The organism is Pseudomonas sp. 3HC3 (assembly GCF_044904505.1).
Lineage (GTDB): Bacteria > Pseudomonadota > Gammaproteobacteria > Pseudomonadales > Pseudomonadaceae > Aquipseudomonas > Aquipseudomonas putida_Y.
Genome location: NZ_JADDRH010000019.1, coordinates 1 through 108,041 on the forward strand (window position 1 = coordinate 1; position 108,041 = coordinate 108,041).

Below are 108,041 nucleotides of genomic sequence, written 5' to 3' on the forward strand. Positions count from 1 at the left end.
AGTGGAAGACAGGGAATCGTGTTTCGAACTATGCTTTTTCATGGTCTCGCCCTCGCTGCCGTTGGCTTCTTCGAACACCACCGTGGCACTGTGATGCCTCGGCGGGGGCGAGTCCATTGATTACACAGATTGGTGGTGGACACACATCGGGGGTTGGACACAGACCGTCGTGTAGGAGCGGGTTCACCCGCGAAGAGGCCGGCCCTGCTGGCCAATCTCCACCCGCCGTTCACCGTTGACGCCGCTACCGTATTCGCGGGTAAACCCGCTCCTACACCAGATTGGTGGTGGACACGCATCGGTGGTTGGACACAGGCCGCCGTAGGAGCGGGTTCACCCGCAAAGAGGCCAGTACAGGCTGTGAAGCATCATGCCATGGACCGCAGTACCCCGCCCTCCAGATGCTGCGCGTCCTCTCTAACCGTGAGCATTCTGCGGCTGCTCATCAAACGCCTGCCAGCCTCCACCCAGCGCCTTGTACAGCCCCACCAGCGCCTGCGACACCGCCGCCGAGCTGTCGATCCATTGCTCCTCGCTGGCCAGCAGCGCGCCTTGTACCGTCAGCACATTGAGAAAGTCCACCGCCCCTTCCACATACTGGCGCTGGGCGGTTTCCAGGGCGATACGGTTTTGCCGCACGGCCTCGGCAAGGTGATCACGACGCAACTGACTGGCGTTGTACAGGCGTAGCACATCGTCAATTTCATGCCAGGCCCCCAGTACTACCTTGCGATAGTTCAGCGCGGCTTCCTGCTGTTGCGCCTCGCGCAGTTGCAGGGTGCCCTTGAGCCGGCCGCCTTCGAAGACTGGCAGCGACAACTGCGGACCGAAGGCAAACCGGCGCGAATCCCAGCCACCGAAATCCGACAACTGCATAGCCTGGAAGCCGACACTGCCCGACAGGCGGATGCTCGGGTAGAAATCCGCTTTGGCCACGCCAATGCTGGCGGTGGCGGCATGCAGGCGGGCCTCGGCCTGGCGGATGTCCGGGCGGCGCTCGGCCAGTTCGGACGGCAAGCCGATGGCAAACTTCTGCTGCGGCGCGGGCAGCTCGCCGCCTTGCAGCAATTCGGCCTGGAGGCTGCGCGGCGGCTCGGCAGCGAGCAGGCTGAGGGCATTGATCAGGTCATCACGCCGCGCTTCCAGGTTCGGCAGGCGCGACTCGATAGACGCGACCTGGGCGCTGGCCTGGGCCACATCCAGGCGTGTGGCAACACCTTCGGCCTGGCGGTCCTGGGACAGCTTCAGGCTGTGCCGGGCAACCCTGAGGTTGTCCTGCGTCACATCGAGGGTGTGTTGCACGGCACGCAGCTGGATGTAATTGCCGGCGGTTTCCGAAAGCAGTGCCACCAGCACACCGCGGCGGTCATTCTCGGCCACTTCAACCGTGGCATCGGCAGCCTCGACCTGACGCCGCACACGGCCCCACAGGTCCAGTTCCCAACCGGCCACCAGGTCACCCTGCCAGAGGTTGAAGGCTTCTTTCCCGGCCTTGCCGGACGGATCGCTCAAGCCATCGGCGCTGTTGCGAGCGCGGCTGTAACCGGCGTTCACGTCCACCGACGGTACTTCGTCGGCAGCCAAGGTACTGCGCAGGGCGCGGCTTTGCAGCAGCCGCGCGCTGGCTATCTGCAAGTCGAGGTTGCGCTCGGCAACGCGTTGGATCAAGGCACTAAGCTTTGCATCGTGGAAGGTTTCCCACCAGCGCAGTTCCAGCGGTTCGGCCTGCGGCTGGCTGGCTGCCGCCTCGCCTTGCAATGGCGCCCACTGCTGCGGGGCCTGGCTATCTGGGCGCATGAAGTCCGGGCCCATGGTGCAGCCGGCCAGCAGCACGGCCAGCAGCAACGGGCTCAAGCGTAATCCCGGCTTCATCGCGCGCTTACCTCTTTGCCGTCCAGCTTGTCGCCACGGGTGTCGATGGTTGCTTCTACCGACATGCCCACACGCAAGCGGGTGAGCAGTGGCTGGCCATCATCAAGAACGATCTTGACCGGAATGCGTTGCACCACCTTGGTGAAGTTGCCGGTGGCGTTGTCTGGCTTGACTGCGGCGAAGGTTACGCCGGTAGCCGGGGCAATGCTCTGCACATGGCCTTGCAGCGTTTCGCCGGAGAAGGTGTCGACGCTGATGCTCACCGGCTGACCCGGCTGAACGTGGGTCAGCTGGGTTTCCTGGAAGTTGCCGACCACATAAGCCTCCTTCAACGGCACCACCGACAGCAGGCGGGCGCCTGGGTTGACGTAGGCCCCCACGCGCAGGGCGCGTTCGCCGACCATACCGTCCACCGGCGCTGTGATGCGGGTGTAGGACAGATCGAGCTGGGCCTTTTCCAGGCCTGCTTCGGCGCGCTTGAGCTGGCCATCGGCGCTGGCCACTTGAGCCGTGAGGATGTCTACCTGCTTGCGCGCCGCGACCCGCGCAGCTTGAGCGTTGGCCAGGCGAGCACGGGCTTGATCGACAGCGCTGCGCGCCTGCTGTGCGTTCTGCACGGTACCCGCGCCCTGCTCGGCAAGGCGGCTGTAGCGGTTGACTTCATGGTCGGCGAACGCCACCTCAGCCTGGGCCGCCTTCACTGCCGCTTCTGCCTGGGCAATCAGCGCATCCTGGCGTTCAAGCGTGGCACGGGCATCGGCGCTTTGTGCCTGGGCTACCAGCAACTGCGCCTGCGCAGCATCCAGCGCGGCTTGGTAGTCACGGGCGTCGATGGTCGCCAGCAACTGGCCAGCCGTGACCTGCTGATTGTCTTCCACCAGCACTTGCTTGATGAAACCGGTGACTTTGGGCGCGACCACGGTGTAGTCGGCGGTCACATAGGCGTCATTGGTGCTCTGGCGGTGGTCACTGCCAAAGATCCAGGGGCCGACGATGCCGGCCAGGACGGCCACGGCCAGCACCGAGCCGATAAAAAGGGTTTTGCGGTTGTTGGTCATTTCAATAGTTCTCGACATCATCCAGGGTTCAAGCCACCGCACGCGGCGGATAGACCCGGGTAGGCACGAAAGGAATCAGGCAGATCAGGGCCACGGCGATACAGGCCAGCACCAGATAGAGGTCGGCCGAGGTCAATACCTGCGCCTGGTCGTGAATGCGCTTGGCCAGGCCAGCAGCGTTACCGTCGATCAACGGGGCGTTGCCCAGGCTGTCTACCAGGTGATTGGAATGAAAATGCCGGCGCAGGGTGCCAAGAACATCCAGCAGGCCACCGGCGATCACGGCGGCCAGGCCCTTGACGGTGTTGAACCAGCTGGAGGCGAACGGGCCTTCCTGCGGGGTCATGCCATTGGTGGACAGCATCAGCAACGGCAGCACTGCCATCGGCTGGCCGAACACCTGCAGCAGGTAGAACGGGTAGAAGTCGCCACGGATCCACTCGCTGGTCAGCAGGCTGCTGCCAACACAGGACGCCGCCAGCATCGCCAGGCCAATGCCCAGCACCCAGCGGCAGTCCACTGCGCGGATGTTGCACAGTGCCGCTGTCAGCGGCAGGGCGATCAGTTGCGGCATGGCCACCAGCATCATCAACGGGCTGGTCTGCGCCGGGCGATAGCCCTGGATCTGCGCAAGGTAGGCCGACGGGATGCTGCCCACACCCGAGAGCACGACCAGTACACCGGCCAAGGTCACCAGGGCGAAACTCAAGTTGCGCCGCTGCAACAAGCGCAACTGGAAGAACGGCAACGGCTCGGACCACTCGTTGTACATGAACAACACCAGCAACAGCAGGCCACCGCCCAGCAGCCAGCAGATCAACGGCGAGTCGAACCAACCCCAGCGGTCGCCCAGCGACAGGCCCAGCACAGTGCAACTGATGGCGGGCAGGCCCAGCAGTACGCCCCGCCAGTCGAACTGTTTGAAACGCTCCAGGCGCAACGGGTCCTGCGGCAGCCCCCAGCCTACGCAGAAAATGGCCAGCAGCGAGGGCAGGATGATCTGCCAGAACGCCCATTGCCAACCGACGTATTCGGTCCACAGCCCCGCCAGCGGCGTGCCGAGGTTGGGGCCAAAGGTGGCGGTCAGGGCGTAGCAGGCCAGGCCATAGACCTTGATACCTGGCGGCAGAAAGCGCAGGGCCACGCTCATCAGCATCGGCGGCAAGGCGCCAGCGGCAAAGCCCTGCAGTACGCGCAGAAACATCAAACTGTGCAGATTGGGGGCGAACGGTTGCAGCAGGCCAAGCACGGCGAACAGACCAATTGCGCTCATGGTGAAGCGCCGCAGCGAGAAGGTCGTGGCCAGCCACGGCGCAAAGGCCATGGCCGATACCGAAGCGGCGCTGTATGCCGCCAGCAGCCAGGCCCCTTCGTCGGCTCCGATGCCCATGGCGCCGCGGATATCGGCCAGGGAAATCTTGGTTACCGACTCGTTGAGGCCGGCGCACAGCACAGCCAGCAACACACCGAACAACCCGACCACGACCTGCAGGCCGAACGCAGCCTGCGCGGGGGCAGCCGGCGCGGGGGCGGCGGCAGTGGCGGCAGACGGGACGGACAGGGAACTCATGGACAGACATCTCCGGCAACAAATTTGCGACTGGAGCAAGTCTAAGAAGGTCGAATGCTTACGAAAACTGACTTGTCGGCAGTTTTATATTGCGTCAAACGCAATCGGGTAGCGGATGCGCACGTGCCACGCGCCTTAAGGGTCCATCCTGCCGCACGCTTTCAACGTCTGCCGCAGCCAGCGATGGGCCGGGTCATTATCGAACCGCGGGTGCCACGCCTGCATGACGTTGACCTTTTCCAGTGGGACGGGGATCTCGAAGGACCGCAAAGGCAGTTTCAGCCGGTTCACACTGTTCAGGATATTGGCGGGTATCGGCAAGATCAGGTCTGAGTCCGGCAGCGAAAACATCGCGGAGTGAAAACTCGTCGTGATCAGCGCCACCCGGCGCTCCACCTTGTAATTGGCCAGCGCCACGTCGATAGGCCCATTGGCGCGGCCACGGCGTGACACGCTGATTTGCGGGTAGGCGGCGAAGCGCTCGGGGGTGATCTCGTCATCGAAAACCGGGTGCCCTTCCCGCGCCAAGCCCACGAAGTAGGTGTTGAACAGGCTCTGAACCTTGATTTCGGGGCCCAGTTCAATGGCTGAGCTGATGATCAAGTCGATTTGCCCATTGCGCAGCACCGCATCATCATCGCCGCTGCCCTCCGGCACAAAACGCAGCACCGTATGCGGTGCCTGGGCCAGCATCATGCGCAACAACTGAGCACCATACAGGGCGATGAACAGGTCATTGGTGCGGATGTTGAAAGCACGGTCCAGGTTCACCAGGTCGACATCGTCGCGACTGCGAAATACCTGCCCGGCCTGCTCCACCAGGCCATGCACCTGCTCGCGCAGGGCCAGTGCACGCGGCGTCGGCACCAGGCCACGGCCGGCGCGCACCAGAATCGGGTCGCCCAGTGCCTCGCGGATACGCCCAAGGGTTCTGCTCATGGCTGCCGGGCTCAGGTTCATGCGTTGCGCCGCGCCAACCACGCTGCCCTCGTCGAGCAAGGCATCGAGGGCGACAAGCAGGTTCATGTCCGGAAGTTGCATGGCCGTTTTCCGTTACAGCTGTGGGGAATGCGATGGTATCAGGTTGATGGATTGCGCCGGACGCAATGCGCTTGTGCGTGGTGGACCATTTATTCAGGGAAAGGATTGGGTCAAGAATGATGCATGGCAGGTTCGGCCCTTTCGCGGGTAAACCCGCTCCTACGTTGATCTAAGAAAAGGCCGCCCCAGCCCCCCCAAAAAATACATCAAGGATCCCGCATGCCCAGCCCCGTCCTGATCGCCATCGACGCCTCCCCCGCATCCGCCGCCCTGCTTACCCTCGCCCGCCGCTACTGCCGCCCGGGCGAGCACGAACTGCACGTGCTGCTGGCCATCGATTCGACCTTCGCGGTGCACGAGCAACCCGAGCCCTACACCGCCGAGGAACTGGAAGAATACCCCGCCGCCTGCGTGGAACAGCAACATGCCGACCACGCCGTAGCCGAGGCCGTGTGCGAACTACAGCAAGCCGGCTTCGTCAGCCAGGGCTGCATGGTGGCCGGGCTGCCGGTTGAAGCGATTGTCGCCAAAGCGCAGGAGCTGCGCTGCGAGCTGATCATCATGGGCCACCGACACCTGTCGCGGCTGGGGCGGTTGCTCGACCCGTCGATCAGCGCGAAGGTGATTGATAGGGTCAAAGTGCCGGTGTTGGTGGGAGCGGCGAGTGCATGAACTGAGCGATGTGTCGCCGGCAGGATCGAGCACCGCGCGGGCGGCGCTCGATCGGCCTGTCGACATACCTCTCAAGGCGAACTTGGCTTCACCACCACCGTGCAGGTCGTCCCCGCTGCCAGCAAAAACCCTTCCGGCACTTCATCGATGTGAATGCGCACCGGCACCCGCTGTGCCAGCCGCACCCAGTTGAAGGTTGGGTTCACGTCGGCGATCAGCTCGCGGCTCTGTGGGTTGTCGCGGTCATAGATGCCGCGGGCGATGCTCTCCACATGCCCCTTGAGGCGCTCGCCGCTCATCATCTGCAATTCGGCCTGGTCCCCCACCTTCACATGCGGCAGCTTGGTCTCCTCGAAGAACCCGTAAACCCAGAACGAATTCTCGTCGACCACCGCCATCACTGCTTCACCAGTACGCGCATAGTCGCCCTTGTGGATATTCAGGTTGGTCACGTAGCCGTCCACCGTGGCCACGATGTGGGTGCGCTTGAGGTTCAGTTCGGCAGCAGCCAGTTCGGCCAGGGCCTGCTGGTAGTCAGCCTGGGCGGAGTTGGCGATGTTGCTGGCGTCGTCGCGGTTCTCCTTGGAGATCACCAGGTTGTCCATGTCGGCACGGCGCTTGGCATTGACCTTGCGCATTTCCCAGGTGGCCTTGCGCGAGGCGACCAGCGCCTTGGCCTGGTCGACCGCCAACTGGTAATGCTCAGGGTCGATCTGGATCAGCAGGTCGCCCTTCTTCACCCGCTGGTTGTCCTTGACCGGTACATCCACCACGTAGCCGGGCACGTCGGCTGCGACGTTGATGATGTCGGCACGCACACGGCCATCACGGGTCCATGGCGTGGTCATGTAGTGCAGCCACAACTGGCGACCGATGGCCACGGCAGCGACCAGCACCAGCAGGGTGGCGATCAGGCTGAAGAACTTTTTCATCGAAGGATTCTCACCAGTAGACAGTCAGCGCCATGGCGCCGAACAAGCAGACGAACAGGCTCAGGCGTAGTAGCGCCGGGTGCCAGAAGAAGCGGTAGCCATCATGGCTGGCAATGAACCGGTCCAGGCCCCAGGCCAGGCCCAGGGCAAACAGGAACATCAAGGTCATGGTGGGCATGTACACACCATGGAAGGCGATCTCACGGGGCATGGTGCAATCCTTTCGCCGGTGCCAGTGGCGACTGTGGGTCCAGCAGGGAAGTACGGATGAAGTGCAGGTAGCTTTGCACGCGGCGCAGCACCGAGGTGTCGAAATGCCGGGCGAATGGCTCGTCGGTGGCCTGCACGCGGGCGATGGCGTGGTCCACTGCCACCAGTGCGCGTTCGTGGTTGCTGGCGCTAGGCTGCAGGAACAGCCGGGTCAGTGCACGGCCCATGACACGGATTGCCTGGCGCCACGGCTGCGACTCGGCATAGGCCGGGTGCACCGGGGCGCGGGCTTGCTCCTTGCGCAGCTCGATGACAGCGTGGCCGATCTCCAGCACGGTGAACATCCAGCCCATCAACTGGCTCTGCACCTGCGGCTTGCCGGCCGCCAGGCCATAGGCCTGGTGCAGCAGGTCGCGGGTGCGGCTTTCGAAGGCCGAGCCCAAGCCGCGCAGGCGGCCGCTGATGGCGAATAGCACCTGCTCGCGCAACGCCTGCTCCAGGCGGCTCCACAACCAGCGGCTATTGGGCGGCAAGATGATCGCACCGGCGGCGGCACAGACGAACATGCCGATCACCATGCCGATGTAGTCGTTGATGAAGGTATACGGGTCATAAACGGTGAGGTTGTTCGGCACCGAGCCAATCGCGAAGAACACCAGCAGGCCGATGCCATAACCGGCGTAGGCAGGGCGCGACGAAAGAAACGCGCCCAGCATGAACACGGGCGCCAGTACCATGCACAGCAGCGGAAAACCGTCGATCCAGGGGAACACGAAGAAGGTTTCGAAGAAGCCGACAAAAGCGCCGATGGCCGTGCCGCAAGCCATCTGGAACGACATGCGCTTGGGGTTGGGTGACGCCGCCGAGAGGCATACGGTGACCGTGGCTATCAGGGTCATCATGGCGCCGCTGGGCCAATCGCTGAGCAGCCAGTAACTGCCCAGCAGCAACAGCACTGCCGAGGCCCGCACACCGGCCGCCAGCGATACCAGCCAACTGGTCTGCGCCACGTAGGGCTCATCCCACTGCTCGCGCTCGTGCTTGTGCGCGGCCAGCGAGGCATGGGTTTCGGCGTAGCTCAACATCTCGTCGACGAAGCGGTACAGCAGCTCGAACGCGGTATGGAAGTCGAGCAGGTCGGACTCGCTGGGGTCAGTTATCAGGTACTCAGCCCGCAGCCCCCGCACCTGGGCCTGCAGGCCTTCCTTGTAAGCGGCCAGCTCCAGGGTCAGGCGCAGCGCATCGGCGTCAGTCAACGCCCGGCCCACATAGGGCTGCAGCAACTCCACCAAGGTGTTCAGGCCCGGTTCAATGGCACTGACGATCTGCAGCGGGCCACGGGCACGCAGACGCTCCAGTAAGCGGTGCAAGGCATTGAAGCGGGTGGTGATGGCCATGAACTCGCTGTTCATGCGCACCAGCCGACCACTGCGACGGCGCATGTGCGGGTCTTCGAACGCGGTGACGTTGCGCAGGCTTTCGAGGCCCACTGCCTCTGCCACGAAGCGCACGTTGCTGCTCTCGAAGCGGTCCTTTTGGCTATCGCCCCGTAGGGCCTCCACCACCACTCCGGCAAACACGCCAAAGCGCTGGTACAGGGCGTTGCGCATTGCGGCACTGGCCGACTGCGGCAGGATCGCGGCACTGACGAAGGTCGACACCAGAATACCCAGGGCGATTTCCAGCGCCCGCCATACCGCTGCCATGAACGCCTGGTCGGGGTGTTGCAGCACCGGCAGGCCGATCATCGCTGCGGTGTAGCCGGCCAGCACGAAACCATAGGCGCGGAAGGTGCGGTAGCGCATGGCACCGGCCGAGCACAGGCCCACCCACAGGGCCAGGCTGGGCAGAAACAGCTCGGTGTTCTGCGGGAAGATGGCGATCAGCGCCACCATCATCGCCGAGCCGGCCAGAGTGCCTAGCACCCGGTAGAAGCTCTTGGCGAACACATGCCCGCTTTGCGGCTGCATGACGATGAAAACAGTGATCATCGCTGTACGCGGTTGCGGCAGCTCAAGGCGCATGGCCAGCCACAAGGTGATGAACGCAGCGGCCAACACCTTGAAGATGTACACCCAGGTCACGCCGTCGGTGCGTGCCCAGGCAAAGAAGCCCCGGCGCCATTCCAGGCTTTGCAGCCAGCGCACGGGCAAACTGGAAGTGCTCATTCGGCGTTATCCGGCTTCTTGTCGAAAATGGCCAGGGTGGCCGGGGTTTTCGGTGCGGCCTGGCGTTCCTCTTTCGGCACATCCTGACCAGCCTGCAGGCCACCACCCAGGGCGGTCACCAGCTCGGCATGGGCAATCAGGCGGGCGGCCTGCACCTGCTGCTGCACCTGCTGCTGGCGGAACAGCAAGGTCTGCGCGTTGAGCACGTTCAGGTAGTCGGTGAGGCCACGCTGGAACGCGACCATGGCAATGTCGTAGGTTTTCTGCGCAGCGGCGACCGATTCGGCGGCGAAGTGCGACTGTTCTTTCATCGACTCGCGGCGGATCAACTGGTCGGAGATGTTCTTCAGTGCGCCAACCACGGTCTGGTTGTAGCGGGCTACAGCCACGTCATACCCCGCCGAGGCCACGCCCAGTTCTGAGCGCAGGCGCCCGCCGTCAAAGATCGGCAAGCTGATGGCCGGGCCGACGTTGTAGTTGAACTTGCGCCCGGTCAGGAATTCCAGCGGGCCACCGCCGGTGGCCATGAAGCCCAGACTGCCGACCAGGTCGACGTTGGGGAAGAAACCGGCGTGAGCGACGTCGATGCCACGCGCCTGCGCGGCCACTTGCCAGCGGCTGGCAACCACGTCGGGGCGCTGGCCAACCAGTTCGGCGGGCAGGTTCGAGGGCAGTTTCAGTGGCACGGCCAAGGCCAGGGCCGGACGCTGCAACTGCGCGCCTTCCCCCGGGCCCTTGCCTGCCAGTGCGGCCAGCTGGTTGCGGGTCAGGGCAATTTCTTCGTCGAGGCTGTCGAGCTGACGGTGGGTTTCCGGCAACGGCGCTTCGGCCTGGCTGACTTCGAAATGGGTGCCGATACCGGCATCCAGGCGACGCTTGGCCAGGGCCAGGATCTGCTCCTGCTGTTCCAGTTCGGCCTTGACGATATCGCGCTGGGCAAAATGCAGGCTCAGCTGGATGTAGGCACGCACCACATTGTTCTGCAACTCCAGTTGCGCCTGGCGGGCTTCAGCCACGCTCATGTGCGCCTGGTCCACGGCCTGCTCGCTGGCATTGCGTTCACGGCCCCACAAGTCGAGGGCGTAGCTAAAGCCGATGGCAGCGTTGTTGTCCCAGGTGTTGGCACCGGACAGCGCGCCAGGGCCATAGAACTGATCTTCCGGCCAGTTGTGGCGCTTGAGCGTAGCTTGGCCGTTGGCCTGGAGCTTTTCCGCTGACTCGACCACACCGGCCATGGCCTTGGCTTCGCGCACCCGCGCCGCAGCCATGGCCAGGCTCGGGCTACCGGCCACGGCCAGGGTAATCCAGCGGTCCAGCTGTGGGTCACCATAAGCGCGCCACCACTGCTGGTCGGGCCAGTGAGCGTCGGTCGCGGCTTCGCGAATGGCCGCGTCGGTGGTCAAGGTATTGGCTTGCAGCGTCTTGCTTTGCGGGGCGATGCCCCAGGTTCCGATACAGCCACTCAAGGTGAGGGCAAGGGCACAGGCACTGAACGCCTTGAGCGTTCTGATGATGCGACGCGGCACAGCTGCGATTTCCCGAGGAAGAAGTGAAGAGGCCGAGCAATTCTAGGGGGCGGCAGCACTGGCGATAAGCGCAGATTCCTGCGAATCTTTGTTACCAAAACGGCGATAATCCGCCTTTGGTCGAAGGCAACTTTTTCTCTTTTCTAGGTTACTTCGTGACACAATTTTGTCCTCTACCTCGAGAGTGACCCATGGACACCCTGCAAAACATGCGTGCTTTCAGTTGCGTAGCCCAATTAGGCAGCTTCACTGCCGCTGCGGCGCAACTGGATACGACCACCGCGAACGTGTCGCGGGCAGTCTCCAACCTGGAAGCCCATCTGCAAACAAGGCTGCTCAACCGTACCACCCGCCGCATTGCGCTGACCGAAGCCGGCAAGCGCTACCTGATGCGTTGCGAACAGATTCTTACCTACGTCGAAGAAGCCGAGGCCGAAGCCAGCGACGCCCATGCGCGCCCGGCCGGGCAGTTGAAGGTGCATTCGATGACCGGGGTCGGTCAGCACTTCGTGGTCGATGCCATCGCCCGCTACCGCGAAACGCACCCGGACGTGACCTTCGATCTGACCATGGCCAACCGCGTGCCCGACCTGCTGGACGAGGGTTACGACGTCTCCATCGTGCTGGCCACCGAACTGCCCGACTCGGGGTTCGTTTCGCAGCGCCTGGGCATCACCTACAGCATTGTCTGTGCCTCGCCCGCCTACATCGCCCAGCATGGCGTGGCGCACAAGCCTGCCGACCTGCTCAAGCACGCCTGCCTGCGCATGGTCAGCCCGGTCATACCGCTGGAGAAATGGCTGTTCGATGGCCCGGAAGGCCAAGAGATGGTCAACATCACCAGTTCGCCGTTCATGGTGAACACCGCCGATGCCATGAAGACTGCGATTCGCAGTGGCATGGGCGTAGGCGTGCTGCCGATCTATTCGGCTATCGAGGGCCTGCGGGACGGTAGCCTGGTACGGGTGCTGCCCGAATATCGCCTGCAGGAGCTGAACCTGTATGCCATCTATCCATCGCGGCAGTATCTGGATGCCAAGATCAAGACATGGGTCGAGTACCTGCGCAACTCGCTGCCAGAGATTCTTGCCGCGCATGAGGCAGACCTGAAAACCCATCAGGTGCTGATCGCCAACTAAAAAGCTGCTGCATTGCGGGGGCGGACAATGGTAGGTTGCTAACCATTGATTTCGCCTGTTCCGCCCCTTTCGCGGGCAAGCCCGTTCCTATAAGGCACCGCGCCCCCTGTAGGAGCGGGCTTGCCCGCGAAAAGGCCGGCACAGCCCCACCCCGCCTTGCAGAGAAGTTGCCCGATGAAAAAGACCGTCCTGGCCTTCAGCCGAATCACCCCGGCCATGGCCGAACGCCTGCAGCAAGACTTCAACGTGATCCTGCCCAACCCCAAGCTCGGCGACATCAGCGCCCAGTTCAACGAAGCCCTGCCCGAAGCCCATGGCCTGATTGGCGTTGGCCGCAAGCTCGGCCGCGTCCAGCTTGAGGGTGCGGCCAGGCTGGAGGTGGTGTCCAGCGTGTCGGTCGGCTATGACAACTACGACCTCGACTACTTCAACGAGCGCGGCATCGCACTGACCAACACCCCTGACGTGCTGACCGAAAGCACCGCCGACCTGGGCTTCTCGCTGATCATGGGCTGCGCCCGCCGCACCGCCGAGCTGGATGCGTGGACCAAGGCCGGCAACTGGCAGGCCACCGTGGGCCCGGCCCACTTCGGCAGCGATGTGCATGGCAAGACCCTGGGTATCGTCGGCATGGGCAACATTGGTGCAGCAGTGGCACGCCGTGGCCGCTTCGGTTTCAACATGCCGATCCTGTACAGCGGCAACAGCCGCAAGACCGCGCTGGAGCAGGAACTGGGCGCGCAGTTCCGCAGCCTGGATCAGTTGCTGGCCGAGGCCGACTTCGTGGTGATCGTGGTGCCATTGTCCGATGCCACCCGCAAGCTGATCAGCAGCCGCGAGCTGAAGCTGATGAAGCCGAGTGCGTTCCTGATCAACATTGCCCGGGGGCCGGTGGTGGATGAGGCGGCGCTGATCGAGGCGCTGCAGGCCGGCACCATTCGCGGCGCAGGCCTGGACGTGTACGAGAAAGAACCGCTGAGCGATTCGCCGCTGTTCAAGCTGCCCAATGCGCTGACCTTGCCGCACATTGGTTCGGCTACTGCCGAAACCCGTGAGGCCATGGCCAACCGGGCGATCGACAACCTGCGTGCGGCGCTGCTGGGCGAGCGGCCGCGGGACCTGGTGAACCCGCAGGTGTGGAAGGGCTGACCGTTTTGGAGTGCCTGTGCTGGCCTCTTCGCGGGTAAACCCGCTCCTACAATTTGGAGTGCCTGTGCTGGCCCCTTCGCGGGTAAACCCGCTCCTACAACGGGTGTGCACTGCCCTGTAGGAGCGGGTTTACCCGCGAAAGGGCCGGCCCAGGCAACCATCACCTATTTGGCCACCGCAACACCCTCAGCCACCCTGGCCCGGGGCTTGCGAAACACCAGCACATTCCCCGCCATCACCGCCACCAAACCGAGCAAGGCCGGCGCCGTCCACTGGTAACCCTCGGCCACCGCCGACACATTCAACGCCACCAAGGGGAACAGCACCGTGCAATAAGCTGCCCGCTCCGGCCCCATGCGCCCGACCAGGGTCAGGTAGGCAGTGAAGGCAATCACCGACCCCGGCACCACCAGGTACAGCAGCGAACCGATGTAGCGCGCATTCCACTCCATGCTGAACGGCACGCCGCTGACCACACAGAACACCGCCAGCATCACCGCGCCATAGACCATGCCCCAGGCATTGGTAGTCATCGGCTTGAGCCCGGCCTTCTGCTGCATGCTCGACAGCATGTTGCCGGCCGAGAAGCACAGCGTGCCCAACAAGGCCAAGCCCAGGCCATACAGGGTTTCGCGGCTGGCTGCGTGATGCGAGAGCTCCGGCCAGAACAGCAGGCCCAGGCCAAGCAGGCCCAAAGCCCCCCCGCCAAGCACATTGGTGGCGATTTTCTGGCCGAAGAAAATTCGGGCGTTAAGCGCGTTCCACAGTGTGGCGGTTGAGAACACCACCGCGATCAGGCCGCTGGCGATCCACTGGCTGGCGCTGAGGAAGCAGATGAAGTTGACGCAGAACAGGCACAGGCCCTGGGCCAGGCAGATCTGGTGGCCCCGGCGGTTCATGGGTTGCAGCCGACGGGTCAACAACAGGAAAGCAAACAGGATCAGGCCAGCCAGGGCGAAGCGGTAGACGATCGACACCGGGATCGCGACCACGCCTAGCTGGAGTTTCAGGGCGATCCAGGTGGTGCCCCAGATCAGGACGGTGAGCAGATAGAGTGACAGGTTCATGGCGGCAGTTCCTTGGGCCTTTGGAAATCGGTGCCCGGCGCTTCGCGGGTAAACCCGCTCCTACAGGGATCACCAGTGTTCTTTCGATCGGCCTCTGGCTGCTTGCATAAACTTGCGCTTTTCTTGCGCCGGTAGATGTCACTCGATCCAGTGCACAGTAGGATGGCTGGCAAGAGGACCCGCCAATGACGCCACTCAACCAGTTGCAAGTGTTCAACGCCATGCATGCCTCGCCCCACGCAAGGCTGGAGCTGAGCGCGCACCTGGGCGACGGCCTGGCGGCGGCGTTGTGGAGCAACCGTGACGATGCCCGCGACTACCAGGCACCCAGCCATCACACCCTGTCGTGCTACATCGCCGACGGCACCGGCACTTTCCGCCGCCAGCGCCCGGCCGACAAAGGTGCACCCGACAAGCTGTGCGTGATGCCGGCCGGGCAGGAATCGAACTGGGTCGTCAATGGCGCGATCCGCCTGGCGCACCTGTATGTCAGCGAGGCGCAGTTCGCCTTGGGCTGTGTGCGTCTGCTCGACCGGGAACCGCGCGAGCTGCAACTGCAGGAAGCAACCTTTCTGGACGACCCGCAGCAGGCTGCACGCTTTCGTCAATTGATCCAGCTGGATTGGGGCGAACCCGGCGAGCGCCTGCTGGCCAGCAGCCTGGCGCACGAAATCGTTGACCATGCGCTGCTCAGCCAGGTCGGGTTGCGCCACGGCCTGCGCCTGAAAGGCGGGCTGGCGCCAAACCTGCGCCGGCAACTGGCAGACTACATCGAGGCAAACCTGGACCAGCCCATCACCCTGGGCGAGCTGGCGCTGCGCTGCAACTTGTCCGAATACCACTTCGCGCGCATGTTCCGCGCCAGCTTTGGGCTCCCGCCGCACCAGTATCTGCTGGCCCGGCGGCTGCACCGGGCGTGCCAGCTGTTGCGTCTGGGCGTGTTACCGCTGGGGGAGATTGCCTTGTTGTGCGGGTTTGCCAGTGCCAGCCATTTCAGCAACCGATTTCGGCAGGCCCTGGGTGCCACACCTGGCGAATACCGCAGCGCCTTTGTCATCTGAAGCCGGGTCCGCTCTGCGGCCCCTGATGACCTAGAACTCGAAGGTGCTCGACAAACTTACCTGCCGCGCATCGCCGACCGCCACAAAGTACTGGTTCACCGCCGAGCTGTAATACACCTTGTCGAACAGGTTCTTCACGTTCAGTTGCAGGCGCACGTTGTGCTCGTCGAGTTGGGTCTCATAGGTGGCAAACGCATCAGCAACGGTATAGCTCGGCAAGTCGAAGGTATTGGTCGAGTTACCCGAACGCTCGCCTACATAACGGGCCCCGGCACCGAAGCGCAGCCGGTCCCCCCCGAACAGGCTGCCAAAGTCATACACCGCCGACAACGAGCCACTGTGCCGGGCCACGTTCTGCAGGCGGTTGCCCTGAAGATCAGGGTCCTTGGTTACCTTGGCATCGGTCAGTGCATAGCTGCCGATCAAGCTCCAGCGCTCGCTGAGCTGGCCGGTCACGTCGAGCTCCACACCGCGTGAACTGACCTCACCCGCATTGCTGTAGACCGTCTCGCGGGTGATGGCGTCAATGTTCGAAACCAGTACATTGCGTTTGGTGATATCGAACAACGCCAGGGTGCCCGTGATGCGGCCCGGCATGTCGAGCTTGGCGCCCAGTTCCCAGGACTTGCCCTCCTCAGGTGCCACCGAGGCGTCGAGCACAACATTGCCGGTCAGCGGCGCGATGGTCGAGTTGGGCTTGAACGACTCGCTGTAGCTGCCATAGAACGAGAGCTGGTCGTCGACTTTGTAAACGATACCGGCGTGAGGTACCCAGGCCTGGCCACTGCTGTCGGTATTGGCCTTGAACGGGCGACCGCGGCCAGCGTACTGGTCGTACTGCTGGAAGCGCGCTCCTGCTACAAGGATCCAGTGCTCATCGAGGTGCAGCGCGTCCTGCACGAACAGCGCATCGGTGCGCAGCTTGTCGGTCTGGTCGCTGTCGCTGGCGCGTACGTTGGAACCCTCCACTTCCTGTCCGTAGACCGGGTCCAGATAACTGAACGTGGACTGCGGTGTCTGGCGGATCAGGTCACCGCGAAAGATCTTGCGGTCTTCATGGTCGATGCCAAACAGCAGGTCATGCTGCATCCCCGCCAGCTCGACATTGCCATTGAGGCTCAGGGTCACGAACTGGTCACGGCTCATGGCATTGTGGGTGCCGTCGATGCTGCGTGTCAGCGTGCCTTGGGTTTCATTGACGCCGGTCACGCGAACCTGGCTGGCATCATAGGTCTCACGATTGAAGCTGTAGCCAACGTGCAGCTTCCAGTCATCAGCCAGCTGATGATCGACTTCCAGGCGATACAGGTCGGAGCGCCCTTCCATGTCGTTGAACGGCTCGTCCAGGCGGCGTGTGGCGGGGATATTCAGCGGGTGGCCGTTGTTGCCGAACGCGGTGCCACGGTCGAAGGGGTAGAGAAATTCACGGTGCTCGTAGGCCAGCACCACCTGGGTGTCTTCGCCCAGCCAGGCCAGCGACGGCGCCACCAGCGATTCACGGTGCACGCCGTAGTTGCGCCAGTAGTCTTCGTCTTCGTGGTCGACGATCAGGCGGTAGGCGAAGTTGCTGTCACCCAAGGCGCCCGTGCTGTCGAGCCCGCCACCGCTGCCGTTCTTGCCGCTGCCATAGGTCGAGCCGCGCACAGTCAGGGCGTTGTACTGCTGCAACTGCGGACGCTTGCTGACCACGTTGATGACCCCACCCGGGTCCTGGATACCGTACAGCAGCGAGGCAGGGCCCTTGAGCACTTCGACCCGCTCGGTGCTGGCGTTGAGGTTGCGACCCTGCACCACGGGCATGCCATCGCGCATGATCGAGCCGTCGCGGTTGTCGCCAAAGCCACGTTTCATCACCGTGTCGGATGTGCCGCCGAAGTTGTTGCCCTGGGTAATGCCGCTGACGTTGGTCAGGGCGTCATCGAGGTTGCGCGGGGCCTGGTCGCGAATGACCTGTGCCGGTACCACGTTGATTGCCTGGGGGATGTCCTGGTTCGGCCCCTGCCCGCGCATGATCGAAGCGCTGGCCGGGGGTTGGTAGCTGTAGTCGTCCAGCTGCGAGGTCACGGTGGTGGCCTGCAGGTTGAGGGCACCGGAGGTGTCTGCAGGTTCGAGCGTCAAGGTACGTGCGTCGACGCGGCGCCAGGCCAGCCCAGCGTTGCCCAGCAGTTGTTGCAGCGCCTGCTCGGCGCTGAACCGACCATTCAGCGCTGGCGCTTGCACGCCCGGCAGTTCCAGGGTGTAGACCACGCTCTGGCCCGTGGTGCGGCTGAAGGCGTTCAGGGCCTGGGCCAAGGGTTGGGCCGGCTGGGCGAAGGTATAGGCCTGCAGTTGCTCGGCCGCGCTTGCCAGGGGGGCGACAGCGAAGGCCGGGAGCGCAACAAGGCCGAACCAGAGAGGGACGCAACGCGGGGAGAACTTCATGGACGCTGACCTGTGGAAGGGTGATTATTGCGAATCAATCGCACTTTCACTCATTACACGGATGCCACGTGCTGTTACCTCACCTGTGCCTGGAAATATTTTTGCTGTGCCGGCCTCTTCGCGGGTAAACCCGCTCCTACAGGGGGGGGGACGCTGTAGGAGCGGGTTTACCCGCGAAGAGGCCGGCACAGGCAACTACCGAATCAGGGTCAAACGCCCCAACACGGTCTGCCGTGAAAAACCCATCACCTTGCCCAGCGAATCCAGCGCCAGCAGCGGCTCGGCCACCGGGAAGCTGCCGCTGACCTTGCGCTGCCCCAGGTCACCATCGAGCAACAGGATGCGCCCTGGGTAATAACGCCCAAGGTCTTCGATCACCTGCGCCAGCGGTACCTGGTAATAGTTCAGCCACCCCTGGCGCCAGGCCAGGCGGTTGTCACTGTCCACCGCCAGGGTGTCGCTTACCCTACCTGCGCTGTAGGTAGCCTGCTGGTTGGCAGTCAGTTCTCGCGCCAAAGTGCCTTGCGCGGGGCTGACACCCACACGGCCGCTGCGCACCGTCACCTGGGCGCCCTCGCCTTGCTCACGCACCTCGAACTGGGTGCCAAGCACCCGCACTTCGCCGCCGGCAGCTTCCACCAGGAACGGCTCACCTGTATGGGTAACCTCGAAGAACGCCGCGCCATGCAGCAACCGCACACGGCGCTCACCCTGGGTAAAATCGACTGCAATGGCGCTACCTGCATCAAGCGTCACCTGCGACTGATCGGCCAAGGTCACCTGGCGGATCTGCCCGGCACTGCTGTAGTCCGCCTGCAGGTCCTGCAACCAGTACCCCGGGTGCCAACCACCTGCGACGCCCACTGCCAGCACCAGGCAGGCTGCCAACGCCAGCCGTGCCACCCGCCGCCAGCCGCCACGCGCCGGTGGTCTGGCCATGGCATCGAGGTAGCGCTGCAGGGCGTCCTGTTCTTCGTCCGCCAGCCGCGCCGCCGGGGCGGCGCTTTTCTGCCACAGCACCTGGGCCTGTTCATAAGCTGCGCGGTGCGCGGGGGCGGCCAGCAACCAGCGCTTGAATGCCGCCCCTTCGGCTTGCCCGGGTTGCTCGTTGATCCGGCTGAGCCATTGCAGGGCGGCCTGAAACTGCGCCTCAGTGATCGGCGGTAAACGGCTCATCGACGGGCGCTCCCTGGCCGGCGTGGGGTGGACGCGGGCTCGGCAACACTCGCCTTGCACGCTTCAAGGGCGCGCATCATATGCTTTTCCACGGCGCTCTGTGACAGCTGCATGGCTTTGGCGATCTCGCTGTACTTGCAGCCGTGAATGCGGTTGAGCAGGAAGATCTGCCGGGTGCGCTCGGGCAAGGCACGCAAGGTGGCCTCGATACGCTGCAAATCGTGATCGACCTCCACGGCCAGCTCAGGGGCCTGGGCCAGGCTCGCCTCGTTCACCGGCACAGTGGCTTCGGCCACGCGTTCGCGGCTACTTTCGCTGCGCAGGTGGTCTATGGCCAGGTTGCCAGCGCAACGCAGCAGGTAAGTGTCCAGCGCCTCGACCTTGACCTCGGGGCGACGCCAGAAACGCAGGAACAACTCCTGGACCAGGTCCGAAGCGGTGTCGCGGCAGCCGACCCGACGACTTACCAGCGCCTCCATACGCGCACGCTGGGCCTGGAACACCTGGACGAAACGTGCACGCCCGCCTGCGCAGTCAGCTTCAGGCTCGATGATATCCCCCGGCTCGCTCACGGGGTCACACGGCAAACACAGCGAGCATCGGGCCCAGCACCACGCTGACGGCGGCCAGGCCCAGAAGCAGACGAGGCTGGTACGGCAGGCCGAACACCCACAGAGTTACCCCGGCCATCATCACCGCCGTCCACTCCACCAGGCCGAGGGCCCAGCCACGCAGGTGCACGCTGAACACCAGCGACAGCATCAGCAGCAGCCAACCTGCAACACGCAACAGGTGCAAGTGGCGGGGGCGCGGTTTGCGCCCCAGCAAGTCGCTGAAGTGCTTTTCCATCGCCAGGCACAGGGCAACGAAGCCTGCAAAGGCGATCAGTGCGTTACCCAGCATCAGCTCACCTCCACCGTTTCAATGCTCGGCTTTTTTGTCGTACGGGCCGCGCGCTTGGCTACAGGCGTGGGGCTGGCCAGCATCTTGTGGGCCAGCCAGGCCAGAAACAGGCCGGTCCCCAGGGCTGTCAGGTCGAAGCCGGCCATGGCCCAGTCACTCTCCAGTATCGAATGGTTCAAGCCCCGGTCCGTCGTCAGGCCATTGAGCAACGGCAGCAGGGCGAAGGCCAGCGCACCCAGCGCCAGTTGCTCACCCCAGGCTTTGCGCCCGCTACGCAGCACGGCGTGCACCAGCGACAGGCCCCAGACAATGAAGAAAGCATTGACCTCCCAGTCGGCCCGGCCTGCGACAGCCAAGGGCACCAGGCGGTTGGCCCAGAAGAAGCCCGCCACCGCCAGCAACAAGCCACTCATGCTGGCAATATTGAGCACTTCGACCAGACGCAGCTCACCTGGCATATGCCCGTTCCTGGCGTGCTTGAGCTGGCGCTTGCCCAGCCACATCACCAACCCGGTACCAATCACTGCAGTACCGGCCACGCCAAAGAAGAAATACAGCCAGCGCAGCCAAGGCCCGGCGAAGTTACCCATGTGCAGCCCGGCGAAACTGAAGGCGGCCATCATTACTCCGCTCTCTGGCTTGCCCTGGCTCAACAACGCACCACTGGCCCCATCGAATGTCCAGTTGGCACTACGCCGATAGGCCACGTGGTCGGCTGCCGATTGGGTGAAGGTGACGCGGGCATTGCTGTCGCCCGGGTTCTGCACCTGGATGTTGCCGACGCGCGCCCCCGGCTGCAGCTCCTGCACCTTGGCGTACAGGCTCGGCAGCGCTACCAGCGGCGTGGCCACCTGGGCCGCCTTGGGCGCATCGTTGCGGCCAAACAGGTCGTTGAAGTACTTGTCGGTGTCATTGCCGTAGCTGGCCATGATGCCCGCCGGCATCACCATGTACATGAACAGCACCAGGCTGCTATAGCTGATCATCAGGTGGAACGGCAGCACCAGCACGCCGATGGCGTTGTGCCCATCCAGCCAGGAACGCTGCCCCTTGCCAGGGCGGAAGGTGAAAAACTCCTTGAAGATCTTCTTGTGGGTAATGATGCCGGTGACCAACCCCAGCAGCATGATGAAAGCGCAGAACGTCGAGAGCCAACGGCCAACCGGGTAAGGCATCTGAAGCTGGAAGTGAAAGCGGTAGAAGAACTCACCACCGCGGCTGTCACGTGCTGCCACCGGCTGGCCGGTCTGGGTATCGAGGGTTTTTCTGACAAAGCCACGCGGGCCGCCGCTGGGGTCGCGGTAGCCCACACTCAAGGCGGCCTCTCGTTCGTTCGGCAGGCGAATGAACCAGGTACGCGAATGCCCTGCATTGTCCTGCAGGTAACGTTGAGCGACAGCCAGGCTCTTGATCGGGTCCAGGGCATGGCTGCGCACTTCAGGCTGCGACCAATGAGTGATTTCTTCCTTGAAGTACGACAGCGTGCCGGTAAGGAAGATGGCGAACAACAGCCAGCCGAAGATCAGGCCGGTCCAAGTGTGCAGCCAGGCCATGGCCTGGCGAAAGCCTTCCTTCATGCGTTTGTCATCCAGTAAGCAACACCGCTGATCAGGCCCAACAGCAGGCTTGGCGTCAATACGCCCAACCAGGCGCGAAAGGCGCTGCGGCAGGCAAAACACCAGATGAACGCCAGCAGGTAAAAGACGAACGACAGCAGCAGGCCGATGAGCGTGGCATCGACCTTTGGCAATGGGGACAGCAAGGCAATACAGACGCTCGCGAGGGACGCCAACAGGTAGCCCCCCAGCAGCGCGGCCAGGCTACGGGAGGCGACGACCAGGCGATAGCTGAGCGGGAGACCGGCGGTTTTGCGCGTCATGACGGGGTCCGGACGTTTTCGAGATTGCAATAATAATGATTTCAATTCTCATAAGCAAAGCCCAGCACCCTCTACCCGTTTGGCCGCGGGAGCGGCACGTCGCAGTCCGCCAACCTGCAACAAGAAATTTATTTTCCAAAAGGGCTTGAATTCGTCTCGCGCTTGCCTGACCTTAGAGTCAAGAGGCGCAGAAATTCCAAGGGTCTCAAGGACCTGAGCGTGCCTCCATGCGAGCAAGCTGAATAAGGATTGAATCATGCAAATCCAGGTCAACAGCAGCAACGATTTCGACGGTAACGCCCGGCTCGACCAGTGGGTCCGCAGCACACTGCAGAACTCGCTGGAACGTTACGAAGAAGACCTCACCCGCATCGAGGTTCACCTGCGCGACGAGAACGGCGTCAAGCCCGGACCGCATGACAAACGCTGCCAGATGGAGGCTCGCCCGAAAGGCCACCAACCGATTTCAGTGACCCACACCGCCACTTCGCTGGACCAGGCGGTCGACGGTGCCGCCACCAAGCTCAATCACGCGCTGGAACATTTCTACGGCAAGCTGCGCAGCAAGCGCGGCGCCTTGGAACTGAGTGATCCGGACGCCTGATCGCACCAATGAAAACGCCCGGCCAAGTGCCGGGCGTTTTCATTCAAGGCCTCCCTCAATTCACTATCCTCAGCTTTGGTACGGGGAACAGGTTCTCCAGTGTTTTCAGCAAGCGCGCGTGATAAAGCGGCTTACGGAAAAAATCCACCACCTGCAGGTGCAGTAGTTCGCTGACGTCATCCAGTTCAGCCTGGCCGGACACGACAATCACTGGCAGGTGCTGGCGGGCCGTATGGTCGCGCATGCGCCTGATCAAACCAATGCCGCTTTCCTCCGGCATACGCAGGTCGGTGATCACCAGAGCAACGTCCGGATGACGGGTAAGCTGTTGCAAGGCAGCCTTTACCGATCTAGCGGTCAGGCAAGCGAAGCCTTCGTGCTCGAGAAGTTCGGCCAGTTCCAGCAGAGCGTCCTGCTCGTCATCCACCAAGAGGATCTGTTGGCGCGAGAGAGCGTTCGGCATGGCGTTGGCTCCTGCTCACCGGTCAAAGGGCATCTTTGATCGTGGTGAAGGTGGCATTGACGGCCGTGGAGATGTCTCCGACGAAGGCGGCAAGCACCACCGCGACCATCGTCGCGATGACCGCGTATTCGATACCGGACGCACCGTCCTTGCGATGCAGAAAATTCATGCAGTGCAGAATGAACAGTTTCATGTCTCAGCTCCTTGCGGCACATGCCGGCGATTTGCGGTATCAAAGTGACACCTATTTGCTATCAAAGAATCGCCAAGCTGAGGCGGACTGCAAATGTATCAAAGGATTAATCACAAAGTATTAGCTTAGGAGAACTGACACTCGCAAAATTGCTAACCGTCTGTATTACCTCGACTTAATCACAATCCCCCCAAAAAAAAACCTTTCACGCATGGCAAATGGCGATGACTGCGCTACCGTCCTATAGCGAAATGATGACTTTTTGCCACCAGTCGATACGTGCAGGGAGGCCGAGATGAGCAGTCGCTTGACCCTATGCCTGGCTGCGTTCTTCCTGCTGGCAGCACTGTTGGCCGGCTACTGGGGTGTGGTGCTGAGCCGCCCTGCGGCTGCGCCCGCACCGGCTACCCCTGCAGCCCAACAACCGATTGCAGCCGTCGCCCCACCGCCCACCACCCCACCGGAGCCACCGCGTACGGCCGTGGTCGTCCTGCGCAAGGCACTGCCAGCCAATACGCCGGTCACTGAAGACGATGTGCTGATCGAACGCCTGCAGGTTGCACCCACAGGGGCCTACCAGCAAACCGCCCAGGTGATCGGGCGCACCAGCGCCAGGCCACTTGCAGCAGGCACCTGGCTGGATAAGTTCAGCTTCCAGGCCGGTGGGCCGCTGGCGCGGATGATCCGCGCCAACGAACGGGCCGTGGCAGTCGGTGTGGACGAAGTGGTCGGCGCCGCCGGCCAACTGCGCCCAGGCGACTACGTGGACGTGTTGCTGTTCCTGCGTGAAGAGCCCAACAACCCGCAATCCTCCGCCCAGGTGGTGCTGCCAGCCTTGCGTGTGCTCAGTGTCGGCGAGCAGACGGGCCTGGCCAACGACGGCCGCCCGGCGCAAACCGCCGAAGAGCAAAAGGCCCGGCGTGAACAAGCCAGCCTGAACAACAGCACGGGGACGCGCACCGTGGCGCTGGCAGTGCCTGAGGCCTTGGCCAGCCGTTTGATGCTGGCTGCCCAGGCCGGCACGTTGCGCCTGGCCGTGCGCAGTGCCGATGAACAACGCCTGGCGCGGTACTGGAACGACCCCGATGCCAAACCGCAGGTGGACGCCGCCAACCGCGAACTCTACCGTTTCAGCCAGCTATCCCAATCGCCGGTGGCCAACGCTGCCAGCCTGGCGATCAGTAGACCCAAACCCGCCATGCACATCATCCGTGGCGCACAGGCTGACGATACGAATAAAACCCCCTGACCCGGCAAGGATGCAGCGATGCGTAGTTCCTTTTTGAGACAAGCATGTTGTACCGGGCTGCTGGCCGTGCTGTTGCCCCAGGCCCAGGCAACCGGCAAAGGCTGCGAGGCGTTCAATCAACTGCCCTCGGTCATCGAGATAGATCAAGGCCTGCAGCAGGAACTGCGCCTGCCACTGGCGATCAGCCGCGTTGCCGTAGGCGAACCCAAGGTGGCTGATGTGCAGGCCAGCGGAGAGCGCGGCGTGGTGATTACCGCGGTGGGCCAGGGCAATACCACCCTGATGCTGTGGACAGCATGCGCCCCGTCACCGCACCGGGCCATGGTGTTCGTCAAAGGCCGGGCCAGTGCCGACATGGCGCAAGACAGCTTTTTGCCGTCGCAGGATGCGCAACTGATCAGCCAGGTGCAGGCCGACATCCGTTTCGTGGAAGTACGCCGTACCAAATACAAGGAGGCCGGTGCACGGCTGTTCTTCAAGGGGTCGAACAACAGCCTGATCGGCTCGCCGGGTACCGTACCGAATACTGTCGTGCGACCTGATTATGTACCGGGCATACAGACAGGTGAGAACCCGGTTACGTATGCGGATGTGCGTCCCGGTATTCCCCTCGACGACACCGTCTTCAACATCGTCTGGGGCGGCGGCAGCAGCCGCTTTCTGGCCATGATCAACGCTCTGGAAAACAGCGGCTTCGCTTACACCCTGGCGCGCCCGAGCCTGACCGTGCTCAGCGGCCAGACAGCAAGCTTCCTGGCAGGCGGTGAAATTCCGATCCCGGTGCCCAGCGCAGGCAGCGACAACGTATCGATCGAATACAAAGAGTTCGGCGTACGTCTGGCGCTGACACCAACCATCATTAGCCCAGGCAGGATCACACTCAAGGTGGCGCCTGAGGTCAGCGAACTGGACTACAGCAACGTGGTAACCATCGCCGGCACGCAGGTGCCGGGTTTGACGGTAAGACGCACCGACACCAGCATTGCCCTGGCCGATGGCGAAAGTTTCATCATCAGCGGCCTGGTCAGCAACAACACGCGTTCCGCAGTAGACCGGCTACCCGGCCTGGGCAGCCTGCCGATACTGGGTGCGTTCTTCCGCAACTCGGCCTTGCGCCGCGAAGAAACCGAACTGCTGATGATCGTCACTCCACACCTGGTCCAGCCCTTGGCGGCCAACGCAAGGCTGCCGGAGCTGCCGGGCGAGAACCTGCGCAACTACGACCCCAGCTGGGGGCGCCTGTTCTTCCTCGAAAACGGCAACTTCGATGGCAAAGGCGGGTTATCCCAATGAACGAGAGCCTGAACCCCACCTTCCTCGCCATCACCCGCAACGAAGAGGACCTGCACTGGCTACAGGGCGCACTGGCGCCGCAAGGCCAGGTGATCGGGGCCAGTGCCGGCAGCCTCGACGAGTTGCTGGCACTGGTCAATGCCACCTACAGCAACCTGATGTTCATCGGCCTGGACCGCGAACAGCTGGTCAGCCAGTGCGCCTTGATCGAGGGGGTGCTGGAGGCCAGGCCGATGTTGGCAATCGTCGCCCTCGGCGATGGCATGGACAACCAACTGGTGCTGCATGCCATGCGCGCTGGCGCCCGCGACTTCGTCGCCTATGGCTCGCGCGCCAGCGAGGTGGCCGGGCTTGTGCGCCGCCTGGGCAAGCGCATGCCGGCGGTGGCCAGCAACCCCAGCCTTGGCGGGCTTACGGTGCTGTTCGGCTTACAAGCCAATGCGGACGGGGCATTGCTCACCACCCACCTTGCCCGCGTGGTGCAGGAAAGCGGCCAGCAAACCCTGCTGCTGGACCTGGGCCTGCCGCGTGGCGACAGCCTGGCGCTACTCGGCCTGGAGGCTTCGTTCTTCTTCGGCGACGCCCTGCGCCACCTGCGCCGCCTCGACACCACGCTGATCGACAGCGCATTCGCGCGTGACAAGAAAGGCTTGCGCCTGCTGACCTACGCCGAGGCCGACGAACCGCTGCAACAAACCAGCGCCGCCGAGCTGTACATGCTGCTGAGCGCTTTGCGCCAGCACTTCCAGCACATTGTCGTGAACCTGACCGGGCATGCCGACAGCGAAGCCCTGCGCACGTTGGTGAGCCATTGCGACAAACTGGTCGTCTACACCGACCAGAATATCCTCGACTGCCGGCGCAACCTTGAAGTGCTCGACCTGTGGCGTGACCACGGCATGAAGCTGGAGCACGCCAGCCTGCTGGTTGACCGCTACCTGGGCAGCGTTGCCCCCGACGCCGACACCCTGGCCAAACGCTACGGGCTGCCCTTGCTCAAGGCCATCCCTTATAGCCCCGAAGTACGCCTGAACGTTAAAAACCAGGGCCTGAGCCTGTTCGAACTGGCCCCGCGTGAAAGCCTTACTCAAGCCCTGCGCAGCCTGGGTGAACGCCTGGCACGGCGCTCGGAAAACCTCGCACCACCAGGCTTCACCTGGCTGCGTCGGCTTTGGGGCAGCAAATGAGCAATGACCAACCCTTTGGTGGCCAGCAACACGCCTCGGGCGACCCCTACGCGCTAAAGCGGGCCCTGCACCGCTTTGCCATCGACGCCATCGAGGACAGCGGCCGCAACCTGCTGGAAGGCGCGCGGCCAGCGCTGACCCAGTTCGTGCTGGAGCAGGTGGGTGATTACGTCGCGCGCCTGCACCTGGCCATGTCGCGCTACGAAATGGAGCGCCTGGCCGAAGAGCTGGTGGATGAGCTGACCGGTTTCGGCCCGCTGGAGGTGTTGCTGCGTGACCCCACCGTCACGGAAATCCTGGTCAACGGCCCCCACCGGGTGTTCGTGGAGCGGGCGGGCCAGCTGCAACAAATCGACCTACGCTTTATCGACGCTCACCATGTGGAACGGGTGATGCAGCGCATCCTCGCACCGCTTGGCCGACGCCTGGACGAATCCTCGCCAATGGTCGACGCCCGCATGCCCGACGGCAGCCGGGTGAATGCGATCATCCCGCCTGTGGCACTGGACGGCCCATGCCTGTCGATCCGCAAGTTCCGTCAGGACATGCTCAAGAGTGCCGACCTGCTGGCCACCCGCGCCATCGACCAGCCCATCTTCGACTTCTTCGAGCGCGCCGTGGGCAAACGTTGCAACATCCTGGTCAGTGGCGGTACCGGCACCGGCAAGACCACCCTGCTGAACATCCTCAGCCAGATGATCGCGCCCCGCGAACGCCTGGTGACCATCGAAGACGTCGCCGAACTGCAACTGCACCATCCCCATGTGGTGCGCCTGGAAACTCGCCCGCCGAATGCCGAAGGGCATGGCGAAATCAAGGCCAGCGAACTGATCCGCAACGCCCTGCGCATGCGCCCCGACCGCATCATTCTGGGCGAGATCCGCGGCAGCGAAGTGCTCGACGTGCTCACGGCGATGAACACCGGCCACGATGGCTCGATGAGCACGGTGCACGCCAACTCCGCGCAGGATGCGCTGCTGCGCCTGGAAACCCTGGTCGGCCTGAGCGGCCGGCAGATTGCCGAAAAGACCTTGCGGCAAATGGTCTGCGCGGCGCTGGATGTGGTGATCCAGCTGACCCGTCTGCCTGACGGCCGACGTTGCGTCAGCGAGGTGCTGGAAGTGGTCGGCGTGCGCGATGAAGTGTACGTGACCAACACCTTGTTCCGCCTCGATCGTCGTGGCGGCGATACCTTTCTTCGCGAAGCACCTAACCCGGCGGGCAGCAAGCTGCGCGCAGAGGGCGTGCTGTGACCGGCCCCCTGCTGCTGGCGCTGTCCCCGCTGTTGATGGGCGTCGCCCTGCTACTGTTGCGCCGTGGCCTGTACAAGCGGCACGAAGAGCGCATCCTGCAACGCCTGGGGCGGGCGTTCAGCATCGTGCGCAATGGCACCGGCCGGCGCGAATGGCTCGACGCTCTGCTGCAGCGCGCCGGCTTGGGGGCTGTCGACATCAAGCCACAGCGCTGGTTACTGGCGTGGCTGGGCGTGGTGGTGCTGGCGCTGATCGCCGCCGGCTGGGTGGCCGCATTGATGCTGCTGATCGGCCTGCCAACCCTTGCGTACTTGATCCTGAGCTGGCAAAGCCGCCGTCAGATGCGGCAAATCGTCGACCAGTTGCCTGGCCTGCTGGACTATAGCGTGCGCAGCCTCAAGGCTGGCCGCACGCTAAATGATGCGGTGCTGGGCGGTATCGACAGTAGCCGCGATCCCCTGCGCTCAGCCATGGCGCGTGTGCGGCGCAACGTACAGTTGGGCGTGGCGCTGGAGGATGCTGTGAGCGAGCTAGCCGAACTGCACAAGCAGGACGAACTGCGGCTGTTCGCCCTCGGTTTGCGCATCAACCAGCGCTACGGCGGCAATGCCAGCGAGCTGATGGAGAACCTGATCAAACTGATCCGCGAGCGGGAACAAGGGGCGCGTCAGCTCAAGGCGATGACCGGCGAAACCCGCATCACCGCAATCATTCTTGGTTCGTTGCCGCTGGCGATGGTCGGTTACTTCCTGATGGCCAACCCGCATTACCTGCTGGCCATGTGGCGGGACAGCAGCGGCCAGATGATGCTGTTGCTGGCCTTTGCCCTGCAGGTACTCGGTTGCCTGGTGCTGTGGCGAATGATGAGGAGCCTGTGACCATGGCCTTGCTGATCTGCGCCCTGTGCCTGTTCATCGCTGCCAGTCTGTTTGGCCTGCAGGCTATTCGCCAATGGCGCGCGCGGGTACTGGTGGCCCGACGGCTGCAAGGGCGGCTGACCCGCGACGAGCGCTTGGGCGACTGGTTGCACTGGCTGGGCAGCAGCCCGTGGGGGCTGCGGTTACAGAAATTGGACGGCGAAAGCCAGGCTCTGCTCGAACGTATCGGCTGGCGCCGCAGTCGCCAGCGTGCCCTTTTTGCCGCTGTTCAGTTGGGCCTGCCGCTGGTGGCCGTGGCAATGACGCTGCTGTTGCAACAGGCGTTCAAGGGCAGCGCAGCAGCCGGCTGGGTGGTCTGGCCATCGTGCGCGCTGGGCGTCGGTTACCTGCTGCCCAAGCGACTGCTGGCCGTGGCTGCGGCACGTCGCCAGCAGCGCATCGCAGAAGAAGTCAGCCTGATGATTCCCTTGCTGCGGATTCTCTTCGAGACCGGCCTGGCCGTTGAACAGGCACTGCGCGTGCTGAGCCAGGAAGGCCGGACACTGATCCCGCACACCAGCGCAGAGTTGCGCCAGGTGCTGCAGCGGGTGGATTCAGGCATGGCGCTGGGCCCGGAGCTGGAAAAGGTCGCCCAGTTGCTGGCTGTAGATGAGTTCACCGATACCTGCGTGATCCTGCGCCAGTTGCTGACACAGGGCAGTGGCGCGATGAAGTCGTTGCAGGCACTGAAGGCGCTACTCGACGACCGTCGCCTGACCCGCCTGCAAGAACGGGTGTCGATGATGTCGGCAAAGATGTCGGCAGTGATGATGGTGTTCCTGTTCCCGGCCTTGCTCATTGTCCTTGCCGGCCCGGGTTTCTCTGCATTGGCGCGGGCGTTAAGCCCATGAGGACTGATTGATGAAGACAATCCTGTTGTGCGCGAGCCTGGTGTTGTTGACCGGATGCGCCGGGCAGCAGCCGGAAGGCCTGCGCCAGTTGTTAGCCAGCGCCAGTTGCAGCAAGCCGGACGCCGACCAGCAACTGTCACTGAACCTGGCAGACGAAATGCTCAACGACGGGCGCCCACACGCCAGCCTTGCCCACTTGCAGCAACTGCCGGACACCTTCGAACAGGTTCGCCTGCGCAAAGCCAAAGTGTCACGGCTGCTTGGCCTCAGCGAAGCCGAGCCCTTGTACCGTAGCCTGCTTGGCGGTTGCCTGGCAGCCGAAGGCGAACATGGCCTGGGCCAATTGGCTTCGGCCCGGGGCGACGACGTCCAGGGCCTGCAGCACCTGCAACGCGCTGTACGGCTTGCGCCTACCGACGAACGGGTGCGCAACGACCTTGGCGTGGTTTTGATGAATCTGGGGCGCTATGAGCAAGCTCGCTTCGAGTTGCTGACGGCCATTGAACTGAAGGACGACAACACGCTGCCTGCGGTCAACCTGGTGACCTTGGCGCTGGTGCAGGACAACTGGCAACAGGCCAACGACCTGGTATACCGGCTGCAGCTCAAAGCCTGGCAGTTTGCCGAAGCCCAGGCGCGCGCCAGCAAGATCAAGGCCGGCGGCCGAGGCCCGATCGCATCGACCAGGGCCCAGGACATGATGGTCAATTGATACGCGGAGGTGATCATGATCAGGTATGTGATGGTACTGGCCTGCTGGGTTGGCAGCGCGACGTTACTGGCCGAGGAAAACCCGCACCATCCCCCTCTGGACGAGACGGCGACCGAACGGCTGCTGCGCTTGCAGTCCAGCGGTGAGCAGGCATCCAGGCACCTGCAGGTGCAAACCGCGCGGGAGCGTGACCAGTCCATGCAGCGCTGGCTGGATACCTACAAGTACGAAATCCCCGACTTCTACCGCTGGACAAAGATGGCAGAGCGAAACAACTGACTCGCTGATTTAGCGGGGGCTCTGTGGGCGGGGCAATCGCCTACAGATTCTTTGCATACCTTGAAGATGTTTAGCCAGCCCAGGCCAGCGAAACGGCAAAGCCTACCAGCAAGCATGGCGCAAACGGCCTTTTCTCCCCTGGCTGGCGTGACCTGCGCCGTACCATTTGCCACACAACCATTGCCACACCGGCGCCAATGAACGTGCCGAGTACGTGGTCCAGGCTGGTGGCCAAGGCAAGCGCGCCGAGCAGCTTGACGTCGCCAGCCCCGAACTGGCCGAGCATGTAGCCGGGCAACGTCAGTAGCAGGACGATGACGAAAGCAAGCGCTGCATCGCTGCCCTGAGCACCTAGCCAACTGTGCCCGGTGGCCAGCAACCAGGCCAGCGCACAGGCGGCAGCCCCCAGCGTCAGGACATTGGAAATCTGCCGCTCCCAGGCATCCTGCCCAGCGCACAACACCACCCAGACAAGCACTGCAAGGCTATGCATAGGCAAATGGCCATCCCTGTTCGACGATCGGTTCTATGCTGTTATTCAGGATTCATGGTCAGGGTAGACGCAATCATGAAAGCAGGCCCGGCAAAACGGCAAAAAGGCGCAGCGGCCATTGAGTTCGCGGCCGTATTCATGATCTTTTTCGCGGTATTCTACGGCCTGGTCAGCTACACCCTGCCCATGCTCATGCTGCAGTCATTCAACCAGGCCAGTGCCGAAGCCGTGCGTCGCTGCGTGGCCCTGGACCCGGACAGCGCCAGCTACAGCGCCGATGTGCAGACCCTGGCCCACCAGGTCATCAGCCAACAGTTGCAGTGGATGCCCGCCGCATTCGACTTCCAGCCCGCCAGTGATACCCAGGTGACCCTGGGCGCCGACAAATTGCTGACCGTGACCATCAACTACCCCAAAACGAAACTGAACAACGTGCTGCCTATGCTGGTACTGCCGCTGATCGGTGAGGTGCCGCGCCTGCCCGATCGCCTGCGGGCCGAAGCGAGCTTGCAGCTATGAGCGGCTTGTTCGATCGCTGGCTGGGCGACCAGGCCACCGCGCAGGTAGCGCCCGCCCCGCAAGCAGTGGGGCTGCAACTCTGGCTGGATGACCTTGGGCACGTGCTGCGCCTGGCCGGTCCCTTGCGCACGGTGCTGCCTGCGAGTTCGCACAGCGCCCCCCGTGTGCACGACTACCTGCAACGGCACAGCTGGCTGGTGCTTGAAGGCCCCCCTGCCGACTGGCAGGGGCAACCGCTGGACCTTGACTTCACGACCGTGCACGGCCCTGCCCTGCACACCCGCGGCTGGCTCCAGCGGCAGGGCGACGGCTGGCTGCTGCAGCTGTTCGATATCGGTGACCTGCTGGGGGAACTCGAGCAACAAGACCATCGCCTGACGCAACAGGCGCTGGCAGCGGCGCTTGGCCGCGCCCTACGTGACTGCGACGAAGAACGTCTGATGCTGACGGCCACCGAACAACTGAAGCGCCTGGCCGAGCACTGGCATGCTGGCTCTCTGCGCCTGATGCTGGCGGGCGATTGCGGCTGGTACACCTACACTTGCAGCGACAACGACTGGCCCTGGGCCGATGACGAGCGCTTGCGACCCTGGCTGCAAACGCTACCGCCACGGGGTCGAGAAGTGGCTGCTGGAAACTCGCTGTTGCAGCCATCGTGTGCCGGCTTGCCATTGCTGGCCGTGCCCTACCTGCACGGCCATACCGTGCAGGCCTGGTTGCTGTGCGCAGGCGCGCAACGGCCGCCGGCAAGCGAAACGGTCGCAGCCCTGTTGCAAGCGTTGATCGAACCCCTGCTCAGTCGCCTGCGCCAGCACCAGTTGCGGCAACGTTCACGTCACCTGGATGAACTGCAACAGCAGCTGGGGGCCGGCTGGTGGACATGGCCTCTGCAAGGGCCGCTGCAGTTCGACCCAGCGCTGGCCTTGCGCCTGGGCATACCGACTGAGGCCACCGCCGAGCAATGGCTGGGCCGGGTGCACCCGGCCGATCGTGAAGCCGCACGCATGGCGTTGGAACAACTGCGCGCAGGCATTGCTTTGAACATGAACCTGCGCCTACTGCCAGCCAACAGCCTGGCAAGCCCGCGCTGGCTACAGTGGGCAGGCCAGTTGCAAGGCCATCAGGTTCAGGGGTTTGTGCTCGATATCAGCGTGTTGAAGGCCCAGGAACTGCAGGCCGGGGCCGCGCGCGCCCGGCTCGAAAACCTGATCGCCAGCTCGCCTGCGGTGATTTACATCCAGCGATATGCCGAAGGTGCACTGCACAGTGAATTTTTCAGCGCCAGCCTGACACCATTGCTGGGCTGGCCCAGAGACAGTGAACTGGCGCGCCACCCTGCTCAGGCAGTGCATCCCGACGACCGCCCGACGTGGCTCGAACGCACCCGTACGCTGCTGCGCGATGGCCAGGTGCGCAGCCGCTACCGCCTGCGCGATCACCTTGGCACCTACCACTGGATACTCGACGAGGCCCGCCTGCTGCGTGACGATCTGGGCCAGCCTGTGGAGGCTGTGGGACTGTGGCTGGACGTCAGCGAATTGACCGAAACGGCCGAGCGGGTGCGCCAAAGCGAGGAGCGCTACCGGGTGCTGGTAGAAGACTCGCCGGCCATGATCTGTCGCTATCGCCCAGACCTTGAGCTGCTGTTTTGCAACCACCCGCTTGCCGAACAGCTGGAATGCGCGCCGCAACAATTGACGGGCATGAACCTCGGTCAGTGGCTGTCCGACAGCCAACGCGCGGCCTTTCTCCAACGCCTGTCGGTGTTGACGCCGGCGCAGCCGTTGGCCAGTGCCGAAATCTGCCTGCAATTGCCCGGACGCCGAACATCCTGGTGGGTGTGGGCCGAGCGTGGCCTGTTCGATGAGCACGGTCAGCTGCAGGAAGTGCAGGCGGTGGGACGCGACAACACAGCAGTACGCCACAGCCAGCAACAACTGCTGCAAGGGGCCAAGATGGCCACTCTAGGCGAATTGGCAACGGGCTTCGTGCATGAAATCAACCAACCGTTGACTACCATGCGCCTTGCGCTGGTCAATACTCTCAAGCGCCTGGAAAGTGGCGTGGTCGATGCCGAGTATGTGGCGGGCAAGCTGCATCGGATCGATGCCCAGGTCGAACGCATTGCGCGCCTGATCGAGCATCTGCGCACCTATGGGCGCCGGTCCGAGGTCGAACAGCAGGTGTTCGCCGCCTGGGTAGCGGTGCAAGGTGCGCTGGGGTTGCTGGCTGAGGGGTTGGGCGGCAAAGGTGTAGCCTTGCATATTGAAGAGCCAGACCTGTGTCCGGAAGTACTGGGCCATGAGGACCAGCTCGAGCAGGTCCTGATAAACCTGCTGGTCAATGCCCGTGACGCGCTGCTCGAACGGCGGGTTGCCAAGCCGCGGATCAGCGTGAGCCAGCGCGTCGAGGAAGGGCACCTGTGCCTGGTGGTGGAAGACAACGGCGGCGGTATCGAGCCACGCCTGCTCGAACGCATCTTCGAACCATTCTTTACCACCAAGGCCGCCGGAGCAGGCACCGGCTTGGGCTTGTCGGTAAGCCACAGTATCGTCGAGGCCATGGGCGGCAGGCTGGAAGCACACAACAGCAACGAAGGTGCGTGCTTCCAGGTTTGGTTGCCCGTCTACAGCGCTAGCTGAGCACGGCCGCCGGAGCAACTGAGGTTGGCCCCGACCTCGGCATTGACCAAGTCTATGCCGAGGACCTTGAGTAACACGTTGACCAAGGGGTCGAGCAACGGGCTTAGCAGATTTTTGATCAGGGGTTCGACGATGCCTTTGACGCCGCCAAGGACGTTGCCGACGATTACCAGTACTTCGCCGAGGCCACTGTTGGCAGTGGGCTTGTAGGCTTCCAGCTGTATTCCCAGCAGCGTGTCGGTGAGGCTACCAACGACGTTGTTGTTGGCGGGTTGCATGCTCTGGTAAGCCGAGGGAAGGCCGATGTTTGGCGGCGTGCTGTTAGGGGCCTGGAACACCAGCGGGCGTTCGACCGCTCCGCTGCCCAGCAACTTGCTGTTGACGCGCACGCCTAGGCCGCCACCAGCGAAGGGGATACGTGCATCACAGATCGCAGGCAGTATGAGCAGCCGGGTGCAGCGTTTGGTCCCGATATCGACCAACGGCAACGCTTTGACAACGGTGGTGCCATTGGTGAAAAACGCGTCCACAGACTCAAAACGCCCCACCGCAACCTTGGCGGCTGAACTCTGAGTCTGTGTCGTCAAACGCTTGGGTGAGCAACTGAAGGTTTCTGGCGATAACGGGTTGAGCCTCGTCGTCGCTTCTGCCACTTCAAGACCGATGTCCAGCGACAATTTATCCGGGACCAGGATTATATCGGTGACCGTACATGGGACGCCAACCAGGCAAAGCACCGATTGCAATGTACTGGCGAGGTTCAGGCTGAGCAGATTGTTAAGCACACTGGTTATCGGCCCGACGAGGTCCAACACTGCATTGAGCAACCCAAGCACCGAGTTGAGCAAAGGCAAGTCCAACGAGATCATCGCCCGCACCTGTGCGGTATGCACCCGCAACTCATCTGTACGCGGGTCTCCCACCGCAGAAATCTGCTGGGGTTCGATCACCTTCAGTCGCACCCGACCATTGACCAGTCCCAGCACGCTGATTGGCAAGTCCACCGTTGCTGCACTTTCGCTGACCGCCAGCTGGATTACCCCCTGCACCAGTTGCAGCAACTGAATACTGGCATCCAGCCCGGCCTGCGCCGTGCCGTTCTGAATATCGAGCAGGTCCCCAAGTTGCAGCAGCGTACTGTTGCTGGCGCCCAGTGCCACCTTGCCCAGATTGGTTACCACATCTGCCGCCGCACCACTCTGCTGCAGTACCTTTACCGCCGCTTGCAGCAACTGCGTAGCGGTGGCGTCGGCAGTGAGCAGTTGCTGATAGTCGCCTGCCTTGAGGTCAAGGTCGACGGCCAGTTGGTCAAGGTAGCTGAGCAGATTTAGCTGAGTACTGGCGATGCCTTGCCAGCCGGCCACATCAAGCTGAACCGCACCGCCCAGGGCGCCGAGCAGTGCATCTAGCAGAACCGACTGCCGCGAGTCGACGGTCGCCAGCGTTGTACGAATACTCAACATAGCCTGCGGCGGCAGGGGCGACGATGCCACCGCATGTGCTTGCAAGGTCGTGGTCAACGGCAATCCACTGCCCTGCGCCAACGTGTAGACCCCCGCAGCAACACTGGTGGGCACCGTGTTGCTCACATCCACCCGTATGGCTTCATTACGATTGTTGTCACTGGTGAAGGTACGCAAGCTGTTGGCGCCGGTCTGCAAGTACCCGCAACTGGCCGTGAGCGGGTTGCTGGCCGCATGGCCGTTGCGTGTGGCGGCAGTCCGGGCAATCACGGTGGCCTGGGGACCGCTGCCGGTACAGACGGCAAACTGGCCTGCCGCCTCCAGCGCCGACATGTCGGCAATACGCTGCAGCTTGCGCTGCTCAAGAAAAAGCCGGCCGCTGTCGATCACCACCAGCATGAACAACAAGGCCAGGCCCAAGGTAACCACCGCCATGAGGCCGATTGCGCCACGCTGGCGGGCAGCAGATGAGGGAACCACGGGCACTCCTTTGCCGGCCATTGGCCATGCGTCGCGGCTGCGATTCCAGGAGTGTAGTTGCGATAATGGCTAATTGCCTGCTAGGAACCAACCTGATGGTGGCCGGTCAACTTCAGCAGATACCTTTTTACAGGCCCCCAGCCATGAACAACCCTTTCGACCGAATCAGTGCTGCATTCGCCCCCGAATACCGCGTCAACCTTAGCATTACCAACCTTGACGGCAGCATCATGCTGACCCTGTCCGACGACGCCGGCGTGGTCGCCAAGCGCCTCATCACCCCGGCCCAACGCAACGACCCGGTGCGCCTGCAACGGGTGATCGACAGCATCCGCCTGGGCCTTGCGATCGAACTCAGCCAGAACCCCCTGCAAGTGCTGGCCGCGCTGACCCGTGACGCCCGCCACGAGCCGTGCCATTTCGTTGCCAACTGAGGGCTACTTGCCCTCCTCCACTGCCTTGCCGTTGGCGTCCAGCACCTTGGTCGAGGGGTAGCGGTACGAAGCGTAGCGCACCACCAGGATCGAGAACGCCAGCAGCAGGATGCCGCCACACAGGTACAGCAGCCCTTCATCGGGTGCCTTGTGGTGCGAAACATCGCCGATCAGCAAGCGAGTGAGCGCGGTGATTGCCACGTACAGCAGGAAGCGGATCGGCATGTGGTTGGTCTTGAAGTAGATCCCCACCATCGCCCCCAACTCCAGGTAGATGAACAACAGCAGGATGTCATCAACACTGACCCCGCCCTTGCCCAGCATGTCCAGGAACGTCACTACTGCCGCGTAAGCGGTGATGGCGCCAATGCCGAAAAGCGCCAGGTAATGGAACGCCTCGACGCACAGGTTGCCCAGCGAGTCGGCCGAGCCGTGCAGGCCCTTGCGCAGTTTTTCTGCCCATTTGATGTTCACGATGTTCCATTCCCCGATACGTCTTTAAGGATGATGCGTCGCTGATGTGACGCTTGTGCCATGCAGTTAAAGGGCCAAGCCCCTGTTCTTGGAAGGCGACCGATTGCCGCAAGGCACCTTGAGGAATGGCACATTGCAGAAATGCACGGCCGTGCTTGGGGAAAAATCAGATTTAACCCCTTCCTTGTAGGGCATTTCCCAAAGATACTCCCTGCCATTGTGGCGTTCGGGCATGCGCACTAGTCTGGGGTCGTCGCTGCCAGTCAGCGATCGGCTTTGACAGGCCGCCCTGAACTAACCACATGGCTTTGCCTTTATGGCAGCTGTCATGGGGCACCTCGTGTGCGCCGGCTTTTGGTTCTGTTCACCGGTCTGTCAACCCATGTACAGCTGCCGCCTCATTGTTTGACAGCAGGAGGTGGTGGCCCCAACTTTGAACAGGCCTTTACCATGCTGAAAATAGTTCCCGATCCACCCCATCCCCCCCATTCCCTCGAAGACACCCTGATCCGGGCCACCGACTACGCGTTGTGTGCAGCTACCGTGGTGCATCAGGCGTTGCTGCTTCAGCCCAAGTCACCGGTTTCGATCCTGATGATGACCTCGATGCATGAGCTGGAGGCGCTGCGGGCTCTGCTTGAGTCGGCACTGGTTCAGGTGCAGATGCCCGCTGAGCCCAGGACTTCGCACTAAGGCTGGTTAATGCGCCGGAAGGGCCGGCCTCTTCGCGGGCTCGCCCGCTCCCACAGGATCACCACAGTCTTGAAGACTTGCACAGTACCTGTGGGAGCGGGCGTGCCCGCGAAAAGGTTGGCCAGGCACTAGAGAAACTTCAGGGGATTGAACAATGACAACAGAAGACACCCAATTCACCGTCGGCAAGACCACTTTCTATCAAGGCGAAAACAGCACCCATCCTTTGTTCCGCATCGAGCCCGGCATCCCCTGCAGGGACGCCCGCGAGCAGTCGTCGGAATTGATGGGCTATGTGCGTGAATTGACCATTATTGGCCTGATGGAGGAGAAACCCATGATGATCTGGGCCGCCCATTATCTGAGTGCCATGGCCAAGGCGCTGATGGATGATGCCGAGTTGGGTATGAAGCCGTGAGGATTTCGCTTCAGGTTGGATGAAGGCCTCTATGTGTTTGCCGCAGCAGTTTCAGCGCCTGTGAGATCGAGCGCCGCCCCCGCGGCGCATCGCGAGCAAGCTCGCTCCTACATTTGTTTCGGGCCAGTATCGCCTGTGCCTACGCGCGCGACCGCCCTGTTTGTCCCCCACGATATCGAGGTGAGCGCCAAGGGGACGTGCGCGTCTGCCCCAGGAATAATTGGCCCGAAACAAATGTAGGAGCGAGCTTGCTCGCGATGCGCCGCGCGGGCGGCGCTCGATCTACGCAACACCGTAAAAACCAAGGCAGGCGCCTTACCGCCCTGACACAATCAGCCGTAGCCCCCCACAGAAAAGCTTGACCGCCAACAAAGCATCTACATCTACAGCGCATGCCTTGAGCCAGACTGCTTTCCTTGCGATCACGTGCCTGACGCAAAATCCAGCCGTTAACGCCCCCGTAGGAGCGGGTTCACCCGCGAATAGGCCGGACCTGCCGGCCAATATCCCCCGGCCATTCACCGTCGCAGCCGCCACCGCATTCGCCCGGTCTATGCCACGCTACAATTTCTGCTTGCGAACCAACCAGCATTGCCATTACTGTATATAGATACAGTAAACCGCAACACAACCAGCAAAAAGGCATAGAGGTGATGAATGGCCGTCGAAGTGGTGTACCGCAGCAGCCGCGACCCGGAGCGCTTGTTCATGGATAAGGCCGAAGCAGACCGTCACGACAAAATGCTCGAACTGGCCGAGCGCCTGGCAGAAGTACTGCACAAGGCGGTGCCGTCGCTGACCGAGCAGCAGGTCGAGGAAGCCGGTATCTACATGGCGAAGAACCGCGATGTGTTCGCCCGGGCGTTCAAAAGCCAGCCGGATGCGTTGGCCGAGTTGCTTGAGGGTACTGCTGCCGAATGATATCGCTGGAGGTGTGCGGGTTTACCCGCGAAGTGGCCCACCACGCCATCATCAACCTTCAGCCATACAACAACCGCTCCGCCAACATCTGCGCCACCCTTGCCGGCGAACGCTTCTCCGCCTGCGCATGGCCAAAGACTTCGGTCAGCCGTGAAGGGATCCGCGCCAGGTGCGCAGTAATGGTGCCCTGGTCTTCGCCCCGGTGGGTGAGTGCCACATAGATCAGCCCACCGGCATTGATGACGTAGTCAGGTGCATACAATATGCCGCGCGACTCCAGCTGGTCTGCCACCTGCAAGGTAGTCAGCTGGTTGTTGGCCGCCCCCGCCACTGCTGCGCAACGCAGTTGCATCACGCTCTGCCCGTTCAGTACCGGGCCCACGCCGCAGGGGGCAAAGATGTCGCAAGGGGTACTGATCAACGCATCGTTGGTCACCGGTTTGGCATCGAACTGCTCCATCGCCAGCCGCACCCGCCCCGGGTCCAGGTCGCTGACCAGCAGCTCTGCCCCCACCGCATGCAATTGCTCCGCCAGTGCATAACCGACATTGCCCAAGCCCTGCACCGCTACCCGCAAGCCTCTCAGGTCATCGCTGCCCAGCCGGAACGAGGTAGTGGCACGTATGCCCGCGAACACCCCCATCGCCGCATGGGGCGATGGGTCGCCCGAGGCAGTGGTGCTGGTTACATGGGGTGTGCTGTGGGCAATGCAGTCCATGTCCAATGTCGAGGTGCCACTGTCCACGGCAATGATGAAGCGCCCATGCAGGGTATCGATGAAGCGGCCAAAGGCCTCGAACAGCGCGGCGCGGTTTTCCACATGGGGGTTGCGCATGATCACCGCTTTGCCACCCCCCATCGGCAAACCGGCCAGTGCTGCCTTGTAGCTCATGCCCTGGGCCAGGCGAATAGCATCGGTCATGGCGCTTTCGTCATCGGCGTAAGGCAGGTAACGGCACCCCCCCATGGCCGGCCCCAACTGCTCACTGTGGATAGCCACAACGGCTTTCAGGCCCGTAGGCGGGTCATTGAACAGGTGCAGTGACTGGGTACGGGTGCTTTGCATCAGCGCGAACATCGACGGGCTCCCCAACGAGGTGCTCCTTCCAGTATAGGCATGGCCTCGGCGTTGACGCCGCCGCCGGACCACTGGACGAAACCACGCGCCACAGCTAATACTCAAACGTGTGTGGAGATGCCTCATGAAGCCACGTCAAGCCTGCCTGGCCTGCCTGGAACGCGAGCCTGTCGACCTGCTGGAAGCCGCATTGTGGATTGCCGCCGAGCACGACCCTGGTGTCGAGCCCGCGGCCAGCCTTGCTGCGCTTCACGACCTGCAGCGCGAGATAAGCGCCAACCTGCCGATGCTTCCACTATGCGAACTGGCCCAGCCACTGCTGCGCCAGCTTAATGCGCTGGGCTTTCAGCAGGATGAATACCACCCCTTGCGCCCGCATGCAGCGATGATGGACAAGGTATTGCAGCGCCGCCGCGGCCAACCACTGACCCTGGCCATCCTAGCTTTGGAACTGGCCAGGCGCCTGTCCATACCGCTGGAGGGTGTGGGCTTCCCTGGCCATTTCCTGCTGCGCGTGCCGGGTGCCGACCACCTGCTCGACCCCTGCGGCGGCCGGCGCCTGTACCCCAGCGACTGCCGCGAGTTGCTGGCGCGCCAGTTCGGCCCGCACCAGGCGCTGACAGCAGAGCATCTGCGCAGCGCCAGCCCGCTGCAGATGCTGCAACGCCTGTCACGCAACCTGCGCCAGCTGCACATCAGTAACGACAACCACCTGGCGGCGTTGATCGATGCCGAGCGGATCATGCAGTTGGGCCCGGTGCAGGTGAGCGACTATATGACCCGCGCCTCGCTCTACCATCATCTGGATTGCCCGCAGGCCGAGCGCTTCGACCTGGAGCATGCGTTGCTACTGACGGAAGACCCGGTCCAGCGCCTGAAGCTGTCCGAGCGAATCGGCAAGCTTCCGGCGGCGAACCGTTCACTTCACTGAGCCGGGCTGTCCGGCTGCCGGGCGGGATGGGCCATGGCGAACGCCGGGTGCGCGGCCGCCAGTGCGGCAACCCGCAGGATGCGTGGGAAGCTGTCGAGGTCGATGTTGAAGCGTTCGGCCGCGTACAACTGCGGGATCAGATACACATCCGCCAGCCCAGGTGTGTCACCAAAGCAGAAACCATGATCGCCAATCAGTTGCTCCACTGCCGCGAGCCCTTGGCTGATCCAGTGGCCGATCCACTGGTTGACCTGCCCCTCGTCCTGACCGGCCTGGCGCAGCCGGTTGAGTACGCTGACGTTGTGTAGCGGGTGAATGTCGCAGCCAATAATGGCCGCCACACCCCGTACCTTGGCCCGAGCCTCGGCTGCGGCTGGCAGCAACGCAGGCTGTGGATAAACCTCTTCCAGGTACTCGATGATCGCTGGCGACTGCACCAGCACCTCACCACCGTCGGTGCGCAAGGCCGGTACGCGGCCCTGCGGGTTGACGGCTACATAGCCCTCACCGCGCTGCTCACCCTGCAGCAGGTTGACCGGCAGGGACTGGTAAGCCAGCCCCTTCAGTGCCAGGGCAATGCGCACCCGGTAGGACGAGGTGGAACGGTAATAGGTGTACAGCTCCATACCCCTGCCTCCTCAGTTGGCTGCGATGACCGTGCCGCGGCATTCACCGAAACCGATGCTGGCCACGCCGTCACGTGTGCAGCGGGCACGCAGGATGATTTCGTCGCCGTCTTCGAGGAATTTGCGCACCTCGCCGCTGGCCAGCTCGACCGGCAGTTTGCCGCCTTCGGTGATCTCCAGCAGGCTACCGAACGATCCCGGCGTGGCACCCGACAGCGTGCCCGAACCGAACAGGTCACCCGGCTGCAGCTGGCAGCCGTTGACGCTGTGGTGCGCCACCAACTGCGCCACGGTCCAGTACATGCTGCGGGTGTTGCTCAGGGTCAGGCGGTGCGGGGCAATGCCCTGCTCGCGCATGCGCTCGGTCAGCAGCAGCACTTCGAGTTCGATATCGAATGCACCGCTGGCTTGGTCGCGCTTGTCCAGCAGGTACGACAGTGGCTGCGGGTCGCCTTCCGGGCGGGCCGGCTGGGCGCAGCGGAACGGCTCCAACGCTTCGGCGGTGACCACCCAGGGCGAAATGGTGGTGATGAAGCTCTTGGACAGGAAAGGCCCCAGTGGCTGGTACTCCCAAGCCTGAATATCGCGCGCCGACCAGTCGTTGAGCAGGCACAGGCCGGCTACGTGCTCGGCGGCATCGCCTACCGGAATTGCCTGGCCCATGTCATTGCCCTGGCCAATCCAGATACCCAGTTCCAGTTCGTAGTCCAGGCGAGCGCAAGGGCCGAAGCTCGGCTCGGTGTGCCCCGCCGGCAGGGTCTGGCCCTTGGGCCGGCGCACGTCGGTGCCGGACGGGCGGATGGTGGAGGCGCGGCCGTGATAACCGATCGGCACGTACTTGTAATTGGGCAACAGTGGGTTGTCGGGACGGAACAGCTTGCCCACGTTCTTCGCATGCTCGATGCCAACGTAGAAATCGGTGTAGTCACCGATCTGCGCCGGCACGTGCAGCTGGCAGTCACTGGCCGGGAACAACGCCGGCTTCAAGGCCGCCTGGTGTTCGCTGTGCTCACCAAGCAGCACCTGCAAACGCTCGCGCAGGGCTACGCGGGCATTGCGGCCCAAAGCGAAGAATGCGTTCAAAGACCCGCCGCGGGTGGCTTCAACGGCGGCCTTGGCCGCCCCATCGAACAGGCCAGCGACCAGCACCGCCTCCAGGTCGAGGATCGCGTCGCCGATCGCCACGCCGCAGCGCCTGGCTTCACCCGGCCGGCTGAAGATGCCCAATGGCAGGTTCTGCAGCGGGAAGTCGCTGTGCCCGTTGGCGTGCTCGACCCAACTACGGGCATTGGCAGTGTGGTTCATGGGTTATCTCCGGTTCGGGTTGAAGGTGCTCGGCAAGGTCGCCCAGCAACTATCGTAGTCGGCCTGCAATTGCGGGCACTCAAGGGCTTGCAGGCTCGGGCGCAACACCTGGCTGGTCTCGAACATGAAGGCCATGGTGTTGTCGATCTTGTGCGGCGCCAGATCGGCGGCAATGGCCTTTTCACAGGTTTCGGCGTCGGGGCCATGGGCACTCATCACCCCGTGCAACGAGGCGCCACCCGGCAGGAAGCCCTCGGCCTTGGCGTCGTAGGCGCCATTGATCAGGCCCATGAACTCGTTCATCAGGTTGCGGTGGAACCATGGCGGACGGAAGGTGTTCTCGGCCACCATCCAGCGTGGCGGGAAAATCACGAAGTCCATGTTGGCCATGCCATGCACGCTGGTGGGCGAGGTGAGCACAGTGAAGATCGAGGGGTCCGGGTGGTCGAAGCTGACCGTGCCGATGGTGTTGAAGCGGCGCAGGTCATACTTGTACGGCACGTTGCTGCCATGCCAGGCCACAACATCCAGTGGTGAGTGCTGCAGCTCACAGGCCCAGTGTTCCCCCAGGAACTTCTGTACCAGTTGCACCGGGCCTTCGGCTTCTTCGTAGTGGGCCACAGGCGTGAGGAAGTCGCGGGGGTTGGCCAGCCCGTTGCTGCCGATCGGGCCCAGGTCCGGCAGGCGCAGCGGCGCACCGTGGTTTTCCGCGATATAGCCACGTGCCTGGCCGTCGAGCAGTTCGACGCGGAACTTCATGCCTCGTGGGATCACCGCAATTTCCAGCGGTTCGACCTCCATCACGCCCAGTTCGGTGGCGATGCGCAGGCGGCCCTGTTCCGGCACCAGTAGCAGTTCACCGTCTGCGTTGAAGAACACCCGTTCCATGGACCGGTTGGCGCAGTAGATGTAGATGCTCACGCCAGCCGGTTTTTCCGCTGCGGCGTTGGCAGCCATGGGCAGCCAACCTTCGACGAAATCGGTCGGTTCGGCAGGAATCGGCTGCGGACTCCAGCGCAGGCGGTTGGGGTTGATGCCCCCCAGTGGCCCGCCGAGCGGCTGGCGCGCCAGGCGCTCGAAGCGTGGGTGCAAGGCAGAAGGCCGAATGCGGTATAGCCAGGTACGGCGCAGCTCGCTGCGGGCCATGGTGAACGCCGTGCCCGACAGCAGCTCGGCATACAGGCCGTACGGGGCCTTCTGCGGGGAGTTCTGCCCGACAGGCAGCGCCCCGGGCAATGCTTCGCTGGCGAATTCGTTGCCGAAGCCGCTCAGGTAGTGAAGGTCGGGCGACGTGTCGCGGTTCATCGATGCCTCCGGATTTTGTTTTTATCGTAATCAGATTACGAATAACGTAATTTGCTCCGCTCAAGGCGTCAAGCTATAAAGGCGACACGATAAATCCGGAACCTCCCCTCCCATGGCCAAAGCCAACTCCCCCACCGACACCGGCAAGCAGAAGGTCCGCTCGGCGGAAGTCGGCACCGACATCCTCAAGGCCCTCGCCGAACTCTCACCCTCGACTTCACTATCGCGCCTGGCCGAGCACGTGCAGATGCCTGCGAGCAAAGTGCATCGCTATCTGCAGGCGCTGATTGCCAGTGGTTTTGCCGAACAGGATGCCGCCACCAACCATTACGGGCTGGGCCGTGAGGCACTACGGGTGGGGATGGCGGCGCTGGGTAGCATCGATGTGCTCAAGGTGGCGGCGATGCCGTTGTCGCAGTTGCGAGATGAACTCAACGAAAGTTGCTTCATCGCCGTGTGGGGCAACCAGGGGGCCACGGTGGTAAGCATCGAACCTGCCGTGCGCGCGGTCACCGTGGTGACCCAGATCGGTTCGGTGCTGCCGTTGCTAAGCTCGTCCACCGGGCTGGTATTCGCCGCTTACCTGCCCGAGCGAGAAACCCAGGAGCTGCGCGACAGGGAACTGGCCGTTTTGCAACAAACCGCCAGTGACTACCACACACTGCTGGCCGGCATCCGCGAACAGGGCCTGCACCATGTGCATGGCCTGCTGATGCCGGGGGTGGATGCGCTGTCGGCGCCAGTATTCAACGCCATGGGGCAGATCGCCGCGGTGATGACCGTGGTCGGGCCGACGTCGATCTTCCATGCCGATGAACATGGGCCGGCGGCGCAGCGCCTGCTCACGGCCGCACGAACCGTGAGCTGGCGCATGGGTTACGCGGGCAACCCACACTGCGCTTCGACGTCTAGCGTTTCCTCCTCGACCAGCCAGAGCAGTTCCTGAGAGAAACCGTCATAAAGGGCGGGCGCCACCTCGCTCACCAAATCGCCGTAGTCATCGCATAGCCGCCCGATCACACGCGAGAAGGCCGTGGGCTGCGACACCTCTGCCCGGGAAAGCACGGTGATGTATTTCTGTGCGGCACCGAACAGCCGCACCAAGACCCCCGTGGAAGCCACCGTTCCTGCCACCCCAGCCGCGAACGACAGCAAGGCGGCAGAACGGTCGCCATCGCTCCATGCGATGGCCCCGGTGACGAAGGACCTGGCCGCACAGAACAGCCCGACGGCCATGGCCGCCGGTGGAAACGGCACGGTGAGGATGCCGGCCAGTACGATCCCCCACTCCACCACCACGGCCGAAATACGCTCGGCAGCACCGGCGCTGTCTTCAGCGGCTTCGTTGATCATCCGCCTGATCCGTTTCTCAAGGTCGTGGACAGGATCCCCGATACGCCCGGTCTCCCCTATCGGCGGCCGCACTCCCCTGCCTCGGGCGACGGCATCCAGCACCACCTCAATGCCATCTCCGGCGCGCAGTTGCTCTTCGATCAATGCGTTCATGCGCGACTGGTTCGATAACGGCACGCGGTCTTGGCAATAACCTGCCAAGTCGTGCTCACGCCAGGTGCTTGCCAGCTCACTGAGGGTCCGCAGTGTGGGCCCTTGCTCGATTTCTGGCAGATAGACCAGAGGCTCAAGTTCGCGGTCTCGAGCAGGTTTCAGCAGGTAGGCACCCTGGACGGGGCAATCGTCCATCCATAACGGATAAAGGTTGCATGCCGCGTCGATCGAAGTCCCCGAAAAGCTGTCGATCACCGACTCCAGCCACTGCGCATAGCGGCCGGACAAGCTGCCCTGAAGTTTCTCGCTGATCACGGCACGCCTGATCTTCAAAGCGAAAAGCGTGCGATAACACTGCCTGAGCCTTTCATATTCCGGCCTAGAGCGGTCGAGTAACTGCGCTTTCACTTCTTCGATGTACTTGCTGCCCAGGTCGGCAGCGCGGATGTAGCTCCCCAGCAGCGCCGGGCTCAGGTGCGAGATATCCTGGCCCGTAGCCGAGGTGATGCGGGCAAAGCCGGAAAAATTGTAATACGTGGGATACCCTTTGATGACGGTCTGCGTCAGTGTGCGAAAAGCATCCTCTTCCAGCGCTATCAATACCTGATCCGGGTTGATTGGGCCGCCGCGATTGCCCGGGTATGAATTGACCTTTTTCGTCACCTGTCGATGAGCGAAGGTGCGAAAGCTCGGCATCTTCATCAGTGACTGATACCTGGCCTGTGCCAGCTTGAGCAGTTGGTCGATATCAACCAGTGCCTGCTGCTCGGTACGACTGGCCTTGATGAACCAGCTTGGCGTGGTGGCCTGCTGATCCTCGATCAGGGCAGTGATCTTGCGCCTGGCCAGGGCATTGAGCACATCCAGCCACTGCTGCGACTTGATCGGCGCGAGCGTCACGCTGTGCATGGACCAGTCGGTGGGTAGCATCCCGACCTTGCGCAAATGGCGCTTGAGCGAATCATGCTGGGCCCGCGAGCATTGCCCCAGCAGGTACTCACTGCCTACCGGCAACAAGGTCCAGCTACCGATTTCGAGCGCCATTTTTTCGAGTGAGTCGAAAAGATGAAAATCGCCTCCCGGTGCCCCAGGGGCATAGAGCAGGTACTGATCGCCCTGCACCAGGCACAGCAGGTCCTTCAAGGGCGTTTGCGCACCATCGAGGCAAACCAGACCGGTGCTGATGACATTGGCCTGCATTTTCCCCAGGCGTGCGTGGTGCAACAGATCGAACGCCGCCGGGTGAAAACCCTGATGACGAGCGGCCTGATTGGCCAGCGCCAGCCGCGCATCAAGCACCTCGCACAGTGCGGCCATGGTCAAAGCGTCGTCATAGAGCGTACGGATCTGTTTGACGTAGTTCACGCGCAAATCCAGTTTTTCGATCACGCTCTGGATAGAGGTGCTCCCCAACAATGAACGGTGCCGCTCACCCAGGACTTCGACCTTGAGCTGCCCCCCGCTGTAGCCACCACTCAACGCCCAATCGAGCAGGGTGTGTGTCATCGCCTGCTCAGGGTCATCGACGTGACTGACACGCACTCGTACCTGCTCGGGGTCGATATCCAGGCCAAGGGCTTGCTGGACCTGTTTTTTGGCGAAGCTGCGCAGGTCGCGCCATTGCGCCAGACGCTCGGTGCAACGCTTCTCCTTCACCTGCAGGTCATCTTCCAGATGTCGATAGGCTTGCAGTTCCTCGCCCTGCATGAACCGCCGCCATTCGGGCAGCAGGCTGGTGCGGTAAGCTCGCACATGCCGCGCCGCACGTTTCTGCAGCGCAGCCACCAGAGGCTCAAGCCGAGCCGCACTGTCGAGCTGGGCCAGACGCCGGGCGTCATCGACCTTGCTCCGCAGGCTGCGCTGGGTGGCTTCAAGCTGGATAGCCTGCAGATCACGGATGAAATACCTGTGAAGTGGCACCTGCAGCGGCACGAAATCGAGTGTCAAACCCTCTGTAGAGAGCGCTGCCCGCTCTTGCGAAGACAACAGCCAACGCAACGGGCTGCCTTCAGCAAAGGCAGGGGCGAGTTCACGGGCTGCGCGCTCGCGTTCAGTGTCGAACCAGCAACCGCTGGCCAGGCTGTAGATCAGAAAATCCGCAGGTGCGTCCGGGTTCTGTTCGAGGTCATGACTGCTGGCAACGACACCCGGCAAGCGAAAGCGCAAATCTCCGGCAACCAGGTACACCTCATGCCTGTTTACGTTCCCGCCCTGCTCGAGGGCCTCGATACCGGCTTCCCAGGCCTTGAACGTAAGGGCCTTGAGGCGCGTTTCAGCAAACATCAGCTGGATCAAATGGGACGCCAGGGTAAGTGATTTCGAACTTAACCTGGACTGTTGCTCCCACCACTGGTCAAGCACTGCCTGCCTTTGCGGCACAAGCGACTCGACAACCGCCAACGGCAAACGCTTCTGCTCGGTGAACTGTTGTCGATGAGCCTCCGGGATCAGGCTGGCCAGTTGCGCAACCGTAGCCATCAGCTGTTGCAGCTCCTGGGCGTGAGCCATCATGGCCTTCACCTGTTCTTTCACAGAGCGTGCATCCGGGCACCTCTCACCGAAATTGGTGATGCCAAGATTGAAATCGAAAGACATGAACTGCGCTCCAAAACAAGGGAGCAGCAGAGTGAACGGATGAGAAAGGCAATAGCGCAGGGAAGCTTACCCAGCACTTGGCACTGTTGCCTGAAACGTAAAGGTGAATGTCGACAGAAGCTATTTTTCCAGACGGATCAAGCGCTTACTCTTAACTCACTGGCCGGCTTGAAGGGCTCTCCCCCCCCGCCTTTCAAGCCTGCGAGGTTCACCGACGTAGATTTTGAAGCTCCTTGATCTGACGTCTCGATTGGCCGCTGCGGCTTGCAGCGGCCTTTTTTTTGGGCGACTGAAAATGCACGCTGGCTGTCACGTGGCCGTCGATATTTTCAGCGTCGATGAGACCGAGCGCCGCACGGACAGCGCTCTATCCCATTTGCGCAAAGGCCTCGTCATGACCACGCCACTTTCGGCGGGTAAAAGCTCAGCGGCCGCTCACGAAAGGCCAGGTAGTGGCGCAGTACCTGCACTGGCGCTTCCGTATGCGGGTAATGGCCAATGCCCAGTAACTGCACGGTGTCTGGCTCCGGCACCAGTTGCCGGTAGCGCTCAAGCATGTGCGCGCCGGAAAGCGGGTCGACAATGCCATTGATCAAGCGCAGCGGCACGCCTCTACGTTGCATCGCCCCTACCCAGCGTTCGCGGTGCAACCTGCGCTCCGGCATGTAGCCCACCAGCTTGTGCAGGATGCGCGTGCCCCGGTTGGCAGCGATCAGGCTCCAGAAGTCATCCAGCGCGCTTTCACTGGGATGGGTGCAGGGGCCGTAGACCTGCATCACATTACGCACCAGATCGTCACGCCCGAACGAGCGCCCGACCAGCCAGCCAAACCGGCTGAGCAGCAGCTTCTGGATCAGTAGCATGCGGCAGCTTTCGGGGAACAGCCCGCTGTTGAGGAACACACAGCTGCCAATGTCGGCACGCTGCTCATGGTGTCGCGCCAGCAGCTCCTGCGCGACGCTGCCACCGTAGTCGTGAGCCAACAGGTGCACCGGCTCCGTGACCTGCAGGTGGGCAAGCAATGCCTGCTGCAGGTCTGCTTGCTCCATCAGGCTGTAAGTGTGATCGACGGGCTTGTCCGAATCACCAAAGCCGAGCATGTCGCAAGCGATCACCCGGAAACGTTGGCTCAGAGGGCCCCACAGGTAGTGCCAGTCCCAACTGGCGGTGGGGAAACCGTGTAACAGAAGCAGAGGCTCTCCTTGCCCTGCGGTCCAGTAGCGGATGCTCTGGCCCCGGAAGATGAAACTCTGTGCCCGGGTACGCCAGACGCACAATGGAATCTCGGCCATAGGCATCAGAAGTGTCCCGGTGTAGTGGTGTTGGCGGAATAGGGCAAGGCTGCGTTCATTGCATGTCACCTCGGCACTTACATGTGCTCTCTATGTCGAGGCAAAGTCTAGCCAGCAGCCCATTGGCTGGAACTTGCGTTGCCAGCCAGCTTGATGACTGAGCGAGTCAGTGGCACGAACGGTCAGAGGAGCAAGGCCAACAAGGGGGCCGCGAACAGGTTGAGTAGCCCGGTCAGGACCATCACCAGACCGGCCACCGAGCCTTCCTCACGGCCCACTTCCTGCGCCCGGCTAACCCCGGCACCATGCGCGCCAACACCGAACAGCGCACCTCGTGCCAGCGGCGTACGCAGCGGCAACCAACGCAACAGCACACCGCCGAACATGGCACCGAGCACGCCGGTGAACATCACGAATACCGCTGTCAGCTCTGGCACCCCTCCCAAGTCATGGGCCATGGGCATGGCAAAGGGCGTGGTGATCGAGCGCGGCACCAGCGACAGGCTGGTTGCGCTGTCCAGCGCCAACAGGTGCGCCAGCCCCCAGGAGCTGGCGATCGAGGCACTGCTGCCAGCGACCATGCCCATCATCAAGGCCGGCCAGTGGCGCGCCAGCATGGCCCGCTGCTGCCAGATCGGCACCGCGAAGGCTACGGTCACCGGGCCGAGCACGCTCATCAACCAGTGGGTGTTGCGCGCATACTCGGCATAGGCTGTATGCAGTGGCACGGCCACAGCCAACAGCAACAACGGCACCAGGATCAACGGTGACAGCAGGTAGCGTTTGCTACGCCGGTACAACCAGCGGCTGCCCAGGTAAGCCAGCAAGGTCAAGGCCAACCAGAACAGCGGCATGGGTTCAAGGCTCATGGCGCAACCTCCAGCGGCACACCAGCTCAACGGTCATGGCGGTCACTATCATCACCATCAGCGTGCTCACGGCGATCACCAGCAAGATGCGCCAGCCCTCATCACGGATCAGTGAGCCATAGTCGAGCAGGCTCATCAGCGCCGGGATGAAGAACAACAGCATCTCAGCCATCAGCCAGCCAGCACCCAATTGCAGCATGGCCGGTTTGAGCACACCCGAAGCGAACAGTATCAACAGCAGTGCCAGGCCCATCACACCACCGGGGATCGGCCAGCCCAGCCAACTGGCAATCTGGCCACCAAGCAGGAACAGCGCACAGAGAACCGCCAGCTCGACAAGCAGGCGCAGGGCTTTTTTCAATAATGCAGGTTTCATGGCGGGGTTCCTCGACAGGCCCTCATTTTAAGATTTGGCTGCCTAGGCCAGAAGCGAATTGTTAGACTGCTCACCATTCCAAAATGGAATCCTAAGCATGGAATTCAAACAACTGCGCAGCTTCATCGAAGTGGTCCACCGCGGCGGTTTTACCCAGGCGGCACAGACCCTGCACATCAGTCAGTCGGCCGTGAGCAAGCAAGTGGCCCAGCTTGAGCAAGATGTGGGCCAGCCGCTGCTGGAGCGCCAGGCTTCGCAACTGCACTTGACCGCTGCCGGCCGCATCGTGCTGGAGCGTGGCGAAGCCTTGCTGCGTCAGCGCCAGGCGCTGCTCAACGAGCTGGACGATCTCAGCCAGATGGAGCGTGGCGAACTACGCCTGGGCTTGCCGATGCTTGGCAGCGACACGCTGTTCGCCGGCTTTTTCGCCGAGTACCGGCGGCGCCATCCGAACATCGCCATCCAACTGCTGGAAGGCGGCAGCCGCAGCATCGAACAGGCCGTCAGAAGTGGCGAACTGGAACTGGGCGGCTGTTTGACGCCCACCGACGAGGCATTCGACTACCAGCCCTTTTGCAACGAACGGCTGGATGCGTTGCTGCCGGCTGGCCATGCCTTGGCCGGCCTGGACGCCGTGGGCCTGGAGCAACTGGCCGATACACCGTTTCTGCTGTATCAGCGCAGTTTTGTGCTCAACGACCGGCTGCTGAAGGCGTGCCAGCAGCAGGGCTTCACCCCCAAGGAAGGCGGGCGCAGCGGCCAGGCGGACTTTTTGGCGGCGCTGGTGGCAGCTGGCCAGGGCGTGGTGATGCTGCCCCGGGTAGTGGCAAAAGCGCTGGAGCGCCCCGGGGTGGTGCGTGTGCCGTTGAATACGCAGGAGGATTTGCGTTGGGATATCGCGTTTATCTGGCGACGCGGCGCCTACCTGTCACGGGCGGCGCAGGCGTGGTTGGCCTTGTTGCGCGAGCCCCACGGCTAACACGCCTGCACAGGTGTCGGGTCAGGCGTTCAGTGCGCTCGCCAACTCAGCCAGCCAAGGCTCGGCATCCGCTTCCGGGGTCACCGTCTCGCTCGCATCCAGGCGCAGCATTGGCTGCACTTCGCGCACGCCCAGTTCGGCGAACAGCTCACGCATCTGCTCGCCACCACCGCAATAGGTATCGCCATAACTGGAGTCGCCCAGCGCGATCACCGCGCCAGGCAGGCCACGCCAGGCTGCGGGCAGTGTGTCACGAAGGGTGCTGTACAGCGGCATGAGGTTGTCCGGCAGCTCACCCATACCGGTGGTCGAGGTCACGGCCAGCAAAGCGTCGGGGGCAAAACCCTGAAGATCCTGAAGGGTGGCACGCGCAGCATGCCAAGCCTCGAAACCCGCCGCCTTGAGCAGCGATTCAGCGTGACGGGCGACTTCTTCGGCGGTGCCATAGACCGAGCCGGAAATAATGGCGACTTTCATCGAGTAGAGGATTCCGAAACTGAGTGAAAACGTAGGATACTAGCATTCAACGCTGGCAAAAGGCCGCCCTTACCAAAGTCGCCATCTTCCGTTTTCCTTCACCTATGGCCCGGACATGATCAACGCGCAATTGCTGCAATCGATGGTCGATGCGTCCAATGACGGCATCGTGGTTGCCGAACAGGAAGGCGACGACACCATCCTGATCTACGTGAACGCCGCTTTCGAATGCCTCACTGGCTACAACCGTGACGAGATTCTCTATCAGGATTGCCGGTTCCTGCAGGCTGACGACCGTGACCAGCTTGGCCGCGCACGCATCCGCAAGGCCATGGCCGAGGGCCGCCCATGTCGCGAAGTGCTGCGTAACTATCGCAAGGATGGCAGCGCCTTCTGGAACGAGTTGTCGATCACGCCGGTGAAGAGCGACTTTGACCAGCGCACTTACTTTATCGGCATCCAGAAAGACGTCAGCCGCCAGGTCGAACTGGAACGGGAGCTGGCAGAACTGCGCGCTCGTCCGAAACCCGACGAACGCGCCTGAACCAAGTCCGCCACGCACGGTCAATTCCGTTGAAGAAATCGCCACCACCGAGTTCGATCATGCAAGCAGACGCGCTCCTGACCCAGGACGAGCTGGATTTCATACAGAATATGCAGCACTCGCCGCAACTGAACCTGGCTGACACCATGTCGAGCCTGCTGGTCAATGGCGACCGCCGCATACAAAGCTTGCTCACCCGGTTGGTGGCTAACGAGCAGGTGACCTTACAGGCCCAGTTCAACAACCAGCAGATCAGTTTCCCGCTGCAGTTGGTAGAGGACGAGTTCCACGCCCTGCACCTGCAGCTGGGCTCACCGGAAATCTACGAAGACGGCCCCATGCTGCGCCCATGGCGCCTGTCGATGGACCAGCCGAGCGCACTGCTTGATGCCCATGACGAGGCAAGCGGCCTGTGGGTACGCGAAATTTCCTTCAAAGGTGTGCTGCTGGAAGTCCGTGATTTGCCAACAGCACCCGCCCGCTTCGAGCTGCGCTTCGCCCCGGGCGGCATCACCCCGATCGAACTGCATGGTGTGTTGGGCCGGCGCATCGGCACGGACCTGGCTGCCTACGACCTCAGCCAAAGCCCAGCCGAAGAAATCGAACGCCTGCGCGACTACATCCTCCAGGCGCACCGCCGCGCCCACCCCGAGCTGCACACTCAGGTATCGAGCTGACGGGCCAGAAACTGCCGCAAGCGCTGGCGCATCACACTGCCCTGCGCGCCCAGGCAGGCTACAGGGCTGCCAGCCAGGCTGTCCTGTACCGCTTCCGCCGCTTCACCGGCCAGTAACAATGGGCATTCCAGCATCGATGCCAGGCGCTTGAAGTGCCGGGCGAGTTCTGCTGTAGGCGATTGATGGGAAAACAGCACCAGGGCGTCCGGCTTCAGCCGTTCGCAGACCAGCGCAAGCTCTTGCAGCGGCTGCCCGTTCGCCAACGGGATCACGCGTGTTTCGTCGCTATCCAGAATCAGGCTGGTTACCAGCAACTCAAGCTCATGGCACTGGCCCGGTAATGGCGCCAATAGCACGGTGCGGCTACGCGGCACACGGGCAAGCTGCAAGCGGGCAAAAACCCGACCGCGCAGGAACTGGTCATAGAACAGCCATTCACTGGCCTGCCCATAGCCGCCTTGCCGGACTACCATGTCATGCCACACCGGCATGAATACATCCGCGAACACCTGGTCCAGGGTGGTGGCTGCGAACACCTCGTCATAAAGGCGATTCAGGCCTGCCACGTCGAAGTGCTGTACCGCCAGGCGAATCTGGTTTTGCCAGCGCAGGCAGGCGTCCACCGCGCCGCCAGCCTGCCCGGAGAGGGCATGGCCGCGAGCCAGAATACTGCCCACCTTGCTGATCGCCACGCCGCGCTCCAGCCACCCGAGGATACGGCGGATTTCATCGATATCAGCCTGGGAATACAGGCGGTGACCACTGCCGGTACGGATGGGCTGGATCAGTCCATAACGGCGCTCCCAGGCGCGAAGGGTCACGGCGTTGACACCGGTCAAGCGTGACACTTCCCGAATCGGAAACAACTCCTGCTGCTCGAAGCTTGCATCGATCACTGGTTTACGTCCCTGTTCGTTCATCTGCACGAAGTACCCTGAGCTTACTACGACTGTGTCGGCCTGTTGGTGCCACCGTTTGCCAGCCTATAGTTGCCGAAGATCGCAACTGCGCGATAATGCGCGCCCGATTCTTGCATGCACGACTGCGTCGCCCACCACCCCGGGCCACACAGCCAAAGGGGCCAGCTACCCGCCAGCCCCGTTGCCAGGAGATACACGATGTCTACCCCACCCGTTACCCTCATGGTGTCGCGCCGCGCCGCCCATGGCCGCTACCAGGACCTGCTGGCCTGGCTGCACGAAGGCGAACAGCTGGCCACCGACTTCCCTGGCTACCTCGGCTCGGGCATCCTTGCCCCGCCCAGGGATGGCGACGAATTTCAGATCATCTTCCGCTTCAGCGACGAGCCGACCCTGCATGCCTGGGAGCACTCCGCCTCTCGCCGCGCATGGTTACAACGCGGCAACGGCCTGTTCGAGCGCCCCAAAGAGGCGCGCGTCAGCGGTATCGACGACTGGTTTGGCACCAACAGGGTGCAAAAACCGCCACGCTGGAAGCAGGCCGTGGCCATCTGGCTGGCGTTTTTCCCAGTCTCGCTGGCCTTCAACCTGTTGTTCGGCCATTGGTTGGCGGCACTCGACCTCGTGCCCCGGGTACTGCTCAGCACCCTGGCCCTGACGCCGGTGATGGTGTACCTGTTCATCCCGCTGTCCACCCGCCTGCTATCCAGTTGGCTGCAGGCCTCCCCGGCCACTGCCGGCGCCTTGCGCAGCCGCTGAGGCCAGGCCATACAACAGGGAAACAGTTCGGGTATGCTGGGTGGCAACCAACGGACAGACAAGTTGACCACCCCGAACATGAACAGCCCCATTCTCGTTACCGGAGCCAGCCAGCGTGTCGGGCTGGCCCTGGCCCTCGAACTGGCACAGGCCGGCCATACGGTGGTCAGTGCCAGCCGCAGCATCCAGCCACAGGCAGCCCACCCCAACATCGTGCAGTTTCAGACCGACCTGTGCCACGCGGGCGACCGCCAGGCGCTGATCGATCACCTGCACGATCGTTACGACGGACTGCGCGCCATCATTCACAACGCCTCACTATGGCTCGACGACGGCCTCGATAACCTCGAGACCATGTTCCGCCTGCACGTCGAAGCGCCTTACCACCTCAACCTGGCCCTGGGCGACCTGCTGGCCAAGGTGGAAAAGGCCGACATCATCCACATCTGCGACGAAACCTCCTCGCGCGGCAGTAAAAGCCACATCGGCTACGCCGCCACCAAGGCCGCACTGCAGAACATGGTGCTGTCATTCGCCGAAAAATATGCGCCCAAGGTGCATGTGAACGGTATCCTGCCTGGGCTGCTGATCCTCAAGGAAGGGGGGGACGAAGCCTACCGCCAGCAAACCCTGAAAAAGGCCCTGCTGGAATTCGAACCCGGCGCCGGCCCGCTGATCGAGACCGTCAAGTACCTGCTCGCCAGCCAGTACAGCACCGGCAGCCAGGTGGTCATCAACGGTGGCCGCCACCTGAAGAACCGCATGACTTGAGAGAAGACCATGACCCCACAACAACAGCTTGAGCTCGAGGCGGCCGCATTCCGGCGCCTGGTTGAACACCTGCAAAAGCGCACCGATGTACAGAACATCGACCTGATGAACCTGTCCGGTTTCTGCCGCAACTGCCTGTCCAAGTGGTACAAGGCCGCCGCTGACGAGCGTCAGCTGGACCTGAGCCTGGATGATGCCCGCGAAGCGGTGTACGGCATGCCCTACGCCGAGTGGAAAGCCCAATACCAGAAAGAAGCCAGCGCCGATCAACAAGCGGCGTTCGAAAAAGGAAAAACCTTGTGACTGATCTGAATACCCTGCGCGCAAGCCTGGCCAGCGGCCAACATGTATTTGCCGATACCTTGGCGTTCATTGCCGACAATTACAGCTACCAGCCGCAGGCCTTCAACAACGGCGGCGTGGAGAATGCGGCAGGGCAGAACGAAGGTTCGTGCAAAACCCTGGGCCTGGCCTTGCTTGAAGGGCTGAGCGACCAGGAAGCGCTGCTGGCCTTCGGCGAGCACTACCGTGATGTGGTGGCCACGCCTGAGGGTAGCGACCATGGCAACATCCGTGCGCTGATCAAACACGGTCTGGCGGGTGTGAAGTTTGCTGCGCAGCCGCTTGCGCGCAAGGCTTGAGATTGCCGGGGCCGCTTTGCGGCCCCACTGTCCTGAGCCCACCATCAATCCATGATGGTGCCAGGCGCCCTACCTTCCAGCCTCCCCTGCCGCAACCACTGCAAGGCCAACGGCCACAGGTTTTCGCGAAACCGGTCATGAAAGAACGCGAAATGGCCAATTTCCTCGACCGAGATATCCACAGGTGCAATGCGCAGGTGCTGGCGCTCGCCCCCCTGTAGATAACCCAATAAACGCTCGGTCGCCGCCACGGTCCCAAAAGGGTCGTCAGTCAGACTGATGGCCAGCGTCGCCGCACGCACCTGGGCGAACGGTAGCGCCGCCAACGCCCGCCCGCTGGGGCGGTGCTCATAACGTGGGGTACGTGTGGTCCAGTCATGCACCACGCCGGCTGGCGTGTCTTCCAGCCAGCCCAGGCGCTTGCCGGGAAAGTAGCCGAATACCCGGGTCAGCAGCGGCATGACCACATGCCACTTGCCGAAAAGTTGCCAGCGCTGGCTGGCCGCGTAGTCGCGCCAGTAGGCGAATTGCGCGCCGACCATCACGACCCGACGTATCTGGCCAGCCGACGGTGCCAGGCCTACTGCACAACCGCCGAAACTGTGCCCCACCACGTCCACCGGCTGATCTGGGAAATGCGCTGCCGCATGCGCCAGCATGGCTTCGAAATCCAGCCGGCCCCAGTCGCTCCAGGAGGCCTGGAAACCACGCAGCGACGCAGGCCGGGATTCGCCGATACCACGGTAGTCATAGGTCAGCACATCGCAGCCGTGGGCGAACAGGTAGTCGGCAAAGCGGGCGTAATAGCGGCAGCGTACCGACGTGGCAGCGTTGATGATCACCAGCGGGCGCTGGGGGTCAGGTTGGGCGTGGCGCCAGCAGAAGCCGCCGAGGCTGTATCCGTCGGCCGCGGGGTGGCGAAATGGGGTAGCGGGTTGGATGAGGCTACTCATGGCGCATTTCCTGTTGTTGTGCGCCAAAACTAGCAAAGATTTTGTAGCTTGTACTGGCCTCTTCGCGGGTGAACCCGCTCCTACAGGGGGAGAACCTGTGGGAGCGGGCTTGCCCGCGAAGAGGCCGGTACAGGCTTACCCGATTACAGCTCGACGCAGTCGAACTTCACATCGGTGGCCACGTCTTCGTCGTAGTTGACGTCAGCGCGCTCGAAGCCGAACAGGTTGAGGAACTGCTTCTTGTAACCGGCGTAGTCAGTCAGCTCGAACAGGTTCTCGGTGGTCACCTGTGGCCACAGGGCCTTGCAGGCGTTTTGCACGTCGTCACGCAGTTCCCAGTCGTCCAGGCGCAGGCGCCCCTTCTCGTCGACCTCTGCCGGCGCACCGTCGGTACGGTACATACGGTCGCGGTACATGCGGTCGAGCTGGTCCTGGGTGCCTTCGTGAACACCTTTCTCCTGCATGATCTTGAAGACCATCGACAGGTACAGTGGCATCACCGGGATGGCCGAGCTGGCCTGGGTAACCACCGACTTGAGCACCGCCACATTGGCGCCGCCTTTCACTTCACCGGCCAGCTTCTGGTTCAGACGCAGGGCGGTTTCATCCAGGTCCTGCTTGGCCTGGCCCAGTGCACCGTGCCAGTAGATCGGCCAGGTGATATCGCTGCCGATATAGCTGAAGGCCACGGTGCGAGCGCCTTCGGCAAGTACATTGGCGCCAGCCAGAGCATCGATCCACAGTTGCCAGTCCTGGCCACCCATGACGGTGACGGTGTCGGCAATTTCCTGCTCGGTGGCCGGCTCGATGCTGGCCTCGATGATGGTGTCCTTATTGGTGTCGATGGCGGTCGACTTGTATGGCTGGCCGATCGGCTTGAGTGCCGAGCGAATGACTTCACCGGTCTGCGGCAGCTTGCGCACAGGCGAAGCCAGCGAGTAGATGACCAGGTCGACCTTGCCACCCATTTCGTTCTTGATCAGCTCGATGACCTTGGCGCGAGCTTCGTCGGAGAAGGCGTCACCGTTGATCGACTTGCTGTACAGGCCCTCGGCCTTGGCGAACTTGTCGAAGGCAGCAGCGTTGTACCAGCCAGCAGTGCCGGCCTTGGTCTCGGTGCCTGGCTTTTCGAAGAACACGCCCAGGGTGTCGGCCTTGAAGCCGAACGCCGCCGTGATGCGGGCTGCCAGGCCGTAGCCGCTGGAAGCACCGATGACCAGGACCTTCTTCGGGCCATCCTCGCGTACGCCCAGCTTGCGGGTGGCTTCGATCTGGTCACGGACGTTGAGCTCGCAGCCCTTCGGGTGAGTCGTGGTGCAGATGAAACCGCGAACCTTAGGATGAATGATGGCCAATGTCTGTACCTCGTCAGGTTTATGCCGGGGAAGCGCCGCTTGGGGCGATTCCGATTGATCAGAGGGTGAGACTACCCCCGCAGGTTATCCGACACATATTACGGGGTGATCAGAGGGATGCAAAACCAGAGTTCTTATGTGCAGGAGGCTCACAGCTCCACGAAATCCAGATTGGCTGGTTAGAACCTTCGCCACCCATTGATTTGTTTTTCACATCAATCCAAAAGAAAAACAAACTTAACAAATAAGCCAAACCCGCCGAAGCTGGCGGCACTACGCCCATTGCACGGAGAACAACAACATGAACGACGTGGTGATCGTCGCCGCAACCCGTACCGCCATCGGCAGCTTCCAGGGCGCCTTGGCCACTGTGCCTGCAGTTGACCTCGGCGCCGCCGTGATCAAACAACTGCTGAAACAAACCGGGCTGGACCCGGCGCAGGTCGATGAAGTCATCCTCGGCCAAGTGCTTGCGGCCGGTGCCGGTCAGAACCCGGCCCGCCAGGCGGCGATCAAGGCTGGCCTACCCTTCAGCGTACCGGCCCTGACCCTGAACAAGGTCTGCGGCTCGGGCCTCAAGGCCCTGCACCTGGCCGCCCAGGCGATCCGCTGCGGCGATGCCGAGGTGGTGATTGCCGGTGGCCAGGAAAACATGAGCCTTGCCCCCTACGTGATGCCCTCGGCCCGTACTGGGCAGCGCATGGGCCATGGCCAACTGATCGACAGCATGATCACGGACGGCTTGTGGGATGCCTTCAATGACTACCACATGGGCATCACTGCCGAAAACCTGGTGGACAAGTACGGTCTAACCCGTGAACAGCAGGATGCCTTCGCTGCCGAATCGCAGCGCAAGGCAGTGGCGGCGATCGAGGCCGGCCGTTTCGACGCTGAAATCACCCCCATCGTGCTGCCGCAGAGAAAGGGAGAGCCCAAGGTTTTTGCCCGTGACGAGCAACCACGCCCGGACACCACCGCCGAGTCTCTGGGCAAACTGCGCCCGGCCTTCAAGAAGGACGGCAGCGTCACCGCAGGCAATGCTTCCAGCCTGAACGACGGCGCCGCCGCCGTGCTTTTGATGAGCGCCGCGAAGGCCGAGGCTTTGGGCCTGCCGGTGCTGGCGAAGATCGCCGCCTATGCCAGTGCCGGGGTAGACCCCGCGATCATGGGTATCGGTCCGGTTTCGGCGACCCAGCGTTGCCTGGACAAGGCCGGTTGGCAACTGGCCGAACTGGACCTGATCGAAGCTAACGAAGCCTTTGCCGCCCAGGCGCTGGCCGTGGGCAATGCGCTGGCATGGGATGCCGCACGGGTTAACGTCAATGGAGGGGCGATTGCCCTGGGCCACCCGATTGGTGCTTCCGGGTGCAGGGTGCTGGTGACCCTGCTGCACGAGATGATCAAACGGGATGCCAGGAAAGGCCTGGCAACCTTGTGCATTGGCGGCGGGCAAGGGGTGGCGCTGGCCATCGAGCGCTGATTGATTCAAGCAGGCCCGGCCTCTTCGCGGGTGAACCCGCTCCTACACTGATCGGTGATGGACACACATCGGTGATTGCACGCAGGCCGTTGTAGGAGCGGGTTTACCCGCGAAAGGGCCGGACCTGCTGGCCAATTTCCACCCGCTGTTCAACGTCGCAGCCGCCATCGTATTCGCGGGTAAACCCGCTCCTACACCGATCGGTGGTGGACACACATCGGTGATCGGGCGCAGGCCGTTGTAGGAGCGGGTTCACCCGCGAAGAAGCCGGCACAGGCAGCAACCGTTCAAGCAGCGACTCGCTCCTGCTCCAGCGAAGCGGCCAGCACCGCCACTTCCTGGCACTTCTGCACGGCCAGGTCCACTGAGCTTTCCAGCAGTGAACAGGCCGGCGCCAACCACAGCCGCTCACCCAGGCGTTCATGGGCCTCGTGCAGCAGCCCCAAGGTCTTGCCCAGATCGCAAGGCGAAGCGTTGCGACCGTCGACCAGGCCCAGCGACAGTACCTTGTAGGCCGGCAGGCGGTCGAGAATGGTCTGGTACTGCTCGGGCGCCTGAACCAGGTCGACGTGCAGGCCATCGACCGGCAGGTTGGCGGCCAGGCCGAGGTTGCCTTCGAGGCCACCGAAGTACGTGGCGATCAGCTTCTTCAACGGTGCGCGTTGAAGGATGTTGTAGACGCGTTCATAGGCATTCTTCCAGTCCTGAGGCAGGTCCTGGGCGAGGATTGGCTCATCGATCTGCACCCATTCAACGCCCAGGGCGGCCAGGCGGTTGAGGAGCTGGTCATACACGGGCAGCAGGCGGTCAAGCAGCTCCAGTTTGTCGAAGTCACCGCCCAGGGTCTGGCCCTGCCACAGGTAGGTCAAGGGGCCGATCACTACCGGCTTGACTGCATGACCCAGAGCCTTGGCGTGTTCCACGTCTTCGAACAGTGGTTCCCAGTTCAGAACGAACGGCTGATCGCCAGCACTAAGCACGTGGCTGTCCCAGGCGAAGTCGCCGACCGGCAGCAGCTCGATGCCGGCGTCTTTCTGCACCTGCCAGTGGCGGGCACGTAGCTCGCGGTCACGGCCGATGTGTGGAAAGCCCAGGTTATGTGCCAGTGCCATGTCTTGTCCCTTCAGCATGCTTGAATGAATGAGGGGGATTCTCCGGTTGATGGGGTATTGAGACAAACTCATTAAATTTGAGATGAACCCAAGAAATCTTCATGATCATGCTGTCATGAACTTCGCGCCCCCCATGTCTCATTCAGATCACCACCTTGCGCATCCGGACATGACCCGGATCGCCTTCTGCCGCACAATGCCACCCTGACCACACCAGGTGCCCGGCCAACATGAGCCTGCTGAAAACCGCCCTGCGCGAAAAGAACTTCGTCTGCGTCATGGAGTTCGTCCCCAAACCTTCCGCAGAACGCTTTGCCGCCATGGAAGCGATCATGGCCCGTGCGCACCTGTGCGGCTGGCCTATGACCGTGGCCATCGGTGATCGTGTCGGCAGCCCGCTGGACATGTCACCGCTGGACGCCCTCGCCTCGTTCAGCAACCCGGTGCCTGCCCTGCCGCATTTTTCAGGCAAGGATCGCGAACCCCACCACCTGCTCGCCCAACTGCAGCGCATGGACGCCGCCGGCCTCGACCAGCTGTTACTGCTGACTGGCGACCGCCTGCCTGGCCATGAACCTGGCCAGCGCCCGGTGCGTTATCTGGAATCGGTCGCCGCCCTGCAGATTGCCCGCCAGGCCTGCCCGCACTGGCTGCTGGGCGCGGCGCTGAACCCGTTCAAGTACCACGAGGAAGAAGGCGGCGCCCAGTATTTCAAGGCCGAGAAAAAGCTGGCAGCGGGGGCTGACTTCTTCACCTTGCAGCTGGGCTTCGATGCCGCCAAGCACCAGGAAGCCATACACTGGATGCACCGCCAGGCCTCACCCAAGCCCATGCTGGCCTGCCTCATGAGCCTCACCCACGGGCGCGCGACGATGCTCGACCACGTGGCCGGCGTCACTGTCACGCCCTCCATGCGCGACATGCTCGAAGCGGAGACGGCGCAGTCCAAGGCCTTTGCCCAGGCGCGCAGTGTTGACCGCCTGGCCTTGCAGATTATCGGTACAAAGCTGATGGGTTACGCCGGTGTGCACCTGTCAGGGGTTCACACACTCGAACAGTTGCTGGCCCTGGAGGCCCGTATCGAGCACTGGCAATCCCAGCTTCACTCCCTGGAGCAATGGGCACCGGCCTGGCACGCCAGCTGGCAGATGCCCGGCCTGCCGGCAGTGACCTTCCATCCGCCACAGGCGGGCTGGCGCCTGGGCGAGTCACGGGTCGATGCCTCATTCAAGGAAAAAGCCCGCTATCACCTGATGCATGGCATGCATTCACTGCTGTTCAGCCGGCGCAACGGCCTGAGCAAGGCCTTCGGTTGGGCAGTGCGCCAGCCTCTGTGGGCAACACGCGTTGGCGCACAGGTGCTGCACACGCTGGAGCGCAGTGTGAAGCGCCCGCTGGTGGGTTGCGACACCTGCGGCCGTTGCCGCCTGGAAGACACCTTGTACACCTGCCCGGAAACCTGCCCTAAAGGCCTGGCCAATGGCCCCTGCGGCGGAACCGCCCTGAACCGCTGCGAGTTCGGCGACCGCGAGTGCATCCACAGCGTCAAATACCGCACCGCCAAAGCAGTGCGGCAAACCGCTGTGCTGACCGAACGCCTGATCCCGTGCATCGAGGTCGAGACCCGCCACCGCAGCTCATGGCCGCAGTGGTTCGCAGGGCAGGCGCCCCAGCGGCTCAGCCCGCAGCCATTGCCTCGAAGCCAGCCCGAATCGTAGCCTCGGGCAGTTCATCGGCAATGAACACCATCACGCTCTCGCGCGCTTCGCCTGCGGCCCACTCGGCGTCCCAGTCGAAGCCATAAAGCTTGAGCACGCCCTGGAACACCAGCTTGCGCTCCTCGCCAGCAATGTTCAGCACGCCCTTGTAGCGCAGCAGCTGTTTGCCGTGGGTTTCCAGCAGCTCGTTCATGAAGCTGCTGAGGCGGTCGATATCCAGCGGGGCTTCGGTACGCAGCACCATCGTGGAGATGCGGTCCGGGGTGGCAGGCTTGAGCACGGGTCGCAACATCGGTTTCAGGTTTACCCCAAGGTCAGGGTTGAGGTTGAAACCGCGCACATCCAGTAGTTCAGCCAGGTCGATGCAGCCGTGTTCGACCACACGGATCGCAGCCCTGCTATTGATGCGGGCAAGGCGTTCGCGCAGGGCTTCAACCGCAGCTGGCTCGACCAGGTCGGTCTTGCTCAGCAGCAGACGATCGGCAAAGCCGACCTGGGCCTGAGCAATGGTCTGGGTCAGGTGCAGTTCGGCATGCGCGGCATCGACGAGGGTGATGATGCCGTCGAGGATGTAGCGCTCACGCAGCTCCTCGTCGATGAAGAACGTTTGCGCTACCGGCGCCGGGTCGGCCAGGCCGGTGCACTCGATCACCAGGCGGTCGAAGGCAATCTCGCCGGCATCCAGACGTTCAAGCAGCAGGTACAGGGCGCGGGTCAAGTCGCCATGGATGCTGCAGCATACACAGCCGTTGGCCAAGGTCATTACCTGCACCGGCTGATCACCCAGCAGTTGGCTGTCGATGCCGGCCTCGCTGAATTCGTTTTCGATCACAGCGAGCTTCAGGCCATGCTCGGCCTTGAGCATGTGCCTGAGCAAGGTGGTCTTGCCGGCACCAAGGAAGCCAGTGAGGACGGTTACGGGAATGGGCGTCTGCACGCAAAAATACTCCTGAATCTGAAATGACTGTGGGAGCCGGTTACCCAGGCTCCCACAGGTTTACACGTACCGCAGGATCAACAGCACTTGGGCCCGGACTTGCCACCGTAACGTGCTTCCTGGCGTTCGCGGAAGAACGCCTCGTAGCTCATCACCGGCTTGTCCGGATGCGTTTTCTGCATGTGTTCGACATAGTTGTCGTAGTCGGGCATGCCGACCATCAGGCGGGCTGCCTGCCCCAGGTATTTTCCCAGTCGACCCAAGTCGTTGAACATGATTGCAGTCCTCTCGATTACGCGTCAGGCAGTGCCTGGAACGGGGTTTCCTTGTCGCTGCGCTCCTTGCGGCCCAGGGCGACGTAGCCGACCTTGATGGCGAAGAACAGGATGCTGAAGACCACCAGCAGGAACAAGATCGTCAGGCCCGCATTGGTGTAAGCGTTGAAGATCACGTGCTGCATCTGCCCGATGTCCTTGGCCGGGGCCAGTACCTGGCCGGCGTCCAGCGCAGTGCTGTACTTCTTGGCCAGGGCCAGGAAGCCGACAGCCGGGTTCGGGTCGAACAGCTTGATCAGGCCTGCAGCAGTGGTGCAGATCAACAGCCACACGGCCGGCAGCAGGGTGACCCAGATGTATTGCTGACGCTTCATCTTGATCAACACCACAGTACCGAGCATCAAGGCGATACCGGCCAGCATCTGGTTGGAGATACCAAACAGCGGCCACAGGGTGTTGATGCCACCCAGCGGGTCGATTACCCCTTGGTACAGCAGATAGCCCCAGAGTGCCACGCAGCCGGCGGTGGCGAGCAGGTTGGCCCCCCACGAATCGGTGCGTCTGAGCGCCGGCACGAAGCTGCCCAGCAGGTCTTGCAACATGAAGCGCCCGGCACGGGTACCGGCGTCCACTGCAGTGAGGATGAACAGCGCCTCGAACAGGATCGCGAAGTGGTACCAGAAGGCCATGGTGTTTTCACCTGGCAACACCTGGTGCAGGATCTGCGCGATACCGACCGCCAGGGTTGGCGCACCGCCAGCACGGGCCAGGACGGTGTGCTCGCCAATGTCACGGGCGACCGCTTCGAGCTGCTCAGGTGTAATCAGGAAGCCCCAACTGCTGACCGTCTGCGCTACCGACACAACATCGGAACCGACCACGGCAGCCGGGCTGTTCATGGCAAAGTACACGCCCGGCTCGATCACCGAGGCCGCAACCATGGCCATGATGGCGACGAAGGATTCCATCAGCATGCCGCCGTAGCCGATGTAGCGGGCGTTGGTTTCGTTATCCAGCAGCTTCGGCGTGGTCCCCGAGGAAATCAGCGCGTGGAAGCCGGACACCGCACCACAGGCAATGGTGATGAACAGGAATGGGAACAGGGCCCCCTTCCACACCGGGCCCGTGCCGTCGGTGAACTGGGTCAGCGCCGGCATTTTCAGCTCGGGCGCGATGATCAGGATACCGATGGCCAGGCCAAGGATCGTGCCGATCTTGAGGAAGGTCGACAGATAGTCACGCGGCGCCAGTACCAGCCACACCGGCAGCACGGCGGCGACAAAACCGTAGCCCACCAGCATCCAGGTGATCTGCACGCCAGTGAACGTGAACGCCGGGCCCCACACCGGATCCGCAGCGATCACGCCTCCCAGCCAGATGGAGGCCAGCAGCAGTACCACGCCAACGACCGAGATTTCGCCAATACGGCCCGGACGGATGTAGCGCATGTAGATGCCCATGAACATCGCGATCGGGATGGTCGCCATCACCGTGAACATGCCCCATGGGCTTTCGGCCAGGGCCTTGACCACGATCAGCGCCAGCACCGCAAGGATGATGATCATGATCAGGAAGCAGCCGAACAGGGCGATGGTACCGGGGATTCTGCCCATCTCCTCGCGCACCATGTCGCCCAGCGAGCGGCCATTGCGGCGGGTAGACATGAACAGGACCATGAAGTCCTGCACCGCACCGGCCAGCACCACGCCGGCGATCAGCCACAGCGTGCCGGGCAGGTAGCCCATTTGCGCAGCGAGTACCGGCCCGACCAAAGGGCCTGCACCGGCGATGGCAGCGAAATGGTGACCGAAAAGAATGTGTTTGTTGGTCGGGACGTAGTCCAGGCCGTCGTTGTTGAGCACCGCCGGGGTGGCACGGCGCGGATCGAGTTGCATCACCTTGGTGGCGATGAACAGGCTGTAGTAACGATAGGCGACCAGGTAGATGGCCACCGCCGCGACCACGATCCACAAGGCGTTGATCGCCTCGCCGCGACGCAGGGCAACCACACCCAGTGCGCAGGCACCTATGACTGCCAGCGCCAGCCACGGAATATGGCGTAGCAGGCTATTATTGTTGTTCATGGTTAGCTTCCAGCTGGTGGATTGGAAAGACCGCCCACCGAGTCTAGGGCCAGTCAAGCGGCATTGCCACACTTGCTTTGTTCTAGAGCCTCTGCGGCCAGATTGCAGTACCTGATGCACATGCAGTTCTAAATATAGTCAGGATGACACCTGACGACCTATTGAGGATCCATGCCATGAGCGATCACGACGAACGCCGCCGCTTTCAACGCATCGACTTCGATGCGCCCGCCGAGCTACACCAGGGACTGAAACGCTGGCCTGCAAAACTGCTGGACCTTTCACTCAAAGGCTTGCTGATAGAACGCCCGGCAGATTGGGATGCCGACCTGACGCAGGACTTCGACGCCATCATCCACCTGGGCAAAGATGCCCGCGTGCAGATGCAGGTCGAACTGCGCCACGAGGAAGCGGACCGCCTGGGCTTCATCTGCCTCTACATCGACCTCGACTCGCTGAGCCACTTGCACCGTCTTGTGGAACTGAACGTGGCTGACAGCACCGAAATGATGCGTGAGCTGCGCGAACTCATCGAATAATGAAATCTCTTAGCTAGCTAATAGCCTCCCCGCAGAGTGTTTCTTGTCTACCCAGACAGCTTTAAGCCTGGGTAGCGTTGCTTTGTACACACCCTTCTAATACAGCTTCCACCAAGTTGGTACGCCTTCTGCATTGGGTTTTAGCACGCCCTGCGGCCGGATCTGTTCGCGCTCCGATCAAAATATTGTATACAATTCTTGTAGCAATCAATTGAGCTAAGTGTCTACAGTAGCGGCACAACAATAAACAGAGAGCCTGCTCCATGACTACGTCCCCTAGCACGTCTCCCGCCAAGCGACCCGAGGATGAAAACCTCGGCCTTGGTGCCAACCTGGCCTATGGTCTGCAACATGTGCTGACCATGTATGGTGGAATCGTCGCAGTACCCCTGATCCTGGGGCAGGCCGCGGGCCTGAATGGTGCCGAAATCGGCATGCTGATCGCCGCCTCGCTGTTTGCCGGTGGCCTGGCCACCCTGTTGCAGACCCTTGGCCTGCCGTTCTTCGGTTGCCAGTTACCACTGGTACAAGGCGTGTCGTTCGCCGGTGTGGCGACCATGGGGGCGATTCTGAGCAGCGAGGGGGGCGGTGGCCTGCCAGGCGTACTCGGCGCGGTCATGGCAGCGTCGCTGATCGGCTTTCTGATCACACCGGTGTTCTCGCGCATCACCAAGTTCTTCCCGCCGCTGGTGACCGGCATCGTCATCACCACCATCGGCCTGACCCTGATGCCAGTTGCCGCACGCTGGGTGATGGGTGGCAACAGCGCCTCGCCGGAGTTCGGCAGCATGGCCAACATCGGCCTGGCCGGGCTGACCTTCGCCATCGTGCTGCTGCTGAGCAAGCTTGGCAACGCAACCATCTCACGCCTGTCGATCCTGCTGGCCATGGTGGTCGGCACGCTGATCGCCTGGGCATTGGGCATGACCGATTTCAGCAAGGTCAGCGAAGGCCCGATGTTCGCCTTCCCCTCGCCGTTCCACTTTGGCATGCCAGAGTTCCACATCGCCGCGATCCTTTCGATGTGCATCGTGATCATGGTGACCCTGGTGGAAACGTCGGCCGATATCCTCGCCGTGGGTGAGATCATCGACACCAAGGTGGACTCCAAGCGCCTGGGCAACGGCCTGCGCGCCGACATGGCATCTAGCATCCTGGCGCCGATTTTCGGTTCGTTCACCCAGAGCGCGTTCGCCCAGAACGTTGGCCTTGTGGCGGTGACCGGGGTCAAGAGCCGCTACGTGGTGGCTACCGGCGGCGTGATTCTGGTGGTACTCGGCCTGCTGCCAGTCATGGGCCGGGTGATTGCTGCCGTGCCTACCCCGGTATTGGGCGGCGCCGGTATCGTGCTGTTCGGCACCGTGGCGGCCAGCGGTATCCGCACCCTGTCCAAGGTCAGCTACAAGAACAACGTCAACCTGATCATCGTTGCTGCCTCGCTGGGCTTCGGCATGATCCCGATTGCCGCGCCGACCTTCTACCACCACTTCCCGAACTGGTTCGAGACCATCTTCCACTCCGGCATCAGCTCGGCGGCGATCATGGCCATCCTGCTGAACCTGATCTTCAACCACTTCACCACCGGCAACTCGGAAAACCAGTCAGTGTTCGCTGCAGCCTACGAGCGGACCATCCAGTATTCGGACATTTCCGCGCTGCGTGATGGGGACTACTTCAAGGATGGCAAGCTGTTCGATGCCGAGGGTAACGAAGTGCCGATGCTGGAACTGGACGAGCATGGCAATGAAACGGTCAGGCGCACGGCCGTTGCCGAGCACTGACTGAGTGCAGGAGCGAGCTTGCTCGCTCCTGCACATTATTCGAACAACGCATCCAGCGCCTGTTCCAGGCGGGTAACGGCAATCACCTGCAACCCCGCCGGCGCTTCTTTCGGCGCATTGCCCTTGGGTACGATGGCACGCTTGAAGCCGTGCTTGGCCGCTTCCTTCAAGCGCTCCTGGCCACTGGGCACCGGCCGTACCTCGCCCGACAAGCCAATCTCGCCAAACACCAGCAAACCATGGGCCAGTGGCCGGTTACGCAGGCTGGACATCACCGCCGCCAGCAGCGCCAGGTCCGAAGCCGTTTCCAGCACCTTCACCCCGCCGACCACGTTGAGAAACACATCCTGGTCATGGGTCGGGATGCCGCCATGACGGTGGAGTACCGCCAACAACATGGCCAGGCGGTTCTGATCCAGGCCCAAGGTCACCCGCCGCGGGTTGGCCAAATGGCTATCGTCGACCAGCGCCTGCACCTCGACCAGCATTGGCCGGGTCCCCTCCCAGGTTGCCATCACCACGCTGCCCGGCACCTCTTCCTGAGTGCGGTTGAGGAAGATCGCCGACGGGTTCGATACCTCCTTGAGGCCACGATCGGTCATGCCGAACACGCCCAGTTCGTTGACCGCGCCAAAGCGGTTCTTGACCGCCCGCAGCAAGCGCAGACGGCCATCGGACTCACCTTCGAAATACAGCACAGTGTCGACCATGTGCTCCAGCACCCTCGGGCCAGCCAGCGAGCCTTCCTTGGTCACGTGGCCGACCAGAAAGATTGCCGTACCGCTTTGCTTGGCGTAGCGCACCAGCAACGCTGTGCTTTCGCGCACCTGAGCCACGCCGCCCGGGGCCGATTGCAACTGCTCGGTGAAAATGGTCTGGATCGAGTCGATCACCATTACCCGCGGCTTCTCGACCCGCGCCGTGGCAATGATCGTCTCGATGCAGGTTTCGGTCATCACCTTGAGCTGGTCCTGGGGCAGGCCCAGCCGCCGGGAGCGCATGGCCACCTGCTGCTGCGACTCCTCCCCTGTGACATACAGTGCCGGCATGCCCACGGCGATGTTGCACAAGGTCTGTAGCAAAATGGTCGATTTGCCGATGCCGGGGTCACCGCCGATCAGCACCACCGAGCCATCCACCAGGCCGCCGCCCAGCACGCGGTCCAGTTCGGTGCTGTTGGTCGTGAAACGCGGGATTTCCTCAACACTGACTTCGGCCAGGGTCTTGATCTGCGCCTGCTGTCCCGTCCAGCCAGCGCGGCCACTGCTGGGTGCAGCAGCGCCGCCGCTTTCGATCATGGTTTCGACCAGGGTATTCCAGGCCCCGCATTCGCCGCACTGGCCGGCCCATTTGGGGAAAGTCGCACCGCATTCGGTGCAGCCATACAAGCGCTTGGCCTTGGCCATGGGTGGGGTCTCCTGGAAAAATTCGCCATGATAGCCGAGCAGGACGTGTCTCGAACGCCTCGGGATGCGACAAAACTATTCGTTCTAACTGCAGTCAGTAGCCCTGAACACAACGCATGAAGCGTTTTAGTGGCTTACACTGCCTTAACCTTACCTTTTGTTACAAGGAACCAAACATGGGCATGCTCAACGAGTTCAAGGCTTTCGCAGTCAAAGGCAATGTCGTCGACATGGCGGTCGGTATCATCATCGGCGCGGCCTTCGGCAAGATCGTCTCGTCCTTCGTCGGCGACGTGATCATGCCGCCACTGGGCCTGCTGATCGGTGGCGTGGACTTCAGCGACCTGGCCATTACCCTGAAGGCTGCCGAAGGTGACGTGCCAGCCGTGATGCTGGCGTATGGCAAGTTCATCCAGACCGTGATCGACTTCGTGATCGTGGCCTTTGCCATCTTCATGGGCGTGAAAGCAATCAACAAGCTCAAGCGTGAAGAAGCCGTGGCGCCGACTACGCCGCCTGTGCCTTCGGCTGAAGAGACACTGCTGACCGAGATCCGCGATTTGCTCAAGACGCAGAACCAGAACCGCTTGCCTTGAAGTTGCCGGGGCCGTTGTGGGGGCGGGCATGCCCGCCCTCACAACGGCCCCAGTAGTCTTACCAGTAGTTCTCGACTGCTACCTGCCCGGGCCGCTTGCTCAGGCTCAGTTGCAGGTCTCGCGCCTTGAGGACCTTGCGGGTTTCGTCGATCATTTCCGGGTTACCGCAGAGCATCACCCGCGAATGCTCTGGTGACAGTTCAAGCCCCGCCGCCTTCTCCAGCTCGCCATTGTCGATCAACGTGGTAATGCGCTGATTCAACGCACCCGGGTGCTGTTCACGGGTCACCACGGGAATGAACTGCAACTTGCCCGCGTACTCAGCCAGATAATCGCGCTGTTCCAGCCCGGCAATTTCATCCACATAGGCCAGCTCCTTGGCTTCGCGCACTGAATACACCAGCTTGATGCTGTCGAAGCGCTCCCAGGCTTCGAAGTCCTGCAGGATCGACATAAAGGGCGCAATGCCGGTACCGGTAGCCAGCAGCCACAGGTCACGACCACCGACGAAGCGGTCGAGGGTGAGGAAACCGAACGCCTGGCGGTCGATCAGCAACGTATCGCCTGCCCCCAAACGGCTCAGCTCACTGGTGAACTCACCACCTGGCACCACGATGGAAAAGAAATCCAGATACTCGTCATGGGGCGCGCTGACCATGGAATAGGCGCGCCACACCACGCTACCATCGGCCTTGGTCACACCTAGCCGGGCGAATTGGCCGGAACGGAAGCGGAACCCCGCATCGCGCGTAACCCGCAGGCTGAAGAGGTTCGGCGTCAGTGGCTGAACATCGAGCAGTGTCTGGCGGGTGAACTTTTCGGCGCTAGCGGTCATATCGGGCTCCAGGGTTGGCGTGTGCACAGTGTCGCCTAAAGTGGCCAGGATAAAAACCACCGCTTTGTAGGGCCTCATGAAGTGCAATCGGGCCAAAGTCGCAGAAATTCCTGATCGCTATAACAAAAAATTCCCAACAGGATGGTAGGTCTTTTCCTACAATCTTCCGGGTACTCAAACGGATTGGATTCTGCGCGCATCAAGGAGTGCTTCAGATGTATCACTGGAAACCTGAACATCTTCATGCATTCGTCAGCGAACGCAGCCCACAAAAGCTATTCGACATCGCAGTCCATCTGGCTCGGGACCTGGACATGGATTACCTTGGGCTGAACATCCGCATTCAGATCGCTACGCAAACGCCAAAGCTGTACCTCTACAGCAACTACCCAAGTGAGTGGATCGAGCGCTACCAGCGCGACGACTTCTACAAGCAGGACCCGGCAGCGAACCTGAGCCACAGCTCCACGACACCAGTGCTTTGGACCGATGAACTGTACAAGGAAGCCCCGCAATTTCGCGAAATGGCCTGCCAGCATGGCTTGCGCCACGGCTGGACACAGTCGCTTCACGATCAGCAGCACAACGAAAGCCAGATCAGTGTCGCTCGACCAATCGGCCACATTGATGTGTTCGAGCTGTACGACAAAGCAGGTAGTGTGCAGTGGCTGTGCCACACCCTTCACGCGGTACTGGGCGAGCACCACCTGAACGCGCTGTGCCCACCGCAACCGAAAATGAGCGAGCGTGAACTGGAAGTGCTGAAATGGTCTGCCGCCGGCAAGACCGCTGCCGATGTTGCCTGCATCCTCTCGCTGTCGCAAAGCACGGTCAACTTCCATATCCGCAGCGTGATCACCAAGACCAATGCAGCCAACAAAGCCGGAGCCATCGCCATTGCCGCCTTGCGTGGCTGGATCTGACCTTCAAACCTGCGACCTTGGGCAAAGCCCTGTAGAATCGTCCGGCAAAGCCCGGCGCGAACCGCAGCGGGCAGTTTCGTACCCGAGCCAGACGCCATGCCCCTGTTGACCACCCCCTACGCCGAACTCGACCTGATCCGCCAGCCGGAGCAGGCCAACGACCCGCTGCAGGCTTTCGATGCCGCCGACGAGTACCTGCTTGCGCAGTTACACGATCAGGCACCTGACGCCAATTGCCGGGTACTGGTGCTCAATGACAGCTTTGGTGCCCTGGCCGCCAGCCTGGCGGGCCAGCTGCAGGTGGTCAGCAGCGGTGACTCGCACCTGGGGCACCTGGCCCTGGAAAAAAACCTGGCGCGCAATGGCCTGCCATTCGACAGTGTCCCGTTCGTACCAGCCAGCCAACACTGGCAAGGCCCGTTCGACCGGGTGCTGGTGCGTGTACCCAAGACCCTGGCCCTGCTCGAAGAACAACTGATCCGCCTGCAAGGCCAGCTGGCCCCCGGTGCGCAGGTGATTGCCGGGGCGATGATCAAGCACCTGCCACGGGCGGCCGGCGACCTGATGGAGAAGTACATCGGCCCCGTACAGGCTTCGCTGGCGCTGAAAAAGGCCCGCTTGCTGACAGCAACGGTTGCCGAGCGGCCGCACGCCAAGTCCCCCTACCCTAGCTGCTACCGCCTCGACGTGCCGGCACTGGAATTGGTCAACCACGCCAACGTGTTCTGCCGTGAAGGCCTGGATATTGGTACCCGGGCATTCCTCCCTCATCTGCCACGCGACCTCGGCCGTGCACGGGTGGCAGACCTGGGCTGCGGCAATGGCGTACTCGCGATCGCCAGCGCCCTGGCCAACCCGGACGCCGAGTACACCCTGGTCGACGAGTCGTACATGGCGGTGCAATCAGCACAGGAGAACTGGCAGTCCGCGTTGGGCGAGCGCCCGGCGATCTTCGTCGCGGCCGATGGCCTGGCCGGGCTGGAGAAACAGTCGCTGGACGTGGTGCTGTGCAACCCGCCGTTCCACCAACAGCAGGTGGTCGGTGATTTCCTGGCCTGGCGCATGTTCCAGCAGGCGCGTGAAGCGCTGGTGGTAGGCGGGGCGCTGTATATCGTGGGTAACCGGCACCTGGGCTATCACAGCAAGCTGGCGCGGTTGTTCCGCGGCGTTGAGCAGGTGGCGGCTACGCCCAAGTTCGTAATCCTGAAAGCCCGCAAGTAGGAGCGGGCTTGCCCGCGAACACCGGCAACGCCGGTGCCATCTAGCGCGTTGCCTGCTTCGCGGGCAAGCCCGCTGCCGCTCTTTATCAATGTGTGGTCAATCCCGCCGCCCCCATGAACAGCCGCATCACCCAGGCCGCCACACCCAGCGCTGCCACGCTCATCGCCCAGATCAGCAACAGCCAACCCAGTCGCTGCCACAGCGGTTTCTTTTCTTCCAAGCCATGCTTGCCAGTCATCATGCGGCCCTCCTAGTGATAGCCGTCTTCGTGGGTCACCTTGCCGCGGAACACGTAGTAGCTCCAGAAGGTATACATGAGGATAAACGGCAGGATGAACAGGGTACCCACCAGCATGAAGCCCTGGCTTTGCGGTGGCGCTGCGGCATCCCAGATCGAGATCGACGGCGGGATGATGTTAGGCCACAGGCTGATTCCCAAGCCGCTGTAGCCAAGGAAGATCAGTACCAGAGTGAGCAGGAACGGCGTGTAGTGCGCGTTGCGCGCCACCGCTTTGAGCAACCCGTAGAACGTCACCAGCACCAGCAGCGGTACCGGCATGAACCAAATCAGGTTGGGCATGCTGAACCAGCGGTCGGCAATCTGCGGGTAGGCGATTGGCGTCCAAAGGCTGACGATACCGATCACCACCAGCAGCACCAGCGCCAGCGGCCGGGCCATATCGTGCATTTTCTGTTGCAGCGGCCCCTCGGTCTTCATGATCAGCCAGGTACAACCCAGCAGGGTGTAGGCCACGATCAACCCCAGCCCGCAGAACAGGCTGAACGGGGTCAGCCAGTCCAGGGTGCCACCGGCAAAATGCCGGTCGACCACCTTGAAACCCTCCAGGAACGCGCCCAGTGCCACGCCCTGGAAGAAGGTGGCGATCAGCGAACCCCAGATGAAAGCCTTGTCCCAGATGTGCCGCTTGTCGGCCTTGGCCTTGAAGCGGAACTCGAAGGCCACGCCCCGGAAAATCAGGCCGATCAGCATCAGGATCAGGGGCAGGTACAGGGCCTCGAGGACCACGGCATAGGCCATCGGGAAGGCCCCGAACAGTCCGGCACCGCCCAGGATCAACCAGGTTTCGTTGCCGTCCCATACAGGCGCGACAGTGTTCATCATTACATCACGGTCCTGCTCGCCCTTGACGAAGGGGAAGAGCATACCGATTCCCAGGTCGAATCCGTCCATCACCACGTACATCATGACGCCGAAGATGATGATCACGGCCCAGATCAGTGGAAGGTCGATACCCATGGTTCAGTTCCCCTCGTTCAGGCTGGCAGAGGTGGCCTCGCGGCCATCATCGGCGGCGGACAAAGGCCGTGCCGGCGTGCGTTTCTGGCCTGGGCCTCCCGGTGTGTGCTCGTCACCCTCGCCGGTCTGCGGCCCTTTGCGCACCAGACGCATCATGTAGCCAAGGCCGGTGCCAAACAGGGCGAAGTACACCACCACGAACGCCACAAGGGTGAAGCCGAGCTGGGCGTAACTGTGGTTGGAAACACCGTCCGCCGTGCGCATCAGGCCGTACACCACCCAAGGCTGGCGGCCAATTTCGGTGGTGAACCAACCGGCCAGTAGCGCGACCAGCCCGGATGGGCCCATCCACAGCGCCACATACAAGAACGGTCGCGAACTGTACAGCGTGCCGCGTTTGCGCAACCACAGGCTCCACAGGCCGACGAAGATCATCAGGAAACCAAGCCCGACCATGATCCGGAACGACCAGAATACGATGGTCGAGTTAGGCCGGTCCTCGGGCGGAAACTCCTTCATCGCCGGCACCTGCTTGTCCAGGCTGTGGGTCAGGATCAGGCTGCCGAGCGCCGGGATCTCGATCTTGAACCGGGTAGTCTCGGCCTTCATATCGGGAATGCCGAACAGGATCAGTGGAGTCGGCTCACCGGGCACGTTCTCCCAATGGCCTTCGATCGCGGCAATTTTTACCGGCTGGTGCTTGAGTGTATTGAGGCCGTGGAAATCGCCGATCACTGCCTGAATCGGGGCGACGATCAGTGCCATCCACATGGCCATCGACAGCATCTTGCGAACGGCCGGGTTGTCACGCCCGCGCAGCAGGTGCCAGGCCGCCGAGGCACCGACGAAGAACGCGGTGGAAACGAACGCGGCAGTGGCCATGTGCATCAGGCGGTAGGGGAACGAGGGGTTGAACACCACCGCAAACCAGTCCACCGGCACCACCCGACCATCGATGATCTCGTGACCTTGCGGGGTTTGCATCCAGCTGTTCGAGGCGAGAATCCAGAAGGTCGATACCAATGTACCGAGCGCAACCATGACTGTGGAGAAGAAGTGCAGACCACGGCCGACGCGATTCCAGCCAAACAGCATGACGCCCAGGAAGCCGGCCTCGAGGAAGAACGCAGTCAGTACTTCATAGGTGAGCAGCGGGCCGGTAACGGCGCCGGCAAAGTCGGAGAAGCGGCTCCAGTTGGTGCCGAACTGGTAGGCCATGACCAGGCCGGAGACCACGCCCATGCCGAAGTTGACGGCGAAGATCTTCGACCAGAAGTGATAGAGGTCACGGTAGACCTGGTTGTGGGTCCGCAGCCAGAGGCCTTCAAGGACTGCCAGGTAGCTCGCCAGGCCAATGGTGATGGCCGGGAACAGGATGTGGAACGACACGGTAAAGGCAAACTGCATTCGGGCGAGCTCTAAGGCCTCTATTCCGAACATGGTGCTTCCTCTTCAGATAATCCGGCGTCCGGGCTTGTGGCCCCAGTCGCCCACTGCCCCCACTGGGTCGAGTACGGCGTGTTGGAATTGTTCTGTTCGATCGCAGGGATTCCGGCCAGACGGCCATTTCATTGATCTGGAACGATTGACCCAGATCAATGAATGCTAGGAAGCATAGTCCCGAATGGCCCGGTGGGCCGTGTGGTGGATTGCCGCGTGACCTGTTGCCTCACCCTCTTTAATTAACAGTAGAAAAGTGCCGACCCGTGCAAACAGTAACTGTTTGTTACAAACAGATGATACGCTGCGCCCCCCTCTACTGCGCCGAGGCCCCTGGTTTCCGATGTCCGATTCCGCACCGCAGTTGTTGCGTCAACATCGTCCTTTTCTGGCCTTCTGGCTGGCCCGCGTGTTCACCGCCAGCGGCTTCCAGATGCTCACCGTGGCCATCGGCTGGCACCTCTACCAATTGACCGGCAACGTACTGGACCTAGGCCTGGTCGGCCTGGTCGAGTTCGCCCCACGGGTGCTGTTCATGTTGCACACCGGCCATGTCGCCGACCGCTATGACAGGCGCAAGGTCGCCGCCCTGTGCCAGAGCCTTCAGGGCCTGATTGCCCTGGCGCTGGCGGTGGGCAGTGCCACCGACAACGTCACCCGCGAACTGATCTTTGCCCTGGCCTTCCTGCTCGGCGCCAGCCGCTCGTTCGAAATGCCGGCAACCCAGGCGCTGTTGCCCAATGTGGTACCGGCCGGGCTGTTCCCGCGGGCAGTGGCGGCGTCGGCTTCGGCCACCCAGTCGGCGACCATCGTGGCGCCGGCGGTGGGCGGTTTCCTGTATGCCTTTGGCAGCATGTGGGTGTATGGCCCGACGGTGGCCTTGTACGCCATTGCCTGCGTGCTGACCCTGAGCCTGCAGGCGCGTGGCCAGGTCGCCCAGCGCGGGCGCGCCAGCATCGAATCGCTGCTTGCTGGCATCCGCTTCATTCGCAGCCGGCCCGACATCCTCGGCGCCATCTCGCTCGACCTGTTCGCAGTATTGCTGGGTGGGGCCACCGCGTTGCTGCCGGTATTTGCCAAGGACATCCTGCTGACCGGCCCGATGGGCCTTGGCTTGTTGCGCTCGGCGCCAGCGGTGGGTGCGTTGCTGATGTCGCTCTGGCTGGCGCGCTTCCCGTTCCAGCGCAACGTCGGGCGGACGATGTTCACTGCGGTCGGCGTGTTCGGCGTGGCGACCATCGCCTTCGGCCTGTCGACCTCCTTCTGGTTCTCGCTGGCGGTACTGGTGGTACTGGGTGCGGCAGACATGATCAGCATGGTCATTCGCAGTTCGTTCGTGCAGCTGGAGACACCGGATGAAATGCGTGGGCGGGTGAGCGCAGTGAACGGCTTGTTCATCGGTGCCTCGAACCAGCTCGGTGAGTTCGAATCGGGGGTGACCGCGCACTGGTTTGGTACAGTGCCGGCGGTGGTGCTGGGCGGGGTGGGCACCTTGGTGGTGACCGGGGTGTGGATAAAACTGTTCCCTACCCTGGCCAAGCGGGATCGGTTGCATAACGGGTGATGGGTCATCTGTGCCCGCCTCTTCGCGGGCAAGCCCGCGCCTACCGGGGACCTTCCCCGCGCAGGGCCAGAAAAACCCATTCCCCAACGGCCATAGGCCCCCGCCATGCATGCTGGTATGATGCGCGGCTTTTTTCCTCCCCACACAAAACCACGGCATCCGGTACGGTCTGTGCTTTGCTGATGGGGTCGATACATTCATGGCGCCGGGGGCGCCTTGGGGAGCGGGCATGCTGGAAAGGCTGTTTCAACTAAGAGCACACAACACCAACGTGCGCACCGAGATTCTCGCGGGCGTCACCACCTTCCTGGCCATGGCCTACATCCTGTTCGTCAACCCGAGCATCCTCGGTGAGACCGGCATGGACAAGGGCGCGATCTTCGTCGCCACCTGCCTGGCAGCGGCCATCGGCTCCGCCACCATGGGCCTGATTGCCAACTACCCGATCGCCCTGGCACCGGGCATGGGCCTGAACGCGTTCTTCACCTACACCGTGGTGCTGCACATGGGCCACACCTGGCAGGTGGCGCTGGGTGCCGTGTTCCTGTCGGCGGTGATGTTCTTCCTGCTGTCGATATTCCGCATCCGCGAGTGGATCGTGAACAGCATTCCGCTGCCGCTGCGTTCGGCGATTGCCGCCGGTATCGGCCTGTTCCTGGCATTGATCGCCCTGCATAACGCTGGCATCGTCGTCGATAACCCAGCCACTTTGGTGGGCATGGGCGACCTCAAGCAGCCCTCGGTGATTCTCGCCACGCTGGGCTTCTTCCTGATCGTCGGCCTTGAGTCGCTGAAGGTGCGCGGCGCGGTATTGATCGGCATCCTGGCCGTCACCGTTGCGTCGATCGCCATGGGCGTCACGCCGTTCGGCGGGATCGTGTCGATGCCACCTTCGCTGGCACCCACCTTCCTGCAACTGGACATCGCCGGTGCCCTTGATGTGGGCCTGATCAGCGTGATCTTCGCGTTCCTGTTCGTCGACCTGTTCGACAACTCCGGCACCCTGATCGCCGTGGCCAAACGCGCCGGCCTGATGGGCAAGGACGGCTACATGCCGAAGATGGGCCGGGCCCTGATCGCCGACAGCACCGCCGCCATGGCCGGCTCCCTGCTGGGCACATCGACCACCACCAGCTACATCGAATCGGCTGCGGGTGTGAGCGCCGGTGGCCGTACCGGCCTGACTGCCATCGTGGTTGCCGTGCTGTTTCTGCTGGCGCTGTTCTTCGCCCCGCTGGCCGGTAGCGTACCGGCCTTCGCCACCGCCCCGGCGCTGCTGTTCGTCGCCGTGCTGATGGCCTCGGGCCTGGCAGAAATAAACTGGGACGACGTGACCGAAGCCGCGCCGGTTGTAGTGACTGCCCTGGCCATGCCGCTGACCTACTCGATCGCCAACGGCATCGCCTTCGGCTTCATCGCCTGGACCGCCGTCAAGCTGATCTCGGGCCGCCACCGCGACCTGAACCCGGCCCTGGTGATCCTTTCCATCCTGTTCGTCATCAAGCTAGGCTGGTTCAACGCATGAGTGCTGCTTTCGACCCCTCCTCCTACGCCACCCAGCTGGACGCCAAAGTGGCGCGGCTGCGCGAGCTGCTGGCACCGTTCGGCGCGCCGGAGCCGACTGTTTTCGACTCACCGCGCGAGCATTACCGCCTGCGCGCCGAGTTCCGCCTGTGGCGCGAGGATGGCCAGCGCCATTACGCCATGTTCGCCCCGGGCGAGAAGCACAAGGCAATCCTGATCGACGATTTCCCCATTGCCAGCCAGCGCATCAATGCACTGATGCCACGCCTGAAAGCGGCCTGGCAGGCCAGCGAAGAACTGGGCAACCGCCTGTTCCAGGTTGAGTTCCTCACCACTCTGGCTGGCGATGCGATGATCACGATGTGCTATCACCGCCCGCTGGACGAGGCCTGGGAAGTGGAAGCCCGGCAACTGGCTGACGCGTTGGGCGTGAGCGTCATTGGCCGTTCCAAGGGCAAGCGCCTGGTTATCGGCCGTGACTACGCGGTGGAAAAACTCGATGTGGCTGGCCGCGTGTTCAGTTACCGTCAGCCGGAGGGTGCGTTCACCCAGCCCAACGGCGCAGTGAACCAGAAGATGCTCACCTGGGCCTTCGAGGCCATTGGCGAGCGTGAGGATGACTTGCTGGAGCTGTATTGCGGCAACGGCAACTTCACCCTGCCGCTGGCCACGCGTGTACGCCAGGTGCTGGCCACCGAAATCAGCAAGACATCGGTCAATGCCGCACTGAGCAACCTCGACGAGAACGCTGTGGATAACGTGCGGCTGGTACGTTTGTCGGCAGAGGAACTGACCCAGGCACTGAATGAGGTGCGGCCGTTCCGTCGCCTGGAAGGCATCGACCTGAAGAGTTATCAGTTCGGTACCGTGTTCGTCGACCCGCCGCGTGCGGGAATGGACCCGGATACCTGCGAGCTGACCCGTCGCTTCGAACGCATCCTGTACATTTCGTGCAACCCGGAAACACTGGCAGCGAACATTGCCCAGTTGCAGGACACCCACCGTATCGAGCGCTGTGCATTGTTTGACCAGTTCCCGTATACCCACCATATGGAAAGTGGGGTTCTGCTGGTTCGCCGCTGATCGTTATATCGCCGGGGCTGCTTTGCAGCCCATTCGCGGGCAAGCCCGCTCCTACATTGATCGGCATACAGCCCGTTGCTCGGCGTACGCAGATCGTTGTAGGAGCGGGCTTGCCCGCGAATGGGCCGCAGAGCGGCCCCAAGCCTCACCTCAGAAGTCGAAGAAGACTGTCTCCCCTTCCCCCTGAATGCGGATATCGAAGCGATATGCCGTCTTCCCGTCCACTTCGCAACGCTTGGCAATCAAGGTTTCACGCCGCTGCGGCTGCTCGATCAGGTTGAGCACCGGGCACTTGGCGTTGGCCTGGGCCTCATCATCGAAATATAGGCGCGTGTGCAGGTGGATGTTGATGCCACGGGCAAACAGGCTGATGTTGATGTGCGGTGCCATCGGCACGCCAGCAGCGTTGTTCACCACACCCGGCTTGACCGTTTGCAGCGTCCACTCACCGGCATCGAAGGTGGTAGCCGTGCGGCCAAAGCTGTTGAAGGCGTTTTCCAGGTTGTAGGCATCCTGGTACTCACCGTTGGCGTCGGCCTGCCACACTTCCAGGAACGAATCGCGCACCAGGTGGCCGTTCCCGTCGTATACATGGCCGATCAGCAGAATGTGCTCGCCCGGGGCGTCTGGCTTGGCCAGGCAGTTCCAGATTTCCTGGTCGCGGGTCGGGTTGCCGGCGGCTTCCAGGGCCAGGCCGATGTGCACGTAGGGGCCGGCAGTCTGCGAAGGGGTTTCCGGCAGCAGTTCGATTGGCATGGCGGGGTCCTCAGCAGTTTTCGAAGTGGGTCTTGCGCTGGCCGCGCAGCACGATGTCGAAGCGGTAGGCCAGGCAGTCCATCGGGTTGGCGTTGCTCATGTCGAGCTTGGCGATCAACTGCTGCACGGCTTGCGGGTTGGCGATCGACTTGACGATCGGGCACATCGGGATCAGCGGGTCACCTTCGAAATACAGCTGGGTGATCAGCTTGGTGGCGATCGACGGGCCGCTGATGGCGAAGTGGATATGCGCCGGGCGCCAATCGTTCGGGCCGTTGCGCCATGGGTACGGGCCCGGCTTGATGGTGCGGAAGCTGTAGTAGCCGTCGCGGTCGGTCAGGCATCGGCCAACACCACCGAAGTTCGGGTCCAGTGGCGCCAGGTAGCGGTCGTTCTTGTGGCGATAGCGGCCGCCGGCGTTGGCTTGCCACATCTCCACCAAGGTGTTCGGCACAGGCTTGCCGTACTGGTCGACGACACGGCCGGCGACGATGATGCGCTCGCCGATTGGCAGGCCGCCGTTATTGAAATTCAGCAGCAGATCATGGTCGTGGGCGCCGAAGCCCAGGTGGGAAAAGTCCGGACCAGTGGTTTCGCTGATCGACTGCGGAATGCTGACCAGTGCCTGGCGCGGCGAGCGGGCAACGGACGTCTTGTAGTCAGGCGTAAGGGCTTTAGGGTGCCAGTTGCGATCACGGATCACGAAGCGGCTGTTGTCCTGGGCGGGCATGCCGGTTTCCTCTCTTGGAATTGTGAGAACGCCTGGGCGTGGCAGGCGGACTTGCAGTTTCCGGCAGGCGGTACGCGATGAATATTGAAATCGACCACTTGATACATAACCAAATGGTTATGTATAGACACCTCAGCCTGACACGTACCGCCTTCGTGAACTAATCTTTGTCTTCTTGTTTCACGCTCGGGAGAGCATTCATGGAATGGCGAAAAGGCCGACGCAGCGACAACGTGGTCGATGCCCGAGGCGAAGGTGGTGGCGGCGGCATGCGTTTCGGCGGCGGCAAGGGGCTGGGCCTCGGGGCGATCCTGCTGATCGTCGGTATCGGCTGGCTCACCGGCCAGGACCCGTTGCAGATTCTTGGCCAGCTTGCCGGCCAGATGGAGCAGCAACAACAGCAGACGGCGCCCAGTGGTGCGGGCGGCAAGGCGCCACCGGCTAACGACCAGCAAGCCGAGTTCGTTGCCTCTGTGCTGGGCGACACCGAGGACACCTGGAAAGCGCTCTTTGCCGAAGCCGGCAAGCAATACCGCGACCCCAAACTGGTGCTGTTCAGCGGCCAGGTCAACTCGGCCTGTGGTTTTGCCTCGGCAGCGGTCGGGCCGTTCTATTGCCCGGCGGACCAGCGGGTGTATCTGGACATGTCGTTCTTCCGCGAAATGGAAACCCGCTTCGCTGCGGCTGGCGACTTCGCCCAGGCTTACGTGATCGCCCACGAAATCGGTCACCATGTGCAGACACTGCTGGGCGTTTCGGCCAAGGTCGACGCCGCACGTCGCGCCGGCCAGCGCATGGAGGGCGACAACGGCCTGTTGGTGCGCCAGGAGTTGCAGGCCGACTGCCTGGCTGGCGTATGGGCCTACCAGGCACAGAAACGCCTGAACTGGCTGGAGCCAGGCGATGTCGAGGAAGCGCTGAATGCGGCCAATGCCATTGGCGACGACCGCCTGCAGCAGCAAAGCCGCGGGCGCGTGGTGCCGGACTCGTTCACCCACGGCACCTCGGCGCAGCGCGTACGCTGGTTCAAGACCGGGTTTGCCGAAGGTGAAGTGAACCGCTGCGATACCTTCAGTGCGCGTACCCTCTGATACCCGGCCCAACAGCGAGTGAATGAGAGCGCGTGCTGATATTTTGCTGAAAAAGCGTTTCAGCTTCCACAATCATGGCCGATAACACCTGCACGAATCAGCGGGCATCCAGAACAAAAACGCCTTGCGATCGAAGATCAAGAGAGCGAAATCAACTTCTGGAGAGCGTGCATGAACAGCTGGTTCGCCAACATCAGCGTCAACCTTAAACTCGGCCTGGGCTTCGGCCTGGTGCTGGTCCTCACCGGCCTGCTGGCCCTCACCGGCTGGACCAGCCTGGGCAGCCTGATCGACCGCAGCAACTGGATGGGTGATATCGGCCAGCTGAACAAGGACCTCACCAATCTGCGCATTGCGCGCCTGCAGTACATGATCGCCAACGGCGACGATACCGCCGCCGCCAACACCCTGGCCAAGCTGGACACGTTCAGCAAGCAGCAGGCCTACCTGGCCACCACCTTCAAAAGCCCGGAGAACGTCAAGCTGCTGGGTGAGCTGGGCGAAACCATCAGCGCCTACAAGGTGTCGCTGAACAAGATGCGCCAGGGCTACGACGCCACCCGCGCGGCGCGCGTTTCCATGGACAGCTCGGCCATCCGCGCCGACCAGGCCATGGATGCTCTCAGCCGGGAGGTGATGGCTCGCCCCGAGGCTGACAGCGTGCGTCTGGCCCAGTACCAGCTGATCAGCAAGGCCCGCCAGCAACTGCTGCAGGTACGCATCGATGTGCGTGGATACATCGCCGACAACAGCAGCGCCAACGAACAGGCCGCCCTGCGCCAGCTGGATGCAGCACTGGCCGATACCGACAACCTCAAGCGCCAGCTGCCCAGCGAGGACGCGCGCCTGCAACAGTTCGAAAACGCGGTACTGGCCTATCGTGACGCCGTACGCCAGTTCCGCGACGCGGTTGCCAACATCACCACCTCGCGCGCCGAAATGACCGTGCAGGGCGCCGACATCGTCAAGCGCAGCGACGCGCTTTACCAGATCCAGCTAGAGCGCCGTGACATCGAGAGTACCCAGGCCCGCAGCCTACAGGCCATTGCTACGCTGCTGGCGCTGCTGGTCGGCGTGCTGGCGGCGGTACTGATCACCCGCCAGATCACTCGCCCCTTGCAAGACACCCTGGCGGCCGTGGAAAAGATCGCCAGCGGCGACCTTACCCAGCACATGCGCGTCACCCGCCGCGACGAACTGGGTGTGCTGCAGCAAGGCATCGCGCGCATGGGCACCACCCTGCGCGATCTGATCAGCGGCATCCGCGATGGCGTCACCCAGATCGCCAGCGCAGCCGAAGAGCTGTCGGCAGTCACCGAACAGACCAGCGCCGGCGCCAACAGCCAGAAAGTCGAGACCGACCAGGTGGCCACCGCCATGCACGAAATGGCCGCCACCGTACAGGAAGTGGCGCGCAATGCCGAGCAGGCCTCACATGCAGCCACCGGTGCCGATGACGAAGCCCGGGCCGGCGACCGCGTGGTAGGCGAAGCGATTGGCCAGATCGAACGCCTGGCCGAAGACATGCATCGCTCCACCGAGGCCATGAACCTGCTGCAGCAGGAAAGCCAGAAGATTGGTAGCGTGATGGACGTGATCAAGTCGGTGGCCGAACAGACCAACCTGCTGGCGCTCAACGCGGCGATCGAGGCGGCACGCGCCGGCGAGGCAGGCCGTGGCTTTGCCGTGGTTGCTGACGAAGTGCGCGGCCTGGCCCAGCGCACGCAAAAGTCTACCGAAGAGATCGAAGAGCTGATTGCCGGCCTGCAGCACGGTACCCAGCAAGTGGCGAGCGCCATGCAGGGCAGCCGCACCCTGACCGACAGCAGCGTCGAACTGGCGCGCAAGGCCGGGTCATCGCTGGAGAGCATTACCAGTACGGTATCGAGCATCCAGTCGATGAACCAGCAGATTGCTGCGGCGGCAGAGCAGCAGAGTGCGGTGGCTGAAGAGATCAGCCGAAGCATCCTGAATGTGCGTGATGTGTCAGAGCAAACCGCGGCAGCCAGTGACGAGACGGCAGCGTCGAGTGTGGAGCTGGCGCGGTTGGGTGGGCAGTTGCAGACATTGGTCAGCCAGTTCCGCGTCTGACCGACCGCCCGGATTCGCGGGTAAACCCGCCCCTACAGATGTAGCAGGGGGTTTACCCGCGCATGCGTCAGCACGGCTTGCACAGCATCACTTGACGATCATCCCCACCCCACGCCCACGTGGATCAGAAGCGGTCTCAAGCTTCGCTCCATCGACTCGAATCGCCTGGATGTCACCCATCTCCCAGCCCTGGTCCTCCAGCACATAGCCCATCTTCTTCAGCTCGTCAGCTACTGGACCGGTCAGCGGCGCATAGCTGTCGAAGTAGATGGTGTCCTTGGGCAGCAACTGATGGTGCACGCGCTGCGCCGCCACCGCCTTGTCCAGCGGCATGCCGTAGTCGTACAGGTTGTTCATCACCTGGAAGATCGAGGTAAAGATCCGTGAACCACCCGGGGTACCGATAACCAGCTCGACCTTGCCATCGCGGGTCATCAGGCTGGGACTCATCGACGACAGCATGCGCTTGCCCGGTTCGATCGCGTTGGCATCACCGCCGACCACGCCAAAGGCGTTCGCCGCCCCCGGTTTGGCGCTGAAATCATCCATCTCGTCGTTGAGCAGGAAACCGGCGCCCTTCACCACCACACCACTGCCGTAGTCGAGGTTGAGGGTGTAGGTATTGCTGACCGCGTTGCCCTGCTTGTCGATGATCGAGAAATGCGTGGTCTGGTGCGGTTCGAGGCCCGGCTTGACCTTGTCGGTCTCGGAGATGGCCTTCGGGTTGACCTGGGCTGCGCGCTTGGCCAGGTAATCCTTGGCCACCAGCTGGTCCACCGGCACCTTGGTAAAGGCCGGGTCGCCCAGGTAGTCGGCGCGGTCGGCGAACACCCGCTTCTCGATCTCGGCCAACAGGTGGATGTACTGCGCCGAGTTATGCGCCACCCCTTTGAAGTCGGCCGCGCGGTCTTCCTTGATGCCCAGCAACTGGGCCAGCGCCACACCGCCGGAGCTCGGTGGCGGCGCGGTATACACCACATTGCCACGCCAGCTCACGGCCATCGGTTCACGCCATACCGCCTTGTAATCCTTAAGGTCGTCTTTGGTAATCAGGCCTTTGTCAGCCTGCATCTGCGCCACCAGCAAATCGGCGGTCTTGCCTTGATAGAACTCGCTCACGCCCTTGTCGGCTATACGCTCCAGGGTCTGGGCCATTTCCGGCTGCTTGAACAGCTCGCCGACCTTCATGTTGCCGAAGTAATCGTTGAAGTTGGTCGCGGTCTTGAACATGCCCTGGGCATCGTTGCGGTACTGGTACTGCTTTTCTGCCACCTTGAAGCCGTTTTTCGCATAGCCGATGGCCGGGGTCAGCAACTCGCTCCAGGGCAGCTTGCCGAACTTCTGGTGCGCCTCCCACAGGCCCATTACCGTACCAGGTACACCTGCGGCACGTGCCCCGACCAGGCTGAGGTTCTCGATGACCTCGCCCTTGTCGTCCAGGTACATGTTGCGTGTGGCGGCCTTGGGCGCGACTTCGCGGTAGTCGAGGAAGTAAGGCTTGCCATCGACGAATAGGGTCATGAAGCCGCCACCGCCGATGTTACCGGCCTCCGGGTAAGTCACCGCCAGGGTGAAGGCGGTCGCCACTGCCGCGTCTACCGCGTTGCCGCCCTTTTTCAGAATATCGGCGGCCACCTGTGCACCATATTGATCGGGGGCGGCCACCGCGCCGCCCTCCAGGGTGGCGGCGTAAACCGAGGAACAGCTCAGGATCGCGGCTGCGAGAGCCAGGTACTGGAAAGGGACAATGCGCATGACACTTCCTTGGTGTTGTTTTTGTCGAGCACTCAGTAAGGCCGAAGCGCTTCGACTGTGCAATCAACCGTCGGAAGTTTCGCCGCCTGTGGACAGAATTTGTCGCGTTCAGGCAACTCAGCAGGCGTACATGGCCAGCTTGCGCTGGATGAAATCCAGGAAGCACTGGATGCGCAGCGCCAACTGGGTGTTGCGGTAATACACCGCGTGGATCGGCTGACGGTAGCCATTATTGGCCTCGCTCAGCAGCACCTGCAGGCGCCCTGTACGGATATCTTCGTGGGTCATGAAGTGCGACAGGCTGACGATGCCCTCCCCGGCCAGCGCCAGCTGGCGCAGGGTTTCGCCGCTGGAAGCGACCAGCGCCGGGCGGATGCTCCAGCGGTCGCCCTGAGCATGGCGTAGCGGCCAGTGATTGAGCGAATCAGGTTGGCTGAAGCCGAGCAGACAGTGGTCGGCCAGCTCCTCGACCTGCCGTGGCGTGCCGTGCTGCTCCAGGTAGGCCGGACTGGCCAGCACCTGCACCGGACTGCAACCCAGGCTGCGCGCATGCAGGCTGGAGTCGGCCAGTTCACCGATGCGGATCGCCACATCGGTGCTCTGCTCCAGCAGGTCGATGATCAGGTCGTCAGTGTTGAGCTCCAGTTCGATGCCCGGGTACTGGCGGCGGAACTCGCCGATCCACGGCAGGATGGCATGCAGCATGAACGGCGCCGCAGCATTGATGCGCAATCGCCCGGTCGGGGTCTGGCGGTTCATCGACAGACGCTCTTCCATCTCGTCCATCTGCTGCAGGATCAGCCGCGAGCGCTCAAGAAAATAACGACCCTCTTCGGTAAGGTCCATGCGCCGGGTGGTGCGGTTGACCAGCGTGGTGCCCAGCTTGCCCTCCAGGCGCGACAGGGTGCGGCTGACGGCAGACGGGGTCTGGCCCATCTGCTCGGCAGCAGCGGAAATCGAGCCGCAGTCGATGACGGCGACGAATACCTGGAGTTCTTCGGATCGGGTTTTCACATCTAGGCCTGTGGTTGGTCTGTGCAAGGATTAGATAACCGCTTGTCGAGACCAAGTCCAGCGGCGCCTGTACGGGCCTATTCGCGGGCTTGCCCGCTCCCACAAGTACTGCAAAGTCCTTGAAACCTGTGTAATACCTGTGGGAGCGGGCAAGCCCGCGAATAGGCCCGTACAGGCATAAAATTACTGTGCCTTGCCAAACACCTTGTCCAGATGGGCCTCATAAGCTGCCAACGCCGCCGGCACATCCGGGCGCTTCATCACATCCACAGCCAGGAAGGTCGGCAGGCCGGTCATACCCAGGAACTGGTTGGCCTTGTGGAACGGGAAGTACACGGCATCCACCCCTTTGCCTTCAAAGAAATCGCTCGGGTCATCGAACGCCTGCTGCGGCGCGTTCCAGGTCAGCGACAACATGTATTGCTTGCCGTGCACCAAACCACCGCTGCCGTATTTTTGCGAGTGGTCCGAACGGGTACGGCCATCATTGGCATACAGGCTGCCGTGGCCGGCAGTGAACACCTCGTCGATGTACTTCTTAACGGTCCACGGCGCGCCCATCCACCAGCCGGGCATCTGATAGATCACCACATCGGCCCAGAGGAATTTCTCCACCTCTTCCTGGGCATCGTAGCCGCCATCGATGAACGTCTGGCGCACATCGAAACCGGCGCGGTCCAGGTGAGCGATGGCCGCTTCGTGCAAGGTCGCGTTGAGACGGCCTTCGGAGTGAGCGAACTGTTTACCACCATTGAGCAGAAGGATCTTTTTCATGCTGGCCTCCACGGCCGAATCAAAAATTGATGCCGGCAGGTTAGAGGCTCGCGGGGGCGGGATACAGCGGTGACGGGGCAAAATACAATTGACCAGAAGTCACGAATGAGCAATACATTATTGCCGTAGAATAGCGTCACCCCCCATCACCGAGTAGCGCCCCATGAGTGAGCCGTTCGCCTTTATCCTCAAAGCCAAAACCCGCCCGGAAATGGCTGATGCGTTCGAAAACCTGTTCCGTCCCTACGTCGAGCCAAGCCGCCAGGAACCCGGCTGCATCGAATACCACATGCTGCGCGACCAGCAGGACCCCAGCCTGTTTGTGTTCTTCGAAGTGTGGGCCGACAAGGCCGCGCTGGACGTGCACTCGGCCCTCCCGCACATGGCCGCCTTCTTCGAAAAGCGCATGGACTACCTGGAGCGCGATTTCGATATCCAGAGGGTCGACATGCTCAGCGCTTCGTCCGCTAGCCGCTGATCAGCAGATGGCCGCCGAGTGCGGCCAGGCCGATGAAAAAGCAACGCTTGAACAGCAGCGCGCTGATCCGCTGACGCAGCCACTGCCCCGCCAGCATGCCGAGCAAGGCCGGCGCCAGCATCAGCAGCGACGCTCCTAGCGCCCGGCCACCCAAGGCATCCTGCCCGGCCAGGCCTAGGGCCAAGGCCAGGGTCGACACCGTAAACGACAAACCCAGGGCCTGGATCATCTGCTCACGGTTCAAACCCAGGCTCTGCAGGTAAGGCACCGCTGGCATCACGAACACCCCGGTCGACGCCGTGACCATACCCGTGACCAGCCCGCAAAGCGGTCCCAGCCAGCGCTCGTGTGCCGGTTTCACATGCAGGCCCAAGCCGACCAACCCATACAACGCATAGACCAGCAAGGCGCCCCCCAGCGCGTGCGCAGCCCATGGGCCGCTGTTGATTCCCACCCAGGCGCTGCCCAGCAAGGTGCCGACAAAGATCAATACCAGCATCGGCCCCAGGCGGACCAACAACCCTCGCAGGTGCCCGCCGCAGGCCAACTGCCACAGGTTGGTGAGGGTCGAGGGCACGATCAGCAAAGCGGCAGCCTGCGCTGGCGGCATAGCCAGGCCCAACAGGCCCATGGCAATGGTTGGCAGGCCCAGGCCAATGACCCCCTTCACTGCGCCAGCCAGCAGGAAGGTCAGTACAACCAGCAAAGACAGTGCTGGCCCAATGTTCTGGTAGAAAGCGAGCAAGGTAGTCATGGGCCGATGATGGCGCACCCCGGGCAACGTGAGAATCTGCCATATACTCATCCAGCCTCTTTCCAGGACAGAGCCACATGCATTTTGACCTGATCGACCTCAAGCTGTTCCAGCACACCCTGGAGTGCGGCAACATTACCGCCGGCGCCAGCCGCAGCCATCTGTCACTGCCGGCAGCCAGTGCGCGCATTCGCGCCATGGAAGCATCGCTGGGCATACCCTTGCTGGAACGTAACCGCCGTGGCGTACAACCAACGCCGGCTGGCCAGGCACTCTTGCAGCATGCACGGCTGATAACGCAGCAGGTCGAACGCCTGCAGTTCGACCTGGGCCAATACGCGCAAGGGCAGCAAGGCCAGGTGCGTCTGCTGTGCAACACCGCTGCGCTGACCGAATACCTGCCCGAACTGCTGGCCAGCTATCTGGCTGAAAACCCTGGAGTCAGCGTGGATGTGCAAGAGCTGCCAAGTTTGCGCATCGTGCAGGCAATTACCCAAGGCATGGCCGACCTGGGCATCGTTTCCACCGCAGCCCCCAGCGAGCACCTGCAGACCCGGCCGTTTCGAGACGACCCGCTGGTGCTAGTGACACCGCTGGGTCACCCTCTGGCCAGTGCGCTGGCGCCAAGCTTCGTCGATAGCCTGGCCCATGGCTATGTAGGCCTGGGGGCGGTCAGTGCATTGGGGTTGTACCTGGAAGAGCAAGCGCTGCACGAAGGGCAACGCATGCAGGTTCGGGTGCGTGCGGAGGGGTTTGATGGGGTGATCCGCATGGTCGCGGGCGGGGCCGGAATCGGTGTGGTGCCGCTGGCAGCGGTGCAGCGCTGGCAAGGCATGCTGCCGTTGCACTGGGTGGCGCTGCAGGAGCCATGGGCCAACCGCCGGTTGCTGGTGTGCGCGCGGGACTTTGCGGCATTACCAGGCTATGCCGCAGAACTGGTAGCCACCTTTACTGGCTGACGCGCAGGGGCGCACCCCACTGTCGAGGCAAACCGCCTGCCATAGCGCGACCAGACACCTGGACGTCGAGCCCAGGCAACTGCGGCTCGGCCGTTGGGCCTATGGTGACCAGTCATTCAGCCAGTCACCAGGAGTTGTGCCATGTCCGATTTCATCACCGTCCTGCGCGAAACCTGCCCGACGCCGGTCGTGGACGCCACCAAGTGGAAGCGCATCGGCGGCGATCCGCACACCGTCAACCTCAATGCCTACCTGTCGGCCGACGGCAGCAAGATCATGGGCACTTGGATCTGCACCCCGGGCAAGTTCGAGGTCAACTACGATAAATGGGAGTTCTGCCACTTCCTCGATGGCTACTGCATCATCACCCCGGAAGGCGAAGAGCCGAAACACCTGAAAGCGGGTGATGTGTTCGTGATCGAGCCAGGCATGAAAGGTACCTGGGAAGTGGTCGAGACTGTACGCAAGTATTTCGTCTTCGCCTGACTTGTAGGCGCGGGTTTACCTGCGAATGCGGCGGTGAGGCTTCTGCAGCATTCGCGGATGAACCCGCGCCTGCAACGGCCACGCAATACCTGTAAGCGTGGACGAAAAAAATCGCGAAGCAGACGCCCTTCCCTCTGGTGCGCAGTTACAGAGGGAAGGCCGCCTGGCCCGCGATGAAATCCACCTCTTGCATCAATCCTTCTTGCGATAACCCTCGACGATGGCCGAGAAGTCCTTGCCACCCTCGCCTCGCAAACTCATGGCCTGATACAACTGTTGGGCCACGGCACCGAGAATCACCGGTTGGTGTGCCTGGCGTGCCGCTTCGGTAGCCAGCCCCAGGTCCTTGAGCATGAGTTCGGCGCCAAAGCCACCGGTGTAGCCACGCGATGCCGGTGCGGTTTCGATGATGCCCGGCCACGGGTTGTAGGTGTCCGAGCTCCAGCAACGCCCGGTCGAACTGTTGATGATGCCGGCCAGCACCTTGGTATCGATGCCCAACGCGTTACCCAGGGCCATGGCCTCGGACACGCCGATCATCGAAATGCCTAGCAGCAGGTTGTTGCAGATCTTGGCGATCTGGCCGGTACCGACTTCCCCGCAATGCACAATGTTGCGGCCCATCTGCTCCAGTACCGGCTTGAGGCTGGCGAACAACTCGGTACTGGCGCCAACCATGAACGTCAGGGTGCCGGCCGCGGCGCCGCCAGTGCCACCGGAAACCGGCGCATCACCCATGTCCACGCCCTTGGCCGCTGCGGCCTTGGACACATCACGTGCGGTCTGCGGGTCGATGGTGCTGCAGTCAACGGTCGGCGTGCCAGGGCGAATGCCGGCCAGTACGCCGTCCTCGTTCAAATACACGCTACGTACATGGGCTGCGGCCGGCAGCATGGTGATCACCAGCTCGCTGTTGGCTGCCGCGTCCTTGGGCGAGGGGCTGATCTGCCCGCCCAGTTCTGCCAGTTCGGCCAGCACGGCCTTGTTCAGGTCGAACAGGTTCAGCTGATGCCCGGCCTTGATCAGGTTGCGGGCCATGGGCGCGCCCATGTTGCCCAGGCCGATGAATGCGATACGCATGACGTACTCCTTAGCGCAGGCTAATGGTGGTGTTCACACCGTCGTTGACGCTGTCGTCATCGAACCAGCGAGCAGTAACGGTCTTGGTCTGAGTGTAGAACTGCACCACTTGCTTGCCGTACGGCCCGAGGTCACCGAGTTTGGAGCCACGCGAGCCGGTGAAGCTGAAGAACGGTACGGGTACCGGGATCGGGATGTTGATGCCGACCTGGCCGATATCGATTTCGCTCTGGAACTTGCGTGCTGCCGCGCCGCTCTGGGTGAACAGGCCGGTGCCGTTGCCAAACGGGTTGGCGTTGACCAGGGCGATGGCCTCGTCGAGCGTGTCGACTTCCAGGGTCACCAGCACCGGGCCGAAGATTTCCTGGGTATACACCTGCATGTCGGTCTTCACGCCCGAGAACAGGGTCGGGCCGACGAAGTTGCCTTGCTCATAGCCCGGTACCTTGACGTCACGGCCGTCGAGTTCCAGCTTGGCGCCTTCCTTGATACCGCTTTCGATCAGGCCCAGCACACGCTCCTTGGCACGCTTGGAAACCACCGGGCCAACGTCGGTGCCCGGCTCGCAGCCAGCATTGACCTTGAGCTTGCTGGCAGCCTCCTTGATATCCGGCAACCATTCGCGGGCCTTGCCCACCAACACCGCCACCGAGGTGGCCATGCAGCGCTGGCCCGCCGCGCCGAATGCAGCACCGACCAGCGCATTGATGGTTTGCGTGCGGTTGGCATCAGGCAACACCACCGCGTGGTTCTTGGCCCCCATCATTGACTGCACACGCTTGCCATGCTGGCTGCCGAGGTTGTAAACGTGCGTGCCGACTTCAGTAGAGCCCACGAAGGAAATCGCCTTGATGTCCTGGTGGGTGCAAATGGCATCCACCACCTGCTTACCGCCGTGCACCACGTTCAGCACGCCGGCCGGTACGCCGGCTTCCAGCGCCAGCTCGACCAGAAGCATGGTCGACAGCGGGTCCTGCTCGGACGGTTTGAGCACAAAGGTGTTGCCGCAGACGATGGCCATGGGGAACATCCACAGCGGGATCATCGCCGGGAAGTTGAACGGGGTGATGCCAGCGCATACGCCGATCGGCTGGCGCAAGGTGTAGGTATCGACACCGCCGGCGACGTTCTCGGCGAATTCGCCCATCTGCAGGGTGCCAATGGACGCAGCGTGCTCGACAACTTCCAGGCCGCGGAAGATATCGCCTTCGGCGTCGGCCAGGGTCTTGCCCTGCTCGGCGCTGAGTACCTGGGCAATGCGTTTGGTGTGTTCGCGGATCAGCGCCTGCAGCTTGAGCATGATGCGCATGCGCGCGCCGATCGGGGTGTTACGCCAGGTCTGGAATGCGCGTTGCGCGGCGGCCACGGCTGCGTCGACTTCCTCGACGGTGGCGAACGGTACGCGCGCCAGCACCTCTTGGGTGGCCGGGTTGACGATGTCACGCCATTCGGTGGTTTTGGACTCGACCCACTGGCCGTCGATCAGCAGCTTGACCTGCTCAACCTTGGTGCTGTTAGGGGATTGCGGTGCGTTCATCTGCGTTCTCCTTGGAATTGTTGTCGGGACGAGATCGCCAGCGCCGGGCAAACGCGAGGTGGCGTCCTGAGGCTTGTTTCGAGTATAGATGTGCAAACATCCAACAAGAACGCACAAAAAAACCGGATCATCATGCAAAAAGACCTCACATCCCTGAGCGCGCTCAACTGGGACGATTTGAAGTTTTTCCTCGAAGTGGCTCGCACCCGCAAGGCCAGCAGTGCTGCCAAGCGGCTGAGCGTGGACTACACCACCGTGTCGCGACGCATCAGCTCGCTGGAGGGCGCGCTGGGCACCTTGCTGTTCGAAAAGTCGCGCACCAACGGCTTTGTGCTGACCGCCGAGGGCCAGCGCCTGTTGGGATATGCCGAATCCATCGAGAGCACGCTGCACATGGCTTGCGAGCAGGTGTCCGGGTCGGGGGTGGCATTGTCGGGCCATGTGCGCATGGGCTGCACCGAGGGCTTTGGCAGCTTCTTCATCACGCCGCAGCTAAGCCACTTCGTCGACGCCTACCCGGCGATTTCGGTGGACATCCTGCCGCTGCCGCACTTCATCAGCCTGTCCAAGCGTGAGGCGGACATCGTCATCGCGCTGGAGCGGCCCGAGCATGGGCCTTATGTGTGCTGCAAGCTGTGCGACTACCGCTTGCGCCTGTACGCGACCCAGGATTACCTGGACAGCCACGCGCCGATCCGCCAGGTGGGGGATTTGGCCAAACACCCGTTCATCAGTTACGTGGATGACCTGGCGTTCAGCTCCGAGCTGCTGTACCTGGCCAACCTGATCCCCAACGCCAGCGCGCATCTGCGCAGTACCAGCGTGATCGCGCAGTACACCGCAGCGCTGCAGGGGCGTGGGCTGGCGATATTGCCGTGCTTCCTCGCCGCGCAGGACCCGCGATTGGTCACGGTGTTGCCGGAGGAGATCGAGGTTACGCGGCACTTCTGGATGTACTGCCGGGAAGACTTGCGCAAGTTGAAGCGCATTACCCTGCTGTGGGATTACATCCGCGGGGTGACCGAGGCGAATGCGCCGTTGTTGATGGGGCAAACCCGCGAGATGCGCTTTGCTCAGGACTGACGGGCCTGCGCATTTCCGAAGGCAACACAGCCCCTGTAGGAGCGGGCTTGCCCGCGAACACCGGCGAAGCCGGTGCCAGGCACCGCGTTGCCTGCTTCGCGGGCACGCCCGCTCCCACAGGGATATGTGACTGATGGGCCTGCGCATTTCCAAAGACAAGCACAGATCCTGCTGGAGCGGGCTTGCCCGCGAACACCGGCGAAGCCGGTGCCAGGCACCGCGTTGCCTGCTTCGCGGGCACGCCCGCTCCCACTGGGGATATGTGACTGATGGGCCTGCGCATTTCCAAAGACAAGCACAGATCCTGTAGGAGCGGGCTTGCCCGCGAACACCGGCGAAGCCGGTGCCAAACACCGCGTTGCCTGCTTCGCGGGCACGCCCGCTCCCACTGGAGATTGTGACAGCCCGTGCGGCGACGATCAGTAGGACGCTACCACGATGGACACCCGACGGTTCTCGGTACGCCCGGCGCTGGTGCGGTTGTCCGCCACCGGCTGGCTGCTGCCCAGGCCGCGGCTCTGAATGTTCTGCGCCTGCATGCCAACCTCCACCAGCGCCTTGGTCACGCTTTGCGCGCGGCGCTCGGACAGTTGCTGGTTGTATGCCGCCTTGCCCGACGAGTCGGCATGCCCGTCCACCCGCACGCCCTGGATACCAACGCCGAGCAGCGCCTTGCCGATACGCTCGACAATCGCCTGGCTCTGGCCGTTGAGGCTGTCCAGATCGCTGCCGAACAGCACTTTGCCAGACAAGTCGTAGGCCCAACCTTCATCGGTCGGGGTGAAACCTTCGCGCTTGAGCACAGCAATCTGTTCTGGGGTAAGGCCCTTGGGGGGTGCGCTCTGACAACCGGTCAGCGCCAGCAGGGCGAGCAACAAGGCCCAAAGCGGGAATCGTAAAGCTTGCATCACGGGTTCAACTCCTGTTCCTGATTTCGTTGGCGGACCGTTCCGTCTGCGCCACTTGCCAATGGCCACGGCGTTTGCGCTTGGCCTGGTACATTGCCGCATCGGCGGCATTGAGAAGACTGGCGGGGTCAGCGCCGTCATCCGGGTAATAGGCAATACCGACACTCAGCGAGGTAGAGATACTGCGGCCACTGTCCAGTTGCACCGGCAGCTTCATGCTGGCGACGATCTTCTCGGCAATGTGTTCGGCGTCCTTGCGCGAATGCAAAGGCGTCAACAGCACGGCAAACTCGTCGCCCCCCAGGCGCGCCACCAGGTCTTGCTCACGCAGCTGGGCGCGCACACGTTCGGCCACGCTGATCAGCACCTCGTCACCCACGGCGTGGCCGAGGGTGTCGTTGATCTGCTTGAAGTGGTCGCTGTCGAGGAACAGCACTGCCAGGTGGTCCTGCTGGCGCGCCGCATTTTGCACGCTGCGGCTCAGGCGCCCTTCAAAGAAGGCGCGGTTGGGCAAGCCGGTCAGGCTGTCGTGGCTGGCCTGGTGGGCCAGGGTCTGGTTTTCGCTCTGCAGGTGGCTATGCCACACCTCCAGTTCATCCAGCAGCGCATTGAAGTCGTTACCCAGTTCGTTGAGCTCGGCAATCGGCGCTTCTGGTACGCGCCGGTCGAAGCGGCGCTCGCGGCGGGCGGCATGGGCGACACTGGCCAGGCCACGCAGCGGGCGGGTGATATCGCTGAGCAGGCGCCGCGACAGATACTGGGCAGCCAGGGCGCTGAGGACCGTGCAGAACAGAATCCCGGCCAAGCCGCTGAGCAGGAACAGCAACAGGCTCCTGCCCTGACCTGCCAGCTCGATGTGTCCAACCTGCTGGTTCTGGTGCACGATAGGCAGAATGACCGGCTCTTCCAGCAAGGCAGTGGCAACCTGCACCTCCAGCTGCGCGAGCATGCCGGTATTGTCGCGTTGCCAGTGCGCCAGTTGCTCGCCCTCGTTGTTGAAGACCTTGGCCTCGGCCACTTCTTCGGTACTGGCAATCAACGCCAGCGATTCATTGGCGGCGGCGCTGTCATCGAACACCACCGCCGCTTCTACGGTGTAGTTGATCGAGCGGGCGATCAGCTGCAGGTTATGGTTGGCATAGACACGCAGGGCGAGCACGCCCAGCAGGGTAAGAGAGATACCCGCCAGGCCAACGGCAAGCAAGGCGACGCTAAGGTGGCCACGGCCCAGCACCGAGCGCAGGGTCGGGCGCACGGTACGCTTGCGGGTCGGCTTCATGGCTGCTCCGCCCGGCGCCGCGACAATTGCAGCACGCTGGGGTGAATGTGCACGCCAGAGCGTGCCACCGAGTCGAGATTGACTTCAAAGGCCACCTGCTGGTCGCTGACCCGCAGGCAGAACAGGCTGCCGACCGTGCAGGGGTCATCCGCCTCGCTGATGCTCAGCACCGGGCGGCCGCCGATACGCTGGAACAGTCGATCCCGCTGGCCCTGGTCAAGCTTGCCGATGTAGATGGCATCGCAGGCCTGGGCGACCTGGGTGTCTTCTGCCAGCAGGCGCCGCACCTGCAGCGGCCGGCCAGACTCCTGGACATGGCCCTTGATGAGATCGTCGGCGTACTCGGTCGGGCCGACCAGGCACAGGCGCAAAGGAGAAGGTTCGACGGGCCAGCGGGCGTAGCTGAAGATACCCAGTACTACCTGGGTGACTGCCTTGGCGCGTTGCTGTGCCTGGGCGGCAGTTGTACCGGGGTCTGCCTGGGCAGCGCCTGCAGAAAGGAACAGGACGGCCAGCAATAGCGAAAGCGCACAGCTTGTCACTCGCCTTGCGGCCACGTTCATGTGGGAAATCCCTTCAAGCCCCTTCCGATATCGGCGCAACGATAGCACATGGCCGCTTTATTGTATGAGCATGCGGCCACGTGTAATGGGTTTCATGGCCCTAGACCTGTTCGAGCATCAACCCGGAAATACGCCGTACTTTGCGCGCCACCGCTTCTTCGAAGATGCCTTGACGTGGCTCGACCAGGCTGAAGCAATGCTTGGCCCGGGTGATGCCGGTGTACACCAGTTCCTTGGTCAGCACCGGGTTGAGCGCATCCGGCAGCACCAAGGCAGTGTGGCTGAACTCCGAGCCTTGGGACTTGTGCACGGTCATGGCGAATACCGTTTCCACTTCGTTGAGCCGGCTCGGCAGAACGAACCGCACACCACCACTGCCGTCGTTGCGGGGGAAGGCCACACGCAGCAGCGGCTGGCCATGCTCATCGGGCAGGCGCAGGGCAATGCCGATGTCACCGTTCATCAGGCCAAGGCCGTAGTCGTTGCGGGTCACCAGCACCGGGCGCCCTTCGTACCAAGGCTGCTGGCTGTCGATCAGACCGGCATTGTGCAGCACCCGCGCCACCCGTTCATTCAGGCCTTCAACCCCCCAGGCGCCCCGGCGCACCGCGCATAGCAACTGGAAATCTTCGAAACTGCGCAACACCTTGCCCGCCCATTGCTCCCAGGCGGGGTCGTCAAAGCCGGTATCAAGTGCCGGCCGGTAACGGCCAAGGGTGCGCAGGTAGCTGCGGTAGCCTTGCGGGCCATCGGCCCCGCGGTTCAGGCCGTCGAGTAACAGGCGGTCGAAAGCACGATCCTGCTCGTGCTTGAGCGACAGGCTGTGCACGTCGGCAGGCGGCGTGGCCAGCAGGTTGCGCGCCGCGTGAGCATCCTGACGATTGACCAGTCTGGCCAGCTGGCCAATTCCGCTGCCTTCACCGAAACGCCGTGAAAACCGCAGCATCACCACCTGCTGGGCCAGCGGGTGACGCTGCTCATCGCCGGCCTTGAGGCCACTGCCGGCCAGCAACTCGCCGCTGACCTGCTGAAGCCACGCTGCAGTCGCCGGTGAGTAAAAGCCCTCCTCAGCATCTCGGCACAGGTCACCCAGCACCGCGCCGGCCTCGACCGAGGCCAATTGGTCCTTGTCGCCCAGCAGCACCAGACGCGCCCGCGGCGGCAAGGCATCGAGCAGGTTAGCCATCATTTCCAGGTCGATCATCGACGCCTCGTCGACCACCAGCACATCCAACGGCAAGGGGTTGCCAGCATGATGGCGGAAGTGCCGCGAGCCCGGGCGGCTGCCGAGCAGGCGATGCACGGTGCTGACTTCAGTAGGGATTTGCCCGCGTACTTCGGCGCTGACTTGCAGGCGCTCGACTTGCTGGCCAATGGATTCGGTCAGGCGCGCAGCGGCCTTGCCGGTCGGTGCAGCCAGGCGGATGCGCAGTGGCCTGCCCTGCTCCACTGCCGGCGCCTGCAGCAACGCCAGCAGGCGCACCACGGTGGTCGTCTTGCCGGTGCCGGGACCGCCCGTGATGATGCTGAAACCGGCACGGGTGGCCAAGGCACAGGCGAGCTTCTGCCAGTCCACCTGGCCAGCTGGCGCGCCGCCCTCGAACAGTTGTGCCAGGCGCTCTGGCAGGTCTGCAGGCGGTGCTTCGGCCTGACTCAGGCGCTGGCGCAGGGCATGGTCGATGCGCCGTTCGTAACTCCAGTAACGTCGCAGGTAAAGGCGCTCGCCACTGCGTACCAGTGGCCGCGCTTGCTGGCCAGGCGTATCACCTGCGGCCACCAGCGGGCTAGCGCTGATGCGCTGAAGCCAGGCATTCAAGTCAAGGTTGGCCAGCAGTTGCGATGGCAGTAGCAAAGGGCCGATCAGGGCGTCACCTTCCGGCGGCAACGACAGGGCGAAATCTGGCTCGGCCAAGGTTTGTTGCAGGTCGAGGCAGACATGCCCGTGCCCCAGCTGGTGGCTGGCCAGCGCTGCCGCCAGCAATAGCAAGGGATCACTGCTAGGGGCGCGCTCTTCCAGGAACGAGACGAATGCGCGGTCCAGGGCTCGTAGCCAGCCCCGCTCAACCCAGCGGTCGAGCAATTGCAGCAGGTCAGCGCTGTTGTGCTGTGGTGCCAGCGCCAGCAGGTGCTCTGCGTGCAACGGGGTGGGCAACAGGTCGACAAGGCTTCGGCTCATGGCGCAACTCCGGCAAACAGGTCCTGCTGTACCGGTGCGTGCTCGCCACGGAACAGCGCATCGAGGCTTTCGATCAGCTCACGCGGTGGCTTGGCGTGGTACACGCCGTGGCCGCTGCTGCTGGCACCGCGCAGGAAGATGAACAGGGCACCGCCTACATCACGGTCGTAATCGTAGTCCGCCAGACGCGCGCGCAACTGGCGGTGCAGGGCCAGCAGGTACAGCACATACTGCAGGTCGTAGCGATGCTCAAGAATCGCTTTTTCCATGGCCATGGCATCGTAGGCCTGGATGTCCGCACCCAACCAGTTGGACTTGTAGTCGGTCACGTAGTAACGCCCGTCCAGCTCAAACGCCAGGTCGATGAACCCTTTGAACATGCCGTTGAGCACGGTCGGCTGCGCAGCCGGGCGTGCCAGACCGGGATGGGTGTAACGCGCCACCAGGCGATCGAGTTGTTCTGCGTCGACCCGGTGGCTGGCGAACCAGAACTCCATTTCGATCTGGTAATGACGCAGCTGGCCCAGGGTTACGCTCTGGTCGCCGCCCGGCAGCGGCAACGCCTCGCCCAGCAAACGTTGCATCCAGTGGCTCAGGGTGGGGATCCAGCCGGCCCAGTCACGGCGATTGCAGCGCTGGCCAACGGTACGCTCGATCAGCTGAGGGTTGCCGCTGACCTCGCTGAAGCCCTCCCGGCCCGCCCACTCCAGCAAACCATGGAGGAAGGTGCCGGGGTTAGGCCCCCGCGGGAAGCGATGGATATCGCCGCTGTCGGCCGGGACTTCACGCAACATCTGGGCGTCGGCCACCTCGTCATCCAGCAGTTGCTGGGCCTGCGAGCTGTCGGCGCCGAGGGTCTGATCACCGACACGAAGGGCACTGTAGGAAGCGATCCACCAGTGCTCGGCAGCCGCACGGCGTGGCCTGCGTGCTGGCAGCAGCTCACGTTCGGCGTGTGGCATGCGATACATCTGCTCATCCGCCTGCGGCAGGCCTGGGCAAGTGATATACGGGCAACTTGCCGCCAAAGCCTGCAACCAGTCCGTCAGTTGCGCCGAGCCAGCCAAGGCAAGACCGCCTCCCAGCAGGTAGCCAAAAGCCGAGCGGTGCAGCTGCGAGCTCTTCTGATTACCGCGCTTGAGGTCGGCAACACCCAGCCAGCAAGCATGCTGGGCGCGGGTCAGTGCCACGTAGAGCAGGCGCAGATCTTCGGCCAGGCGCTCGTCGTCAGCGCGCTCGATCTGCTCCTGGTCGGGTGTGAGGGTGAGATGGGCGTTACCTTCGCTGTCATGCCAGGCCAGCGGTAGGCGGCTGCCATCCACCGGTTTGCTGGTGCAAATGAATGGTAGGTAGACCAAGGGATATTCCAGGCCCTTGGATTTGTGGATGGTCACCACCTTGACCAACTGTTCGTCGCTCTCCAGGCGCAGGATCTGCTCTTCACCGGCCTGCCCGGAACTGGCCAGATGCTCGGCCAGATGGCGGATAAGCGCCTGTTCGCCGTCCAGCTCGCCAGCAGCCTGCTGCAGCAGCTCGGCCAGGTGCAGCAGGTTGGTCAGCACCCGCTCGCCATCACTGCGGCGGATCAGCGTGCGCGGTAGCTGGAAGTCATGCAGCAGGTGGCGCAACATCGGCAACACCCCCTGGCGCTGCCAGGTGTCGCGGTAAAGACGAAAACGCATCACCCAGCTCTCCCAGACCCGCTCGTCCTGGTTAAGCCGGTCCAGCGCAGCCAGCGACAGGCCCAGTGTCAGGCTGGCCAGAGCAGCCTTGAGCAGGCGCTCCGAGTCAGGCTCGGCGCAGGCCTTGAGCCAGGCCAGCAGGTCGTGGGCTTCCTGGGCGGCAAACACTGAGTCCTTATCGGACAGGTACACACTGCGCACCTCGCGTGCGGCCAGTTCGGCGCGGACCATCTGCGCCTCATGACCATCGCGCACCAGAATGGCGATGTCCGAGGGCAAACAGGCGCGCAATTCGCCTTCGGCATTCTGGAAGCCCGCCGTGCCCTGCTGGCCGCCATTGAGCAAGGCAACAATATGGCTGGCGCAACTGGCGGCCAGTTGCTGGCGGTAAACGCTGCTGGAGACTGGCTCTTCACTTTCCAGCTGCCAACATTGCAGGGCTGCACTGACTTCACCGTCAATCAGCAGCTGTTCGCCCCGCCCCTTGGCGCGCACCTCGATGAATGGCAGCGGGTTGTCATCGGCCTCGCGGAACAGGAATGCACCCCGCCCGGCTTCACGCGCCTCGGCCTGCAGGAACACCTGGTTGACCGCCGCCACCATGGCTTTGCTGGAGCGGTAGTTGGTGTCCAGGCTGTGCAGGCGGCCGCTGGTGGCACGTCGCGCGGCAAGGTAGGTGTAGATGTCGGCACCCCGGAAGGCGTAGATCGCCTGCTTGGGGTCGCCGATCATGAACAGGCCGGTTTCTGCGCGATTCTCACTGATCTGGTAAATGCGCTCGAAAATGCCGTACTGAACCGGGTCGGTGTCCTGGAATTCGTCGATCAGCGCTACCGGGAACTGCTCACGGATCAGGCTGGCCAGACGCTCGCCGGCCTCGCTGGCGAGTGCGTGCTGCAAGCGCACGAGCATGTCGTCGAAGCCCATTTCTGCACGCCGGCGCTTCTCCACTTCGAAACGCGCCGATACCCAACTGGCCGCGTGCTCGAGCAGCGGGGCATCCGGGCTGTCCAGGGCCTGCAATTGTTGCTGCAAGTGCTGCATGGCGTTGAGAGCTGGGTGCTCGGGAGGTTCTCCCTTCCAGGCCTCGGCCATGCCCACCGGGGTCAGCCGGGTAAAGCCGGTGCCCAAGTCGAGCTCTACCAGTTGCTCATCACTGGCCCAAGCGCAGAGCTTGTCGAACCAGGGCTCGAAGTAACGGGCTTGCATCTTGCGGCCGTCGACCTGCTTGGCAGCCAGCGCATCGCGGCAGATTTGCCGCAGCTCCTCGGCCCACTGCGCCCATGGTGCCTTGATCCGCGCCAACTGTGCGCCACGTTGCTGCAGCGACGCCTGGATCAATGCGGCGGGCTCTGGCCCATCCTGCTGGGCGCGCACACGGCCGAACAGCGGGCGAATGCGCGGCAGCAAGGCGTCGGGGCTCCCCCAGTTGCTGCGCACCCAGGCCAGTGGGTCACCTTGCATCCCATAGCAGAAGCGCCGCCAGTAATCGCGCATGACCTGGCCCAACAACTCGCTGTGGTCGGTTTCCAGGGTCTGGGTAAACAGGCTGCCACTGTCGAAGGCATGCTCGCGCAGCATGCGCTGGCACCAGCCATGGATGGTCGATACCGCAGCCTCGTCCATCCACTGCACGGCGATTTCCAACCGGCCGGCGCAACGCGGCCAAGTCTCTTGCGGGTAATCGTCACGCAGCTGGTGCAACAGTGGATCGGCGCCTTCCAGTTCGCCACGGAAAAAACGTGCGGCTTCAGCCAGGCGGGCGCGGATGCGCTCGCGCAGCTCTTTGGTGGCGGCGTCAGTGAAGGTCACCACGAGGATCTGCGGTGGCAGCAGCTCGCGCTCGAAGCCCTGCTCGCCACCGTGACCGAGGATCAGGCGCAGGTACAGCGCCGAAATGGTGAAGGTCTTGCCCGTGCCAGCGCTGGCCTCGATCAGCTGGCTACCGTGCAGAGGGAAACTCAGTGCCAGAGGACGGTCCTGGGTCATGCGCCTTTCTCCGTGTTGCCCAAGGTCTGCCAAGGGGCGGTGAACAACGGGCGGTACAAGGTTTCGCACCAGCCTTCAAACGTCTCGTCAGCGGTGAGTGCTGCAAAGTCCCGGAACTGGCGGGCCAGGGCAATGCTTTCACTTCGCTCGCCAAAGCTGGTGCGTTCGTCGCCTTCGTAGGCGCGAGCGGCTGCGGCCATTGCTTTATCGGCATCGTCCTGGGCCAACCAGGCGAATGCGGTCTTGGCCGCGACTGGCAACGGCGCATTCATTGCCGCCTGACGGGCCACCAACAGGTCGCCCAGCAGTTGCGCGGCCAGCGCTTGCGGCAGCGGTGCAAGCAACAGGGTCAGGTCACTGGCTACCAATGCACTGTTATAGGGGTAGCCCGCTGCACAGGCCGCCAGGTGCGTAACCCAGGGCGCGATAAGGCGGTGCCACTTCAGGTTGTTGCGCCCGGCACTGATGGTGTTGGGTACTGTGGTGATGCTGAGCAGGCTCTGATCTTCCGCCTGGAACACCCGGCCCAGCCAGCCTTCCAGACGGTGCTGACCGAGCTCGAAATGCACCGGCAAAGCGCCCTCGACCAGCTGTGGCCAGCGTTGCAGCAATTGCTGGTGACGTTGCAGCAGGTCCGGCAGCGGTTCGATCAACTCGTTTTGCAGCAGTTCGCCGAAACCGGCTAGTGGCAGTAAGCCGCAGGCCTGCAGGCGTCGGGCCTGGGCGCGCAAGGCCTGTTCGGCGTTGTCAGGTGCGGCCAAGGCGGCGCCAAGCAGGCTTTCACTGGCGCCGTAGCGTTGCAGGGTATCGAGGACGAAGGGCTCTTCGTCCGGGGTGGGCGCTTCCAGCGCCTCAAAGTAAACCTTCAAGCGCTGGCTGAAGAAGTGCCGCACCGGGTGGCGCAAGAAATCATTCAGCTGGTGCAGACTCAGGGCTTCAGCGTCCTGATAAGGCGGCAGGCCCGGCTCGCTCTGCTCATCTGCCTCACCCTGTTGGTGCAGCACCTGCCATTCATGGGCATAGCTGAACAGTGCGCTGCCCTTCTGGAAGTACCGAGGGCTGAACGGCTGCAGCGGGTGCTCCTGGGTCAGTGCGTGCAACAGTTGCTCGCCCGGTTTCGCGGGCTGCTCCTGCTGCGCGTCGGCCAAATGCCAGCCCGCAGCGATGTGATCACGCAACTGGCCGATCAGCACCGAGGCCGGGCGTTCGCTATTGTCGCGGATACTGCGCCCTACCCAGCTGACATACAGCTGGTCACGTGCCGACAGTAGCGCTTCAAGCAGCAGGTAACGGTCGTCTTCGCGGCGTGAGCGATCACCAGGGCGATAGTCGCTGGCCATCAGGTCGAAGTCCAGCGGTTGCTGCGCACGCGGGTAATCGCCATCGTTCATGCCCAGCAGGCAGACCACCCTGAACGGGATGGCGCGCATGGGCATGAGCGTGCAGAAGTTGACCGAGCCAGCGAGGAAACGTTGCGACAGCTTGCCCTGATCGAGGCCCGACAGCCAGGCTTCACGTACCACGGTAAGCGGCAGCGGGTCGTGCAGGCCAACGGTCTCGCACACCTCAAGCCAGCTATCGCGCAAATCCTGCAACTGCATCAACAGGAATTCATCACCCTCGTCCTCGGCGAGGAAGAACACGTTCAGCAAAGCATGCAGTCGCTCGCCCCACTGGCTGACGGTAGCAGGCTCGGACAAGGCCTGGCAGGCGACTTCGAGCGCATCGAGCAACGCGACCAGCGGGCCGATCAGTGCCGCGTCCAGGCCACCGATTTCATCGTAGGGTTCAATGCCATCACAGGCCTCGCCTACCCCCACGGCATAACCCAACAGCATGCGGCGCAGGCCGAAACGCCAACTGTTCTGTTCAAGCCCGGCGGGCAAACCAAGGCTCGCCCGCTGCTCGGCGTCAAGGCCCCAACGGATGCCAGCGCCCTCGATCCAGCGGTGCATCGTGGGCAGGTCGTTTTCGCGAATGCCGAAGCGGGCGCGGACTGCCGGCACGTCCAGCAAGTCGAGCACTTCGCTGACCGCGAAGCGGCTGTCAGGCAGTTTGAGCAGGTGCTCAAGCGCGATCAGCAAAGGCTCGCGACCACGCTGGCCCTGGTCTGTCAGGGTGAACGGGATGTAGCGCGGGTCGTTGCGCTGCAACTGGCCAAAGACGGCGCGGATATGTGGCGCGTAAGTGTCGATGTCCGGCAGCATGACAATCACGTCGCGCGGGCGCAAAGTAGGGTCGGCGCTGAAGCGGGCCAACAGCTGGTCGTGAAGGATCTCCACTTCACGTTGCGGGCTGTGCGCGATATGGAAGCGGATCGAGCGGTCTTTTGTGGTGTCCACTGGCGGCCACAGTTCGCGGCTCTCGGCGAGCGGGCGCAACTCCAGAATGTCGTCCTGCAGTTCGTTGAGCAGCGTGGTGGGCGAACCATCGCTGAACAGGTCGATGCGGCCGTCGCTGAACACGCCCTGGTAGCTGCCCGGGTCGTCATAGCTGTCGAGCAGGTTGATGTAGTCGCGGCCTTGTTTACCCCAGGCTGCCAGTAACGGATGGGCATGCTGGTGAAGTGTCTGGTCGTCCAGTTGCAAGGGCATGCCTTGCTTGCGTTGCTGGCGTTTGTACTGGTGGCGCAACAGGTCCTTGTCGGCAACGATATCGGCCCAGTGGTGACGGCATGGGTTGTGTACGCACAACAGGACCTGACTGAAACGCGACAGGCCTGCCAGCGCTTCCAGGGCCTGGGCCGGCAGCGAAGAGATACCGAACACGATCACCCTCGGTGGCAGCCCGGCAGGCGCCTGCTCCAGGCTGTTGATGCGCTCGATGAAGCGTTGGTGTACTCCGGCGCGGCTCTGTGCCATGCCTTGCTCGCCAACATCCTCCAGCAATGCTCGCCACAACTCGGCTTGCCAGCGGTTGCCTGGCGGCAGGACTTTGCGCTCGCCGCGGGCCGTGTTGATGACATGCTCACCAGTGGCCCAGTCCTTGAGCCAATCGGCGCGGTAGACCTGGTACTGGTCGAACAGGTCGGCCAGGCGCTCGGCCAGCTGGTAGCGCTTGCGCAAGTCACTGTCGTCGGTGAGGAAGCGCCGCAGTGGCTCGAAATGCGGTCGCTCGATGAGCGCTGGCAACAGGCGCATCAGGCGCCAGGTCAGTGGTGCCTTGTCAAGCAGAGACACTTCGGGAATTTCGCTACGGCCCAGCACGCTGCGGTACAGCTGCCACATAAAGCTACCGGGCAGTTGCACATCGATTGCAGCGGCGATGCCGCAGCCGCCCAGGTCATCCTCCAGTGGATCTTCAGCCAGGGCCAGCTTGAGCCATTGGGCGATACCGTTGCTTTGCACCAGGGCAATTTCGTTTTCCAGAGGCGCCAGCGGGTAGCGACGCATCCAGCTCACTACCAGGCTACGCAGGTCGTCGAGGCGGTTGCCGTGGACGATCATGAAGCCAGGGTGGAGATGGGCGGTGTTGAGCATCGGAAGGTCTCTGGAGGCGCTGATGGCTGAGAGGGGAACGATATCATGCGTACATGAAACGGCCGAATGCCATCAGGCCGCGGGAGCGGGCGTGCCCGCTGAGATTCGAGCAGGGCCAGATTTTTTGGCCCATAAAGACAAAACCCCTACCTGCATGCGCAGATAGGGGTTTTGCGAAATGAATCTTGACGATGACCTACTCTCACATGGGGAAACCCCACACTACCATCGGCGATGCATCGTTTCACTACTGAGTTCGG

At 62.7% G+C, this 108,041-nt stretch carries 99 protein-coding genes; 44 read left to right on the forward strand and 55 right to left on the reverse strand.

All coding sequences use genetic code 11. The features are described from left to right. Positions 1–417 precede the first annotated feature (417 nt). The 4 genes from INQ47_RS20655 to INQ47_RS20670 all read right to left on the reverse strand — a co-directional run bounded on the left by INQ47_RS20655 (position 418) and on the right by INQ47_RS20670 (position 5,541). Positions 418–1,872: an efflux transporter outer membrane subunit gene (locus INQ47_RS20655; RefSeq protein ID WP_404702471.1), complete on the reverse strand. Its 1,455-nt coding sequence runs from the start codon at positions 1,870–1,872 to the stop codon at positions 418–420. Beyond that, positions 1,869–2,930: an HlyD family secretion protein gene (locus INQ47_RS20660; RefSeq protein WP_404702472.1), complete on the reverse strand. Its 1,062-nt coding sequence runs from the start codon at positions 2,928–2,930 to the stop codon at positions 1,869–1,871. Before INQ47_RS20660 ends, INQ47_RS20655 begins: the two co-directional genes overlap by 4 nt. 28 nt (positions 2,931–2,958) lie before the next feature. Beyond that, entirely contained in the window at positions 2,959–4,500 is a 1,542-nt protein-coding gene (locus INQ47_RS20665) for an MFS transporter (RefSeq protein WP_404702473.1), read from the reverse strand. Between the two features lie 135 nt (positions 4,501–4,635). Then, positions 4,636–5,541 carry a LysR family transcriptional regulator gene (locus INQ47_RS20670; RefSeq protein ID WP_252459385.1) on the reverse strand — a complete coding sequence of 302 codons (906 nt, stop codon included), beginning with the start codon at positions 5,539–5,541 and terminating at the stop codon, positions 4,636–4,638. A 219-nt stretch (positions 5,542–5,760) separates the two neighbouring features. Here INQ47_RS20670 and INQ47_RS20675 point away from each other — a divergent pair, with 219 nt between their 5' ends. Next, complete coding sequence (locus tag INQ47_RS20675; protein WP_404702474.1) at positions 5,761–6,213, forward strand: universal stress protein; 453 nt, start codon at positions 5,761–5,763, stop codon at positions 6,211–6,213. 71 nt (positions 6,214–6,284) lie between these two features. Here INQ47_RS20675 and INQ47_RS20680 read toward each other — a convergent pair whose 3' ends face one another. From INQ47_RS20680 to INQ47_RS20695, 4 genes are read right to left on the reverse strand one after another with little or no spacing between them, the layout of a single operon-like run. Continuing rightward, positions 6,285–7,145 (reverse strand): HlyD family secretion protein, encoded by an 861-nt coding sequence (locus tag INQ47_RS20680; protein WP_012053682.1) that lies wholly within the window; start codon positions 7,143–7,145, stop codon positions 6,285–6,287. A gap of 10 nt (positions 7,146–7,155) precedes the next feature. After that, positions 7,156–7,356 (reverse strand): DUF1656 domain-containing protein, encoded by a 201-nt coding sequence (locus INQ47_RS20685; protein ID WP_009685040.1) that lies wholly within the window; start codon positions 7,354–7,356, stop codon positions 7,156–7,158. Continuing rightward, the gene (locus INQ47_RS20690) at positions 7,346–9,523 is read right to left on the reverse strand and encodes an FUSC family protein (RefSeq protein WP_404702475.1); all 2,178 of its coding nucleotides are present in this window, start codon (positions 9,521–9,523) and stop codon (positions 7,346–7,348) included. Before INQ47_RS20690 ends, INQ47_RS20685 begins: the two co-directional genes overlap by 11 nt. After that, on the reverse strand, positions 9,520–11,049 hold the full coding sequence (locus INQ47_RS20695) for an efflux transporter outer membrane subunit (RefSeq protein ID WP_252459382.1): 1,530 nt from the start codon (positions 11,047–11,049) through the stop codon (positions 9,520–9,522). The genes INQ47_RS20690 and INQ47_RS20695 overlap by 4 nt, the downstream gene beginning before the upstream one ends. A gap of 191 nt (positions 11,050–11,240) precedes the next feature. On the opposite strand from INQ47_RS20695, the gene INQ47_RS20700 reads away from it, so the two are divergent. Both INQ47_RS20700 and INQ47_RS20705 read left to right on the forward strand, forming a co-directional pair. Then, positions 11,241–12,188, forward strand: coding sequence for a LysR family transcriptional regulator (locus INQ47_RS20700; RefSeq protein ID WP_003251712.1), 948 nt, complete (start codon positions 11,241–11,243; stop codon positions 12,186–12,188). Positions 12,189–12,362: 174 nt separating this feature from the next. Further along, positions 12,363–13,337 carry a D-glycerate dehydrogenase gene (locus INQ47_RS20705; protein WP_176682570.1) on the forward strand — a complete coding sequence of 325 codons (975 nt, stop codon included), beginning with the start codon at positions 12,363–12,365 and terminating at the stop codon, positions 13,335–13,337. 164 nt (positions 13,338–13,501) lie between these two features. On the opposite strand, the gene INQ47_RS20710 is transcribed toward INQ47_RS20705, so the two are convergent. Further along, complete coding sequence (locus tag INQ47_RS20710; protein ID WP_252458272.1) at positions 13,502–14,404, reverse strand: DMT family transporter; 903 nt, start codon at positions 14,402–14,404, stop codon at positions 13,502–13,504. Positions 14,405–14,589: 185 nt separating this feature from the next. Between INQ47_RS20710 and INQ47_RS20715 the strand changes: the two genes are divergently transcribed. Further along, a complete protein-coding gene (locus INQ47_RS20715; protein ID WP_252458271.1) occupies positions 14,590–15,465 on the forward strand; it encodes an AraC family transcriptional regulator in 876 nt (291 codons plus the stop codon). A 30-nt stretch (positions 15,466–15,495) separates the two neighbouring features. On the opposite strand, the gene INQ47_RS20720 is transcribed toward INQ47_RS20715, so the two are convergent. The 6 genes from INQ47_RS20720 to INQ47_RS20745 all read right to left on the reverse strand — a co-directional run bounded on the left by INQ47_RS20720 (position 15,496) and on the right by INQ47_RS20745 (position 21,844). Then, positions 15,496–17,886: a TonB-dependent siderophore receptor gene (locus INQ47_RS20720; RefSeq protein WP_404702476.1), complete on the reverse strand. Its 2,391-nt coding sequence runs from the start codon at positions 17,884–17,886 to the stop codon at positions 15,496–15,498. Between the two features lie 195 nt (positions 17,887–18,081). After that, positions 18,082–19,062 carry a FecR family protein gene (locus INQ47_RS20725; protein WP_404702477.1) on the reverse strand — a complete coding sequence of 327 codons (981 nt, stop codon included), beginning with the start codon at positions 19,060–19,062 and terminating at the stop codon, positions 18,082–18,084. Next, positions 19,059–19,634 (reverse strand): RNA polymerase sigma factor, encoded by a 576-nt coding sequence (locus INQ47_RS20730; protein WP_404702478.1) that lies wholly within the window; start codon positions 19,632–19,634, stop codon positions 19,059–19,061. The genes INQ47_RS20725 and INQ47_RS20730 overlap by 4 nt, the downstream gene beginning before the upstream one ends. A 4-nt stretch (positions 19,635–19,638) precedes the next feature. Further along, positions 19,639–19,965: a DUF3325 domain-containing protein gene (locus INQ47_RS20735; protein WP_252460806.1), complete on the reverse strand. Its 327-nt coding sequence runs from the start codon at positions 19,963–19,965 to the stop codon at positions 19,639–19,641. After that, on the reverse strand, positions 19,965–21,542 hold the full coding sequence (locus INQ47_RS20740; RefSeq protein ID WP_404702479.1) for a PepSY-associated TM helix domain-containing protein: 1,578 nt from the start codon (positions 21,540–21,542) through the stop codon (positions 19,965–19,967). The genes INQ47_RS20735 and INQ47_RS20740 overlap by 1 nt, the downstream gene beginning before the upstream one ends. Next, positions 21,539–21,844 (reverse strand): DUF3649 domain-containing protein, encoded by a 306-nt coding sequence (locus tag INQ47_RS20745; protein ID WP_404702480.1) that lies wholly within the window; start codon positions 21,842–21,844, stop codon positions 21,539–21,541. Before INQ47_RS20745 ends, INQ47_RS20740 begins: the two co-directional genes overlap by 4 nt. Positions 21,845–22,100: 256 nt before the next feature. Between INQ47_RS20745 and INQ47_RS20750 the strand changes: the two genes are divergently transcribed. Next, on the forward strand, positions 22,101–22,448 hold the full coding sequence (locus INQ47_RS20750) for an HPF/RaiA family ribosome-associated protein (protein WP_252460811.1): 348 nt from the start codon (positions 22,101–22,103) through the stop codon (positions 22,446–22,448). Between the two features lie 55 nt (positions 22,449–22,503). Here INQ47_RS20750 and INQ47_RS20755 read toward each other — a convergent pair whose 3' ends face one another. After that, positions 22,504–22,911, reverse strand: a complete 408-nt coding sequence (locus INQ47_RS20755; protein WP_252460812.1) for a response regulator — start codon at positions 22,909–22,911, stop codon at positions 22,504–22,506. Between the two features lie 22 nt (positions 22,912–22,933). Continuing rightward, positions 22,934–23,104 (reverse strand): Flp family type IVb pilin, encoded by a 171-nt coding sequence (locus INQ47_RS20760; RefSeq protein ID WP_252460814.1) that lies wholly within the window; start codon positions 23,102–23,104, stop codon positions 22,934–22,936. 295 nt (positions 23,105–23,399) lie between these two features. On the opposite strand from INQ47_RS20760, the gene cpaB reads away from it, so the two are divergent. From cpaB to INQ47_RS20800, 8 genes are read left to right on the forward strand one after another with little or no spacing between them, the layout of a single operon-like run. After that, positions 23,400–24,353, forward strand: coding sequence for a Flp pilus assembly protein CpaB (cpaB, locus tag INQ47_RS20765; RefSeq protein ID WP_404702481.1), 954 nt, complete (start codon positions 23,400–23,402; stop codon positions 24,351–24,353). A gap of 18 nt (positions 24,354–24,371) precedes the next feature. Further along, the gene (locus INQ47_RS20770; protein ID WP_252460818.1) at positions 24,372–25,646 is read left to right on the forward strand and encodes a type II and III secretion system protein family protein; all 1,275 of its coding nucleotides are present in this window, start codon (positions 24,372–24,374) and stop codon (positions 25,644–25,646) included. Continuing rightward, entirely contained in the window at positions 25,643–26,833 is a 1,191-nt protein-coding gene (locus INQ47_RS20775) for a pilus assembly protein (RefSeq protein WP_252460820.1), read from the forward strand. Before INQ47_RS20770 ends, INQ47_RS20775 begins: the two co-directional genes overlap by 4 nt. Beyond that, on the forward strand, positions 26,830–28,086 hold the full coding sequence (locus INQ47_RS20780) for a CpaF family protein (protein ID WP_404702482.1): 1,257 nt from the start codon (positions 26,830–26,832) through the stop codon (positions 28,084–28,086). The genes INQ47_RS20775 and INQ47_RS20780 overlap by 4 nt, the downstream gene beginning before the upstream one ends. After that, complete coding sequence (locus tag INQ47_RS20785; RefSeq protein ID WP_404702483.1) at positions 28,083–28,964, forward strand: type II secretion system F family protein; 882 nt, start codon at positions 28,083–28,085, stop codon at positions 28,962–28,964. The genes INQ47_RS20780 and INQ47_RS20785 overlap by 4 nt, the downstream gene beginning before the upstream one ends. A 2-nt stretch (positions 28,965–28,966) precedes the next feature. Further along, complete coding sequence (locus INQ47_RS20790) at positions 28,967–29,854, forward strand: type II secretion system F family protein (RefSeq protein WP_252460825.1); 888 nt, start codon at positions 28,967–28,969, stop codon at positions 29,852–29,854. Between the two features lie 10 nt (positions 29,855–29,864). Then, a complete protein-coding gene (locus tag INQ47_RS20795; protein WP_404702484.1) occupies positions 29,865–30,566 on the forward strand; it encodes a tetratricopeptide repeat protein in 702 nt (233 codons plus the stop codon). A gap of 15 nt (positions 30,567–30,581) precedes the next feature. Then, complete coding sequence (locus tag INQ47_RS20800) at positions 30,582–30,845, forward strand: DUF3613 domain-containing protein (RefSeq protein WP_252460829.1); 264 nt, start codon at positions 30,582–30,584, stop codon at positions 30,843–30,845. A 70-nt stretch (positions 30,846–30,915) separates the two neighbouring features. Here the strand turns inward: INQ47_RS20800 and INQ47_RS20805 are convergent, their stop codons facing one another. After that, on the reverse strand, positions 30,916–31,338 hold the full coding sequence (locus tag INQ47_RS20805; RefSeq protein WP_252460831.1) for a prepilin peptidase: 423 nt from the start codon (positions 31,336–31,338) through the stop codon (positions 30,916–30,918). A 75-nt stretch (positions 31,339–31,413) separates the two neighbouring features. Between INQ47_RS20805 and INQ47_RS20810 the strand changes: the two genes are divergently transcribed. Further along, a complete protein-coding gene (locus INQ47_RS20810) occupies positions 31,414–31,857 on the forward strand; it encodes a TadE/TadG family type IV pilus assembly protein (RefSeq protein WP_176682549.1) in 444 nt (147 codons plus the stop codon). After that, on the forward strand, positions 31,854–34,499 hold the full coding sequence (locus INQ47_RS20815) for an ATP-binding protein (RefSeq protein WP_404702485.1): 2,646 nt from the start codon (positions 31,854–31,856) through the stop codon (positions 34,497–34,499). The genes INQ47_RS20810 and INQ47_RS20815 overlap by 4 nt, the downstream gene beginning before the upstream one ends. Here INQ47_RS20815 and INQ47_RS20820 read toward each other — a convergent pair. Then, the gene (locus INQ47_RS20820) at positions 34,484–36,442 is read right to left on the reverse strand and encodes a TadG family pilus assembly protein (RefSeq protein WP_404702486.1); all 1,959 of its coding nucleotides are present in this window, start codon (positions 36,440–36,442) and stop codon (positions 34,484–34,486) included. The genes INQ47_RS20815 and INQ47_RS20820 overlap by 16 nt on opposite strands. A gap of 143 nt (positions 36,443–36,585) precedes the next feature. Here INQ47_RS20820 and INQ47_RS20825 point away from each other — a divergent pair, with 143 nt between their 5' ends. After that, entirely contained in the window at positions 36,586–36,876 is a 291-nt protein-coding gene (locus tag INQ47_RS20825; protein ID WP_252460836.1) for a DUF3509 domain-containing protein, read from the forward strand. 3 nt (positions 36,877–36,879) lie between these two features. Here the strand turns inward: INQ47_RS20825 and INQ47_RS20830 are convergent, their stop codons facing one another. Beyond that, a complete protein-coding gene (locus INQ47_RS20830; protein WP_252460837.1) occupies positions 36,880–37,350 on the reverse strand; it encodes a phosphate-starvation-inducible protein PsiE in 471 nt (156 codons plus the stop codon). Between the two features lie 450 nt (positions 37,351–37,800). Between INQ47_RS20830 and INQ47_RS20835 the strand changes: the two genes are divergently transcribed. The 3 genes from INQ47_RS20835 (at position 37,801) to INQ47_RS20845 (ending at position 39,382) form a co-directional block, all read left to right on the forward strand. After that, on the forward strand, positions 37,801–38,043 hold the full coding sequence (locus INQ47_RS20835; protein ID WP_404702487.1) for a hypothetical protein: 243 nt from the start codon (positions 37,801–37,803) through the stop codon (positions 38,041–38,043). A 154-nt stretch (positions 38,044–38,197) separates the two neighbouring features. Next, positions 38,198–38,461: a DUF3077 domain-containing protein gene (locus INQ47_RS20840; RefSeq protein ID WP_404702488.1), complete on the forward strand. Its 264-nt coding sequence runs from the start codon at positions 38,198–38,200 to the stop codon at positions 38,459–38,461. Between the two features lie 657 nt (positions 38,462–39,118). Next, positions 39,119–39,382: a YebG family protein gene (locus INQ47_RS20845; RefSeq protein WP_003251679.1), complete on the forward strand. Its 264-nt coding sequence runs from the start codon at positions 39,119–39,121 to the stop codon at positions 39,380–39,382. A 58-nt stretch (positions 39,383–39,440) separates the two neighbouring features. Here INQ47_RS20845 and INQ47_RS20850 read toward each other — a convergent pair whose 3' ends face one another. Then, on the reverse strand, positions 39,441–40,460 hold the full coding sequence (locus INQ47_RS20850; protein WP_252459614.1) for a Glu/Leu/Phe/Val dehydrogenase dimerization domain-containing protein: 1,020 nt from the start codon (positions 40,458–40,460) through the stop codon (positions 39,441–39,443). A gap of 124 nt (positions 40,461–40,584) precedes the next feature. On the opposite strand from INQ47_RS20850, the gene INQ47_RS20855 reads away from it, so the two are divergent. Continuing rightward, positions 40,585–41,391: a SirB1 family protein gene (locus INQ47_RS20855; protein ID WP_392488677.1), complete on the forward strand. Its 807-nt coding sequence runs from the start codon at positions 40,585–40,587 to the stop codon at positions 41,389–41,391. Here the strand turns inward: INQ47_RS20855 and maiA are convergent. From maiA to hmgA, 3 genes are read right to left on the reverse strand one after another with little or no spacing between them, the layout of a single operon-like run. After that, on the reverse strand, positions 41,385–42,017 hold the full coding sequence (gene maiA / locus INQ47_RS20860; protein WP_176682541.1) for a maleylacetoacetate isomerase: 633 nt from the start codon (positions 42,015–42,017) through the stop codon (positions 41,385–41,387). The genes INQ47_RS20855 and maiA overlap by 7 nt on opposite strands. Before the next feature lie 12 nt (positions 42,018–42,029). After that, positions 42,030–43,322, reverse strand: a complete 1,293-nt coding sequence (fahA, locus tag INQ47_RS20865) for a fumarylacetoacetase (RefSeq protein ID WP_252459616.1) — start codon at positions 43,320–43,322, stop codon at positions 42,030–42,032. Between the two features lie 3 nt (positions 43,323–43,325). Beyond that, a complete protein-coding gene (gene hmgA / locus INQ47_RS20870; protein WP_404702489.1) occupies positions 43,326–44,627 on the reverse strand; it encodes a homogentisate 1,2-dioxygenase in 1,302 nt (433 codons plus the stop codon). Between the two features lie 112 nt (positions 44,628–44,739). On the opposite strand from hmgA, the gene INQ47_RS20875 reads away from it, so the two are divergent. Then, positions 44,740–45,573: an IclR family transcriptional regulator gene (locus tag INQ47_RS20875; RefSeq protein ID WP_404702490.1), complete on the forward strand. Its 834-nt coding sequence runs from the start codon at positions 44,740–44,742 to the stop codon at positions 45,571–45,573. Here INQ47_RS20875 and INQ47_RS20880 read toward each other — a convergent pair. The 4 genes from INQ47_RS20880 to INQ47_RS20895 all read right to left on the reverse strand — a co-directional run bounded on the left by INQ47_RS20880 (position 45,504) and on the right by INQ47_RS20895 (position 51,265). Beyond that, positions 45,504–48,728, reverse strand: coding sequence for a hypothetical protein (locus INQ47_RS20880; protein ID WP_404702491.1), 3,225 nt, complete (start codon positions 48,726–48,728; stop codon positions 45,504–45,506). The genes INQ47_RS20875 and INQ47_RS20880 overlap by 70 nt on opposite strands. Positions 48,729–49,120: 392 nt before the next feature. After that, positions 49,121–50,026: an alpha/beta fold hydrolase gene (locus INQ47_RS20885; RefSeq protein ID WP_404702492.1), complete on the reverse strand. Its 906-nt coding sequence runs from the start codon at positions 50,024–50,026 to the stop codon at positions 49,121–49,123. 176 nt (positions 50,027–50,202) lie between these two features. Beyond that, complete coding sequence (locus tag INQ47_RS20890; RefSeq protein ID WP_392514574.1) at positions 50,203–50,889, reverse strand: LrgB family protein; 687 nt, start codon at positions 50,887–50,889, stop codon at positions 50,203–50,205. Continuing rightward, positions 50,879–51,265: a CidA/LrgA family protein gene (locus tag INQ47_RS20895; RefSeq protein ID WP_101196255.1), complete on the reverse strand. Its 387-nt coding sequence runs from the start codon at positions 51,263–51,265 to the stop codon at positions 50,879–50,881. The genes INQ47_RS20890 and INQ47_RS20895 overlap by 11 nt, the downstream gene beginning before the upstream one ends. 97 nt (positions 51,266–51,362) lie before the next feature. Here INQ47_RS20895 and INQ47_RS20900 point away from each other — a divergent pair, with 97 nt between their 5' ends. Further along, the gene (locus tag INQ47_RS20900) at positions 51,363–52,244 is read left to right on the forward strand and encodes a LysR family transcriptional regulator (RefSeq protein WP_392462175.1); all 882 of its coding nucleotides are present in this window, start codon (positions 51,363–51,365) and stop codon (positions 52,242–52,244) included. A gap of 21 nt (positions 52,245–52,265) precedes the next feature. Here INQ47_RS20900 and INQ47_RS20905 read toward each other — a convergent pair whose 3' ends face one another. Beyond that, the gene (locus INQ47_RS20905) at positions 52,266–52,721 is read right to left on the reverse strand and encodes a flavodoxin (protein ID WP_003251656.1); all 456 of its coding nucleotides are present in this window, start codon (positions 52,719–52,721) and stop codon (positions 52,266–52,268) included. A gap of 115 nt (positions 52,722–52,836) precedes the next feature. Here INQ47_RS20905 and INQ47_RS20910 point away from each other — a divergent pair, with 115 nt between their 5' ends. Next, positions 52,837–53,265, forward strand: a complete 429-nt coding sequence (locus INQ47_RS20910) for a PAS domain-containing protein (protein WP_392488683.1) — start codon at positions 52,837–52,839, stop codon at positions 53,263–53,265. Between the two features lie 59 nt (positions 53,266–53,324). Beyond that, on the forward strand, positions 53,325–53,942 hold the full coding sequence (locus INQ47_RS20915; RefSeq protein WP_404702493.1) for a hypothetical protein: 618 nt from the start codon (positions 53,325–53,327) through the stop codon (positions 53,940–53,942). Here INQ47_RS20915 and INQ47_RS20920 read toward each other — a convergent pair. Next, positions 53,927–54,862, reverse strand: coding sequence for a MerR family transcriptional regulator (locus tag INQ47_RS20920; RefSeq protein ID WP_404702494.1), 936 nt, complete (start codon positions 54,860–54,862; stop codon positions 53,927–53,929). The two genes, INQ47_RS20915 and INQ47_RS20920, sit on opposite strands and share 16 nt — an antisense overlap. A 198-nt stretch (positions 54,863–55,060) precedes the next feature. On the opposite strand from INQ47_RS20920, the gene INQ47_RS20925 reads away from it, so the two are divergent. The 4 genes from INQ47_RS20925 to INQ47_RS20940 are packed head-to-tail and all read left to right on the forward strand — an operon-like array spanning position 55,061 to position 57,033. Then, a complete protein-coding gene (locus tag INQ47_RS20925; protein ID WP_252459626.1) occupies positions 55,061–55,621 on the forward strand; it encodes an antibiotic biosynthesis monooxygenase in 561 nt (186 codons plus the stop codon). Between the two features lie 33 nt (positions 55,622–55,654). Continuing rightward, on the forward strand, positions 55,655–56,392 hold the full coding sequence (gene folM / locus INQ47_RS20930) for a dihydromonapterin reductase (protein WP_252459627.1): 738 nt from the start codon (positions 55,655–55,657) through the stop codon (positions 56,390–56,392). Between the two features lie 9 nt (positions 56,393–56,401). Next, on the forward strand, positions 56,402–56,695 hold the full coding sequence (locus tag INQ47_RS20935) for a DUF1244 domain-containing protein (RefSeq protein ID WP_252459628.1): 294 nt from the start codon (positions 56,402–56,404) through the stop codon (positions 56,693–56,695). Next, a complete protein-coding gene (locus tag INQ47_RS20940; RefSeq protein ID WP_003251646.1) occupies positions 56,692–57,033 on the forward strand; it encodes a HopJ type III effector protein in 342 nt (113 codons plus the stop codon). The genes INQ47_RS20935 and INQ47_RS20940 overlap by 4 nt, the downstream gene beginning before the upstream one ends. A gap of 44 nt (positions 57,034–57,077) precedes the next feature. Here INQ47_RS20940 and INQ47_RS20945 read toward each other — a convergent pair whose 3' ends face one another. Continuing rightward, positions 57,078–57,986, reverse strand: a complete 909-nt coding sequence (locus INQ47_RS20945; protein WP_404702495.1) for an alpha/beta fold hydrolase — start codon at positions 57,984–57,986, stop codon at positions 57,078–57,080. A 143-nt stretch (positions 57,987–58,129) separates the two neighbouring features. Further along, entirely contained in the window at positions 58,130–59,341 is a 1,212-nt protein-coding gene (gene fabV, locus INQ47_RS20950; RefSeq protein WP_003251642.1) for an enoyl-ACP reductase FabV, read from the reverse strand. A gap of 301 nt (positions 59,342–59,642) precedes the next feature. Here fabV and INQ47_RS20955 point away from each other — a divergent pair, with 301 nt between their 5' ends. After that, complete coding sequence (locus INQ47_RS20955) at positions 59,643–60,821, forward strand: acetyl-CoA C-acetyltransferase (protein ID WP_404702496.1); 1,179 nt, start codon at positions 59,643–59,645, stop codon at positions 60,819–60,821. A 287-nt stretch (positions 60,822–61,108) separates the two neighbouring features. Here the strand turns inward: INQ47_RS20955 and INQ47_RS20960 are convergent, their stop codons facing one another. Further along, positions 61,109–61,933 (reverse strand): 5-methyltetrahydropteroyltriglutamate--homocysteine methyltransferase, encoded by an 825-nt coding sequence (locus tag INQ47_RS20960; RefSeq protein ID WP_404702497.1) that lies wholly within the window; start codon positions 61,931–61,933, stop codon positions 61,109–61,111. Between the two features lie 230 nt (positions 61,934–62,163). On the opposite strand from INQ47_RS20960, the gene INQ47_RS20965 reads away from it, so the two are divergent. Then, complete coding sequence (locus INQ47_RS20965) at positions 62,164–63,651, forward strand: methylenetetrahydrofolate reductase C-terminal domain-containing protein (protein ID WP_404702498.1); 1,488 nt, start codon at positions 62,164–62,166, stop codon at positions 63,649–63,651. Here INQ47_RS20965 and yjiA read toward each other — a convergent pair. The 3 genes from yjiA to INQ47_RS20980 form a co-directional block, all read right to left on the reverse strand. After that, positions 63,611–64,588, reverse strand: coding sequence for a GTPase (gene yjiA, locus INQ47_RS20970; protein ID WP_021784290.1), 978 nt, complete (start codon positions 64,586–64,588; stop codon positions 63,611–63,613). The two genes, INQ47_RS20965 and yjiA, sit on opposite strands and share 41 nt — an antisense overlap. 77 nt (positions 64,589–64,665) lie before the next feature. After that, entirely contained in the window at positions 64,666–64,863 is a 198-nt protein-coding gene (locus INQ47_RS20975; RefSeq protein WP_003251633.1) for a YbdD/YjiX family protein, read from the reverse strand. A gap of 17 nt (positions 64,864–64,880) precedes the next feature. Continuing rightward, positions 64,881–66,947, reverse strand: coding sequence for a carbon starvation CstA family protein (locus INQ47_RS20980; protein WP_392522515.1), 2,067 nt, complete (start codon positions 66,945–66,947; stop codon positions 64,881–64,883). 176 nt (positions 66,948–67,123) lie between these two features. On the opposite strand from INQ47_RS20980, the gene INQ47_RS20985 reads away from it, so the two are divergent. Both INQ47_RS20985 and INQ47_RS20990 read left to right on the forward strand, forming a co-directional pair. Then, positions 67,124–67,486, forward strand: coding sequence for a PilZ domain-containing protein (locus tag INQ47_RS20985; protein WP_252458454.1), 363 nt, complete (start codon positions 67,124–67,126; stop codon positions 67,484–67,486). Positions 67,487–67,749: 263 nt separating this feature from the next. After that, positions 67,750–69,267, forward strand: coding sequence for a nucleobase:cation symporter-2 family protein (locus INQ47_RS20990; RefSeq protein ID WP_021784293.1), 1,518 nt, complete (start codon positions 67,750–67,752; stop codon positions 69,265–69,267). A 35-nt stretch (positions 69,268–69,302) separates the two neighbouring features. On the opposite strand, the gene radA is transcribed toward INQ47_RS20990, so the two are convergent. Next, the gene (gene radA / locus INQ47_RS20995; RefSeq protein ID WP_404702499.1) at positions 69,303–70,673 is read right to left on the reverse strand and encodes a DNA repair protein RadA; all 1,371 of its coding nucleotides are present in this window, start codon (positions 70,671–70,673) and stop codon (positions 69,303–69,305) included. Between the two features lie 176 nt (positions 70,674–70,849). Between radA and mscL the strand changes: the two genes are divergently transcribed. Further along, on the forward strand, positions 70,850–71,269 hold the full coding sequence (gene mscL / locus INQ47_RS21000) for a large-conductance mechanosensitive channel protein MscL (RefSeq protein WP_021784294.1): 420 nt from the start codon (positions 70,850–70,852) through the stop codon (positions 71,267–71,269). A gap of 58 nt (positions 71,270–71,327) precedes the next feature. Here mscL and INQ47_RS21005 read toward each other — a convergent pair whose 3' ends face one another. Beyond that, a complete protein-coding gene (locus INQ47_RS21005; RefSeq protein WP_404702500.1) occupies positions 71,328–72,104 on the reverse strand; it encodes a ferredoxin--NADP reductase in 777 nt (258 codons plus the stop codon). A 215-nt stretch (positions 72,105–72,319) separates the two neighbouring features. Between INQ47_RS21005 and INQ47_RS21010 the strand changes: the two genes are divergently transcribed. Further along, entirely contained in the window at positions 72,320–73,027 is a 708-nt protein-coding gene (locus INQ47_RS21010) for an autoinducer binding domain-containing protein (RefSeq protein ID WP_404702501.1), read from the forward strand. A 96-nt stretch (positions 73,028–73,123) separates the two neighbouring features. Further along, entirely contained in the window at positions 73,124–74,248 is a 1,125-nt protein-coding gene (locus INQ47_RS21015; protein ID WP_404702502.1) for a methyltransferase, read from the forward strand. 85 nt (positions 74,249–74,333) lie between these two features. Here INQ47_RS21015 and INQ47_RS21020 read toward each other — a convergent pair whose 3' ends face one another. The 3 genes from INQ47_RS21020 to INQ47_RS21030 are packed head-to-tail and all read right to left on the reverse strand — an operon-like array spanning position 74,334 to position 76,946. Further along, positions 74,334–74,489, reverse strand: coding sequence for a DUF2474 domain-containing protein (locus tag INQ47_RS21020; protein ID WP_016713451.1), 156 nt, complete (start codon positions 74,487–74,489; stop codon positions 74,334–74,336). A gap of 9 nt (positions 74,490–74,498) precedes the next feature. Beyond that, complete coding sequence (cydB, locus tag INQ47_RS21025) at positions 74,499–75,506, reverse strand: cytochrome d ubiquinol oxidase subunit II (RefSeq protein ID WP_003251612.1); 1,008 nt, start codon at positions 75,504–75,506, stop codon at positions 74,499–74,501. A 3-nt stretch (positions 75,507–75,509) separates the two neighbouring features. Further along, entirely contained in the window at positions 75,510–76,946 is a 1,437-nt protein-coding gene (locus tag INQ47_RS21030) for a cytochrome ubiquinol oxidase subunit I (RefSeq protein ID WP_021784299.1), read from the reverse strand. A 343-nt stretch (positions 76,947–77,289) separates the two neighbouring features. On the opposite strand from INQ47_RS21030, the gene INQ47_RS21035 reads away from it, so the two are divergent. The 3 genes from INQ47_RS21035 to trmA all read left to right on the forward strand — a co-directional run bounded on the left by INQ47_RS21035 (position 77,290) and on the right by trmA (position 81,117). Beyond that, positions 77,290–78,510: an MFS transporter gene (locus INQ47_RS21035; protein WP_404702503.1), complete on the forward strand. Its 1,221-nt coding sequence runs from the start codon at positions 77,290–77,292 to the stop codon at positions 78,508–78,510. A gap of 229 nt (positions 78,511–78,739) precedes the next feature. Then, positions 78,740–80,035 (forward strand): NCS2 family permease, encoded by a 1,296-nt coding sequence (locus INQ47_RS21040; protein ID WP_404702504.1) that lies wholly within the window; start codon positions 78,740–78,742, stop codon positions 80,033–80,035. Then, entirely contained in the window at positions 80,032–81,117 is a 1,086-nt protein-coding gene (gene trmA / locus INQ47_RS21045) for a tRNA (uridine(54)-C5)-methyltransferase TrmA (protein ID WP_404702505.1), read from the forward strand. Before INQ47_RS21040 ends, trmA begins: the two co-directional genes overlap by 4 nt. A gap of 150 nt (positions 81,118–81,267) precedes the next feature. Here the strand turns inward: trmA and pcaG are convergent, their stop codons facing one another. Next, the gene (pcaG, locus tag INQ47_RS21050; RefSeq protein ID WP_010955312.1) at positions 81,268–81,873 is read right to left on the reverse strand and encodes a protocatechuate 3,4-dioxygenase subunit alpha; all 606 of its coding nucleotides are present in this window, start codon (positions 81,871–81,873) and stop codon (positions 81,268–81,270) included. Positions 81,874–81,883: 10 nt separating this feature from the next. Further along, a complete protein-coding gene (gene pcaH / locus INQ47_RS21055; RefSeq protein WP_009682255.1) occupies positions 81,884–82,603 on the reverse strand; it encodes a protocatechuate 3,4-dioxygenase subunit beta in 720 nt (239 codons plus the stop codon). A gap of 200 nt (positions 82,604–82,803) precedes the next feature. On the opposite strand from pcaH, the gene INQ47_RS21060 reads away from it, so the two are divergent. Next, entirely contained in the window at positions 82,804–83,694 is an 891-nt protein-coding gene (locus INQ47_RS21060) for a neutral zinc metallopeptidase (protein ID WP_101196261.1), read from the forward strand. A gap of 129 nt (positions 83,695–83,823) precedes the next feature. After that, positions 83,824–85,785 (forward strand): methyl-accepting chemotaxis protein, encoded by a 1,962-nt coding sequence (locus INQ47_RS21065; RefSeq protein WP_404702512.1) that lies wholly within the window; start codon positions 83,824–83,826, stop codon positions 85,783–85,785. Between the two features lie 87 nt (positions 85,786–85,872). Here INQ47_RS21065 and ggt read toward each other — a convergent pair whose 3' ends face one another. The 3 genes from ggt to INQ47_RS21080 form a co-directional block, all read right to left on the reverse strand. Next, positions 85,873–87,540 carry a gamma-glutamyltransferase gene (gene ggt, locus INQ47_RS21070; RefSeq protein WP_021784305.1) on the reverse strand — a complete coding sequence of 556 codons (1,668 nt, stop codon included), beginning with the start codon at positions 87,538–87,540 and terminating at the stop codon, positions 85,873–85,875. 117 nt (positions 87,541–87,657) lie between these two features. Further along, complete coding sequence (locus INQ47_RS21075; protein WP_404702506.1) at positions 87,658–88,554, reverse strand: LysR family transcriptional regulator; 897 nt, start codon at positions 88,552–88,554, stop codon at positions 87,658–87,660. Between the two features lie 183 nt (positions 88,555–88,737). Beyond that, on the reverse strand, positions 88,738–89,328 hold the full coding sequence (locus tag INQ47_RS21080) for an NAD(P)H-dependent oxidoreductase (protein ID WP_020193400.1): 591 nt from the start codon (positions 89,326–89,328) through the stop codon (positions 88,738–88,740). A gap of 163 nt (positions 89,329–89,491) precedes the next feature. Between INQ47_RS21080 and INQ47_RS21085 the strand changes: the two genes are divergently transcribed. Further along, complete coding sequence (locus INQ47_RS21085) at positions 89,492–89,806, forward strand: putative quinol monooxygenase (protein WP_003251589.1); 315 nt, start codon at positions 89,492–89,494, stop codon at positions 89,804–89,806. On the opposite strand, the gene INQ47_RS21090 is transcribed toward INQ47_RS21085, so the two are convergent. Then, entirely contained in the window at positions 89,796–90,560 is a 765-nt protein-coding gene (locus INQ47_RS21090) for a sulfite exporter TauE/SafE family protein (RefSeq protein WP_404702513.1), read from the reverse strand. The two genes, INQ47_RS21085 and INQ47_RS21090, sit on opposite strands and share 11 nt — an antisense overlap. A gap of 77 nt (positions 90,561–90,637) precedes the next feature. On the opposite strand from INQ47_RS21090, the gene INQ47_RS21095 reads away from it, so the two are divergent. Together INQ47_RS21095 and INQ47_RS21100 are read left to right on the forward strand one after the other, a co-directional pair. After that, positions 90,638–91,519, forward strand: a complete 882-nt coding sequence (locus INQ47_RS21095) for a LysR substrate-binding domain-containing protein (protein ID WP_252461541.1) — start codon at positions 90,638–90,640, stop codon at positions 91,517–91,519. A gap of 141 nt (positions 91,520–91,660) precedes the next feature. Beyond that, on the forward strand, positions 91,661–92,005 hold the full coding sequence (locus tag INQ47_RS21100) for a cupin domain-containing protein (RefSeq protein WP_003251579.1): 345 nt from the start codon (positions 91,661–91,663) through the stop codon (positions 92,003–92,005). Between the two features lie 192 nt (positions 92,006–92,197). Here the strand turns inward: INQ47_RS21100 and mmsB are convergent, their stop codons facing one another. Both mmsB and INQ47_RS21110 read right to left on the reverse strand, forming a co-directional pair. Continuing rightward, complete coding sequence (gene mmsB, locus INQ47_RS21105; RefSeq protein WP_010955321.1) at positions 92,198–93,085, reverse strand: 3-hydroxyisobutyrate dehydrogenase; 888 nt, start codon at positions 93,083–93,085, stop codon at positions 92,198–92,200. A 10-nt stretch (positions 93,086–93,095) separates the two neighbouring features. Continuing rightward, positions 93,096–94,622 (reverse strand): CoA-acylating methylmalonate-semialdehyde dehydrogenase, encoded by a 1,527-nt coding sequence (locus INQ47_RS21110; protein WP_010955322.1) that lies wholly within the window; start codon positions 94,620–94,622, stop codon positions 93,096–93,098. A gap of 132 nt (positions 94,623–94,754) precedes the next feature. Here INQ47_RS21110 and INQ47_RS21115 point away from each other — a divergent pair, with 132 nt between their 5' ends. Beyond that, positions 94,755–95,705: a LysR family transcriptional regulator gene (locus INQ47_RS21115; protein WP_404702507.1), complete on the forward strand. Its 951-nt coding sequence runs from the start codon at positions 94,755–94,757 to the stop codon at positions 95,703–95,705. Positions 95,706–96,124: 419 nt separating this feature from the next. On the opposite strand, the gene INQ47_RS21120 is transcribed toward INQ47_RS21115, so the two are convergent. From INQ47_RS21120 to recC, 6 genes are all read right to left on the reverse strand, one after another. Further along, on the reverse strand, positions 96,125–96,616 hold the full coding sequence (locus INQ47_RS21120; RefSeq protein WP_392519162.1) for an OmpA family protein: 492 nt from the start codon (positions 96,614–96,616) through the stop codon (positions 96,125–96,127). 4 nt (positions 96,617–96,620) lie between these two features. Further along, positions 96,621–97,892 carry a diguanylate cyclase domain-containing protein gene (locus INQ47_RS21125; RefSeq protein ID WP_404702508.1) on the reverse strand — a complete coding sequence of 424 codons (1,272 nt, stop codon included), beginning with the start codon at positions 97,890–97,892 and terminating at the stop codon, positions 96,621–96,623. Next, the gene (locus INQ47_RS21130) at positions 97,889–98,455 is read right to left on the reverse strand and encodes a YfiR family protein (protein ID WP_021784316.1); all 567 of its coding nucleotides are present in this window, start codon (positions 98,453–98,455) and stop codon (positions 97,889–97,891) included. Before INQ47_RS21130 ends, INQ47_RS21125 begins: the two co-directional genes overlap by 4 nt. A gap of 100 nt (positions 98,456–98,555) precedes the next feature. Further along, a complete protein-coding gene (gene recD / locus INQ47_RS21135; protein WP_404702509.1) occupies positions 98,556–100,631 on the reverse strand; it encodes an exodeoxyribonuclease V subunit alpha in 2,076 nt (691 codons plus the stop codon). Then, entirely contained in the window at positions 100,628–104,302 is a 3,675-nt protein-coding gene (gene recB / locus INQ47_RS21140; protein WP_404702510.1) for an exodeoxyribonuclease V subunit beta, read from the reverse strand. Before recB ends, recD begins: the two co-directional genes overlap by 4 nt. Next, complete coding sequence (gene recC, locus INQ47_RS21145; RefSeq protein ID WP_404702511.1) at positions 104,299–107,781, reverse strand: exodeoxyribonuclease V subunit gamma; 3,483 nt, start codon at positions 107,779–107,781, stop codon at positions 104,299–104,301. Before recC ends, recB begins: the two co-directional genes overlap by 4 nt. Positions 107,782–108,041 lie beyond the last annotated feature (260 nt).

Bases quoted from the DNA above. Each gene is read 5' to 3' on its own strand.
- INQ47_RS20780 (WP_404702482.1), top strand. From the start codon at position 26,830: ATGAGCAATGACCAACCCTTTGGTGGCCAGCAACACGCCTCGGGCGAC.
- INQ47_RS21020 (WP_016713451.1), bottom strand. From the start codon at position 74,489: ATGATGACTGGCAAGCATGGCTTGGAAGAAAAGAAACCGCTGTGGCAG.
- INQ47_RS20825 (WP_252460836.1), top strand. From the start codon at position 36,586: ATGAACAACCCTTTCGACCGAATCAGTGCTGCATTCGCCCCCGAATAC.
- INQ47_RS20680 (WP_012053682.1), bottom strand. From the start codon at position 7,145: ATGAAAAAGTTCTTCAGCCTGATCGCCACCCTGCTGGTGCTGGTCGCT.
- cydB (WP_003251612.1), bottom strand. From the start codon at position 75,506: ATGGGTATCGACCTTCCACTGATCTGGGCCGTGATCATCATCTTCGGC.
- ggt (WP_021784305.1), bottom strand. From the start codon at position 87,540: ATGCGCATTGTCCCTTTCCAGTACCTGGCTCTCGCAGCCGCGATCCTG.
- INQ47_RS20900 (WP_392462175.1), top strand. From the start codon at position 51,363: ATGGAATTCAAACAACTGCGCAGCTTCATCGAAGTGGTCCACCGCGGC.
- INQ47_RS20745 (WP_404702480.1), bottom strand. From the start codon at position 21,844: ATGACGCGCAAAACCGCCGGTCTCCCGCTCAGCTATCGCCTGGTCGTC.
- INQ47_RS20660 (WP_404702472.1), bottom strand. From the start codon at position 2,930: ATGACCAACAACCGCAAAACCCTTTTTATCGGCTCGGTGCTGGCCGTG.
- INQ47_RS21030 (WP_021784299.1), bottom strand. From the start codon at position 76,946: ATGTTCGGAATAGAGGCCTTAGAGCTCGCCCGAATGCAGTTTGCCTTT.
- INQ47_RS20740 (WP_404702479.1), bottom strand. From the start codon at position 21,542: ATGAAGGAAGGCTTTCGCCAGGCCATGGCCTGGCTGCACACTTGGACC.
- folM (WP_252459627.1), top strand. From the start codon at position 55,655: ATGCTGGGTGGCAACCAACGGACAGACAAGTTGACCACCCCGAACATG.
- INQ47_RS21015 (WP_404702502.1), top strand. From the start codon at position 73,124: ATGCCCCTGTTGACCACCCCCTACGCCGAACTCGACCTGATCCGCCAG.
- mscL (WP_021784294.1), top strand. From the start codon at position 70,850: ATGGGCATGCTCAACGAGTTCAAGGCTTTCGCAGTCAAAGGCAATGTC.
- INQ47_RS20720 (WP_404702476.1), bottom strand. From the start codon at position 17,886: ATGAAGTTCTCCCCGCGTTGCGTCCCTCTCTGGTTCGGCCTTGTTGCG.
- INQ47_RS21130 (WP_021784316.1), bottom strand. From the start codon at position 98,455: ATGAACGTGGCCGCAAGGCGAGTGACAAGCTGTGCGCTTTCGCTATTG.
- pcaG (WP_010955312.1), bottom strand. From the start codon at position 81,873: ATGCCAATCGAACTGCTGCCGGAAACCCCTTCGCAGACTGCCGGCCCC.
- INQ47_RS21125 (WP_404702508.1), bottom strand. From the start codon at position 97,892: ATGAAGCCGACCCGCAAGCGTACCGTGCGCCCGACCCTGCGCTCGGTG.
- INQ47_RS20975 (WP_003251633.1), bottom strand. From the start codon at position 64,863: ATGTTCAACGACTTGGGTCGACTGGGAAAATACCTGGGGCAGGCAGCC.
- INQ47_RS20760 (WP_252460814.1), bottom strand. From the start codon at position 23,104: ATGAAACTGTTCATTCTGCACTGCATGAATTTTCTGCATCGCAAGGAC.
- INQ47_RS20800 (WP_252460829.1), top strand. From the start codon at position 30,582: ATGATCAGGTATGTGATGGTACTGGCCTGCTGGGTTGGCAGCGCGACG.
- cpaB (WP_404702481.1), top strand. From the start codon at position 23,400: ATGAGCAGTCGCTTGACCCTATGCCTGGCTGCGTTCTTCCTGCTGGCA.
- INQ47_RS20715 (WP_252458271.1), top strand. From the start codon at position 14,590: ATGACGCCACTCAACCAGTTGCAAGTGTTCAACGCCATGCATGCCTCG.
- INQ47_RS20920 (WP_404702494.1), bottom strand. From the start codon at position 54,862: ATGAACGAACAGGGACGTAAACCAGTGATCGATGCAAGCTTCGAGCAG.
- INQ47_RS20725 (WP_404702477.1), bottom strand. From the start codon at position 19,062: ATGAGCCGTTTACCGCCGATCACTGAGGCGCAGTTTCAGGCCGCCCTG.
- INQ47_RS21115 (WP_404702507.1), top strand. From the start codon at position 94,755: ATGCAAAAAGACCTCACATCCCTGAGCGCGCTCAACTGGGACGATTTG.
- radA (WP_404702499.1), bottom strand. From the start codon at position 70,673: ATGGCCAAGGCCAAGCGCTTGTATGGCTGCACCGAATGCGGTGCGACT.
- INQ47_RS20795 (WP_404702484.1), top strand. From the start codon at position 29,865: ATGAAGACAATCCTGTTGTGCGCGAGCCTGGTGTTGTTGACCGGATGC.
- INQ47_RS20960 (WP_404702497.1), bottom strand. From the start codon at position 61,933: ATGGCACTGGCACATAACCTGGGCTTTCCACACATCGGCCGTGACCGC.
- INQ47_RS20835 (WP_404702487.1), top strand. From the start codon at position 37,801: ATGCTGAAAATAGTTCCCGATCCACCCCATCCCCCCCATTCCCTCGAA.
- INQ47_RS20815 (WP_404702485.1), top strand. From the start codon at position 31,854: ATGAGCGGCTTGTTCGATCGCTGGCTGGGCGACCAGGCCACCGCGCAG.
- INQ47_RS20905 (WP_003251656.1), bottom strand. From the start codon at position 52,721: ATGAAAGTCGCCATTATTTCCGGCTCGGTCTATGGCACCGCCGAAGAA.
- INQ47_RS20880 (WP_404702491.1), bottom strand. From the start codon at position 48,728: ATGTCTTTCGATTTCAATCTTGGCATCACCAATTTCGGTGAGAGGTGC.
- INQ47_RS21085 (WP_003251589.1), top strand. From the start codon at position 89,492: ATGAGTGAGCCGTTCGCCTTTATCCTCAAAGCCAAAACCCGCCCGGAA.
- INQ47_RS20985 (WP_252458454.1), top strand. From the start codon at position 67,124: ATGAGCGATCACGACGAACGCCGCCGCTTTCAACGCATCGACTTCGAT.
- INQ47_RS20935 (WP_252459628.1), top strand. From the start codon at position 56,402: ATGACCCCACAACAACAGCTTGAGCTCGAGGCGGCCGCATTCCGGCGC.
- INQ47_RS20810 (WP_176682549.1), top strand. From the start codon at position 31,414: ATGAAAGCAGGCCCGGCAAAACGGCAAAAAGGCGCAGCGGCCATTGAG.
- INQ47_RS20710 (WP_252458272.1), bottom strand. From the start codon at position 14,404: ATGAACCTGTCACTCTATCTGCTCACCGTCCTGATCTGGGGCACCACC.
- INQ47_RS20980 (WP_392522515.1), bottom strand. From the start codon at position 66,947: ATGAACAACAATAATAGCCTGCTACGCCATATTCCGTGGCTGGCGCTG.
- INQ47_RS21090 (WP_404702513.1), bottom strand. From the start codon at position 90,560: ATGACTACCTTGCTCGCTTTCTACCAGAACATTGGGCCAGCACTGTCT.
- INQ47_RS20665 (WP_404702473.1), bottom strand. From the start codon at position 4,500: ATGAGTTCCCTGTCCGTCCCGTCTGCCGCCACTGCCGCCGCCCCCGCG.
- INQ47_RS21100 (WP_003251579.1), top strand. From the start codon at position 91,661: ATGTCCGATTTCATCACCGTCCTGCGCGAAACCTGCCCGACGCCGGTC.
- INQ47_RS21005 (WP_404702500.1), bottom strand. From the start codon at position 72,104: ATGACCGCTAGCGCCGAAAAGTTCACCCGCCAGACACTGCTCGATGTT.
- fahA (WP_252459616.1), bottom strand. From the start codon at position 43,322: ATGAACCACACTGCCAATGCCCGTAGTTGGGTCGAGCACGCCAACGGG.
- INQ47_RS21110 (WP_010955322.1), bottom strand. From the start codon at position 94,622: ATGAACGCACCGCAATCCCCTAACAGCACCAAGGTTGAGCAGGTCAAG.
- INQ47_RS21035 (WP_404702503.1), top strand. From the start codon at position 77,290: ATGTCCGATTCCGCACCGCAGTTGTTGCGTCAACATCGTCCTTTTCTG.
- INQ47_RS20955 (WP_404702496.1), top strand. From the start codon at position 59,643: ATGAACGACGTGGTGATCGTCGCCGCAACCCGTACCGCCATCGGCAGC.
- pcaH (WP_009682255.1), bottom strand. From the start codon at position 82,603: ATGCCCGCCCAGGACAACAGCCGCTTCGTGATCCGTGATCGCAACTGG.
- INQ47_RS21080 (WP_020193400.1), bottom strand. From the start codon at position 89,328: ATGAAAAAGATCCTTCTGCTCAATGGTGGTAAACAGTTCGCTCACTCC.
- INQ47_RS20875 (WP_404702490.1), top strand. From the start codon at position 44,740: ATGGCCAAAGCCAACTCCCCCACCGACACCGGCAAGCAGAAGGTCCGC.
- recD (WP_404702509.1), bottom strand. From the start codon at position 100,631: ATGAGCCGAAGCCTTGTCGACCTGTTGCCCACCCCGTTGCACGCAGAG.
- INQ47_RS20685 (WP_009685040.1), bottom strand. From the start codon at position 7,356: ATGCCCCGTGAGATCGCCTTCCATGGTGTGTACATGCCCACCATGACC.
- INQ47_RS20790 (WP_252460825.1), top strand. From the start codon at position 28,967: ATGGCCTTGCTGATCTGCGCCCTGTGCCTGTTCATCGCTGCCAGTCTG.
- trmA (WP_404702505.1), top strand. From the start codon at position 80,032: ATGAGTGCTGCTTTCGACCCCTCCTCCTACGCCACCCAGCTGGACGCC.
- INQ47_RS20700 (WP_003251712.1), top strand. From the start codon at position 11,241: ATGGACACCCTGCAAAACATGCGTGCTTTCAGTTGCGTAGCCCAATTA.
- maiA (WP_176682541.1), bottom strand. From the start codon at position 42,017: ATGGAGCTGTACACCTATTACCGTTCCACCTCGTCCTACCGGGTGCGC.
- INQ47_RS21095 (WP_252461541.1), top strand. From the start codon at position 90,638: ATGCATTTTGACCTGATCGACCTCAAGCTGTTCCAGCACACCCTGGAG.
- INQ47_RS20690 (WP_404702475.1), bottom strand. From the start codon at position 9,523: ATGAGCACTTCCAGTTTGCCCGTGCGCTGGCTGCAAAGCCTGGAATGG.
- INQ47_RS20885 (WP_404702492.1), bottom strand. From the start codon at position 50,026: ATGCCTATGGCCGAGATTCCATTGTGCGTCTGGCGTACCCGGGCACAG.
- INQ47_RS20770 (WP_252460818.1), top strand. From the start codon at position 24,372: ATGCGTAGTTCCTTTTTGAGACAAGCATGTTGTACCGGGCTGCTGGCC.
- INQ47_RS21040 (WP_404702504.1), top strand. From the start codon at position 78,740: ATGCTGGAAAGGCTGTTTCAACTAAGAGCACACAACACCAACGTGCGC.
- INQ47_RS21010 (WP_404702501.1), top strand. From the start codon at position 72,320: ATGTATCACTGGAAACCTGAACATCTTCATGCATTCGTCAGCGAACGC.
- hmgA (WP_404702489.1), bottom strand. From the start codon at position 44,627: ATGAACCGCGACACGTCGCCCGACCTTCACTACCTGAGCGGCTTCGGC.
- INQ47_RS20805 (WP_252460831.1), bottom strand. From the start codon at position 31,338: ATGCATAGCCTTGCAGTGCTTGTCTGGGTGGTGTTGTGCGCTGGGCAG.
- INQ47_RS20890 (WP_392514574.1), bottom strand. From the start codon at position 50,889: ATGAGCCTTGAACCCATGCCGCTGTTCTGGTTGGCCTTGACCTTGCTG.
- INQ47_RS20895 (WP_101196255.1), bottom strand. From the start codon at position 51,265: ATGAAACCTGCATTATTGAAAAAAGCCCTGCGCCTGCTTGTCGAGCTG.
- mmsB (WP_010955321.1), bottom strand. From the start codon at position 93,085: ATGCGTATCGCATTCATCGGCCTGGGCAACATGGGCGCGCCCATGGCC.
- INQ47_RS20915 (WP_404702493.1), top strand. From the start codon at position 53,325: ATGCAAGCAGACGCGCTCCTGACCCAGGACGAGCTGGATTTCATACAG.
- INQ47_RS20670 (WP_252459385.1), bottom strand. From the start codon at position 5,541: ATGCAACTTCCGGACATGAACCTGCTTGTCGCCCTCGATGCCTTGCTC.
- INQ47_RS20755 (WP_252460812.1), bottom strand. From the start codon at position 22,911: ATGCCGAACGCTCTCTCGCGCCAACAGATCCTCTTGGTGGATGACGAG.
- INQ47_RS20965 (WP_404702498.1), top strand. From the start codon at position 62,164: ATGAGCCTGCTGAAAACCGCCCTGCGCGAAAAGAACTTCGTCTGCGTC.
- INQ47_RS20675 (WP_404702474.1), top strand. From the start codon at position 5,761: ATGCCCAGCCCCGTCCTGATCGCCATCGACGCCTCCCCCGCATCCGCC.
- INQ47_RS20775 (WP_252460820.1), top strand. From the start codon at position 25,643: ATGAACGAGAGCCTGAACCCCACCTTCCTCGCCATCACCCGCAACGAA.
- INQ47_RS21060 (WP_101196261.1), top strand. From the start codon at position 82,804: ATGGAATGGCGAAAAGGCCGACGCAGCGACAACGTGGTCGATGCCCGA.
- INQ47_RS20850 (WP_252459614.1), bottom strand. From the start codon at position 40,460: ATGTTCGCGCTGATGCAAAGCACCCGTACCCAGTCACTGCACCTGTTC.
- INQ47_RS20945 (WP_404702495.1), bottom strand. From the start codon at position 57,986: ATGAGTAGCCTCATCCAACCCGCTACCCCATTTCGCCACCCCGCGGCC.
- INQ47_RS20855 (WP_392488677.1), top strand. From the start codon at position 40,585: ATGAAGCCACGTCAAGCCTGCCTGGCCTGCCTGGAACGCGAGCCTGTC.
- INQ47_RS20910 (WP_392488683.1), top strand. From the start codon at position 52,837: ATGATCAACGCGCAATTGCTGCAATCGATGGTCGATGCGTCCAATGAC.
- INQ47_RS20845 (WP_003251679.1), top strand. From the start codon at position 39,119: ATGGCCGTCGAAGTGGTGTACCGCAGCAGCCGCGACCCGGAGCGCTTG.
- INQ47_RS20925 (WP_252459626.1), top strand. From the start codon at position 55,061: ATGTCTACCCCACCCGTTACCCTCATGGTGTCGCGCCGCGCCGCCCAT.
- INQ47_RS20735 (WP_252460806.1), bottom strand. From the start codon at position 19,965: ATGCTGGGTAACGCACTGATCGCCTTTGCAGGCTTCGTTGCCCTGTGC.
- INQ47_RS20705 (WP_176682570.1), top strand. From the start codon at position 12,363: ATGAAAAAGACCGTCCTGGCCTTCAGCCGAATCACCCCGGCCATGGCC.
- INQ47_RS20655 (WP_404702471.1), bottom strand. From the start codon at position 1,872: ATGAAGCCGGGATTACGCTTGAGCCCGTTGCTGCTGGCCGTGCTGCTG.
- recC (WP_404702511.1), bottom strand. From the start codon at position 107,781: ATGCTCAACACCGCCCATCTCCACCCTGGCTTCATGATCGTCCACGGC.
- recB (WP_404702510.1), bottom strand. From the start codon at position 104,302: ATGACCCAGGACCGTCCTCTGGCACTGAGTTTCCCTCTGCACGGTAGC.
- INQ47_RS20840 (WP_404702488.1), top strand. From the start codon at position 38,198: ATGACAACAGAAGACACCCAATTCACCGTCGGCAAGACCACTTTCTAT.
- INQ47_RS20750 (WP_252460811.1), top strand. From the start codon at position 22,101: ATGCAAATCCAGGTCAACAGCAGCAACGATTTCGACGGTAACGCCCGG.
- INQ47_RS20990 (WP_021784293.1), top strand. From the start codon at position 67,750: ATGACTACGTCCCCTAGCACGTCTCCCGCCAAGCGACCCGAGGATGAA.